This window comes from Streptomyces sp. TM32, assembly GCF_004122755.1.
Taxonomy (GTDB): Bacteria; Actinomycetota; Actinomycetes; order Streptomycetales; family Streptomycetaceae; genus Streptomyces; species Streptomyces sioyaensis.
The window spans coordinates 1-86235 of record NZ_SDIG01000009.1 but is presented as its reverse complement, the minus strand read 5'-3'; the positions used below and the strand labels follow the sequence as shown (position 1 = coordinate 86235).

At 71.1% G+C, this 86235-nt stretch carries 82 protein-coding genes, 4 pseudogenes and 1 riboswitch; of the genes and pseudogenes, 44 read left to right on the top strand and 42 right to left on the bottom strand.

The window, feature by feature from the left end:
• The first annotated feature begins 136 nt into the window (after nucleotides 1-136).
• Together EST92_RS04245 and EST92_RS04240 are read left to right on the top strand one after the other, a co-directional pair.
• The gene (locus tag EST92_RS04245) at nucleotides 137-1192 is read left to right on the top strand and encodes an NAD-dependent epimerase/dehydratase family protein (protein ID WP_129279582.1); all 1056 of its coding nucleotides are present in this window, start codon (nucleotides 137-139) and stop codon (nucleotides 1190-1192) included.
• 61 nt (nucleotides 1193-1253) lie between these two features.
• Nucleotides 1254-1733, top strand: a pseudogene (locus tag EST92_RS04240) (TIGR02452 family protein); the annotation flags it as partial.
• A 144-nt stretch (nucleotides 1734-1877) separates the two neighbouring features.
• Here EST92_RS04240 and EST92_RS04235 read toward each other — a convergent pair.
• Nucleotides 1878-3515 carry an alpha/beta hydrolase gene (locus EST92_RS04235; RefSeq protein ID WP_129279581.1) on the bottom strand — a complete coding sequence of 546 codons (1638 nt, stop codon included), beginning with the start codon at nucleotides 3513-3515 and terminating at the stop codon, nucleotides 1878-1880.
• Nucleotides 3516-4182: 667 nt separating this feature from the next.
• Between EST92_RS04235 and EST92_RS04230 the strand changes: the two genes are divergently transcribed.
• The 4 genes from EST92_RS04230 (at nucleotide 4183) to EST92_RS04215 (ending at nucleotide 6376) form a co-directional block, all read left to right on the top strand.
• Nucleotides 4183-4566: a hypothetical protein gene (locus tag EST92_RS04230; RefSeq protein ID WP_129279580.1), complete on the top strand. Its 384-nt coding sequence runs from the start codon at nucleotides 4183-4185 to the stop codon at nucleotides 4564-4566.
• 43 nt (nucleotides 4567-4609) lie between these two features.
• Nucleotides 4610-5461 carry a hypothetical protein gene (locus EST92_RS04225; RefSeq protein WP_129279579.1) on the top strand — a complete coding sequence of 284 codons (852 nt, stop codon included), beginning with the start codon at nucleotides 4610-4612 and terminating at the stop codon, nucleotides 5459-5461.
• 70 nt (nucleotides 5462-5531) lie between these two features.
• The gene (locus tag EST92_RS04220) at nucleotides 5532-5912 is read left to right on the top strand and encodes a roadblock/LC7 domain-containing protein (protein WP_129279578.1); all 381 of its coding nucleotides are present in this window, start codon (nucleotides 5532-5534) and stop codon (nucleotides 5910-5912) included.
• An 89-nt stretch (nucleotides 5913-6001) separates the two neighbouring features.
• Complete coding sequence (locus EST92_RS04215; RefSeq protein ID WP_129279577.1) at nucleotides 6002-6376, top strand: hypothetical protein; 375 nt, start codon at nucleotides 6002-6004, stop codon at nucleotides 6374-6376.
• A gap of 18 nt (nucleotides 6377-6394) precedes the next feature.
• On the opposite strand, the gene EST92_RS04210 is transcribed toward EST92_RS04215, so the two are convergent.
• From EST92_RS04210 to EST92_RS04185, 6 genes are read right to left on the bottom strand one after another with little or no spacing between them, the layout of a single operon-like run.
• Nucleotides 6395-7237, bottom strand: coding sequence for an urease accessory protein UreD (locus EST92_RS04210; protein WP_129279576.1), 843 nt, complete (start codon nucleotides 7235-7237; stop codon nucleotides 6395-6397).
• The gene (ureG, locus tag EST92_RS04205) at nucleotides 7234-7929 is read right to left on the bottom strand and encodes an urease accessory protein UreG (RefSeq protein ID WP_129279590.1); all 696 of its coding nucleotides are present in this window, start codon (nucleotides 7927-7929) and stop codon (nucleotides 7234-7236) included. The genes EST92_RS04210 and ureG overlap by 4 nt, the downstream gene beginning before the upstream one ends.
• A gap of 55 nt (nucleotides 7930-7984) precedes the next feature.
• Nucleotides 7985-8659, bottom strand: coding sequence for an urease accessory UreF family protein (locus EST92_RS04200; protein ID WP_129279589.1), 675 nt, complete (start codon nucleotides 8657-8659; stop codon nucleotides 7985-7987).
• Nucleotides 8660-8702: 43 nt separating this feature from the next.
• Nucleotides 8703-10424 (bottom strand): urease subunit alpha, encoded by a 1722-nt coding sequence (locus EST92_RS04195; protein ID WP_129243529.1) that lies wholly within the window; start codon nucleotides 10422-10424, stop codon nucleotides 8703-8705.
• Complete coding sequence (locus tag EST92_RS04190) at nucleotides 10417-10728, bottom strand: urease subunit beta (protein WP_129279575.1); 312 nt, start codon at nucleotides 10726-10728, stop codon at nucleotides 10417-10419. The genes EST92_RS04195 and EST92_RS04190 overlap by 8 nt, the downstream gene beginning before the upstream one ends.
• Before the next feature lie 17 nt (nucleotides 10729-10745).
• Nucleotides 10746-11048 carry an urease subunit gamma gene (locus tag EST92_RS04185; RefSeq protein ID WP_006608038.1) on the bottom strand — a complete coding sequence of 101 codons (303 nt, stop codon included), beginning with the start codon at nucleotides 11046-11048 and terminating at the stop codon, nucleotides 10746-10748.
• A 532-nt stretch (nucleotides 11049-11580) separates the two neighbouring features.
• On the opposite strand from EST92_RS04185, the gene EST92_RS04180 reads away from it, so the two are divergent.
• Nucleotides 11581-12525, top strand: coding sequence for a M28 family metallopeptidase (locus EST92_RS04180; protein WP_129279574.1), 945 nt, complete (start codon nucleotides 11581-11583; stop codon nucleotides 12523-12525).
• Nucleotides 12526-12564: 39 nt separating this feature from the next.
• Here the strand turns inward: EST92_RS04180 and EST92_RS04175 are convergent, their stop codons facing one another.
• The 4 genes from EST92_RS04175 to EST92_RS04155 all read right to left on the bottom strand — a co-directional run bounded on the left by EST92_RS04175 (nucleotide 12565) and on the right by EST92_RS04155 (nucleotide 15045).
• Nucleotides 12565-12879, bottom strand: coding sequence for a type II toxin-antitoxin system Phd/YefM family antitoxin (locus EST92_RS04175; protein WP_129243538.1), 315 nt, complete (start codon nucleotides 12877-12879; stop codon nucleotides 12565-12567).
• A 237-nt stretch (nucleotides 12880-13116) separates the two neighbouring features.
• Nucleotides 13117-13854 carry an STAS/SEC14 domain-containing protein gene (locus tag EST92_RS04170; RefSeq protein WP_129279573.1) on the bottom strand — a complete coding sequence of 246 codons (738 nt, stop codon included), beginning with the start codon at nucleotides 13852-13854 and terminating at the stop codon, nucleotides 13117-13119.
• Nucleotides 13855-14221: 367 nt separating this feature from the next.
• Nucleotides 14222-14668, bottom strand: a complete 447-nt coding sequence (locus EST92_RS04160; protein ID WP_129279571.1) for a CBS domain-containing protein — start codon at nucleotides 14666-14668, stop codon at nucleotides 14222-14224.
• The gene (locus EST92_RS04155) at nucleotides 14665-15045 is read right to left on the bottom strand and encodes an OsmC family protein (RefSeq protein ID WP_216849072.1); all 381 of its coding nucleotides are present in this window, start codon (nucleotides 15043-15045) and stop codon (nucleotides 14665-14667) included. Before EST92_RS04155 ends, EST92_RS04160 begins: the two co-directional genes overlap by 4 nt.
• 529 nt (nucleotides 15046-15574) lie before the next feature.
• On the opposite strand from EST92_RS04155, the gene EST92_RS04150 reads away from it, so the two are divergent.
• Together EST92_RS04150 and EST92_RS04145 are read left to right on the top strand one after the other, a co-directional pair.
• Nucleotides 15575-16477, top strand: coding sequence for a universal stress protein (locus tag EST92_RS04150; protein ID WP_129279569.1), 903 nt, complete (start codon nucleotides 15575-15577; stop codon nucleotides 16475-16477).
• Nucleotides 16478-16781: 304 nt separating this feature from the next.
• The gene (locus EST92_RS04145) at nucleotides 16782-18362 is read left to right on the top strand and encodes an MFS transporter (protein ID WP_129279568.1); all 1581 of its coding nucleotides are present in this window, start codon (nucleotides 16782-16784) and stop codon (nucleotides 18360-18362) included.
• Between the two features lie 160 nt (nucleotides 18363-18522).
• Here EST92_RS04145 and EST92_RS04140 read toward each other — a convergent pair whose 3' ends face one another.
• Nucleotides 18523-19050 (bottom strand): DUF2231 domain-containing protein, encoded by a 528-nt coding sequence (locus EST92_RS04140; RefSeq protein ID WP_129279567.1) that lies wholly within the window; start codon nucleotides 19048-19050, stop codon nucleotides 18523-18525.
• A 324-nt stretch (nucleotides 19051-19374) separates the two neighbouring features.
• Nucleotides 19375-20247, bottom strand: a complete 873-nt coding sequence (locus EST92_RS04135) for a universal stress protein (RefSeq protein ID WP_129279566.1) — start codon at nucleotides 20245-20247, stop codon at nucleotides 19375-19377.
• A 435-nt stretch (nucleotides 20248-20682) separates the two neighbouring features.
• Between EST92_RS04135 and EST92_RS04130 the strand changes: the two genes are divergently transcribed.
• The 10 genes from EST92_RS04130 (at nucleotide 20683) to EST92_RS04085 (ending at nucleotide 31412) form a co-directional block, all read left to right on the top strand.
• Nucleotides 20683-23334, top strand: coding sequence for a cation-translocating P-type ATPase (locus EST92_RS04130; RefSeq protein ID WP_129279565.1), 2652 nt, complete (start codon nucleotides 20683-20685; stop codon nucleotides 23332-23334).
• A 198-nt stretch (nucleotides 23335-23532) separates the two neighbouring features.
• Nucleotides 23533-24039 (top strand): hypothetical protein, encoded by a 507-nt coding sequence (locus EST92_RS04125; protein WP_129279564.1) that lies wholly within the window; start codon nucleotides 23533-23535, stop codon nucleotides 24037-24039.
• A gap of 62 nt (nucleotides 24040-24101) precedes the next feature.
• A complete protein-coding gene (locus tag EST92_RS04120) occupies nucleotides 24102-24953 on the top strand; it encodes a V-type ATPase subunit (protein WP_254068496.1) in 852 nt (283 codons plus the stop codon).
• Nucleotides 24940-26346, top strand: a complete 1407-nt coding sequence (locus EST92_RS04115) for a V-type ATPase 116kDa subunit family protein (protein ID WP_216849071.1) — start codon at nucleotides 24940-24942, stop codon at nucleotides 26344-26346. The genes EST92_RS04120 and EST92_RS04115 overlap by 14 nt, the downstream gene beginning before the upstream one ends.
• Nucleotides 26343-26765, top strand: a complete 423-nt coding sequence (locus EST92_RS04110) for an ATP synthase subunit C (protein WP_129279562.1) — start codon at nucleotides 26343-26345, stop codon at nucleotides 26763-26765. The genes EST92_RS04115 and EST92_RS04110 overlap by 4 nt, the downstream gene beginning before the upstream one ends.
• Nucleotides 26766-26767: 2 nt before the next feature.
• Nucleotides 26768-26989 carry a V-type ATP synthase subunit F gene (locus EST92_RS04105; RefSeq protein WP_254068494.1) on the top strand — a complete coding sequence of 74 codons (222 nt, stop codon included), beginning with the start codon at nucleotides 26768-26770 and terminating at the stop codon, nucleotides 26987-26989.
• Nucleotides 26986-27513, top strand: a complete 528-nt coding sequence (locus tag EST92_RS31520; protein WP_129279560.1) for a hypothetical protein — start codon at nucleotides 26986-26988, stop codon at nucleotides 27511-27513. Before EST92_RS04105 ends, EST92_RS31520 begins: the two co-directional genes overlap by 4 nt.
• Entirely contained in the window at nucleotides 27501-29297 is a 1797-nt protein-coding gene (locus EST92_RS04095; protein WP_254068492.1) for a V-type ATP synthase subunit A, read from the top strand. The genes EST92_RS31520 and EST92_RS04095 overlap by 13 nt, the downstream gene beginning before the upstream one ends.
• A gap of 64 nt (nucleotides 29298-29361) precedes the next feature.
• Nucleotides 29362-30777, top strand: coding sequence for a V-type ATP synthase subunit B (locus EST92_RS04090; RefSeq protein ID WP_254068490.1), 1416 nt, complete (start codon nucleotides 29362-29364; stop codon nucleotides 30775-30777).
• A complete protein-coding gene (locus EST92_RS04085; protein WP_129279557.1) occupies nucleotides 30774-31412 on the top strand; it encodes a V-type ATP synthase subunit D in 639 nt (212 codons plus the stop codon). The genes EST92_RS04090 and EST92_RS04085 overlap by 4 nt, the downstream gene beginning before the upstream one ends.
• A 12-nt stretch (nucleotides 31413-31424) precedes the next feature.
• On the opposite strand, the gene EST92_RS04080 is transcribed toward EST92_RS04085, so the two are convergent.
• From EST92_RS04080 to EST92_RS04040, 9 genes are all read right to left on the bottom strand, one after another.
• A complete protein-coding gene (locus EST92_RS04080) occupies nucleotides 31425-32081 on the bottom strand; it encodes an NAD-binding protein (RefSeq protein WP_129279556.1) in 657 nt (218 codons plus the stop codon).
• Nucleotides 32078-32737, bottom strand: a complete 660-nt coding sequence (locus EST92_RS04075; protein ID WP_129279555.1) for a TrkA family potassium uptake protein — start codon at nucleotides 32735-32737, stop codon at nucleotides 32078-32080. Before EST92_RS04075 ends, EST92_RS04080 begins: the two co-directional genes overlap by 4 nt.
• The gene (locus tag EST92_RS04070; RefSeq protein ID WP_129279554.1) at nucleotides 32728-35571 is read right to left on the bottom strand and encodes a cation-transporting P-type ATPase; all 2844 of its coding nucleotides are present in this window, start codon (nucleotides 35569-35571) and stop codon (nucleotides 32728-32730) included. Before EST92_RS04070 ends, EST92_RS04075 begins: the two co-directional genes overlap by 10 nt.
• 595 nt (nucleotides 35572-36166) lie before the next feature.
• Nucleotides 36167-36421 carry a phosphopantetheine-binding protein gene (locus EST92_RS04065; RefSeq protein WP_174243916.1) on the bottom strand — a complete coding sequence of 85 codons (255 nt, stop codon included), beginning with the start codon at nucleotides 36419-36421 and terminating at the stop codon, nucleotides 36167-36169.
• Entirely contained in the window at nucleotides 36418-37818 is a 1401-nt protein-coding gene (locus EST92_RS04060) for a 2-oxo acid dehydrogenase subunit E2 (RefSeq protein WP_129279553.1), read from the bottom strand. Before EST92_RS04060 ends, EST92_RS04065 begins: the two co-directional genes overlap by 4 nt.
• 2 nt (nucleotides 37819-37820) lie before the next feature.
• Nucleotides 37821-38816 (bottom strand): alpha-ketoacid dehydrogenase subunit beta, encoded by a 996-nt coding sequence (locus tag EST92_RS04055; protein ID WP_129279552.1) that lies wholly within the window; start codon nucleotides 38814-38816, stop codon nucleotides 37821-37823.
• A gap of 2 nt (nucleotides 38817-38818) precedes the next feature.
• Complete coding sequence (pdhA, locus tag EST92_RS04050; RefSeq protein ID WP_129279551.1) at nucleotides 38819-39922, bottom strand: pyruvate dehydrogenase (acetyl-transferring) E1 component subunit alpha; 1104 nt, start codon at nucleotides 39920-39922, stop codon at nucleotides 38819-38821.
• Nucleotides 39919-41712: an acetate--CoA ligase gene (gene acsA / locus EST92_RS04045; protein WP_129279550.1), complete on the bottom strand. Its 1794-nt coding sequence runs from the start codon at nucleotides 41710-41712 to the stop codon at nucleotides 39919-39921. The genes pdhA and acsA overlap by 4 nt, the downstream gene beginning before the upstream one ends.
• Nucleotides 41713-41961: 249 nt before the next feature.
• The gene (locus EST92_RS04040; protein ID WP_129279549.1) at nucleotides 41962-42951 is read right to left on the bottom strand and encodes a nitroreductase; all 990 of its coding nucleotides are present in this window, start codon (nucleotides 42949-42951) and stop codon (nucleotides 41962-41964) included.
• 229 nt (nucleotides 42952-43180) lie between these two features.
• Here EST92_RS04040 and EST92_RS04035 point away from each other — a divergent pair, with 229 nt between their 5' ends.
• Nucleotides 43181-43873, top strand: coding sequence for a CBS domain-containing protein (locus tag EST92_RS04035; RefSeq protein WP_129279548.1), 693 nt, complete (start codon nucleotides 43181-43183; stop codon nucleotides 43871-43873).
• A gap of 251 nt (nucleotides 43874-44124) precedes the next feature.
• On the opposite strand, the gene EST92_RS04030 is transcribed toward EST92_RS04035, so the two are convergent.
• Nucleotides 44125-44586, bottom strand: coding sequence for a cyclic nucleotide-binding domain-containing protein (locus tag EST92_RS04030; RefSeq protein WP_129279547.1), 462 nt, complete (start codon nucleotides 44584-44586; stop codon nucleotides 44125-44127).
• Nucleotides 44587-44836: 250 nt separating this feature from the next.
• The gene (locus tag EST92_RS04025) at nucleotides 44837-45289 is read right to left on the bottom strand and encodes a universal stress protein (protein WP_129279546.1); all 453 of its coding nucleotides are present in this window, start codon (nucleotides 45287-45289) and stop codon (nucleotides 44837-44839) included.
• Nucleotides 45290-45685: 396 nt separating this feature from the next.
• On the opposite strand from EST92_RS04025, the pseudogene EST92_RS04020 reads away from it, so the two are divergent.
• Nucleotides 45686-45883: pseudogene (locus EST92_RS04020) on the top strand (universal stress protein); the annotation flags it as partial.
• A gap of 32 nt (nucleotides 45884-45915) precedes the next feature.
• Here the strand turns inward: EST92_RS04020 and EST92_RS04015 are convergent.
• Genes EST92_RS04015 through EST92_RS03995 form a run of 5 tightly spaced genes read right to left on the bottom strand, consistent with a single transcriptional unit; the run spans nucleotide 45916 to nucleotide 50530 of the window.
• Nucleotides 45916-47289, bottom strand: coding sequence for a nickel-dependent hydrogenase large subunit (locus tag EST92_RS04015; protein WP_129279545.1), 1374 nt, complete (start codon nucleotides 47287-47289; stop codon nucleotides 45916-45918).
• Nucleotides 47286-48074, bottom strand: coding sequence for an oxidoreductase (locus EST92_RS04010; protein WP_129279544.1), 789 nt, complete (start codon nucleotides 48072-48074; stop codon nucleotides 47286-47288). Before EST92_RS04010 ends, EST92_RS04015 begins: the two co-directional genes overlap by 4 nt.
• Nucleotide 48075: 1 nt before the next feature.
• Nucleotides 48076-48900 carry an FAD/NAD(P)-binding protein gene (locus EST92_RS04005; RefSeq protein ID WP_254068488.1) on the bottom strand — a complete coding sequence of 275 codons (825 nt, stop codon included), beginning with the start codon at nucleotides 48898-48900 and terminating at the stop codon, nucleotides 48076-48078.
• Nucleotides 48897-49379 carry a cyclic nucleotide-binding domain-containing protein gene (locus EST92_RS04000; protein ID WP_129279543.1) on the bottom strand — a complete coding sequence of 161 codons (483 nt, stop codon included), beginning with the start codon at nucleotides 49377-49379 and terminating at the stop codon, nucleotides 48897-48899. Before EST92_RS04000 ends, EST92_RS04005 begins: the two co-directional genes overlap by 4 nt.
• The gene (locus EST92_RS03995) at nucleotides 49376-50530 is read right to left on the bottom strand and encodes a 4Fe-4S dicluster domain-containing protein (protein ID WP_343283769.1); all 1155 of its coding nucleotides are present in this window, start codon (nucleotides 50528-50530) and stop codon (nucleotides 49376-49378) included. Before EST92_RS03995 ends, EST92_RS04000 begins: the two co-directional genes overlap by 4 nt.
• A gap of 182 nt (nucleotides 50531-50712) precedes the next feature.
• On the opposite strand from EST92_RS03995, the gene EST92_RS03990 reads away from it, so the two are divergent.
• Nucleotides 50713-51219: a hydrogenase maturation protease gene (locus tag EST92_RS03990; RefSeq protein WP_129279541.1), complete on the top strand. Its 507-nt coding sequence runs from the start codon at nucleotides 50713-50715 to the stop codon at nucleotides 51217-51219.
• 124 nt (nucleotides 51220-51343) lie between these two features.
• On the opposite strand, the gene EST92_RS03985 is transcribed toward EST92_RS03990, so the two are convergent.
• Nucleotides 51344-52237 carry a universal stress protein gene (locus EST92_RS03985; RefSeq protein WP_129279540.1) on the bottom strand — a complete coding sequence of 298 codons (894 nt, stop codon included), beginning with the start codon at nucleotides 52235-52237 and terminating at the stop codon, nucleotides 51344-51346.
• Nucleotides 52238-52525: 288 nt separating this feature from the next.
• Here EST92_RS03985 and EST92_RS03980 point away from each other — a divergent pair, with 288 nt between their 5' ends.
• Nucleotides 52526-54235 (top strand): GAF domain-containing protein, encoded by a 1710-nt coding sequence (locus tag EST92_RS03980; protein WP_129279539.1) that lies wholly within the window; start codon nucleotides 52526-52528, stop codon nucleotides 54233-54235.
• 20 nt (nucleotides 54236-54255) lie between these two features.
• On the opposite strand, the pseudogene EST92_RS03975 reads toward EST92_RS03980, so the two are convergent.
• Nucleotides 54256-54570 (bottom strand): annotated as a pseudogene (locus tag EST92_RS03975) (LuxR C-terminal-related transcriptional regulator); the annotation flags it as partial.
• A gap of 194 nt (nucleotides 54571-54764) precedes the next feature.
• Here EST92_RS03975 and EST92_RS03970 point away from each other — a divergent pair.
• Nucleotides 54765-55340 (top strand): hypothetical protein, encoded by a 576-nt coding sequence (locus EST92_RS03970; RefSeq protein WP_254068487.1) that lies wholly within the window; start codon nucleotides 54765-54767, stop codon nucleotides 55338-55340.
• A 78-nt stretch (nucleotides 55341-55418) separates the two neighbouring features.
• On the opposite strand, the gene EST92_RS03965 is transcribed toward EST92_RS03970, so the two are convergent.
• The 3 genes from EST92_RS03965 to EST92_RS03955 form a co-directional block, all read right to left on the bottom strand.
• Nucleotides 55419-56009, bottom strand: coding sequence for a CBS domain-containing protein (locus EST92_RS03965; RefSeq protein WP_254068485.1), 591 nt, complete (start codon nucleotides 56007-56009; stop codon nucleotides 55419-55421).
• A 57-nt stretch (nucleotides 56010-56066) separates the two neighbouring features.
• On the bottom strand, nucleotides 56067-58781 hold the full coding sequence (locus EST92_RS03960; RefSeq protein ID WP_129279536.1) for a bifunctional GNAT family N-acetyltransferase/acetate--CoA ligase family protein: 2715 nt from the start codon (nucleotides 58779-58781) through the stop codon (nucleotides 56067-56069).
• Nucleotides 58782-58931: 150 nt separating this feature from the next.
• Nucleotides 58932-59624, bottom strand: a complete 693-nt coding sequence (locus EST92_RS03955; RefSeq protein ID WP_129279535.1) for a CBS domain-containing protein — start codon at nucleotides 59622-59624, stop codon at nucleotides 58932-58934.
• Nucleotides 59625-59891: 267 nt separating this feature from the next.
• On the opposite strand from EST92_RS03955, the gene EST92_RS31955 reads away from it, so the two are divergent.
• Complete coding sequence (locus tag EST92_RS31955) at nucleotides 59892-60455, top strand: hypothetical protein (RefSeq protein ID WP_254068474.1); 564 nt, start codon at nucleotides 59892-59894, stop codon at nucleotides 60453-60455.
• A gap of 30 nt (nucleotides 60456-60485) precedes the next feature.
• On the opposite strand, the gene EST92_RS03945 is transcribed toward EST92_RS31955, so the two are convergent.
• The gene (locus tag EST92_RS03945) at nucleotides 60486-60905 is read right to left on the bottom strand and encodes a CBS domain-containing protein (RefSeq protein ID WP_129279534.1); all 420 of its coding nucleotides are present in this window, start codon (nucleotides 60903-60905) and stop codon (nucleotides 60486-60488) included.
• Nucleotides 60906-61235: 330 nt separating this feature from the next.
• On the opposite strand from EST92_RS03945, the gene ftsH reads away from it, so the two are divergent.
• Nucleotides 61236-63179, top strand: coding sequence for an ATP-dependent zinc metalloprotease FtsH (ftsH, locus tag EST92_RS03940; protein WP_129279533.1), 1944 nt, complete (start codon nucleotides 61236-61238; stop codon nucleotides 63177-63179).
• A 254-nt stretch (nucleotides 63180-63433) separates the two neighbouring features.
• On the opposite strand, the gene EST92_RS03935 is transcribed toward ftsH, so the two are convergent.
• Nucleotides 63434-63916: an Hsp20/alpha crystallin family protein gene (locus tag EST92_RS03935; RefSeq protein WP_129279532.1), complete on the bottom strand. Its 483-nt coding sequence runs from the start codon at nucleotides 63914-63916 to the stop codon at nucleotides 63434-63436.
• Entirely contained in the window at nucleotides 63885-64208 is a 324-nt protein-coding gene (locus EST92_RS03930) for a hypothetical protein (protein WP_343283770.1), read from the bottom strand. The genes EST92_RS03935 and EST92_RS03930 overlap by 32 nt, the downstream gene beginning before the upstream one ends.
• Before the next feature lie 652 nt (nucleotides 64209-64860).
• Here EST92_RS03930 and EST92_RS03925 point away from each other — a divergent pair.
• The 6 genes from EST92_RS03925 (at nucleotide 64861) to EST92_RS03895 (ending at nucleotide 69464) form a co-directional block, all read left to right on the top strand.
• On the top strand, nucleotides 64861-65049 hold the full coding sequence (locus tag EST92_RS03925) for a hypothetical protein (protein WP_129279531.1): 189 nt from the start codon (nucleotides 64861-64863) through the stop codon (nucleotides 65047-65049).
• Nucleotides 65046-65690 carry a cytochrome b N-terminal domain-containing protein gene (locus EST92_RS03920; protein ID WP_129279530.1) on the top strand — a complete coding sequence of 215 codons (645 nt, stop codon included), beginning with the start codon at nucleotides 65046-65048 and terminating at the stop codon, nucleotides 65688-65690. Before EST92_RS03925 ends, EST92_RS03920 begins: the two co-directional genes overlap by 4 nt.
• Nucleotides 65687-66643, top strand: a complete 957-nt coding sequence (locus tag EST92_RS03915; protein WP_129279529.1) for a hypothetical protein — start codon at nucleotides 65687-65689, stop codon at nucleotides 66641-66643. Before EST92_RS03920 ends, EST92_RS03915 begins: the two co-directional genes overlap by 4 nt.
• Before the next feature lie 914 nt (nucleotides 66644-67557).
• Nucleotides 67558-68193, top strand: coding sequence for an ATP-dependent Clp protease proteolytic subunit (locus tag EST92_RS03905; protein ID WP_129279528.1), 636 nt, complete (start codon nucleotides 67558-67560; stop codon nucleotides 68191-68193).
• Between the two features lie 6 nt (nucleotides 68194-68199).
• Nucleotides 68200-68508 (top strand): hypothetical protein, encoded by a 309-nt coding sequence (locus EST92_RS03900; protein ID WP_129243633.1) that lies wholly within the window; start codon nucleotides 68200-68202, stop codon nucleotides 68506-68508.
• A 275-nt stretch (nucleotides 68509-68783) separates the two neighbouring features.
• Nucleotides 68784-68986: riboswitch (cyclic di-AMP (ydaO/yuaA leader) on the top strand.
• 4 nt (nucleotides 68987-68990) lie between these two features.
• The gene (locus tag EST92_RS03895; protein WP_129279527.1) at nucleotides 68991-69464 is read left to right on the top strand and encodes an NlpC/P60 family protein; all 474 of its coding nucleotides are present in this window, start codon (nucleotides 68991-68993) and stop codon (nucleotides 69462-69464) included.
• Nucleotides 69465-69583: 119 nt separating this feature from the next.
• On the opposite strand, the gene EST92_RS03890 is transcribed toward EST92_RS03895, so the two are convergent.
• A complete protein-coding gene (locus EST92_RS03890; RefSeq protein ID WP_129279526.1) occupies nucleotides 69584-70798 on the bottom strand; it encodes an 8-amino-7-oxononanoate synthase in 1215 nt (404 codons plus the stop codon).
• 156 nt (nucleotides 70799-70954) lie between these two features.
• Here EST92_RS03890 and bioB point away from each other — a divergent pair, with 156 nt between their 5' ends.
• The 4 genes from bioB to EST92_RS03870 all read left to right on the top strand — a co-directional run bounded on the left by bioB (nucleotide 70955) and on the right by EST92_RS03870 (nucleotide 75099).
• Nucleotides 70955-72115 (top strand): biotin synthase BioB, encoded by a 1161-nt coding sequence (gene bioB, locus EST92_RS03885; protein WP_129279525.1) that lies wholly within the window; start codon nucleotides 70955-70957, stop codon nucleotides 72113-72115.
• Entirely contained in the window at nucleotides 72108-73412 is a 1305-nt protein-coding gene (locus EST92_RS03880) for an adenosylmethionine--8-amino-7-oxononanoate transaminase (protein WP_129279524.1), read from the top strand. The genes bioB and EST92_RS03880 overlap by 8 nt, the downstream gene beginning before the upstream one ends.
• Nucleotides 73413-73571: 159 nt before the next feature.
• Nucleotides 73572-74273 carry a dethiobiotin synthase gene (gene bioD / locus EST92_RS03875; protein ID WP_129279523.1) on the top strand — a complete coding sequence of 234 codons (702 nt, stop codon included), beginning with the start codon at nucleotides 73572-73574 and terminating at the stop codon, nucleotides 74271-74273.
• Between the two features lie 154 nt (nucleotides 74274-74427).
• A complete protein-coding gene (locus tag EST92_RS03870) occupies nucleotides 74428-75099 on the top strand; it encodes a class I SAM-dependent methyltransferase (RefSeq protein ID WP_129279522.1) in 672 nt (223 codons plus the stop codon).
• A gap of 31 nt (nucleotides 75100-75130) precedes the next feature.
• On the opposite strand, the gene EST92_RS03865 is transcribed toward EST92_RS03870, so the two are convergent.
• The 3 genes and pseudogenes from EST92_RS03865 to EST92_RS03855 form a co-directional block, all read right to left on the bottom strand.
• Nucleotides 75131-75502, bottom strand: coding sequence for a fic family toxin-antitoxin system, toxin component (locus EST92_RS03865; RefSeq protein WP_129279521.1), 372 nt, complete (start codon nucleotides 75500-75502; stop codon nucleotides 75131-75133).
• Nucleotides 75499-75771 (bottom strand): toxin-antitoxin system HicB family antitoxin, encoded by a 273-nt coding sequence (locus EST92_RS03860; RefSeq protein WP_129279520.1) that lies wholly within the window; start codon nucleotides 75769-75771, stop codon nucleotides 75499-75501. The genes EST92_RS03865 and EST92_RS03860 overlap by 4 nt, the downstream gene beginning before the upstream one ends.
• 102 nt (nucleotides 75772-75873) lie before the next feature.
• Nucleotides 75874-76026: pseudogene (locus EST92_RS03855) on the bottom strand (CAP domain-containing protein); the annotation flags it as partial.
• Nucleotides 76027-76362: 336 nt separating this feature from the next.
• Here EST92_RS03855 and EST92_RS03850 point away from each other — a divergent pair.
• The 4 genes from EST92_RS03850 (at nucleotide 76363) to EST92_RS03835 (ending at nucleotide 80770) form a co-directional block, all read left to right on the top strand.
• Nucleotides 76363-76788 carry a GNAT family N-acetyltransferase gene (locus tag EST92_RS03850; protein ID WP_129279518.1) on the top strand — a complete coding sequence of 142 codons (426 nt, stop codon included), beginning with the start codon at nucleotides 76363-76365 and terminating at the stop codon, nucleotides 76786-76788.
• Between the two features lie 256 nt (nucleotides 76789-77044).
• Complete coding sequence (locus EST92_RS03845) at nucleotides 77045-78388, top strand: hemolysin family protein (protein WP_129279517.1); 1344 nt, start codon at nucleotides 77045-77047, stop codon at nucleotides 78386-78388.
• Entirely contained in the window at nucleotides 78385-79404 is a 1020-nt protein-coding gene (locus EST92_RS03840; protein WP_129279516.1) for a hemolysin family protein, read from the top strand. Before EST92_RS03845 ends, EST92_RS03840 begins: the two co-directional genes overlap by 4 nt.
• A gap of 118 nt (nucleotides 79405-79522) precedes the next feature.
• Complete coding sequence (locus tag EST92_RS03835) at nucleotides 79523-80770, top strand: FAD-dependent oxidoreductase (protein ID WP_129279515.1); 1248 nt, start codon at nucleotides 79523-79525, stop codon at nucleotides 80768-80770.
• Here the strand turns inward: EST92_RS03835 and EST92_RS03830 are convergent.
• Nucleotides 80739-81362: a TetR/AcrR family transcriptional regulator gene (locus tag EST92_RS03830; RefSeq protein WP_129279514.1), complete on the bottom strand. Its 624-nt coding sequence runs from the start codon at nucleotides 81360-81362 to the stop codon at nucleotides 80739-80741. The genes EST92_RS03835 and EST92_RS03830 overlap by 32 nt on opposite strands.
• Nucleotides 81363-81488: 126 nt before the next feature.
• Here EST92_RS03830 and EST92_RS03825 point away from each other — a divergent pair, with 126 nt between their 5' ends.
• The 4 genes from EST92_RS03825 (at nucleotide 81489) to EST92_RS03810 (ending at nucleotide 86113) form a co-directional block, all read left to right on the top strand.
• Entirely contained in the window at nucleotides 81489-82259 is a 771-nt protein-coding gene (locus EST92_RS03825; RefSeq protein ID WP_129279513.1) for an SGNH/GDSL hydrolase family protein, read from the top strand.
• Between the two features lie 103 nt (nucleotides 82260-82362).
• Entirely contained in the window at nucleotides 82363-83796 is a 1434-nt protein-coding gene (gene purB / locus EST92_RS03820) for an adenylosuccinate lyase (protein ID WP_129279583.1), read from the top strand.
• Nucleotides 83797-83822: 26 nt separating this feature from the next.
• Nucleotides 83823-84380 carry a G/U mismatch-specific DNA glycosylase gene (mug, locus tag EST92_RS03815; protein ID WP_129279512.1) on the top strand — a complete coding sequence of 186 codons (558 nt, stop codon included), beginning with the start codon at nucleotides 83823-83825 and terminating at the stop codon, nucleotides 84378-84380.
• A gap of 449 nt (nucleotides 84381-84829) precedes the next feature.
• Complete coding sequence (locus EST92_RS03810) at nucleotides 84830-86113, top strand: MFS transporter (RefSeq protein ID WP_129279511.1); 1284 nt, start codon at nucleotides 84830-84832, stop codon at nucleotides 86111-86113.
• The last annotated feature ends 122 nt before the right edge of the window (nucleotides 86114-86235 follow it).

Here is an 86235-nt window from a genome sequence, read left to right as displayed (position 1 = left end):
GGGAAGGGGAAAGGCAAGGGGGCGAGGAAGGGGCAGGCGGCCTGAGCGGTCGGCCGTCCGGCTCCCGCCCCGCGGCGCATTGCGCCGGGGGCGAACCGTGCGGCGGCCGCCGCCCCCGCGTTCGTAGAGTCCCGGCATGACATCAGGCAGCGCAGTGGTGATCGGGGCGAGCGGACAGATCGGGCGCGCGGCGGTGCGGGCCCTGGTACGGGACGGCTGGGAGGTGACGGCCGCGTCCCGGCGCGGCGGGCGTGATGACTCCTGGCCGGCGGAGGTCCGTTCGGCGGCGGTCGACAGGGAGGACGACGCGGCGCTGGCCGGGCTGCTCGGCGAGGGCTGTGACGTGCTGCTCGACTGTGTGGCCTACGGTGCTGCGCACGCCCGGCAGTTGACCGGCCTGGCCGACCGGATCGGTTCGGCCGTGGTGATCTCCAGCGGCGCGGTGTACGAGGACGACCGGGGACGCAGCTTCGCCACCATGGGCGAGCCCGACGGCTTCCCGACCTATCCGGTGCCCGTCCCCGAGACCCAGCCGACCGTGCCGCCCGGCGACGCGGACTACGGCACCCGCAAGATCGCCCTGGAGCGGGCGTTGTTGGCGCAGGGCGACCGGCTGCCGGTGACGCTGCTGCGGGCCGGCGCGATTCACGGTCCGTACAGCCCGCTGCCGCGTGAACTGTACTTCGTCAAGCGGGTGCTGGACGGGCGGCGGGTGCGGGTGCTCGCGTACGGCGGCAGCAGCCGTTTCCATCCGGTGCATGTGGACAATCTCGCCGAGCTGGTCCGGCTGGCGGCGCGCCGGCCGGGTTCGCGGGTGCTCAATGCGGGCGATCCGCAGGCGCCGACGGTCGCCGAGATCTCCGCGGCGGTGGACGCGGCGATGGGGGCGCCGCCGAGCGAGCTCGTCGGGCCGGCCGGTGCCCCGCCGTCGACCGGGGTGGGCACGACACCGTGGACGACACCGCACCCCATCGTCTACGACCTGACGGCGGCGGAGCGGGAGTTGGGCTACCGGGCGGTGACGACGTACGAGGAGTCGCTGCCGGAGACGGTGGCCTGGCTGGCGGATCAGATCAAGGGCCGCGACTGGTGGGAGGTGTTCCCGACGATGGCCGACCGCTACCCGGACGAGAAGCTGTTCGGCTATGCGGCCGAGGACCGCTGGCTGGCCGACCGCGGCGGGCAGGGCTGAGGCCGGCGGACCGGCCGGGCACGCCGATATCCGTTGGCGGGGCACGCGGCCGGCGCCTACCTTGCTCGCCACCCGTGTCCGCGAGGCCCCGGAGTTCTACGCCGCGCACCGGGCCGATCCCAGCCCGTTCTACAGCGACCGGGTGATCCTCTCCCCCGGTGTGCCGGTGTTCTGCGACGACCGGGGCACGCTGCTCGACACGCCGTACGAGGCGGGCTTCCTGACGGCGGCCGCGCCGAATGCCGGGGTGATCGCGCGGCGGCAGCCCGCCGACACGGGCCGGGTGGCGGCGGTGCTGGCGGCGCGTGCGGAGCGGGTGCTGGAGGTGGCGGCGGCCGGCAGGCACCGTCAGCTGGTGCTCGGGGCCTGGGGCTGCGGGGTCTTCCGTAATGAACCGGCCGAGGTGGCAGCGGCGTTCGCGGGCGCCCTGCTGTCCGGTGGCCGTTTCGCCGGGTGGTTCGACCGCGTCGTGTTCGCCGTGCTGGACCGCCGCGAGGACTCCCCCACCAGGGCCGCCTTCTCCGAGGTGTTCGCGGGGTGAGCGAGGGGCGGGCGGGACGGCGGAGCCGCCGCGCGCCCGCCCGATGGTCCGCCGCTGTCGGCGAGCGGCCGGGCGCCACCACCCCGCGGATGCGACAGGGGCGGCCGGGAAGATCCCGGCCGCCCCTTTATCTGCCGCGACGGATCAGGGGGCGGACAGAAGGTCGGCAGCGGCCTTGGCGACGGCCTTGGCAGGCGCCTTGCCCGGCTGGGGCGTGGCGTGCGGAGCGCAGGTCACGTCCTTGGGGTCGGTCTTCCCCTCCAGGAAGTACGCGTCGACCCGGTTGTTGATGCAGGGGTTGACCTGACCGGTGACACCGTGCGACCCGGCGTCCCGCTCGGTGATCAGGCGGGAGCCCTTGAAGCGGCGGTGCAGCTCCACGGCGCCGCCGTACGGCGTGGCCGCGTCACGGACGCTCTGCACGATCAGCACGTTCGGCAGGCCCTTGCCCGTCTTGACGTCGACCGCGTGCTGCTGCTTGACCGGCCAGGTGGCGCAGGGCAGGTTCATCCACGCGTTGGACCAGGTCATGAACGGTGCCTTGGCGTTGATGCGGGTGTTGTCGCGGTCCCATGTGCGCCAGTTGGTGGGCCACTTGGCGTCGGTGCACTCGACGGCCGTGTAGACGGCGTTGCCGTTCTCCGAGGAGATGTTGCCCGCGGTGTCCTTGAGGTCCGGACCGGCGTTCTTGACCAGCGGCTTGCTGTCGCCGGAGAGGTAGGCGCTCCAGACCTCGGCCACCGTGGTCCACATGGAGTCGTAGTACGGCGCGTTCTGGAAGAAGCCGGTGAGCTCGGCGGGGCCGACGACGCCGCCGATCGGGTCCTTCTTGGCGGTCGCCCGCAGCTTGTCCCACGCCGCCTGGACCTTCTGGGGGGTGTCCCCGATGTGGTAGGCGGCGTCGTTCTTGGCGACCCACTTCTTCCAGTCGCCCCAGCGGGTCTCGAAAGCGATGTCCTGGTCGAGGTTGGCCTGGTACCAGATCTTCTCGCGGGAGGGATCGACGACGCTGTCGACGAGCATCCGGCGGACATGGCCCGGGAAGAGCGTCCCGTACACGGCGCCCAGGTAGGTGCCGTAGGAGACGCCCAGGTAGTTGAGCTTCTTCTCACCGAGCGCGGCACGGATGACGTCCATGTCGCGGGCGGTGTTCGGCGTCGTCATGTACGGCAGCAGGCCGTGGCTGCGCTCGGCACAGCCCTCGGCGTACTCCTTGGCGAGCTTGCGCTGGGCGCGCTTGTCCGCCTCGCTGTCCGGCACCGGGTCGGCCTTGGGCGCCTTGACGTACTCCTGCGGGTCCATGCAGGAGATCGGCGCGGAGTGCCCCACGCCCCGGGGGTCGAAGCCCACGAAGTCGTACGCCTTGGCGGTCTTGGCCCAGAGCGGGTTCTTGGTGGTGATGCGGGTCGGGAACCTCATGCCCGAACCGCCGGGACCGCCGGGGTTGTACAGGAGGGAGCCCTGGCGCTCCTTCTTGCTGCCGGTGCTGACGGCCCGGTCGACGGCGATCTTGATGGTGCGGCCGTTGGGCTTGGCGTAGTCGACGGGGACCACGACATAGCCGCACTGGATGGGTGACTTGAAGCCCCAGTCGGCGGGGCAGTCCTGCCAGTGGATGCCCTTCTTGGCGGCGCGCGCGGCGGCGGTCTGTACGCCGCGCGCCTCGGCCGAGCCGCTCTGGTGCCGCTCACCCGCGGTGGCGGGCGTGGCAGTTATCGCTCCGGCGAGGAGCGCTCCGGTCACCAGGGTGCCGGCGGCGCCGAGCGCTGCTGATTTTCTCACGTGGTCAATTCCCCCTGCATGGTGCGCCGCTGTTGACGGCGTTGATCACAGGCTTACAGAGGGATCCTGACGGGTGCCGTGCCCGCTTGAACAGGTTCGCACCGCAATTCTTTACCAAGCTGTAGGTATCCGGCCGCTCCGGCTCCGGTTCGCCGGGGGGCCACACGGGATGACCGCTCGGCTGCGGACGGCTCCCCCGCCGGGCTCCCACCGCCCCGGTAGCGGACCCCCTGCACCAAGATCTACCGAAGAGTGGCCGGTACCTCGCTGTCGAACGGCTGGGAGATCGCGGGGGTACCCCACCATTCCGGCCAGGTTCGTCGGCAAAGGACGCCCGCCCTACGCCGTTCCCGCTATACCACCGGAGCCGTCAACTTGGGGGGAATACCGCACAATTGGCCGAGCGAGAGAAAGGCAAGGACCAGGGTCGGTACCCACGACGGGGCCTCAACACCCTTACCCACCCGGCCGGTTGATGGCCGGCGCATTGGCCGTCGAAGGGGGCGTGCAGGGGCGAGAATACGTCAATTGCCGTAGACCTGCCCGTGAGGCATGTGCCAGACGCACCCCTTCAGTAACCTTCCGTGAAGGCTCTCCCACTCACCGCCACGGGAGGGCTTCGGCGTTTTCGCGCCAGATGACCGAATCGTCCCGAAGGAGATCCGAAGTGCCGGGTATCGATCAGGTGTTGTTCCGAGCCATGGGGATCCCGGGCGTGCTCGGCGCCGGACTGATCGACTGGACCAGCGGTCTGACACTGGGCACAGCGGGGCAGGCGCCGCACGGCGACCACGACGCGGCCGCCGCCGACACCGCCGATGTGGTGCAGGCCGTCACGCGCAACGCCACCTTCGACACCGAGGGCACCGGCGGTCCGGCTCTGGAGGACCTCATCATCACGGCCGCGGGCAGCTACCACCTCATCCGCTTCGTGCACACGGTCTTCGACAGTCAGACCTACCTCTACCTCTGGCTGGACCGCTCCCAGGCCAATCTCGCCGTCGCCCGGCTCCGGCTGCGCGATCTGGCGGCGGAGCTGGTCGCGTCCTGACGGCGCGCTCCGCCACCTCGTACGAACGGTAAAGGGAACCACCATGGGCCTGCCCATATCTCCTCCCCCGCCCGCTCCGGCCGGGCTGCTCGACCGGTTCGCCGCCGAACGCGTCACCGGCGCCCTCTCCGGTCCGCACGGCTGCTTCTACTTCCTCGACGGTGCGGTGTACTGCATAGAGAGCACCGCTGCTCCCGGGCTCGGCAGCCGACTCACCGCGGCCGGCAAGGTCCCGCCGCAGGGCTGGGAGTACGCCGCCGAAGCGGCCGGGGACCGGCGGACCGGCGGCCGATTCCTGGTCGAAGAGGGCTGGTTGACGCAGGGCGAACTGGAGATCTGCCATCTCGCCGCCCTGCTCGACGCGGCGTTCTTCGCCCTGCCGCTGCTGCCCGGGGCGACCTCCTTCACCCCCGGAACCGCGCACTGGCTGGGCGTCATCCGCCCCGTCAGCACCACCGCCCTCCTGCAGGCGACGGCCCGCCGCCGGGCGCTGCTCGACCGGCTCCAGCCCTGGGCCGCGGCCGACACCTCGCCCGTCATCCCCGTCGGCACCCGCATGCCGGCCGCCACCACCCGCCGCCAGCGGCGGCTGCTCGACCACGCCGACGGCCTGCACACCCCGTACGAATTGGCCCGTGCGCTGGGGGAGTCGGCCTTCGCGACGCTGCTCGACATCCGCCTGCTCGCCGCGGCCGGCCTGGTCCAGCTCCCCCCGCCCCCGCCGCCGCTCCCGCGGCGACACCCAGGCGCCTGCCTGGACGGGTCTCCCGCCCCCGCCGCCGTCGAACACATCGCTCCCGTACGGCAGTTACCGCTTCCGGACGTCTTCGACACGACCGACCCGACCATCGCCCTCCTCGTCCGCCTGCGTACGGCGCTGGAGGAAGAACTGTGAGCTCCGCCGCGCGAAGCCGGTGCACCCCATGAGGCGCGTCATCAGAGGGCGCGTCAGGAAAAGGAGACTGATGACGATCGAACCCCGGATACGGGAGGAATTGCATACGTTGCGCGAGCAAGTACGTCACTTCCAGGGCGGGATGGTGGCGAGTGTGGACGGCATGGTCATCGCGCATGATCTGCCGGACATCGAACCGGACGGCCTGGCCGCGCTCACCGCCGCGGCGATCGGGGTCGCCCAGCGCCTCACCGAGGCGACCGGACAGGGCGCCTTCGAGGAATCCCTGACCCGGGGCGCCGACGGCTATATCGCGGCCTACTCCGCCGGACGCCGCGCGGTGCTCACGGCCGTGGCGAGCCCGGACACCAACGTGGGGCGGCTCCACCTGCAGGCAAGGAAGGCCGCGGAACGCATCGGCGCCCTCGTGGACACGCCACACCGCCGATAGGCGCCCCACGCCCCGGCACCCGCGCAGTACGCCCACATACCCCCCGCATACCTGGCAATACCGTCAAGAAATGAAAGGTCTGACCCCTCATGGCTCAAATGGAATCCGCCCTCTCCGACGCGATGTCGTCCATCGAGGGCGCCGTCGGCGTCGCCCTGGTCGACTACACCAGCGGGATGGCTCTGGCCGCTCTGGGCGACAACCAGGCGCTGGATCTCAACGTCGCGGCGGCCGGCAACACCGATGTCGTACGCGCCAAGATGCGCACCATGGAGATGCTGGAACTCACGGGCTCCATCGAGGACATACTCATCACCCTGACCTCGCAGTACCACATCATCCGCCCGGTGACGGGCAAGAGCGGCCAGGGCCTCTTCCTGTACCTGGTGCTGGACCGCAAGCGCGCCAACCTCGCGCTGGCCCGCCACCGCCTCGCCAAGGTCGAGGGCGAGCTGGAGGTCTGACGAAGGGCGCCGCCGCCGTCACCCGGCGGCGGCGCTCCGCGCGGCCTCGTCCAGGAGACGGCGCAGCCGCAGCGCGTCCGGGGCGACGGCCGTGGCCAGCACCGCCGGGCCGACGAGCGGCGCGAGGACCCCCTGGCCCTCGTCCGCCGCGGACCGCTCCCCCGCCGCACCGCCGAGCAACCGGACGTCCGCCGGCCGATCGTCGAAGTCCGGTGAGACCACCATGAGTTGACCGACCGCCCGGTGCCCGCCCAGGACGGCGGAACCGTCCCAGCCGGGGACGCCGGGCCCGTAGGCCGTCTCCTGGTCGAGCAGGGTCCGGCCGGCCCGGCGGACGGTGAGCCGGCTGCGCAGTGCACCGGTCTCCTCGCCGCTGCGTCCCAGGACCTGCTCCTCGCGGAGTACCAGACGGGCGGTGGGGGCGAGGTCGACGGTGGTGGTCATCCGCAGGTCGCTGCCCGCCGCGGAGATCAGCGGTTCCGGCAGCCAGTCGAGCCGCGCTCCGTCGCCGACCGTCAACCGTACGTCGTAATGGGCGGGTTCCCCGGTACGGCCGGGCAGCGCGACGGTCGCGGCGGCGGCCGTGACGCGCAGCGCACCGCCCGCCTCGACGGTGGCGTCGAGCCCCAGCCGGTCGCCGCCGAGCGGGGCGCTCATCGCACCCACCACGCAGACCCGGGCCTGCCGGCCGGGCGCGCCGACGCGGCGCAGCGCGAGCGGGCCGTCGCCGTCGAGGACCGGCAGCCGGGTGAGGCCCACGGAGTCGGGCCGCGCGAGGATGCGGGCGGTGGCACGCAGTCCGGCGGCCGACGGGGCGCGCGTCCCCTCGGGCCGGGCCGGTGTGTGCGGTGCGAGGGTCATGCGCGGCCCGCGCTCCAGTCGGCCAGCCGCCCGCGGACCCAGTCGGAGACCGGCCGCACGCCGTTGTCGGACGTGAGCGCGGTGAAGACGACCGGCAGCTCGCCGCGCTGCGCCTTCGCGTCGCGGGCCATGCCCGCCAGATCCACGCCGACGTACGGCGCGAGGTCGGTCTTGTTGATGACGAGCAGATCGGAGGTGGTGACGCCGGGGCCGCCCTTGCGAGGGATGTCATCGCCGCCGGCCACGTCGATGACGAAGATCTGGGCATCGACCAGCCCCTTGGAGAAGGTGGCCGTCAGATTGTCCCCGCCGGACTCGACCAGGACCAGGTCGAGGGGGCCGACCGCGTCCTCCAGGTCCTCCACCGCCTCCAGGTTGGCGGAGATGTCGTCGCGGATGGCGGTGTGCGGACAGGCGCCGGTCTCGACGGCGGAGATCCGCTCGGCGGGCAGGACGGCCTCCCGCAGCAGGAACTCGGCGTCCTCGCGGGTGTAGATGTCGTTGGTGACCACGGCGAGGGACAGTTCGTCGCGCAGGGCCCGGCAGAGGGCGGCGACGGTGGCGGTCTTGCCGGTGCCGACCGGCCCGCCGAGTCCGATGCGCAGCGCGCGCCGGGTGCCGTCGGGGCGCTTCGGCTCGGCGGCGCTGTAGGTGTGCCGCTCGGGGAAGGTTTCCTTGGGGTCGAGATGCATGGTCACTCCGTGGTTCGTACGGCCAGGGGCGCGCGGGTCCGGCGGGCCGGCGGGGTCAGGACGCGAAGAGTCGCACCGGCCAGGCCGCGTGCTGCTGGGCGGTGATGTCGAGCAGTGGCGCGGAGGCGGCCGGCAGCGCATCGGTCCCTTCGGCGACGACCCGCTCCGCGGCGTCGGCGCCCTGCTGGGCGATCCGGTCGACGTCGGCGGCGAGGCGGGCGAGCACAGCGGTGGCGTCGAAGGGGTCCAGGCTCAGCAGCCGGACGGCCGCGCCGGCCGGACCGCTGATGCTCTCGTAGGCCGCGGCGTGCGCGGCGTCCAGCGGCGCCAGGCCCGCGGACCGGGCGGCCAGGCCCAGCACGACGGGCTGGTGTGCACCGCGCGGACGGGCCGCGGCGAGCGCGTCGAGCGCGGCGCTCGGCCAGGTCGCGCGGGCGGCCCGCATCATCTGCCGGCCGAGCCGCCGGGCGACCTGCCGCAGCGCCGGTACGGGCGTCCGGGCGTCGGCGGCGTCATCCAGGAGGAGCGGGTCGTGACCGGCGGCAGCCGCGGCGGCGAGCCCGGCGGCAACCAGGCCGGCGGTGTGCAGCCGGCCCCGGCAGAAGGCCTCCAGGGTGGGGGCGTCCGTGATGCGCCCCGCGGTGACGGCCGGTTCGGCACCGCCCGAGTGGGCGTGCCCGCCGGCGGGGAACCGGCCGTCGGCGAGGACGAGCAGCGCGGCGCGGCTCATCGGTGGTCCGGGGCGTTCGTCGGGATGTTCCATCGGCGCCACATCAGAAGAGGAAGTACCGCTGGGCCATGGGCAGTTCGGCGGCGGGGGCGGGTTCGACCACCTCGCCGTCGATGGTCACCGTGAAGGTGTCGGGGTCGACCTGGACCCGCGGCAGGGCGTCGTTGTTGCGCATGTCGGCCTTGGTGACGCCGCGGGTGGAGCGGATCGCCTCGTAGCGCTTCGCCAGCGGGAGGCGTTCGGGGAGCGCGTCGTCAAGGGCCTGTGGGGAGACGAAGTTGACCGAGTTGCTGCCGGGCGCCTTGCCGGTGGCGCCGAACATCGGGCGGGGCAGCACCGGCTGCGGCGTGGGGATGGATGCATTGGCGTCGCCCATCTGCGCGTACGCGATCTGGCCGCCCTTGATGACCAGCTGCGGCTTGACGCCGAAGAACGCCGGGTCCCACAGGACGAGGTCGGCGAGCTTGCCGTCCTCGACGGAGCCGACGACATGGTCGATGCCCTGGGCGAGCGCGGCATTGATGGTGTACTTCGCGACATAGCGGCGGGCGCGGTGGTTGTCCGCACCGCCGTCGCCGGGCAGGCTGCCCCGGCGCCGCTTCATGACGTGCGCGGTCTGCCAGGTACGCAGCACTACCTCGCCGATCCGGCCCATGGCCTGGGCGTCGGAGGACATGATCGAGATGGCGCCGAGGTCGTGCAGGATGTCCTCGGCGGCGATGGTGGAGGGCCGGATCCGGGATTCCGCGAAGGCCAGGTCCTCGGGGACGGCGGGGTTGAGGTGGTGGCAGACCATCAGCATGTCGAGGTGTTCCTCGACGGTGTTGACGGTGTGCGGCCGGGTGGGGTTGGTGGACGCGGGCAGCACGTTGGGCTCGGAGACCATCGCGATCATGTCGGGGGCGTGGCCGCCACCGGCGCCTTCGACATGGAAGGCGTGGATCGAGCGGCCGGCGATGGCCGCGAGGGTGTCGCCGAGGAAGCCGGCCTCGTTGAGAGTGTCGGTGTGGATCGCGAGCTGGGCGCCGCTCTCCTCGCAGACGGTCAGGCAGGCGTCGAGGACGGCCGGGGTCGCGCCCCAGTCCTCGTGGATCTTGAAGCCGAGGATGCCGGCCCGCAGTTGGTCGCGCATCGAGGCGAGGGAGGTGGTGTTGCCCTTGCCGAGCAGTCCGACATTGACCGGCAGGGAGTCCATCGCCTCGAACATCCGGGCCACGTGCCAGGCGCCGGGGGTGATCGTGGTGGCCTTGCTGCCTTCGGCGGGGCCGGTACCGCCGCCGATCATCGTCGTGACGCCGGAGGCGAGGGCCTCGTCCGCCTGCTGGGGGCAGATGAAGTGGACGTGGGTGTCGATGGCGCCGGCCGTCAGGATCTTGCCGTTGCCGGCGATGATCTCGGTCTCGGGTCCGATGACCAGGTCGGGGTGGACGCCGTCCATGGTGTCGGGGTTGCCGGCCTTGCCCAGGGCGGTGATCCGCCCGTCGCGGATGCCGACGTCGGCCTTGACGATGCCCCAGTGGTCCAGCACGACCACGCCGGTGATCACGGTGTCGGGGGTGCCCTCGGCGCGGGTGGCGCGGGACTGCCCCATCGATTCGCGGATCACCTTGCCGCCGCCGAAGACGGCCTCGTCACCGGCCCGGCCGGGCCCGCCCGAGCGGTCCTCGGTGATCTCGATGACCAGGTCGGTGTCGGCGAGCCGGATCCGGTCGCCGGCGGTGGGGCCGAAGAGGTCCGCGTACGCCTGACGAGTGAGCTCAGCCATCGAGAGCGCCTCCGGTCTCCCCGCGCAGTCCTTCGACGATCCGCTTGCCCCCGAGGGGTACGAGTTCGATCTCGGTGGGGATGCCGGGCTCGAAGCGCACGGCGGAGCCGGCCGCGACGTTCAGCCGCTTGCCGTGTGCGGCCGCGCGGTCGAATTCCAGGCCGGGATTGGCCTCGGCGAAGTGGTAGTGGGAGCCGACCTGCACGGGGCGGTCGGCGGCGTTGAGGACGGTCATACGCGTGCGGGGGAGGCCTTCGTTGAGGCGCACCGGCTCGTCGGCATGGAGGATCTGTCCCGGGATCATCTTCGGCACTCCCGCGGTCAGTTGATGGGTTCGTGAACGGTGACGAGCTTGGTGCCGTCGGGGAAGGTGGCCTCGACCTGTACGTCGTGGATCATCTCCGGGACGCCCTCCATGACCTCGTCGCGGGTGAGCACCTTGCGGCCGGAGGACATGAGCTCGGCGACCGTACGGCCGTCCCGGGCGCCTTCGAGGATGTGCACGGTCAGCAACGCGATCGACTCCGGGTGGTTCAGCTTCACTCCCCGCGAGCGGCGCTTTTCGGCCACGTCGGCCGCCACATGAATCATCAGGCGTTCCTGTTCATGCGGGGTCAGTTGCATACGTACCACCTCACGGTCTTCCCACCCGGACACATTCACCCAGGTCACAGGCGTGGGCACACCTGTGCCGATAGATGTACCACGCAGTAATTAAAGGAGGAGCAAACCGACTTCCAGCACTTGGCCATCAAGAGCCCCACGTCAGGAGACTAGTTCGGCGGGATTTCGTCGGCGTTACAGCCAGGGACGCGTCGGCGCCCTTTCATACGGCCGACGTAACACCGCGGCAGCGCTCCGCAGCACGGCGCCACCACCGCCCGCCCGGGGACGGGCGCACAGCCCTCAGCCCCTCCCCTCCCCCTGGGGCACACAGGATCCCGTGGCGAAATCCACCCCTTGCGCACCGCGCGCGACCACAGAACAGATGACACCCACACACCACGAACCACCATCAACCACATCTAACGGGATACACCCCGCTCGGCGAACACGCCTGTCCGATATGCGCTCTTGACGGTTTGCAAAGTGATCGCAATTCTCATGTGCGCGTCAAAACGCTCCGCACCATCCCCCCACACCTGGAGCTCATACCGTGAAAAATTCGGCACGAATACGCCGGGCCGCGCTGGCCACGGGCGCCGCGACTTCCCTGGCCGCCACCCTCTTCACCGCGGCCGGCGCCCACGCCGACCCCGCCCCGGCGGACGCCCCGGACATCGACGTCAAGGCCGTCAAGGCCGACCTGGACCAGCTGCAGTCGATCGCCGACGCCAACGGCGGCAACCGCGCCCACGGCAAGGCCGGCTACAAGGCGTCCATCGACTACGTCAAGGAAAAGCTGGACAAGGCCGGATTCACCACCAAGGTCGAGGAGTTCGACAACGGCGGCGCCAAGGGCTACAACCTCGTCGCCGACTGGAAGGGTGGCGACGAAAGCAAGACCGTGATGGCGGGCGCCCACCTGGACTCGGTCCCCGCCGGCCCCGGCATCAACGACAACGGCTCCGGCTCGGCGGGCATCCTGGAGGTCGCCCTCGCGGTCGCCAAGTCGAACCTCAAGCCCACCAAGCACCTCCGCTTCGCCTGGTTCGGCGACGAGGAGGACGGCATGGTCGGCTCGAAGGCCTATGTCGACAAGCTCGGCGCCGACAAGTCGAAGATCGACTCGTATCTGAACTTCGACATGATCGGCTCGCCCAACCCGGGCTACTTCGTCTACGACGACGACACCCGCCTGGAGAAGGTCTTCAAGGACTGGTTCGCCACCAAGAACATCGCCACCGAGAAGGAGACCGAGGGCGACGGGCGCTCCGACCACGCCTCCTTCAAGGACGCCGGCATCCCGGTCGGCGGTCTGTTCTCCGGCGCCGACTACATCAAGACCGAGAAGCAGGCGAAGGCCTGGGGCGGCACGGCGGGCAAGGCGTTCGACGCCTGCTACCACCAGTCCTGCGACACCTCGAAGAACCTCGACGACAAGGCGCTGGACAACAACACCGACGCCATCGCGCACGCGATCTGGACGCTCAGCTCCTGAGCCGCCCGCACCCTCGCGCGGTCAGCTCCGGCTGACCCCTCAGTGCCCGCGACCCGGCCGCCGATCCCCGGCGGCCGGGTCGCGGTGTTCCGCGGCGATCCCGAACCGCCGCCGTTCGCCCGGAGCGGACGGGAGCGGCCGCACGGCCGAGACCGTGCTGATCACCTGCTCCTCTTCCGTGTCCTTCTCGCGCCGCCCCAGCTCTTCGAGAAGCTGCAGGTCAGCGGCGGACACCAGGGCCACCAGCGGCTTGCCGTGGCGGGTGACGACCACCCGCTCGCTGCCGTAGACGACTCGGTTGATCAGATCCGCCAGCTCCGCCCGGGCTTGCGTCACCGGAATTTCGTAGGCCATGGTCCTAGCCTATGTAATGTCCGCCTGGTCCGCCGTGGTCCGTGGCGACAGCGAATGTCCAGGTCAGAGGTCTCGCGTGCTCCCGTGCGCTCTCGTTACGTCCGCTTCCCAGCCGCAGCTCGGTAGAGCGCGACGGCGTCCTTCCTGAACTCCTCCGGATACGGAGACCTTGCGTCCCACCTGGACATCCCTCCCTGGACCATCAAGATCCATCGGCAGAGTGTCCACTCCGAAGGATCAGCCACGGCCTGCCCATGCGAGGGCATCATTGAGTTCGTCGTACGCGAACCGCCGCACTTCGGCTCGGACGAAGTGATTCGCAAGCTGGGGTACCAGGGCGGCGACCTTGCTGTCAGCCGCCAGTGCGATCTTCCTGACCTTCCGGTGATGGTCGCGAACGAACCGCACATGACGGATCAAGCCCCCGATATTCTCCCATCCGGGGAACTCACGCGCATGGATCACGACGCCGGCCAATTCGGCGTGCGTCCCGAGCCAGCTGTCCACGGTCAAGGCGACGGCATCGAAATCCTGTGCACGCAGGGCCTGTTCGACCTCGATCACGAGCACGTCGGACTCGGTCAGCCGGTGGGAGATACCAGGGCCCTCGGGAAGCGACGCCAGCCAGCGCAGGGCCTCGTCACGCTCCTGGCTTCCGAAGACGCGCACCGGACAGGTCATCAGAAAGCTTGCCAACCGGGTCGACTCACGGATCCAGCGCACATCACTGACGACCGCACACCCCTCGAACAGTCTCATGGCACCCATGCCGACCTTGAGGTCCTCCCAGGCAGCTGCGGGGGTGAGGGACGTGAACTCGGGGCCGATCTCGCACAGGATCCGAATGCGGCGGCCTTCCCTCCGAGCATCTTCGATGAGCGGCTCGACCACCGTCTGGTAGTCGTTCTTCGACACGGCTCCGATCGCCTTTACCGCGTCGACGCCGGCGGGTACGTCCGTGGCTCTCTCCAGCATGTCGCTCCCTCTCCGTGCACAGTGCGCCGTGCGGCCCGAGCGGAGGCCGGCACAGGGCCCAGCGCGACTCGGGTTCAATTTTTACAGACATTTCCCTTTTTGCAGACATTTCCCTTTCGAGTATGAACGGCCTCTATGAGGCAATACGCACATTCCGGTCACCGCCACGTGCCGCCGGAGTGGCGCTGATGTTCGTTCAAGGTTAGGAAGCAGGACGACGTCAGCGTGGCGAGCGGTCTCCGGAAGAAAGAGTTCGTTGCAGATGACGAGCGGGCAGGCGCGCGAAAGGGCCGGGAGGCTGCCCTCACCGTCACGGCGGCCGCGGGACGCCGCACCAGTGACCGCCGGCCACTCAGCCCTGATCCGTTCAGCCCTGATCCGTGGTACACGTCCCGGATGATCCCTCCAGCATGCTCCAGGAAACCGGGCCCAGCAGGTCACCCAACCGCTGGAAGACATCCAGGAGCAGGTCGTCCACGGCCAGCATGCCCACGGGCCGATGCCCGTCCAACACAGGCAGGCGGCGAACCCCGGAGTTGCGGAAGGTCCGGTATGCCACATGGATTTCGTCGGTCACGTCCACCGTGATCACGGGCCGGGTCATCACCGCATCCACCTGGTCCTCCGTACCCAGGCCCCCGGCCAGCATGCGCACCGCGAGGTCGCGGTCGGTGACGATGCCTCGCAGCGCCCCGCGGTCCGTGACGACCACGCAACCGACCCCGTACTCCTCCATCCGGCGGGCCACCTCCCGCAGTTGCGTCCCGAGCGGGACGGCCACCGCCGGAGCACTCATCATCTTCGAGATGTTCATCGGCCGTCTCCTCTTCCCGTTTCGGCCACGTCCACGTCGATCGACACCTCGGGCGGCCGCAGCAGCGAGTTGTGGACCGTGCAGTGGTGCACCACCGCGCGCAGCGCCTCCCTACGGGCCTGGGCCACGGGCTCGGAAGCCGGCACGCGGAGACGTATGCGCACCCGGGCGACCCGCGCCGGCCCGTCGTCCGCCATCTCGAAGTCCGCTACGGCGCCGAGGTCGCCGCGCGGCAGCCCGTGCCGATCCATGAAACGCCCCGCATAGAACGCCACGCACGAGGCGAGCGAGGCGACGAACAGCTCGACCGGTGTGGGCCCGTGGTCACTGCCGCCCGTATCGGCCGGCTGGTCCACGACCAGCTCGTGTCCGCCCACTCGGATGCGGTATGACTCCCCACCGGTGAAAGACACTTCGACTTCTCTGTTGCTCATTGCTGCCTCCACGGCCGCGGTCAGATCCTGCGTACCTGGGAGATGCGGCGGTTCAGCGGACCAGTACGTGCTCTCCGGAACGGGGCACGACCGCGGGCCGTCCCAGCGTGTGGTCGATCCGGTCCCTGGGGGCGGCCGACGCCTCGGGCTCCCGTGCAGGAGGGAGGTGACGTGTGGTGCCGGTGCGACGCGCAGCCGGCCCAGGATCCTGCGGCAAGGAACGGTTCATGACAAAACCTCCTGTCGCTGAGGCACACGGTGCCTGCTCCGCCTCCTACGGTGGCATCCAGGGCATCCGGGCAGACGGGGCCGATATGACCCGCGTGGGGACCGACCGGCCCCCAGGATTTCCCGAGGCCCCGGGACAGGGGCCGGTCGGCCCGCGAAAAGGCCCTGCAGCCCCTCACCGGGACCGTCCCCGCCGGGCCATCGTGGAAGCGGATCATTGAGCAGCTCGGACTGGAGGCGCACCATGACCCGCCCCGTGGCCGTCGGCCTGGACGGCTCTCCTGCCGGTCTCGCCGCCGCGGACTGGGCTGCCCGTGAGGCACTGCGCCGGGACCTGCCGCTGCGGCTCGTCCACGTCTGGGAGTGGCAGCCCTACACCCACGCACCGCTCGTGGGAACCGACGCACCCCGGCTGTGGTCCGAGCGCATTCCCCGTGAGGCCGCCGCGGAATTGCGTAATCGCTACCCGGAGCTGGAGATCGCCGCGGACCACCTCACGGGCCCGCCCCAGGAGGTGCTGTGCGATGTGGCCAGGGAATCCGAACTGCTGGCCCTCGGCAGCGGGGGCCTGGGCAGGTTGGCCGGGTTTTTCCTCGGTTCCGTCGCGATGTCCACCGTCGCGCACACCGAGCGGCCGGTCGTGCTCGTACGGGCCGGAACGACCGCCGTCGACGAGCACAGGCCGGCCACCGACGGACGGCAGCTGCGGGCGATGCCCTACCGCCCGGTGGTCCTCGGCCTGGATCTGAGCCGGCCCTGCCTTGACGTGATCCGGTTCGCCTTCGAGACCGCCGCGCTGCGGGCGGCCCCGCTGCGGGTGATCCACGGCTGGAATCCACCGGCCTTCTTCACCTATGGGGTCGGCGTGGACCCGGGCCTGCGGGCCGACATGGCGGCCCAGGAAACCGATGCGCTGCGGACCGCACTGCGGCGGTGGCAGGAGAAATACCCCGGCACCGACGTGATCGAGCAATCCGTGATCGGACAGCCCGCGCACCACCTGGTGGACGCCGGGGCCGAGGCCGGGCTCGTCGTCATCGGCAGGCGTGTCAACCGCCTCGCGGCCGGTCCGGCCCGCATCGGGCACATCACCCACGCCGTCCTGCACCACTGCCCGGCCCCGGTCGCTGTCGTCCCGCACGACTGACCTCGCGAGCAACGATGTGACCCCCGTTCGCCTCCCAGTGGGTCCTGGAATCCGGGTGACGAACGAAACCCCCTGGTCACACACCCGCTGACGACCGTCAGCCAAGATCCGCGCGACACACCCTGGGACACGACGCGTGCGGGTGCCCCGCGGGCCGACAACACGGGGGCCGATTGGTACGGACGGGGTGAATCGCGAAGGGCGCCAAGCGTGTGAGAAGGGGAGCCGCCCGACCGGTCCGTTACGCTCCGAGCGCGTTCGGGGAATGAGACCGCCACCGGGGACGGCAAAGGCCAGCGTCGTGATGAACGAACCACCCTCCAACAGTCCCGTCGCCGCGCACCGGTGGGTTTCGCTGGCCGCGATCTGCACCGCCGCGGGGATGGTCTGGCTCGCCTTCGGCGATCTCGGCGTGGCGATCCCCCAGATCGCGAACGAGTACAGCACCAGCCTGTCGAGCCTGCAGTGGGTGAACAACGCCTTCAGCCTCGTCACCGGTGCGCTCGTGATCGCCCTGGGCAAGTTCGGCGACCTCTTCGGCCGCCGCCGGATGTTGCAGCTGGGCGTCCTGCTGCTGGCCCTGTTCTCCGTGCCGGCCGCGCTCGCGCCGGACGTCAGGTGGCTGGTCATCGGCCGTGCGCTCATGGGGGTTGGTGCCGCGCTGATTCTGCCGGCCTCGCTCGCCCTCATCCCACCCGAGTTCTCCGGCAAGGCGGAGACCCTCGCGTTCGGAGTCTGGCAGGCGGTGGCCTGGGGCGGGCTGTCCATCGGGCCTGCGCTCAGCGGTGTGATCACCGTCGGCCTCGGCTGGCGCTGGCTGTTCTGGATCAACCTGCCGCTCGCTGCGCTCACGTTCGTGGTCGTTCAGGCCACGACCCCGGAGTCCCGCGACGAGAAAGCCACGCGCACGATCGACTGGCTGGGGCTGGTGGCCATCGTCCTGGCGGCCTTCGCCCTCCTGTACGCGCTCACCGAAGGGCCGAGCCTGGGCTGGGGAGACCCGCTGATCGTGGCGTTGTTCGTGGCGACCGTGGCGCTCTCGGTCGGGTGGTGGTTCATCGAACGGCGGGCGCCCGAGCCGCTCGTGGACCTCCGGCTGTTCCGGATCCGGTCCTACAACGGTGCCCTCACAGCCAACCTCACGATGAACTTCACCTTCGCCGGTCTCAGCTTCCTGCTCGTACTCTGGCTGGAGAACGCCCGCGGCTACAGCGCGGTGGAGGCCGGGGTGCTCATGCTGCCGGCGACCGTCGGGGTCTTCCTGTGCATTCCGCTCGGGGGCCGGCTCGACAACCGGTGGGGTGGGCGGCTGCCCTCGGTCGTGGGGCTCGTGGTGGCCAGCGCGGGCCTGTTCATCCTGGGCTTCCTCGGTACGCGCAGTTCGACGGCGTACCTTGCCGTCGCGCTCATTGTCATCGGGCTCGGTCTGGGGCTGGTGAGCACCCCCGTCGCCAACACGGCCGTCGGTGAAGTCCCGATCGACCTCGCCGGCGCCGCCGCAGGTGTGTTCAAGATGTCCAGCATGCTCGGCGGCGCGCTCGGAGTGGCCGTCCTCACCGCGATCGCCAGGGCGTTCACCACGCAGGAGGCCGCAGGCGTCGTCGACGCGTCGGGGCTGTCGCAGGCTCAGATCTCGCAGGTCCGGCAGGCGCTGGTGAACTCCTCGTCCTTCCGGGAAGCGATCGCGTCACTCCCGACCGATCTCCGGCACACCGTCATGCAGGCGGCGATCGAGGCGTTCTCGTCCGGCGTCGCCGACACCATGGCCATCACGGCCTTTCTGGCCCTGGCCGCGACGGTGGTCGTCTACTTCCTGTGGCCACGACGCAGGAAGGCCGCCGCGGGCGCCGCCGATCCCGGCCGGGCCTCCGAGGCGGGCCCGTAGGGCACGTCACGGCGGTCGGCTCAGTAGTGCCCATGCGCAGCGTGGCGGGTGTTCGACGCCCTGGGTCTCCAGCCGCTTGTCCATGGTGCCGGGAAGCCGACGTTGCACCGAGCACTGGGCCGGCCCCTGCGTGTCCGCTCCGGCGGCTGAGCCGATGGTGTCAGTCGGCGTCGCCCGTGGGGGTCTTGGAGAAGCCGTCATGCCAGGCGGCCTTCGCCCCGGAATCGCCGATCCGGTACACGTCCACGACAGCGCCCGATGCCACACCTATGGCCAGCGCCGCTGCCACGATGCGGACGACCAGTGCGGACCGGGAGGGGGCGGGCCGGGTCCGTTCCCCGGGGGCGGTCCCCGCCGCGGCCGTCCTGCGGTTCGTCCACCAGATCACCGTCGCCAGTACGAACAGGCCCGCAGCCCAGGGGAGCATTCCGTCGCCGAGTTCGGTGTGCCTGCGTACCAGGGCGTTGCTGTCGACGCGCTTCTCCAGCCACTCCCCCGCCTGCGTCGCCAGAGGCACGCTCGCCAGCGTCACCAGGGCCAGCAGCGGCAGCACCATCCCCATGCGCCGGGCGGCAGTCGGCCACATCGCGCCGACCACGACCGCCAGTGCGCTCAAGGGCACGAGCACGACGACGAAGTGCACGATCAAGACGTGTGCGGGCAGACCGTTGACAACGTTGAGGCTCATCGAGGCGTTCCTCCAGAAAGCGACCGTGCGGCGTCGGCTCGCGCGCGGTCTCCCAGCGCCGGCCGGTAGGGCGCGTCAGCCTGACACAGGAAGCTCTCAGCTTCTTCTGAATCCGCGTCCGGACTTGACAGCGCATCCGATCGTCGCGACCTGCGCCGATCCCCCGACGGACACGATCCCGAAGAGCCCCGGCGTTCATGGGCTCCTCGGTGTTGTCCGTCCCGATCGGGGAGCGGGTGGCGTCGAGCGCGGGGCGCTGACCCCGACGGCACCGCCGTCACCTTCTGGCGGATGCACCCGGAGCGTGCTCGTCGCCGTCTGCCGTCACTCGGCCTCTCCCGGGACGACCACCAGAGGGCCGGGGGCCATGTGCGAGAGGATGCGGCTGGTCGAGCCGAGTACCATGCCCCGGAATCCGCCCACCCCGCGTGACCCCACCACCAGACAGCGTGCTTCCGCGGCGGTCTCGGCCAGCTTGACCGGTGGGTTCCCCACGACTACCTCCTCTCGCACCACGACCTGCGGATACTTCTCCTGGTAACCGGCAAGTGCCTCCGAGACGTCAAGGAGGGACTCCTGAATGTCCTGGGGCCAATCACCGTGGCGTGAGCGCCGAACCTGTACCGCCAGCAGTTCCGCGCCCCATGCAGCAGCCTCCTCGAAGGCGAACGAGACCGCGGGGACCGAAGCCACGGAACCGTCCACTCCCACCATGACGGGACCGGACCGGGCCTCCTCGCGCGTCGGCTCCAGCGCGAGTACGACCGGGCACGGAGGGTGCCCCACGAGAGCGGGGCCGATCCGGCCGAAGGTGACGACCTCGCCCGGCCCGGATACCCGGTGGGCACCGACCACCAGCAGAGAGGCTTCCTCGGCAACGTCACGCAGCACGGCCGTCGGGCGGCCGTCAAGCAGTCGGGTGGTGATCTGCAGCCCCGGCACCCGCTTCGCTGCGGCTTCTCGGAGGTCGTCCAGCAACGCCTGCCCGGTAGCGCGGAAGTGCGAAGCCCACACCTGGTCGGGCGAGTCGTGCCGGTCTTTCGGAGCAGCACCGGCAGGCCACTCTTGAGCGTGTACCAAGCACAGCGACCGCCCTCGCCTGGTCGCTGCATCCGCAGCCCAGTCAACCGCTCCATGACTCTTCGCCGAGCGGGAGACTCCCACCACCACCGGGGCGCGCACCTCGTAGCTGCTCATGGTCCCTCTCCTTCCGGAGGCAGTTGCCGGGCGCGTCGGGCCGGTCCTGCTGCCTCTGCCACCGCCTGGCAGTGTCGTCGTGAGACGCCCTGAGCCGTCGACCACGGGCAGCTGCTCGGCCTTCTTCCATCGTCCTGGGCGCCCGGACGGCGCTCCACCCGGGGCGGGCCACCACCATGGGCTCGCCGCGAGGGTTTGGGTGGTACTCGGCCGCCCGTGAGGGAGCCCTGTGCTCACGAGCCTGCCTCGCCCCGATGCTCCGCAGGTAGGGCCGGGTGGCACCCGGCCCAGCCAAGTGGGCCCTGTCGGACGGAGCCGAGTCGAGCAGCGCCTCCGGGGGCCCGGGAGGCCGGCGCGGGAGCAGGAGCCGCCCCTGCCCGGTAGCCCGTGCGCGCGTAGCGTCGGTGACAGGTACGAACCGCCGAAGCGCCCGAGATGGAGGCCGGAGTGGGCGTCGAGGAGTCCAGGAGCGCCGCTGCCCCGGGGGGCCTGTCAGGGCACGAGGCTGCGCGGCGGCTGAAGGACATCGGTCCCAATGCTCTGCCGGCCCAGCCGCGCACTCCGGTGTGGAGGCGCGTGCTGCAACAGTTGCGAGACCCCCTGATCGTGGTGCTCCTGGTGGCCGCCGCGCTGACGATCGCCACCGGCGACTTCCGCGATGCGGCCGTCGTCCTGTTCGTGATCACCGTGAACACCGTGGTCGGCGTCGTCCAGGAAGTGCGGGCGGAGGAGGCCGTAGCGGCGTTGTCGGCAATGAGTGCGCCCGTCGCCAGGGTCGTACGGGACGGCGCGGAGCGATCCGTGGCGGCGGCCGAGGTGGTGCCGGGAGACCTGGTCCTGCTGGCCGAGGGCGACATTGCGCCGGCGGACGGTGACGTACTGGATGCGGCAGCGCTTCTGCTGGACGAGTCGTCGTTGACCGGCGAGTCCGTGCCGGTGGAGAAGGCTCCCGGCAGCGAACTGTCGCGCGGCACGGTGTCAGCGGGCACGGTCGTCGTCCGGGGCCACGGCCGCGTCGTGGTCACCGCCACCGGCACTCGGAGCGCCCTGGGCCGGATCGCATCGCTTCTGGGCACCGCCCCCGGTCTGACGCCCCTGCAGCGCCGGCTGGTGGGGTTCGGCCGCACGCTGGCGGTCGTCACGGTGGCGCTGTGCGCCGTGGTCCTCGCCCTGGGGCTGATCCGCGGGCAACCGGTGGAGCTGATGATCGTCGCGGCGATCAGCCTCGCCGTTGCCGCCGTTCCGGAGTCGCTGCCCGCTGTGGTCACGCTCGCCCTTGCCCTCGGAGCACGGCGTATGGCCGAGCGGCACGCCATCGTCCGCCGGCTGCCCGCCGTGGAGACGCTGGGGTCCATCACCGTGCTCGCCACCGACAAGACGGGCACACTGACCGAGGGCCGGATGGCCGCCGAGCAGCTCTGGACACCGCGCGGAGAGGCCACGGTCACGGGGACGGGCTACGCACCGGAGGGCCGCGTTCTGCGCGCCGGCCAGGCGGTCACGGCGAACGGCGCACCCGACCTCGCCGCACTGGTGAGTGCCGCGCTGCTCTGCAACGACGCCGCTCTGGAGCCCCCCTCGGACGGCAGGACGGAGTGGCAGGCACTGGGGGATCCCACCGAGGCAGCGCTGCTCGCGGCGGGTGCCAGGATGGGGCTGGACCGGGCGGCGCTGGACCGCGAGCTGCCTCGGGTGGACGAGGTCCCCTTCGAACCGGGTCGCAAGCGGATGACGACGGTGCACCACCGGCCGGACGGTGGACTGCACATCGTGTGCAAGGGCGCGCCGGAGTCGATGCTCCGGCCCGAAGTCCTGGCTGACGGGCCGGACCTGCTCGCGCGGGCGGCCACACGCGCCGAGGAGCTGGCGCGCGGCGGCCACCGGGTGCTCGCCCTCGCCACGCGCGACCTCGAGGCGCGATCAGAGCGTCCCGAGACCTGGGAAACACGGCTCTCCCTGCTCGGGCTGATCGGCATCCTGGATCCGCCCCGGGGCACCTCTGCCGCCACCATCGCCGCCTGCGAACAAGCCGGTATCGCCCCCGTACTCATCACCGGCGACCACCCCCTCACCGCCCGAGCACTCGCCGAACGTCTCGGCATCGCTTCGGGAGGCGGGACGGTCACCACCGGCGAGCAGATGCGGCAGGGCACAGCGGGCGAGCTGACCGGCATGCGGGTCTTCGCCCGGACCACGCCCGAGCAGAAGCTCGACATCGTCCAGGCATGGCGCGGGGCCGGCCACGTGGTGGCGATGACCGGCGACGGGGTCAACGACGGGCCTGCCCTGCGCAGAGCCGACATCGGCGTTGCCATGGGGAAGCGCGGCACCGAAGTGGCACGTCAGGCAGCCGATCTCGTGCTCGCCGACGACAATCTGGCCACGGTCGTCTCCGCGGTCGAGGAGGGGCGCCGCGTGTATGCCAATGTGCGCCGGTTCCTGCTCTACGCCCTTGCCGGAGGCACCGCGGAGATCCTCGTCATGCTCCTCGGCCCATTCCTGGGAATGCCGCTGCCCCTGCTGCCCGCCCAGATCCTCTGGATCAACCTGCTCACCCACGGCCTGCCCGGTGTCGCCCTCGGGGCGGAACCCGTCGACCCGGAGGTGATGCACCACCCGCCGCGCCCACCGGAGGAGAGCGTGCTGGGCGCCGGCCTGTGGCCACGCATCCTGGTCATGGGGGCCTTCGTCACCGCAGTCACCCTGGTGGCCGGGGTCTGGGCACGGGAGACCGGCCGTCCCTGGCAGTCCATGGTCTTTCTGGTCCTCGGCGCGACCCAACTGGGTGTCGCCATCGGCTCTCGTGCCCGACCGGGCAGCCTGGCCAACCCCTTCCTGCTGGTCGCCGTGGCCGCAGCCCTCTGCCTGCAGGCAGCGGGCGTCTATCTGCCACCGCTGCAAGCCCTGCTGGGCACGGAGCCACTGCCGCTCACCGATCTCGCGATCGCAGCCGGACTTTCCGGCCTCGGCCATGTCGTGATGCGCCTGCAGCGATGGCTGTGCCCGGAGCACCCACCTGGCACCGCCCCGGCCGACCGTGTGGGTGCGGTGTCGCGCACCGGTCCCATGAAGTGGCTGAGCAGGTGAGCCCGTGAGCGGTGGCACCCGCCGAGGAGGCCGGCAAACCCACCGTCTCCAGCAGAACGGCCACGGCACCGGGACTCACCACACCACGGGCGCACTGCCGTGCCGTCCAGCGCCGTGCCCGGGGACGGACCAACCCGGCGCGACACTGCCGTTCCCAGCATGGAGACTCGAATCAGGGGCTGACCTTGAGGAGAGTTCGTGGCCGGATTCCGGGATTTCCTGATGCGGTTCCGCCCGGCCGGCTCGCCCGGCCGGGCGGCGCCCGGGGGTGTGCCCGCGGACCGCTCCGCCGAGCTCACGGCCGAACTGGAGCCGTCGCTCGCCTTGCTGGAGCAGGCCGAAACAGCGGCACGGACCATACGTGAGCAGGCCACGCGCAGGGCGGCCGAGACTCGACGCGGAGCCGAGCGAGAGGCCGCGGAGATCGTTGCACGAGCACAGGCTCGCGCACACGGCATACGGGCGGAGAGCGCCGACCGGGTGCGCCGTGCTGCCGAGGCGGAGGCGGCGGAGCTGCTCGCCTCGGCGGAGCGCGAGGCGGCTGCGGTACGTCGGCGGGCCGATGCCCGGATGCCCGTCCTGCTCGACCGTGTGTCGGCACTCGTGACCGAGGAACTCGAGGAGGCGGGTACGGGTGCCCGGAAGGCGACCGACGCGCGCGGGGCGTCCGGGGAAGGGGGCCCGCGATGGGCGGCGGATGGGTAGCCGGTGTCACCCGGGCCAGGGCCATGTTGTCCCGGTGCCTTGGAGCCGGCGGTGCCCGGGACGTGGCTGCGGGGCCCACGCTCGACGATGCCGTCCGCTACCTGGGAGCCACGGCCTATCGGCACGACCTGCGCCCCGATATGTCCCTGGCCGATGCTCAACGGGCGGTCGGAGCGACCCTGTTGTGGCATCTGCGGGTGCTGGCGGGCTGGCAGCCCCGGAGTGGTGCAGAAGCCGTCCGTCTGCTCGCCGCCGGGTTCGAAATCGCCAACACGGAGGAGCACCTCCGCGCGGTGGGGGGAGCCGGACTCCCCCGGCCCGCCCGTCCATACCAGCTCGGCACGCTGGCGACCGCCTGGCCACGGCTCTCCCGGACGGCCTCACCTCCGGAGTTGCGGGCCGCGCTCGCCGCTTCCGTGTGGGGCGACCCCGGAGCCGAGTCGCCGGCGGCGGTGGCCGCCGGAATGCGGGCGGCCGCCGCCGTGCGGACGGCGGCCGCCCTGCCGGAGGCCGCGCGCTGGGCAGCGGGCCGCATGGCGCTGCTGGTCGGCCGCGAAGTATTCGTCGTCGGCCGCCGCATGGCAGAGCCGGCTGCCCGGCGTGCGGGCCGGCTGCTGGGCTCGGCGGCGGTACGCGCGGCCTCGTTCGCCGACTTCCGGCAGCATCTGCCGGTCACGGCACGCTGGGCGCTGGACGGGATCGACGAGGCGGCGGACCTGTGGCGGGCAGAGGCACGCTGGTGGGACCGGCTGGAACAGGACGGGGCCGAGCTGTTGCGCGGGTCCCGCTGGGGCTCCGGTCCGGTGGTCGGTGCCGTGGCGGTACTGTCCGCGGATGCCTGGCGGGTGCGGGGGGCGTTGGAACTCGCCGCCCGCGGCGGCAGACCGACAGGGGTGTTCGATGCTCCTGCCTGAGGCCGTGACCCCCGTCCGCATGCAGCGCGTGGCGATCGTCGCCCCGCGTGAGGCCTTGCGGGAAACCCTCGTCAAGATCGCCGAAGCAGGCTGCGTCGAGATCGACCGGATCGACGAGGGCAGGCCTGGAGCGCCGGGATCGGCCACCCGACGGATGCAGCGTTCCCTGACCGAGGTGACGAGCCCCGTCCTCAGCCCCGTCCCGCCCGACCTCGACGCACTGGAGCAGGCCGGGCGTACGGATCTGCTGGCGGGCGAGGCACAGCTGGAGGAGCGCCTCGCCGGCACGGTCCGGCACGGGGCCGTCGCGGCACTCGCCGGATGGTGCCCCGCAGCCGAAGTCCCCGCGACGGCCGAGCGCATCGCCGGAGCCGGGGGCGCGCTGGTGCCGCTGCGGGCGCCGCGCGGAATCGACCCGCCGACCATGCTGCGCAGCGCCGGCGCCGTGCACCATTCCTTTGCGCCCTTGGTCCGGACGTACGGGACCGTGCCCTACGCCGACCTCGATCCCACCCTGCCCGCCGGCCTCGTCTACGTGCTGATGTTCGGCGTGATGTTCGGCGACGCCGGGCACGGCGCACTGCTGCTGCTCGCCGGGCTGCTGCTGCGTCTTGGCCGCCCCCGCCGCGTGGCGTCGCTCCGCGCGCTCTGGCCGTTCATCGCCGGAGCCGGGCTGGCCAGCATGCTGGCAGGTGTCGCCTACGGCGAATTCTTCGGCCCGACCGGGGTGCTGCCGGTGCTGTGGCTGAACCCCCTGGACGAGCCCGTACGGCTCCTCGCCTCAGCGGTCGGTCTCGGTGCCGTGCTGCTCGTGCTGGCCTACGGGGCCGGGATCGTCAACCGCTGGCGGGAGCACGGGGCGGCGGGGGCTCTGTACGCGGCCTCCGGCATCGCGGGGTCGGCACTCTTTCTCGGCCTCGCCCTGACCGTTGGCGCGCTCTCTCTGGGCCGCACCGGCTTCGCGCTCACAGGGGCGGCGGTCGCGCTCGTGGGTCTCCTCCTGGCCGGGTACGGCCTGTACGCGACGACTGCCGGGGGCGTGGGCGGCGCCGCCCAGACCGGTGTCCAGCTCTTCGACGTGGTGGTGCGGCTGGGATCGAACGTCGTCTCGTTCGCGCGGCTGGCGGCCTTCGGGCTCACCCATGCCGCGCTCGGCGCGATCGTGTGGGAAGGCACCACGGGGCTGGCGGGAATGGGCGGTGTGGCGCTGGTCGCGGCCGTCGTCGTCTTCGTCGTGGGCAACGCCCTCGCCTTCGCGTTGGAGGCCCTGATCGCCGGCGTTCAGGCGTTGCGTCTCGAATTCTACGAACTGTTCTCGCGCGTCTTCGAGAGCCAGGGCCGTCCCTTCCGTCCCTGGCACCTGCCCGTACAGCACACGGAGGTGTCGCAGTGATCACGTGGCTCATCGCTCTCCCCGTCGTCGCGGTGGTCTTCGCCGTCACCCGGGTGCTGCTGCGCCGCACCGGCCGGACGGCCCTGCGCTGGGTGGTCGCCGCCGATGCGCTCCTGCTCGTGGGCGCGGCCGCACTGCTGGCCGTGGCGCTCAGTGACGGATCCGCGCAAGCCGCCAGCACCGCGACGGCCGCTCAGAACTCCGGCTCCGGCTCAGCCGCCCTGATCGGTGCCGCGATCTCGGTGGCCGGGGCATCGATCGGGGCGTCGATCGCCGTCGCCTACACCGGAGCCGCGGCGCTGGCGGCGCTCAGCGAACGGCCCGAACTCTTCGGCCGGGCCATGGTCATCGTCGGGCTCGCGGAAGGCATCGCCATTTACGGCCTGGTCGTCGCGATCATTCTCATCGGAAAGGCTTGACCATGGGACGCGTGGCCGCGATCGGCGAGCAGGTACGGGTGGCGGGGCTGGCCCTGGCCGGAGTCACCGTCCTCGTCGCCGAGGAGCCCGACGTGGTCCGCGCGGCATGGCGGGACGTGCGGGAGGAGGCCGGCCTGGTGATTCTCACCCCTGCGGCGGCCGACGCCCTGGGCCCGGCGGTGCTCGATCGCATCCCGCCGCTCACCGCGGTGCTGCCGCCATGAGGACGCCGGTCCCCGGCGAAGCCGGTGCCGCGCTCGAACCGGTGCGTACCGAACTTCTCCGGGCTGCCCACGCCGAGGCCCGGGCTCTGCTCGCCGCGGCGGACCGCGAGGCCGCGGACCTGCTGGACGCCGCTCGGGCCGAAGGAGAGGCGATCTTGGACGCCTCCCGTCGGCAGGGCGAGGCGGAGGGGCGGGCTGCCGGGCGTGCGCTGCTCATCCAGGCCCGCCGTACTGCCAGGGCCCGCGAGCTGGGTGGGCGCAGAGAGGCATACGAGCAGCTTCGTCTGCACGCCACCGAACGCGTCCGGGCGTTGCGGGACACGACCGGCTACGACGCTGTGCTCGACCGGCTGACCCGGCGCGCCCACCTGCTTCTCGGACCGGACGCGGACGTCACCGAGCACCCCGACGGCGGTGTGGTCGCTCATGCCGCGGGGCGGAGCGTGGACTGCACTCTGGATGCCGTCACCGCGCACGCACTGGACCGGATCGGTCCCGAGGCGGAGACGCTGTGGGCGCCGTAGGGGCGTCATCCGAAACGGCTCTCGGGGCGCGGTCGCCCGAGACGGCTCTGCGGCACGAGCCGTCCGGGCAGTCCTGCCGCATCCTGCGCGTCGCCGGCCCTCTGGTGGAGATGGAGTACGCGGACGGGACCGCGATGTATGACCTGGTCTCGCTCGGCGAGGCCGGGCTGCCCGGCGAGGTGGTGGCGATCAGCAGCGGCACCGTCACCGTCCAGGCATACGAGTACACAGGAGGACTTGCTCCTGGCGATACCGCGTTCCCGCAGGGAAGCCCGCTCTCGGCTCGGCTCGGTCCTCAGTTGCTCGGCGGAATCTTCGACGGTTTGCTGCGCCCGCTGTCCGGCGCCGGGGAATGGCTCCTCCCGGGCGCCGCCCGGGCCGGGGACGGTGAGCGCGCCTGGTCGTTCATCCCGAAGACAAGCACGGGGACACGGATCTCGGAGGGCGAAGTCCTGGGCGAACTCCGGGGGGCGGGGCCGGTACGGGTACAGGTCCTCGTGCCACCGGGCTCCGGTGGGGTGGTGGAGCAGATCTCCGCAGAGGGCTCCGTTCCGCAGGACGCAGTGGTGGCTGTGGTGGGCGGCACCGAGGTACGGACCGGCACCTCATGGCCCGTCCGGCGGCCGCGACCGGTACGCGAGCGCAGCCGCGACCAGGAACCGCTGAACACCGGGCAGCGCGTGATCGACCTGCTCTTTCCGGTCGCCCGGGGCAGCACGGTGGCCGTGCCGGGCGGTTTCGGCACCGGGAAAACCGTCCTGCTGCAGCAGATCGCCAAGTGGTGCGACGCCGACGTGATCGTGTACGTCGGCTGTGGGGAACGGGGCAACGAGATGGCCGACGTCATCACCGAGCTCTCCGCCCTGGAGGACCCGCGCACCGGCGGACGGCTCGCGGACCGGACGGTGACCGTCGCCAACACCTCCAACATGCCGATGATGGCGCGCGAGGCCAGCATCTACACGGGCGCCACGGTCGCCGAGTACTTCCGGGACATGGGGCTCGACGTCGTCGTCATCGCCGACTCGACGTCGCGGTGGGCCGAGGCGCTGCGGGAGTTCGCCTCCCGCACCGGCGCGCTCCCCGCGGAGGAGGGGTATCCCGCGGGCCTCGCTTCGGCGATCGCCGCGTTCTACGAGCGGGCGGGAGCCGTGACCACGCTGGGCGGGGCCCGGGGCTCGGTCACCGTGATCGGCGCGGTGTCCCCACCCGGTGGTGACCTTACCGAGCCGGTCACCGCGCACACCGAGCGGTTTGTGCGCTGCCTGTGGTCGCTGGACCGTGATCTCGCCTATGCCCGCCACTACCCGGCCGTCTCCTGGTCGGGTTCCTTCTCCCGTGACGCGGCGGCGCTCGGCGCCGGGCAGGCAGCCACGGGGGATCCGGCCTGGCTCACCCGGCGCAACCGCGTCGCCGCTCTTTTGGACGAGGCGGACCGGCTGGCCGATCTCGTCGACCTGATCGGTATCACGGCCTTGCCTGCTCAGGAGCGCATCAGCGTCCTCGCGGGGAGGCTGGTGCGCGAGGCGGTGCTCCAACAGAGCGCGCTGTCCCCCCAGGACGCGTACTGCGCCGCGGACAAGACCGCGGCCCTGGTCGATGCGGTGCTCGCGGTCGTCGACCGCTGCCGTGAGCTGGTCGCTGCGGGCGTGCCGGCGGCCGCTGTCGAAGAGGTGGACTTCGGGCCGGTGGTGCGCGCACGCGAGGAGGTCGGGCCGCATGACGCCGCGGGAGTGGCGGCTCGACGGGAGACCGTGCTCGCCAGGCTCCGGGAGGTGCGGTGAACGGCCACGGCGCGCCGGACCGCCGGCGCCTTTCGGTGGTCGGGCGCGCGGGAGGAGACCGGCGGTGACCGTCTGGGGCGAGATCGAGTACACGGCGGTGCGCGAGCTGCGTGGTCCGCTCACCGTCGTGGAAGGAGTGTCAGGGGTCGGCTGGGACGAGTTCGTCCGGATCACCATGGACTCGGGCGAGCAGCGGAACGGCCTCGTCCTGGAAGTGGACCGGGGAACGGCCGTCGTACAGGTCCTGGAGGACACCACCGGCATGGACCCGGGCGGCCTCCGGGTGGCCTTCGCCGGAGCACCGCTGCGCATCCCGGTCGGGCCGGGGTGGCTGGGCCGGGTCTGCAACGGCCGCGGCGAGCCCATCGACGGCGGGCCGCCGGTCTTCGGGAAGGCCTACGCGGCGGTGAGCGGCAGCCCGATCAATCCGGTGCGGCGCGAACCACCGTCCGAACCGGTGCTCACCGGCGTCGGTGCCGTCGACGGGCTGACCACCCTGGTGCGGGGGCAGAAGCTGCCGGTGTTCTCCGTGGCCGGGCTGCCGCACCTTGAGCTCGCTGCTCAGATCGCCGCCCAGGCCACCGCGGGTGGCGAGGCGTTCAGTGTGGTCTTCGCCGGGATGGGCCTCACGCATCCCGATGCCGCCTTCGTACGCGACGCCCTGGAGGAGCGCTCGGCGGCAGGCGAACTGGTACTGCTCCTCAACACCGCCGACGACCCGGTCATCGAACGGATCCTCACCCCGCGCGTCGCGCTGACCGTCGCCGAGCACCTCGCGTTCACCGACGGGCGCCATGTGCTCGTGGTGATGAACGACATGACCAGCTACGCCGAGGCGCTGCGTGAGGTCTCCGCCGCCCGCGGCGAGATCCCGGCGCGCCGCGCCTATCCCGGCTACCTCTACAGCGACCTCGCCTCGCTCTACGAACGCTGCGGGAAGATCCGCGGCCTCCCTGGTTCCGTCACCGTCATGCCGGTGCTGACCATGCCCGCGGGCGACATCACCCATCCGGTCCCGGACCTGACCGGCTACATCACCGAGGGACAGATCGTGCTGTCGCGCGAGACGCACGCCCGGGGTGTGTACCCGCCCGTGGACGCTCTTTCCTCGCTGTCCCGCCTGATGCGCAAGGGCGCCGGTCCCGAGCGCACCCGCCTGGACCATCTGGATGTCGCGGCGCAGCTGCTCGCCGCCCTCGCCCGGGCACGGCAGGTACGGGAACTCGCCGACCTGGTGGGACAGTCGGGGCTCAGTGCGACCGACCGCCGCTACCTCGACTTCGACGAGGCGTTCCTGCGGCGCTTCATGAATCAGCGCAGCAACGAACTGCGCACGCTGGATGAGACGTTGGAGGGCGCCTGGCAGGTGCTGCTCACGCTCCCTCGCAGCCAGCTCTCCATGCTGCCGGCCGGTCTGCTCGACGCACACGGGGCGCAGGAGACAGGGGCGGGGAACGTCGAGCGAGGGACGGGAGAATGACCTCCGTGGCCCGTACCCCGCCCTCCCGGGCCGGCCGCCTGCGCCTTCGGCACAGCCTGGACGTCGCCCTGCGCGGAGCCGACCTCCTCGAACAAAAGCTGCGCATCCTGCGTATACGTCACCAGCTGCTCCGCGAAGCCGAGCAGACCTGTGCCGGACGTTGGCACGACCAGGCGAGGCAGGCGGAAACCTGGCTGCTGAGAGCAGTTGTCCTGGGCGGTGAACAGGCCCTGGCCACAGCGGCAGCGGGTGCCGGCATCGCGGACATCACCGTCCACGAGACGTCCACCGTGGGACTGCGGCATCCGTCCGGAGCCTCCTGCACGGTCCCGGACCGGGCTCCCGCCTCGGCCGCACCGGGCAACACAGCCCTGGTACACGCCGAGGCGGCCTACCGTGAGGCGGTGCGGGCGGCTGCCGAGTACGCCGCCGCGCAAGCCGCGGCCCGGATCGTCGGCGCGGAATTGCTGAGCACCCGTCAGCGGGTCCGCGCCCTGCGACGCCACTGGATCCCCCGCCTGGAAACCGCGCTCGTCCGAGTTGGTCTCGCACTGGAACAGAGTGAGCACGAGGATGCGGTACGACGCCGGTGGGCCGCACGGCAGGCCGCAGAACGCGGGACCACCCGGGGGTGAGCACCACGCCCGTCATTGGAAGGCGGCGTGGATCTCCTGTTCCGTGGCGGTGTGGGAGACGAGGAGCAGCTCGTCGCCGGGCCTGAGCCGTACCTCGGGGGTGGGGACGGTGGGTTGTCCGTCACGGATGACGGTGGCGATGACGGTACCGGCGGGCAGCGCGATGTCGGCGAGAGCCCGTCCGGCGGCACGGGACAGCGAGGTGATGGCGGTTTCGATGACATTGACGCCTGCCTTGCTGAGGCGGAGCAACGCAACGGTGTCGGTGGCGCCGGTGGCCTCCTCGATGAGGGAGATCAGCGGGGTGGCGGCCGGGACGGCGATATCGACGCCCCAGCGGTGGCCGAAGAGCCAGCTGTTCTCCGCGTCGTTGACCCGGGCGGCAACGCGTGGAACGGCGAACCGGCGCTTGGCGAGCAGGCTGATGACGAGGTTGTCCTCATCCCTGCCGGTGGCGGCGACGAGGAGGTCGGTGGTGAGCGCACCGGCGTGCTCAAGGAAGGCAGGCCCACAGGCGTCTCCCACGAGGAGGCGCACCGCGAGGCCGCCTTCGAGCTCGGCGATCCGGTCCTCATCGAGGTCCACGAGGGTGACGTCGTTCTGAGCGGCGGCAAGCACCTGGGCGATCTGGGTGCCCAGCCGGCCCGCGCCGGCGACGAGGGCTTTCACGTCCCGAGCTCCTTGTCGAGGAAACCGCGCAGCCGCCCGAGGGCGGTGACTGCGACGGCGAAGGTGACCAGATCGCCGGGTTCGGCGGCGGTGCTGTGCGCGGGCACGGTCGAGCGGCCCGCCCGGGTGACCTCCACGACGCGGATCTCACTGTCGACGTCGAACTCGGTCAGCCGCCGCCCGGTGAGATAGGCGGGCAGTTCGGAGCGGACCAGCAGGGTTTCACCGTTGCCGAAGGTGAGTTCGGGCGTGAGATGGCGGTGCAGCAGCATCTGGTGGAGCTGCAGCACCGTCCATCGGACACCGCCGATGGTCGGGATGCCGAGTTCGCGGTAGAGGTCGGCGCGACTCGGATCGTGGACCCGGGCGAGGACGGTGGGGACCCGGTAGGTCTCCTTCGCCGTCCGCGCGCTGACGATGTTGCTGTTGTCCCCGGAGGTGACGGCGACGAAGGCATCGGCGTGCTCGATTCCTGCCGCCTCAAGTACCGTACGGCTGAAGGCGTTTCCTTCATGGAAGCGGTCGGCGAAGGCCGCCGGCAACAACCTGCGTGTCTTGGGCCGACGGTCGACGATGCGTACGTCGTGGCTCTCTGAGGCCAGCTGGACCGCGAGCGCCGATCCCACCCGCCCGCACCCCGCGATGATCACTCGCATCGGACTCCTCCTCTCCTGTTCCCGGAGCGGTGGCGCCGCAGCCACCACTTGCGGGATTCCTCGGCGGCCAGCAGCAGCACTCCGAAACCGGCCAGGACCGCCCAGTCGGCGGCAGCCAGCGGAGCGGTGTTGAAGACGGCCCGCAGCGCGGGAAGGTAGCTGATCGCCGCCATCAGGCCGATGCCGAAACACCCCGCGGCCAGCAGCCAGGGGTTGGACAGCAGCCCGATCCGGAACACGCTCTGGCGGTCGGTACGCACCGCCAGGGCGTTGAAGAACTGGCTGACCACGATCCCGGCCTGGACCATGGTGATCGCCTCCCGGTAGACGGCGTTGTCCTCGGTGAAGTGGGAGTAGGGGATCCCGGAGGCGTGGATGTGCCAGAAGAAGACCGCACACACGCCGAGCGCCTGGATGCCGCCCAGGAAGAGGATGCGCCCCATCACGCCGGCCGAGAACAGCCGATCCCGGCGGGAGCGTGGCGGGCGGTCCATGACGTCGGGTTCGGGCGGCTCGGCGCCCAGTGCCAGGGCGGGCAGGACATCCGAGCCAAGGTCGATCGCGAGGATCTGCACAGCGGTGATCGGTACGAGCGGGAAGCCGGCGAAGGTCGCGGCGAGGATCGGGACGAGTTCGGCGATGTTGTGGCTGAAGAGGTAGATCAGGAACTTGCGGATGTTCTGGTAGACCGAACGGCCGAGTCGCACTGCCGTGGCGATGGAGGCGAACGAGTCGTCCAGCAGCACCATGACCGCCGATTCCCTGGCGACGTCCGTCCCCGAGGCACCCATCGCCACGCCGATGTCCGCATGCTTGAGAGCGGGGGCGTCGTTGGCGCCGTCGCCGGTGACCGCGACCACCTCGCCGCGACGCTGCAGGGCGGTGACCACCCGCATCTTGTGCTCGGGGCTGACCCGGCAGAGCAGCAGCTCCGCCGGCTCGGCGAGCAGGCCGTCCAGGGCATCGTCGTTCATGGCGTCGAGGGACGCACCCGTCACGACGGCGGGGGCCGCCTGCCGCACGATGCCCACCCGACGGGCAACAGCCTCAGCGGTCAGCGGGTGGTCGCCGGTGACCATGACGATGCGGATCCCGGCTCGCCGGCAGGCATCGACCGCGTCGCTCACCTCCGCCCGCGGTGGGTCGAGCATGCCGACGAGTCCCAACAGGGTCAGCCCGGACTCCGCCCCGTCCTGAGTGGGGTGCGGGCCCGACACCGGCCTCCACCCCACCGCCAGCACGCGCAGCCCCTGGGAGGCCAGTGCGTCGTTCGTCTCGATGACTTCGGCGCGCAACTCGTCCGTCAGTGGCCGTCGCTCGCCGTTCCAGTCGATGTCGGTGCAGCGGGCGAGCAGTTCTTGCGGGGCGCCTTTGACGTAGGCACGGTAGCTGTCGCCATCCGTGGTCCCGTGCACGGTGCTCATCAGCTTGCGGACCGAGTCGAAAGGGTGCTCCGCCACGCGCGGTGCGCGGGCCTCCTCGGCAGCCGGATCGATCCCGCCCTTCTCCGCCACGACCAGCAGCGCCCCCTCGGTGCTGTCGCCCAGCACCCGCCATCCTTCGCGCCCGGACCGGGGGAGCCTCCCCGTGCCGGCCGGGGGGACCAGCCGGGCGTTGCAGCAGAGCGCCGCCGCTCTCAGCAGTTCGCGCACGGGCGCTGCGTCCGTGACCTCCCCGACCGGCGCGTAGCCGACCCCCGAGACCGGGTGCGACGCACCTCCGGACCAGACCTGCGTGATGGTCATCTCGGCCTGCGTCAGTGTCCCGGTCTTGTCCGTGCACACGACCGTGGTGGACCCCAGTGCCTCCACTGCCAGCAGCTTCTTGACCAGCGCGTGCCGGCGGGCCATGCGCCGAACGCCGATCGCCAGCGACACGGACAGCGTCGCGGGCAGGCCCTCCGGCACCAGGGCGACCATCACCCCGAGCGCGAACACGAAGGTTTCCACGAACGGCTGACCGGTCGGCACGCGCACCGCGAACAGGCCCGCCCCGATGGCCAGGGCCACCCCTGCCACCCGGCGGGCCATGGAGGACACCTGGAGCTGCAACGGGGTCTTCTGCCGTGGCGCGGCGGCCGCGAGCCGGAAGATCCGTCCGAACTCGGTCGCCGCGCCGGTGGCGAACACCACGGCCTTCGCGGAACCGGCGACGACGTCCGTGCCCATGAACACGCAGTTGCGCGCCTCCAGCAGTGGGCCGGCCGCCACCGGTTCGCCGGTACGGCCGACCGCGTCGCTCTCCCCCGTCAGGGCCGCGTTGTTCACCGAGACCTCGTGGGCCTCGACGAGACGGCAGTCCGCCGACACCGCGTCCCCGGCCTCCAACACCACTACGTCGCCCGGCACCAGTTCGTGCGCGGGCAGGTCCTGCCGCTCCCCGTCGCGCAGCACTCGGCAGGTGTGCGGCACCATCGCCTGCAAAGACTGTGCGGTCCGCTCGGCGGAGTACTCCTGCGCGAAACCGATGGACGCGTTCAGCAAGACGACGCCGAGGATGGCCACGGCCAGCCGGAACGTACCCACGTCCTGGGACGGTTGCAGCGCGTAGGCCAGGAAGGTGATCGCCGAGGCAACGAGCAGGACGACCGCGAACAGGTCGGTGAACTGCGCGGCAAGCTGCCTCCACAGGCCGCGGCTTCGTGCGCGCGGCAGCTCGTTGGGACCGTACCGGCCCCGCCGCGCCACGGCGTCTGCCGCCGTGAGCCCCCGCGGCGAAGTGTCCAGCGCGACGAAGACGTCCCCGGGCGGCTCGGTCTGCACCGGGGTGGCCACGGCTCCGGTGGCGGTCGCCGGCCCTTTTCTGCCGTCACCGGGTGTCAGCAGCTGGGTCATGCTGTGCGTGGTCCGGGTTCACCCGTACGGGGTCGGCGTCCTCAGGGCGGTGTTCGATCCGGCCGGCGGATTCGAGCACGGGATGGTCCATGCGCCGGGTCACGCGTCCGGCCCGAGCCCGGGCTTCGGGACTGTCCGTCGTACCCGCCCGGGTCCGGGACGGGGACTCCGTCAACCGTTGCCCGGGCCTCCCGCGTCGGGAGGCCCGGGCACCAAAGCATTCGGAAGGGTCGGCAGGTCGGACGGGAGCCATGCCCTCATCGTCACGGCGGTCGCTGAAGGGCGCATCCGGGTCGGTTCCGAGGCGCGGCGGCCGGCCTCAGTGCTCACACCCGTTCGGAGTAGGGCACGTCCTCGACCGTCGTGTGCCGGCGCGCCCGCGCTCCCCGTTGCGTCCGAGCCGGTACGGCCACGACCGGGGCGCTCAATCGCAGACGTTCACCGGCCTGCACGTCCGCCGATTTCGGCCACGGCGTCCAGCCGATGCCGGGGCAGCCGCGCCCAGGGCGGGACCCGCGCCCAGGACGGAATCCCGCCCCGCTCATGCGAGCCGCGGCAGCGGCCGCCGAATGTGGTCAAGGCCATGTGCCTTCCCTCAGGCCTCGTCAGCCGTGCGAGCGACGAGGAAGTCTGCGCTGTCCGCCAGCGTGGTGAGGTGCGCGGTGTCCTCGTCCTCGATCCGGAATCCGGTGCGTCCGCCCAGGATCTCGATGAAGCTGAGGAAATCGAGCGAGTCGATTTCGAGAGCATCCCGGAACTTGTCATCGGGCCCCAGGACCGTGACGTCGGCGTCCGGGACGACCTCGGCCAGCGATTCCTTCACCATGTCCAGTGCCTCGTCGCGCTTCATAGCTCCTCCGGGCTCTGCAAGAAGCGGTCAACCGCAGTGAGATAGCGGGCTCCGACAGCCCCGTCAGTGGCTCGGTGATCCGCCGACAGGGTGGCCGTGACCACCGGCCGCACGCCGAGGAGGCCATCGACCGCCCAGGGCCGTTCGACAACCCTTCCGAAGCCCACCAGAGCCACCTGTGGCGGGTAGATCACACCAAGAACGGATTCCACCCCCTGGTCGCCCAGGTTGGTGACCGTGATGGTGGCGTCGGACACCTCGGAGCCCCGCAGTCTGCCCGTACGGGCACGGTGGACCAGGTCCTTCAAGCCGGCCATCAGCTGGGGGAGTTCGAGGGTGTCGGCGTCGTGCAGGGCGGGGGCGACGAGTCCACCGCCGCGCAGGGACACGGCCACCCCCAGGTGTACTCCCCGGCCCGCGCTGAATCGGCCATCGGTCCAGAAGCCGTTCAGTGCGGGGACCTCTCGCGCCGCCCGGGCCGCGGCCTTGAGCACCAGGGCCGCGGGAAGCAGCCGTGCGCCGAGTGGACAGTGGCGGTTGTACTCGTGCATCCAGTCCATCGCGGCGGCCAGGTCGACGGTCGTGGACAGGTAGTAGTGCGGGATCTCGCGGTTTGCACGGGCCATCAGGCCTGCGATGGCCTCGCGCATCCCTGCCGGCCGGTGCTCCGCGGAGGGACTGGCAGCAGCCGCACCGCTGCTCTCCTGCTCGGCAGGTGCTGCTGGGCCGGGGGCCGCCTGGCGAACGTCCGCCGCGCGGACGGCGCCGTCCCGGCCGGTACCGGTCACTCCGGAGAGGTCGACGCCCAGCTCACCGGCGAGTCGTCGGGCCAGGGGGGTGATGCGGGCGGGCAACCGCCGTGCCGCAGCCGCCCGCTCGACATCGGCTCGGGTGACACGCTTTCCGGGCCCGGATCCGTGAACGGCGTCCAGGTCGACTCCGGCCTGCTCCGCCAGATGCCGGATCAAGGGGCCCTCGTCGCCGCGGGCGCCGTCGTTGACGCCGGCCGGAGCCGGGACCTGCTCCTTCGCGGGGCCCGGCGCCGGCTGGGCAGCCGGTCCCCGCTCCTGCGCTACCCGTTCCTCCGGTCGCGCCCCGTCACCCCTCCGGGGCTTCTTGGGTTTGTCGGGCTTCTCCCGCTCTTTCGGCGCCCCGGGCTCCGCCGCCGGCTCGATCAGCGCGAGCGCGGCGCCCACCGGGACCGTCGTCCCCGGGCCGACGAGGAGCCTGCCCACCGTGCCCGTCTCGAAGCACTCCACCTCGATCGTGGACTTCGCCGTCTCGACGACCGCGACCGCATCCCCTTTGCGCACCCGGTCGCCGGCGCGCACCAACCACTCCTGCAACGTGCCCTCGTCCATGTCGGCACCCAGCGACGGCATCGTGAACTCGGCCATCGTCAGTCCACCGCCCGGTGCGCGGCTGCGACGATGTCGGCGGTCCGCGGCAGCGCCGCCTGTTCCAGCAGACGCGCGTACGGGATCGGCACTTCCGCGCTGCACACCCGCTCGACCGGCGCGTCCAGCTCGTAGAGCGAGCGTTCGGCGATCCGCGCCGATACCTCGGCGGCCAGGCTGCCGGAGCGCCACGCCTCGTCGACGATCACTGCGCGGTGTGTCCGCGCCACCGAGGCGTCGATGGTCTCGTCATCGAGTGGCCGCAGCGTACGCAGGTCGACGACCTCGGCACTGATGTCGTCGGCCACCAGCTCGTCCGCCGCCGCGAGCGCCTTCGGCAGCGAACCGCCGTATGTGATCAGGGAGATGTCGGTGCCGCGCCTGCGGACCGCCGCGCGATCCAGGTCTACCGGGGAGCTGAGCGGGGCCAGTTCACCTGCGGTGTTGTAGAGACTGCCGTGTTCGAAGATCAGCACCGGGTCGGGGTCGGCCAGCGCCGGAGCCAGCATGTGGCGGGCGTCCGCGATGGTCGCCGGAGCGAGCACCCGGATGCCGGGGATGTGCGCGTACCAGCCTTCAAGGCTGTGGGAATGCTGGGCGGCGAGCTGCCGGCCCGCGCCCGTCGTCATCCGGATCACGAGTGGAACGGGCAGTTGGCCGCCCGACATGTGCAGCAGGGTGGCGGCGTTGTTGAGGATCTGGTCGAGGGCGAGCAGGCTGAAGTTGACGGTCATGATCTCGACGATGGGCCGGAGCCCGGACAGTGCCGCACCGATGCCCGCGCCCACGAACGCGGACTCCGACAGTGGCGCGTCGCGGATCCGCTCCGGCCCGAACTCCTCCAGCAGGCCGAGGCTCACGCCGAAGCAGCCGCCATACAGGCCCACGTCCTCGCCCATCAGAAAGACCCGGTCATCGGCGCGAAGCGCCTCGCGCATGGCCTCGCGCATCGCTTCCCGGTATGTCGTCTTCCGCTCGTCCGGCCGGCCGGTGCCCATGGTCAGGTCACCTCCGTGGAACGACTGGTGACGTGGCGCAGCAGGCCCTCGACCGACTCCTCAGGTGCCTGCTCGGCAGCCTCCACCGCGGCGTCGATCTCCTCGGTGATCCGGCGCTCGATCCCGGTGAGCTCCGTCTCGCCCAGCTCACCGTCCTCACGGGTACGCTCCATGAGCCGCGTGACCGGATCCCGGGCCTTCCACTGCTCCACCTCCGCCTTGGCGCGGTAGCGGTCCGGGTCGTACATGGAGTGCGCTCGGAAGCGGTAGGTGCGCATTTCGAGGAAGCGCGGTCCCCCGCCGCCCCGAATGCTCTCAGTGGCCCGGCGGGCGGCACGCTCCACGGCCTCGACATCCATGCCGTCGACCGCCCATGCCGCCATGCCGTACGAGGCGGCGCGCAGGGCCAGGTCGGTCTGCGCCTCATGGCGTTCGATAGCGGTGCCCATGGCGTACAGGTTGTTCTCACAAACGAGCAGCAGCGGCAGGTTCCACAGGGCAGCCAGGTTCGCCGTCTCGTGGAACTCCCCCTCCGCGTAGGCACCGTCGCCGAAGAAACAGCAGGTGACACGGGGCTGGCCGCGCATCCGATCGGCGAGCGCGAGCCCGGCGGCCAGCGGGAGCCCGCCGGCGACGATCGCGTTGCCGCCGTAGAAGCGGCGGCGGGCATCGAAGAGGTGCATGGATCCGCCACGGCCCCCGCTGCATCCGGTCGTCTTGCCGTACATCTCGGCCATCACGGCCTCGGCCGGGATACCGCGGGCGAGCGCGTGTCCGTGCTCGCGGTACGTGGCAACCACCGCGTCCTCGGATGTCAGTGCTTCGTTGACGCCGACGGCGACGGCTTCCTCCCCGATGTAGAGATGGACGAAGCCGCGGATCTTCGCGGCGCTGTACAGCTCGACGCAACGCTCCTCGAAGCGCCGGATGCGCAGCATGGCGTGCAGCAACTCGCGACGGTGCTCGGTCCCCGGCCGGCCGGAGACAGGCGCCCGTTCGGATGCAGCCGCAGCCGACGTCGCGGTGATCCGGCCCGTGCTCGCCGTGCTGGCCCCCTGCGTGGAGGGGGAGGCCTTCCGCTTGCGGGTACCGCGGGCGGGGCTCATGCCGATCCCTCCAAGGTGGACAGGTCGCCGGTGGGCAGCCCGAGTTCGCGGGCGCGCAACAGCCGGCGCATGACCTTTCCGCTGCGGGTCCTGGGCAAGTTCTGATCGAAGGCGATCTCCCGCGGCGCCACGGCGGGGCCCAGCCGACGGCGGGCGAAAGCCAGCAGTTCGCGCTTCATCGCCGGCGTCGGTTCGGTGCCGGGGCGCAGTGAGACGAACGCCTTGACGATGTTCCCGGCGACGGGATCGGGCCGTCCTATCACCCCGGCCTCGGCGACCGCCGGGTGTTCCATCAACGCGCTCTCCACTTCGAAGGGGCCGACCAGGTGCCCCGCCGACTTGATGACGTCGTCGGCACGCCCGACGAACCAGAACCAGCCGTCCTCGTCCCGCCTGGCCAGGTCCCCGGTCAGGTACCAGCCATCGGCGAACGCGGCCTCGTACCGCTCCTTGTCGTTCAGATAGCCGCGGAACATGGACGGCCAGCCGGGTCGCAGCGCCAACTCGCCCTCGACACCAGGCGATTCCAGCACCGTCACCTTGCCGTCGGCGATCAGCGCCCGTCCGTCCTCGCCGCGCTCCAGCACAGCCGCCTCGACGCCCGGCAGCGGCCGCCCCATCGAGCCGGGCCGGATCTCGCAGGCGGCAAAGTTCGCGACCATGATGCAACCCGTCTCGGTCTGCCACCAGTTGTCGTGGACGGGTAGGCCCAGCACCTCCTGGCCCCAGACCACGGCCTCGGGGTTGAGTGGTTCGCCGACGGACGCGACGAAGCGCAGTGCCGAGAGGTCGTCGGTGACAGGCAGGTCGTGGCGTCCTTGCCGGGGAGTGGTACGCATGAGCATGCGCAGGGCCGTGGGCGCGGTGTACCAGACACTGACACGCTGCTCGCCGAGGATCCGGTACCAGCGCCGGGCGTCGTAGTCGCCCTCGTCGACCACGAGCGTCACGCCATGGACGAGCGGAGCGATGATGCCGTACGACATGCCGGTGACCCAGCCGGGGTCGGCGGTGCACCAGTACACGTCCTCGGAGTGCAGATCGAGGGCGTATGCCGCCGTGGCGTGGTGAGCGACGACCGCTTCGTGCACGTGGATCGCGCCCTTGGGCGCACCGGTGGTACCGCTCGTGAAGTGCAGCAGCGCCCTGTCTTCGGGAGAGGTCGGCGGGATGGTGAACTGCTCGGGGGCCGCAGCGGTCAGCGCGTCGAACGAGAGGGTGCCGGGCAGTTCCCCGGAACCGGGTCCGACGATGAGGACGTGCGCGAGATCGGGGAGCGACGCCCTGCGGTCCGCGACCTTGCGGCGGTAGAGAGAAGCTGTGGTGACCAGCACCCTGGCGTCGCCGAGCCTGAGACGCTGCTCGACCGGGTCGGGGCCGAAGGCAGAGAACAGCGGACAGAGCACGCTCGCGTTCTTCAGCGTGCCCAGCACTGCCGTGTAGAGCTCCGGACACCGTCCGAGGAGGGTGACCACCACGTCGCCCCGACCGACTCCCAGCGACCGCAGCACGTTCGCGAAGCGCGCCGTGCGACGGGCCAGCTCGGCATAGGTGACGGTCGAGACGGTGTCGTCACGCCCGATGCACCGCAGCGCAACCTTGCCGCCGCGATCGGCGCCGGCGTGTCGGTCGACAGCCTCGTACGCCATGTTCAGCCCGCTGCCACCAGGCAGCCCGGCCAGCGCGGCACGCGCCCGCGACCAGGTGAAATCGGCGCGGGTCCGTTCGTAGTCGGCGAGATTCGGCGTGACGCCCGGTGTGGCGTCCTTACGGATCGTCTCCCAGGTCATAGCGATTCCTTCCGGAGCCTGCCGCTGATTCCAGAGTCGCGGACCCCGGCCTGGCTCGCATGGGCCGAAGGGCCCGGTGAGGAGGCCGGGCGGTCGGCCCGGCACGTCTGCGCGACGCTCGGGCAGCTGGGCCGAGACGCCTCTGGGGGCGGGGTGCGCAGGTAAGCCAGGCATCCCCGTGACGCGGAAACCACCTTTCTCAGCCGGTGATCACCGACTGCCCGCCAGGAGGCCCGAGCGCTGCTGGGCTCACGGCTTGATCGTCAGCACCTGATCAACTGGCCGACGCGGTGTGCGAGGCCCCCGCGGGCCGTATCCCAAGCGCAGGATCATGTGCACATGACCGGTCCCGGAGACCGGGTCGCGCAGGATCCAGCGCAGGTCCGGCCATTCGACGGCCTGCGTCGCGAAGGAGCTGACAAGCCCCTGGAGCGTGCCAAGGAGCAGGACGCGTTCCAACGCCTGGCCCGCGCGGAGCCAGTCGGCCGGTCCGTCGCTCGTGGTGCTGAGTGACGCCAGCTGGGGGCAGCGTTCGAAGTCCGCGTACGCGCGACCGGGCACAGTGCGCCGGCCGGCGAAATCCCGGGTAGGGGCCGAGCCGCCGCGTTTCACGGGACCGAAGGCGTAATCGGGGACGCCGGCGGTGGGCTCCTCGGAAGATGTGCCGTGGGTCCAGCGACGCTGTTCTTCCTCGCGGGGCGCGTCCATGCGGTTGTAGCCCTCGGCATTCATGATCAGGTCGAGCACGGTCTCGCGGTGCGGAGTGGTGAGAAAGGTCAGCTGTGCTCCCTCCCCGGCGGCGGCCGCGGTCAGGGCCGCGCGGACGTTCTCCGGGATCTGGCGCTCCGAGAACGGGAACCGGCTGGTGTGCCGGTCGTGGATTGCGGGATAGAGGCCGGGGAGGGACTCGTCCATGTGCTCGTGCGAATCATCCAGCCGCATGACGGCCAGGAGCGCCGGAGCATGGGGGTCCGGTAGGAGGGTCGTCCTCGTCCGATGCCCGGCATGCGCAGCGGCGACGCGCAGGTTCAGCAGTGCGGCTCCACAGCCCAAGTGCATGCCCCGGGTCGTGGGGTCGGCGCGCGGCATGGCCCGTTCGAGGTCCAGGGAGAGCGTGAAGGTGCGGCTGTGTCGGGCGTAGTCGAAATACCAAGGCTGGGCGTTGTGCATGGACGGCGCGGTGACGGCGTCGGCGACCAGGTGGGTGACCAACGTGTCATCGAGGGCCTGGATGAACACCGGGAGCCTCCCGGGCGGGGCGGAAGCGGATCGATGGATGCCTTCAGCGTGGTGGGAGCGGTTCTTCCTGCGTCAGGGGCCATAGGTCCCTGACGCAGACCGACCGGGCCCCCTTCGGTCCTGCCGACCGTCCGAGGGGGCCGAGTGGCCCATGCCGGGACAGCCGTCGATCCGATCACCCTTGAGATGCGGGGCAAGGCGCCGGGCGCCCGGGCGAAAGGAGCCGGAGATGGAGCACCGCACGATAAGTGAGCTCATGACCAGGCAGGTCGCGAGCGTTCAGCTCGATACACCGTTCAAGGACATCGCGCAGAAACTCGCCGACAGCGCGGTGAGCGCAGTGCCGGTACTGGACGGCCTCGGCAGACCGGTCGGGATCGTCTCGGAGGCCGATCTGCTCCGGAAGGCAGCCGACCAGTCCGATCTCTCCGGCAGGACGCCGTTGCCGCATCTTGAGGCGTGGGAACGGGCACGGGCCGAGGGGCGCACCGCCTCCGAGCTCATGTCGGCTCCTGCGGTGTGCGCGCATCCGGAGTGGACCGTTGTCGAGGCTGCACGTCTGATGGAGGTGCAGCACGTGAAGCGCCTCCCGGTGGTCGATGAGACGGAGGCTCTGTTGGGCATTGTCAGCCGGAGCGACCTGCTGCGCGTCTTCCTGCGCAAGGACAAGGCGATACAGGAGGAGATCACGCGGGAGGTCATCGGACGCACGGCGCGTATCGGGGCCGGCGGTGTGACCGCCGAGGTGATGCAGGGGGAGGTGGCATTGCACGGTTCGGTGGAGGACCCCCTCCTCATTCCGGTTCTGGTCCGCATGTGCACCGGTGTCGACGGCGTCGTCTCGGTCGCCGAGGACCTGAAGCCAACCATGACTGCCGGCCCTGCCGACTCCGTCGAAGGGGCCCAGCTCGATCATGAATGACCTCGTCACCGTCGGCCTGGACGGCAACAGGCGCCTTGGACGCACGCGTCCACCACGGGCCCGGGCCCGACCCCTTTGACGATGTCCCCGCCCCGGGCATACGGGGGCGACAAAGGGATGTGTACCTGGTGCCCTTTCCGTCCCCGTCGCACGGTCGGCCGCCAGGGAAACAGGGCCGGCCGGAGACGAAGGCCGGGCGGCTGCTGTGATGAGGCGGCGGGACAGCATCGCTGTCGCAGGCGCGAACCGCTTCACGGCGGGGCCGGCATGGTGCTCGCCCTGGGGCCGTACATGTCGCTCAGACGATGCCGCGTGGCCTGAAGGCGGCGGGCGACGACGGCGAGGACGCGACGGGTCACCGCCAGGCTGAGGGCCGGGTCCGCTTCGCACAAAGCCCGCACCGCCGTCGCGTCGAACTCATACGCCCGCACGGGGGTGAAGGCCTCCGCACCCATCCGCCAGGCGTACGGCGGCAGGAGCCATGACCATCCCAGCAGGTCGCCATGGCCCAGTGACTCGACGACCACCGGCGGTCGTCCTGCCTCATGGATATCGAGATTGACCGAACCTGTGCGGACGATCCAGAACCGGTCGGCGGGCTTCCCTTCTTCGAAGATCCGCGTTCCTGCCGGAAAGGTCACCTCGCGAGCAAATTGCATCAGGCGTGTGCGTCCCTCCGGTGGAAGCACGTGGAGCAATGGTGCGGTGGTCATGGCACTCTCCCGGTTCCAGGCCGACGACGTGTCGGCCTTGCCTTGCCGGTCACCAACAGAGTGCGCACCCGACCGAGATGCGGGACAAGGGCTGTTCGGCGCGGTGTGGTGGGCCGATGGACCCCAAGACTGAGCCGTTCACCGGTCGGGGTGGCTATCGCGGCGGTCCGGGATGCACGGACGAGGAAGGCTCCCGCCGGCCGGGGGCGTGGCAAGAGGCCGGCGGCAGCCGGGCTTGACCCGCTCGATCTCACCGGCTCCGTACGACGACAACCGGGCAGGGGGCGTGCTGGGTGCAGTGCTGACTGACCGATCCCAGGAGCGCCCCGCTGAAGCCGCCCAGTCCGCGGCTGCCCACCACCAGAAGTGAGGCGCCTCGTGCCGCCTCAAGAAGCGTGGCCGCCGCCGTTCCGTACGTCACAGTCGGCTCGACCCTCGGCGTGCCTCCCCCTTTCACGACGTCCCTGATGGCGTCGTCGAGCGTCTGCCCTGCCCACACCTTCATGTCGCTCGCGAGGGACTGCGGCGCATCGAGCCAGCCGATCGAACCATAAAGGGGCGGGTACTCCCACGCGATCACCGCATTGACGCTGTCATGGGTCCGTTCCGCCTGCCGTACTGCCCAGCGCAGTGCCTCTTTGGACGATTGCGACCCGTCGACCCCGACGACGATGCGGCCGCTTTCCTTCGGTTGGCTGCTCATGGCTACCTCCGCGATGCGACATCCGGCCGGCGCGCCCAGCACCGCCGTGCGCACTCGTGCTCTCCCACCAGCTTCCGATCCACGGGCCACCCCCGCATGTGTCCACAGGGCCACACCACATGCCCTCCCGTCCCGAGGCCGACCAGTCCGTTGTCGGGCCATTGAGCCCCTGTTACGCCTTTCCCCGCACGATGGCAGCTGAGGCCACCCGGCCGTCTCTCCGGCGCTTCGTGCCGGATGCCTCGCCCCACAGGGCCACGGCCGGTCCGCGGCACCCCAGCGCGCCGTATGTCGCCTGGTAGGTCCCGACCGGCCCATGGGTCTGCTTCGGCGCCGCCCCGATGCTGGATACGAGGAAGAGTGCACCCGCAGCCCTGACTGTGGCGGAGGTACGTCATGGGCGGTTCTGTTGTCGTAGGACTGGACGGCACGGGGAACAGCGTGCCGGCGGTCCACTGGGGCGCCGAGGAGGCAGCGGCCCGGGGCTTCTCGCTTCACCTCTTGCATTCCTGGGTCTCCCAGCCCCTGAACGTCCCCATCGCTCAGGAGGCCGCGAACAAGCAGCGTTACGGGGCCGAGGTACTCGGCTCAGCCGAAGCCATGGCGCTTGAGCACCGGCCGCCCTGTCAGGCCTCGCGCTCGACGGTCAGGTCCAGGAAGTGTGTGGAGCAGGAGATGCACGGATCGTGGTTGCGGATCACTCGTTCGCACAGGGCGGTCAGCTCGTCATCGGTGGGAGCGTCACCGGCACGGAGGCGTTCTTGCACTGTGCGGCGCAGATCCTGTTCGATCGCTGCCTGGTTCTGGGCGGTCGGCGGGACGAGGGCGGCCTCGGTGACGGTGCCGTCGGGGTCGAGGGCGTAGCGGTGGTAGAGGAGGCCACGGGGGGCTTCCGTCGCACCGTGTCCGGTGCCCCGCCGCGCGGGTACCTCGACATACGGGCCGGGCGGGGGCTCGTAGGCGTCGATCAGGCGTAGGGCCTCGCCGACGGCGTACAACACCTCGATGGCACGTACGACGATGCTGCGGAACGGGTTGCGGCACACCGTTCCCTCGTATGGGTCGCCCAGTCCGGCCTCCCGTGCGACCTGGCGTACCTCGGGCGGCAGCCAGCGGCCGCTGACGGCGTAGCGGGCGAGCGATCCGGTGAGGTGACGGCGCCCGTCGAGCAGGGAGTGCAGGGCGGTGGAGTGCGGCACCTGGGTCTCGACGACGTGATCGATGAACGTGTCGAGTGGGAAGGTGCGGGTGGGCAGCGCACGGTCCGTGTCCGCGGGCAGGCCGGCGGAGCCCGGGGCGGCCATCGCCGTGGGGGTCCCGGATTCGATGGCGTAGGTGCCGGGTTCGGCGAGCGCGAGCAACTCGGTGTCGATGCCGGCATCGGGGAAGTCGAAGCCGGCCACCCAGCGCACGGTCGCCTCCGCGTCGTCCCGGGCACGCTTCAACCGTTCTGCGAGGGGCCGCAGTTCCGACTTCGTCGGTACTCGGTGGAAGCCGCCGAGACGTACGTTGACCGGATGAATGGCGCGGCCGCCGAGCAGTTCCATGATGGCGTTGCCGGTCTGCTTGAGACCGAGGCCCCGCTCCACGTCGGTGCGGTGGGTGCGCGCGAGGTCGATGACGCTGTCGCCACCGAGGAAGTCCGGGGCGTGCAGCAGGTAGATGTGCAGGGTCTGGCTTTCGATCCACTCGCCGCAGTAGAGAAGTCGGCGCAGCGCTGCCAGTTGCCCCTCCACGACGGTGCCGCAGGCGTCCTCGACCGCGCGGCAGGCGCTCATCTGGTAGGCGACCGGGCAGATCCCGCACACCCGCGAGGTGATGTCGGGCGGCTCGGTGTAGGAGCGTCCGCGCAGGAAAGCCTCGAAGAAGCGCGGGGGTTCGTAGATCTTCAGCTGAGCCGCGGCGACTTCCCCGTCGACGAGGCGCAGGTGCAGCGCCCCCTCCCCTTCGACACGGGCGAGCGATTCCACCCGCAGCACCTTCGATTCGCGGCGGGTCACTCCGGGAGTTCCTTTCGTACGGCTGCCTCGAACTCCGGCGCGGCGGTGTTGAACGTGCGCAGCACCCGCACCACGTCCAGGGTCTCTATGCCATCGCGGCGCAACAGCGGGATGAAGGAGGGGAAGTTGGTCGAGTTCGACGGGCCGAAACAGCCGTAGCAGCCCCGGTTGTACGTGGGACACAGTGCGCCGCAGCCGGCGTGGGTGACCGGCCCGAGACAGGGGGTGCCGTGCGCGACGGTCACGCAGACGTTGCCTCGCCGCTTGCACTCGAAGCACACGCTGTGGGCGGGCACGTCGGGCGTCCGGTCGGCCAGATATGCGGTGATGACCTCGATGAGCTGCCCACGGTCGATGGGGCAGCCGCGCAGTTCGAAGTCGACCGGGACGTGTGCGCTGATGGGGGTGGAGGTGGCGAGGGTCTCGATGTAGTCCGGCCGGGCATAGACGGCGGCTTGGAACTCTGCGACGTCGGCGTAGTTGCGCAGCGCCTGGACACCGCCCGCGGTGGCGCAGGCTCCGATGGTGACCAGGCGGCGGGACGCGGCCCGGATCTGCTGGATCCGCTCGGTGTCCTGGGCGGTCGTGACCGATCCTTCGACCAGTGACAGGTCGTACGGTCCCGGGCCGGGCGCACTGGAGGCCTCCAGGAAGTGGGTGATCTCCACCCGCTCGGCGATGCCGAGGAGTTCGTCCTCGCAGTCCAGCAGGGTGAGCTGGCAGCCGTCACAGGAGGCAAACTTCCACACTGCCAGCTGAGGGCTCCTCTCCTGCACCGCAGTCATGTCACAACTCCCGTACGGCAAGGAGGGGTTCAGCTCGGGTCCAGGTGACCACCGGCCCGTCGAGACACAAGAGCAGCGGGCCGAGCTGACAGTGGCCGCAGTGGCCGGTGCCGCAGTGCATGGTGCGTTCCAGGGAGATCCGGATCCGGTCCGGATCGAGGCCGCGATGGGCAAGTTCGCGGGCGGTGGCCCGGATCATCACCTCGGGCCCGCAGACGAACGCGGTCGCGTTGCCCGGGTCGAAATCGGCTCGGTCGAGGAGGGCGGTCACCACGCCCACGTCCCCTTGCCAGGTGTCGTCGGGGCGGTCGACCGTGACCTGGATGCGGGCTCCGGCCTTCCGCCAGTCGTCGATGTCGTGGGCGCAGACCAGGTCGCCGGGGGTTCGGGCACCGATCAGGATGTTCGGACGCCCGAATCGCTGCGGTGCGGCGAGCGCGTCACGCACCAGCGGCCGCAGCGGCGCGAGTCCGAGGCCACCGGCGACGACCACCAGGTCACGTCCGGCTTCGGCGAGCAGGTCCCAACCGACTCCCAGCGGGCCTCGCACCCCGGCGGTCCGCCCTGGCCGGAGGTTGTACAGGGCTCGGGAGACCGCGCCGACCGCTCGGACGGTGTGGGTCAGCCGGTGCCCCTCGATGCCGCTCAGCGACAGCGGGATGTCGCCGACGCCGAAGGCGTACACCATCGCGAACTGCCCCGGAACGAACGGCGGCAGTGCCGATGCCACGGGTTCCAGGACGATCTCGGCGGTGTCAGGAGTCTCCTCCGTGCGTCCTACCACCCGGTACGGCAGCGGCACCAGGTGCGGGCGAGCGGCCATCATGGTGCTTCCCCGCCGGCCGCCACGGCTCTGCCGCCGGGCGGGCCGTACAGGTCCAGAAGGCGGGTACGGGCGGCACGCAGCCGTCGGCCGATGGCCACCGCGGCCACGCACCGCGTGATGGCGAGACCGAAGACGGGGTCCTCGTCGATCTCTTCCCGGACCTGTTGCGCGTCGAACTCGTACGCCTCGACCGCACTCCGGGTCCGTGCGCCCAGGTGCCAGCGGTAGGGCTCGAACAGCCAGGACCAGCCCAGCAGTTCGCCCTCGCCCAGGGTCTCGACGACCGTCTCGCCGCGGCCCGGTTCCTGCACGTCGAGGGCGATGCGTCCGGAGCGGACGACCCAGAACCGATCGGCCGCTCCGCCCTCGTCGAAGAGGCGCCGGCCCCCCGGAAAGGACACGTCGTGGGCGAGGCCGAGAAGTTGGTCACGAGGGCCGGGGGGCAGTGCACTCAGGAAGCCGTGCCCGCCGGCCGTCATGGAGCGGCCCCCTCCGGTCCGCCGGCGGCCTGGCGCTCCTGGTGCAGGGCATGGGCCTCCTCGGTGATGTCGATGCCGACCGGGCACCACACGATGCACCGCCCGCAGCCGACACAGCCCGAACTTCCGAACTGGTCGTACCAGGTACCGAGTTTGTGCGTGGCCCACTGCCGGTAGCGGCTGTGCCCGGACGCCCGTACCGGTCCGTCCGGCAGGTGCGAGAACTCCAGGTCGAAGCAGGACTCCCAGCGTCGCCACCGCTCGGCGTGGTCCCCGCTGAGGTCGGTCACGTCCTCGGCGGTGGTGCAGAAGCACGTCGGGCACGCCATGGTGCAGTTGCCGCAGGTCAGACAGCGCGAGGCGACATCGTTCCAGCGGTCGGCGTGCAGGGTGTCGCGCATCAGCAACTGCAGGTCCACGGGCGGCATGCTGCGTCCCATGCGGCCTGCCGCCTCCGCGACCGTCTCCCGAGCCGCGGACTCGGTCGCACTGTCGGCGGGCCGGCGTGGAAGTTCGGCCAGCACGGATGCGCCTTCGTCGCTTCCGGCCCGTGCCCAGAACCGGTGGCCGCTGCCGTCCACCACCTCCGTCAGGGCCAGGTCGTAGCCGGCATCGACGCCCGGCCCGGAGCCCATGGAGGTGCAGAAGCAGGTGGCGCCCGGCTCGGTGCATTCCACGGCCACCAGGAAGGCCCGTTCCCGGCGAGCTCGGTAGCGGCTGTCGGTGTGCGGACCACCGGACAGCACACGGTCCTGCACGGCGATGGCCCGCAGATCGCAGGGCCGCACCCCGAGGAACGCGTACGACGGCGGTGGTGCGTTTTCCTCGGCCACGGTCAGCCCGCCGTCGGCCCCGCGGTCGGCCGTCCACTCCCGCTCTCGCTGCGGGTGCAGATATGTCTTCCACGACTGCGGCCCCGCACTGTGCGCGAACGCCGCGCCGTCCTCGCGCGGGCGCAGCCGGTAGTGCCCGGCTTCCAGCTCGACGCCCCAGCCGTAGGGCAGCTCCGCACCCTCGGCGATTTCGGCCAGCACGATGGCCCCGTCTCGCACGGTCGGCCCGATGACCGTACGGCCACGCGCGGCCAAGGCCCTGATCAGTTCATCCAGCCCGTCCTTGCCGATCACCGCGGTGGTTCCGTCGCCCGTCATCGCCCGCCTTCCGGCATGCAGCATGCCAACCCGGTCAGTGTGTGTCCGCACTGATCCAGCGCATGGCCGACGGGCCTTCCTGTGGCCCATACGGCCCCCGTCGACCACCCGGACGGGCTCGTACAGCAGCCCGTCACCGCTGCATCGGAGCTTCCAGGCCCAGGCGGGGAAGTCATCACGCCATGGAGACTTCTGCCGCCGCTGCGCGGATCGCCGTCATCGGTGTCGGCAATGCCTACCGCCGCGACGACGGCGTGGGCTGGACCGTGGTGGCCGACCTCGCGCAACGCAGGAAGCAGAACCCGCTCCCCCACGACATCGGATTCACCTGCACCGACGGCGATCCGACGCGGCTGATCAGCGCCTGGGAAGACGTCCGCCTGGCCATCGTCGTGGACGCCGCACGCGCTCGCCCGGCCCGGCCCGGCCGCGTGCAGAGGCTACGGCTCGGGGGCGGTATGCCACGCACACCTCGGGGGAAGACCGGCTCGCACGGCTTCGCGCTCGACGACACCGTCCGGCTCGCCCACGCATTGGACCGGCTGCCCGGAGAGCTGCTCGTCTACGTCGTCGAAGTCGCCGACATCGGTCTCGGCTCTGGACTGTCACCGCAGGTCGCAGCCGCCGTCGGACCGCTCGTCCGACGCATTGAGGAGGACATCGTGCACCGCGCTGTTGCCGGACAGTGACCGGAGGGTCTGGGGCGGCCGGAAGCCCTGGCCTCAGGCTCCTCCACGGGGCCGGTCGGGCCCTCCCGGGGAAGACAGCCAACCCCTTCCTGCCGTGCTGCCGCGGGACTGCTGCACGCCGTACTCAGTCGTGGGGGACCATGGCCACGGGGCAGGTCACGTGGTGGATGGCGGCGTGCGCGACCGGGCCGACGCGCGGCGCGAGAAACGGTCGGTGCCGTCGCCGGCCGACGGCCAGGAGTCCGGCCTCCGGCGCCGTCTGGACAATGGCCCGGGTCGCGCTCTCCGGCAGCACGGTCAGCTCCACCGGAACGTCGGGGAAGCGGGCACGCCACGGACTGATGACCTCCCGCAGCTCACCGTCCGCCTGCCTGGCGACTTCCGCCGCGGCATCCGGGTCCACACCCCAGGGCGCGTAGGCCTGCACAGGGAGCGGACGCCCGTGTACCACCTGTAGCGGAATTCCACGACTCGCCGCCGCGTCGAAAGCAAATGCGAGGAGCGGTTCGCAGGGTCCATTCAGGCTCACGCCGACGACGACCCGTGATGCTGCGCCATGGGGGGTACCCGTGGACCCAGCAGCGTCCGGTTGCGCACGGTCGCTCGCCCGGACCAGGACGACCGGCCCGTCGGCCCGGCCCATGACGTCCAGGCTGACATCGCCGAGCGCAAAGCTCTCCCACGCGCCGAGAGCCCGCGAACCCAGCACGACCATCCGCGACTCCTCCGCAGCGCGCAGCAGTGCGGGCTCGGCCTCGGAGCCCACCAGATCCTCAATGATCTGCAGATGCGGATGGCGTTCGCGCACCACTTCCAGGGCCTGGCGCACGATCCGTCGTGCACCGGCGTTCTGATCGCGATCGGGCGGTGTGTCCGCCGCTTCGGCGGCGAGCAGTATCCAGGCATGGAGAAGCCGCAGCACGAAGTGCCGCCGGTCGGCTTCGTCGGCTGCCCACTGTGCAGCTGCCAGACTTTCTGGTGAGCCGTCGAGTCCGACAGTGATGATTTCCGGCTCCATGCCTGCCCTTCCTTCGGGAACGGACGGAGAAAAGAAACCGTCCTGACCGGCTTATGACGCCGGGGCTCCGGAGGGCAGACGTACCACGTTCGCCGGCGGCGAGCGGTACGTACATGCCGTGTGATCGAGATTGCTCCATGGTCCGCCTTCCGGCCAATGAGCCGATGGGCGCTACGAGGGGACCGAACAGGCCACCGTTCAGGGTGCTCATCCGTCCGCGGTCACTACCGTGGGTGGTGTGACCGCACCGCCTGGGCGGCCATATCGGAGGGTGTGGTGGGTGAAGAGATGCCTGGCCGATTCGGAGCCACGGAGAGGCAGGTCGTGGCGCTTCCGGAGGAGTTGCAAGAACGCCTCCAGACGGTGGAACGGAGCGGGGGCGGACTGCCCCGTCTGCTCGTCGAAGCGGTGCTGTCCGTGGGCAAGGGGCTGGAGCTGCCGCAGGTACTGCGCCGCATCGTCGAGGCCGCGACCGTGCTCGTGGACGCCGAATACGGGGCGCTCGGCGTGCTCGGCGACGACTCCCACATCTCCCAGTTCCTGACGGTAGGAATCACCGAGGAGGAGGCCGAGTCCATCGGCGGGCTGCCGGCGGGCCACGGGATTCTGGGAGAGCTGATCGGCCATCCCGTGCCGCTGCGCCTTGCCGAGCTGGGCGAGCACCCGTCGTCGTACGGTTTCCCGCCAAATCACCCGCCGATGCGGTCGTTTCTCGGGGTACCTGTCAAGGTCCGCGACAAGGTCTTCGGCAATCTCTACCTCACCGAGAAGCGCGGGGGCAGGGAATTCGACGCCGAGGACGAGACCGTGCTGTCGACGCTGGCGGTGGCGGCAGGTGTGGCCATCGAGAATGCCCGGCTGTACGAGGAAGCCCGCTACCGCCAGCGGTGGCTGGCGGCCAACGGTGAGATCGTCGCGGGGCTGCTGCCCGGAGCGGGCGGGGCCGACGTCCTGGAGACGATCGTGGACCACGCGGTGCGCATCCTCTCCGCCGACCTCGGTGTGCTGGCGCTGCCCGAGGACGACGACACCTTGCGGGTGGCGCTCGCCATCGGCGTGGATGCCGAGGCACACCGAGGCCTGCTCCTCCCCCACCGTGGATCATTCGCCGGCGCGGCACTCACTGCCGGAAGCTCCTTGATCAGCCTCGACGTCGAGCACGATCCCAGGATCACCGCCGGCCCGCCCCGGTGGGCCGGGCTCGGCCCCGCGGTCGCCGTTCCGATGACCGCCGGCGAGCGGGTGCGCGGCGTGCTGCTGCTGGCACGGCTCCACGGCCGTGCGCCGTTCACCGAACCGGAGACCAAGCCGCTGCTGACCTTCGCCGGTCAGGCGGCCCTTGCCATGGAGATGGCTGATCAACGCCAGGGCGCCGAGCAGTTGACCCTGCTCAGGGACCACGAACGCATCGCACGTGACCTGCATGATCTGGCTATCCAACGGCTCTTCGCCACAGGGATGACGCTCCAAAGTGCGCTGCGCTTTGTTGATCACCCGGAAGCCAGCGAACGCCTGTTGCGGGCCGTGGACGATCTCGACGAGACGATCAAGATCATCCGGTCCACCATCTTCGGGCTCCGCACGCACGACACCAGCCGGGCCGCCCACGGCCTGCGGGTCCGCACAGTCACCGTGGTGGAGCAGGCCAGCCGCACGCTGGGCTTCACCCCGGCGCTTCACATGGAGGGGCTCATCGACACAGACGTGTCGGCCGAGATCGCCGAACATGTGCCTGCCGTGCTCGGAGAGGCGCTGAGCAACATCGCACGGCATGCACACGCCAGCGCCGCGGACGTCGCACTGGTCGTTCGTGACGGAGTCCTGACACTCACGGTGAAGGACAACGGTGTGGGCACGCCGGGCGACGGCCGGCACAGCGGGTTGCGCAACCTCACGATGCGGGCAGAGAGCCTGGGCGGTGCGATGACCCTCGAGTCACCGTCCGAGGGCGGTACGACACTGGTGTGGCGAGTACCGCTGCGTCTTCCCTCGAGGTGACCCTCGCCGCACCGCACTCCTCAGCTCTGATGCGGCCCGGCGTCCGCATCAGGTGGCGCGGTGGCCTGGGTGGCGAGGACTGCCGCCTGGATACGTTGCTCCACACCGCGTTTCGCCACCAGGCGGGAGATGGGGTTCTTGACGGTCTTCTCGGACAGGTAGAGCCGCTTGCCGATCTGGCGATTCGTCATGCCCTCGCCGATCAGGCCGAGGCCCTCTCTCCTGAGGGGGAGCCCGGACAACGCATCTGCGTCGGACCCCGCATCGGATTTCTCGCCCCGCAGACGGTTCATCAGCCGCGCCGTGGTTGCCGGATCGAGCATCGAGCGCCCGGAGCCCTCCGGCTGGCACGGCGTCCACCTCCGCTCCTGTCCACCCTGACCCCGGCCGCAGCCGCCGTGCCAGGGCTGAACGGCCCCCATACCTGCCGCGCACTGGCACCCGCACAGTCACCGGGTGGGGCCGTTCGGCCCCTCTCCTGATTCCGCCGGACATGCGACGGTCGGACTACGGGAGAAAGAGGTGCGTGATGCCTCCCTCGAAGATCCGCTGGCCTTGGCAGCACAGCCCCCTCAAACGCAGCACCGACGTGGCGGAATCCTGGATGATTCTGGCCACCGGGTTACTCATTGCCGTGCTGGCTCCGACTGCCGGCGTGGTGGCCGGGAGCGCAGTGGAGGCCGCACCCCAGCAGCAGACCCGCCAGTGGCACAGTGTCTCCGCCGTGGTGACCAAAGATTCTCCCACCCGCATCGGTGGCGATCCCTCGGGCAGCGTGGGCGCCAAGCCTCATACGACAGTGCGATGGACGGCCTCGGACGGCACGCTCCGGACCGGAGAGACCACCGTGGCACCGGGCGCGAAGGCGGGCGATCGGACCACCGCCTGGCTCGACCGGCACGGTTCCGTGGTGCGCAACCCCGTCACTCCGCAGGATGCGGTCGCCGAAAGCATTGCGATCGGAACGGTGGCTGCGTCCAGCACCGGCCTGCTGTTCCTCGGCGCCGAGAGGGCCGGGGCGGGACTGCTGAACCGCCGACGCTACGCGCAGTGGGAGAAGGAATGGGCGCAGGCGGACCCGGAAGGGCACCACCGCCAGAGGTGAACTGCCGCGAGGCTGCCGCATCGTTCGACTCAACGGGTGCGACACCCCGCGCCGCGGGGCCGCGAGGCGAACGATGGACTACACCGGCTCCTGGTAGGGAGCCTCGCGCCGGTAGGTGAGGCGGTTGACGACCGCAGTGACGCCGTCGACCTGTCGCATCATCCGTATCGCGACGGCCACTTGACCGCTGCTCTCCAGGCTCCCCTCAACGGTCACCAGACCGTCATGGACCGACACCTCTATGCTCTGCGGGCTCAGCCACAGCGCCCGCACCACGATCTCGTCCATTACTTCGTCGCGGATTGCGGAGTCCGGACGGACGAAGACCTGCAGCACATCACGCCGTGTGACCATGCCGACGAGCCGTGCCTCCTCATCCACCACAGGAAGCCGCTCGACGCCGCTCGCACTCATGAGGCGGGCCGCACGGACAACGGAGTCATCGGCGCGGACCGTGCGAGCCGGCACCGACATCAACTCGGCGGCAACGGGGGTGGCGCCACGTGCGGTCCTGTGCCGCACAGGCTCCAGGTCCGTGGCGGACACCACGCCGATCACCTTGTCATCGCCATCCACCACGGGCAGGCCGCTGATGTCGTACTCCGCCAGCCACCGCACCATTTCTTCGGCGGACGTCCCGCTGTACGCGCGGACGACGTCTCCGGTCATGACGCTTCCCACCTGTCGGCGCTTCATCTCCTGCCCTCTCTCGGCTCGTGCCCGGCCTCACGGAAGCCGGCGCAGGTAGGGGTCACGCGCGTGGCGCGGCAGCAGACGGACTCGGGCATCGACGACGGTAATGCCGTCCGGCCCGGCGACAACCGGATTGCATTCCGCCTCGGCAAGCTCGGGAAGGTCGTCCGCCATCCTGGAGAGGCGTGCCAGCAGGTCCTCCAGAGCTGCCACGTCGGCCGGGTCGCTGCCCCGGTAACCGAACAGCAGGGGCGCACACCGCGGTGCGGTGATGAGCTCGTGGACATCGGTGTCGGTGAGAGGAGCAAGGCGCGCGGCGTGGTCGGCGAGCAGCTCGCTGATGGTCCCGCCGAGGCCGAAGAGGAGCAGCGCTCCGAAGACTTCGTCCTGTACGACTCCGGCCAGCAACTCCGCGCCACGGGCAGCCATCGGCTGGACCAGAACTTCGGTCATCGCGGTGCCGAGGCGGCGGGTCAGATCACGGTAGGCGGAGCGCACTTGGGACTCCCCGTGCAGTTCCAGGAGGACGGCGCCCCGCTCGCTCTTGTGAAGGAGCCCGGGCCCCTGTGCCTTGAGCACCGCCGCACCATCGGGCCCCGCCAGGCGTGCAGCAGCATCGACAGCTTCCCGCTCCGTGGTGACGCATGCCTGCGGCAGCCGGGGGATGCCGTAGCAGCCGAGGAGCCGTGCGGTCTCCCGCACATCCAGCCAGCCGCCGGCCGGATCCCGCGCGAGAAATGCCTCCACGAGGGCATGTGCACCCGGCTCGTCGATGCCTGCCGGCTCCACGCTCCTGCCCGGTGGCCTGGCCAGCCAGCGTGCCCGTTCGGCGGCATGGAACAGGGCCTGGGCCGCCGACTGGGGTTCGCCGTAGGAGGGCACCGCCGGACCGTCTTCCGTGCGCAGCAAGCGGACGCGCTCCGGCTGATCGAGCAGCGCCGCAACAAGCGGTACACCGGGACGCCCCTTCGGCGCTGATGTCGCCGCAGTGACGAGATCGGCACCGACAGCCGCGTTCAAAGCGGTAGGCACCAGTGCAACCAGGACGGCGTCCGCCGCTCCGGAGCGCGCGAGCCGGCCTACGCACTCGCTCAATTCCTGCGCGCTCACTTCCGGTGTGGTGTCGACCGGATTTCCGGCACTGGCACCTGCCGGCAACAGGGCCAGCAGCTTCCCCCCGAGGTCCGACCCCCACTCGGGGACGGTCAGTCCCGCATCCACGCAGGCATCCGCAGCCAGCACTCCGGCGCCCCCGGCGTTCGAGACCACGGCGACCCGCCCGCCCGCAGGAAGCGGCTGGGAGTGCAGCAGCGCCGCGGTGTCCAGCAGCTCACCAAGGGTGCGGGTGGCGGTCAGGCCGGCCTGGGTGAACAGTGCCCGGCGGGTCATGGTGGGGGTTGCCGCTGCCGCCGTGTGCGAGGCGGCAGCACGACGGCCTGCTTCCGAGCGCCCGGCATCGACCGTGAGCACCGGCATACGGCGGGCAACACGCCGCGCCGTACGGGAAAAGGCCCGAGGATTCCCGAACGACTCCAGGTGCAGCAGCGCCAGTTCGGTCCTGCCGTCGCCCTCCCACCACTGCAGAAGATCATTGCTGCTGACATCGCGTTTGTCACCGAGCGAGACGAAGCTGGAAATGCCGATACCCAGGCGGGAGAGCCCGTCGAGAAGCGCGATGCCCACTCCGCCGGACTGCACCGCGACCCCCGCGGTACCCGGCACCGGCTTCGTCACGGCGAAGGTCGCGTCCATGCGAACGGACTCCTCCGTGTTGGCAATGCCCAGACAGTTGGGGCCGACCATCCGCATACCCCAGTGGCGGCATGCCTCGGTCAGCTCCGCGATCGCGCCGTCGTCCAGACCGGAGGCCAGGACCACCAGCGCTCTGACTCCGGCCTTGCCGCACTGGACCACCGTGTCGCAGACAGCGGCAGCCGGTGTCGCGATGACGGCGAGGTCGGGCGGGTGAGGAAGGTCGGTGACGGATGCGTGGGCGGGGATGCGCAGCACGGCGTGCGCGTGCGGGTTCACTGCGTAGAGCGACCCGTTGAAGTGGGCCTCACGCAGGTTGTGCAGTACGGCCCGGCCGGCCGAACCCGATCGGGTTCCGGCTCCGATCACCGCGAGGGAGCGGGGACGCAGAAGTGGCTGCAAGCTCGCGGTGCCGGCGGTGCGGCCCCGGTTGTCCAGCGCTGCCAGATAACGTTCGTCCGGTTCGAGCCGGATGACCCCGCGTACCGTGGCTCCGTCGTACTGACGTGTGACGCGCAGGCCGAGGTCGGCGAAGACCTTATGGATGAGGTGGTTGTCGGCGAGCACATCGGCGGTGAAAGCGGAAACGCCGTTCTCGCGGGCGATGTGGACGAGGTGCTCCAGCAGCAGCGTGCCGACGCCTCGGCGGTGGAAGTCGTCGGCGACCGCCAGGGCGATCTCGGCGGAGGTGGCGTCGTCGCCGAGTTCGTACTCGGCGACGCCGATGAGCCGGTCGCCCTGTACCGCCACCAGCGTGCGGTGGCCGGCTTCTGGGGGCGCGCAGAGCCGGTCGGCGGCCTGCTCGCCGGAGCGGCGGCTCACCACGAAGAACCGGCTGCGCAGACTGTCCTCGGACATGTCGCCGTAGAGCCGAAGCACCGGTCCACGATCGTCCGGGCGCGCCGGACGGAGCCGGACCGTACTTCCGTCGGACAGCAGTGCACAGACCTCTCGCGCGCCGGAGGCTGTGTCCGTCCTGGCGGTTCCATTCCTCACGGCCTCTCCCTCTTACGATCCGTCCTCGTGGGCCATCGGCCCGAGGGCCCTCCGATGCCCCCCGGAGCCGTCCGGAGGTACCGACGCTCTCCCTACGACTCTGTGTGGGGCCGCGCATCGTGCAGCTCCTCCTCCCCCGTGAACGGGCCCCTACGGATGCTCGAAGTGGCGGCCCACCACCGGCCCTGTCCGTTCGGGCTCCGCTCCCTCGAGGTCGAACGTCACATCCACGACCCCCTCGACCGCCCGCACCAGCCGTGCCGCCACGGAGAGGAGCGACTTGTTGCGGATCCGGCCGCTGAGCGTGACCACCCCATCGGTGACGCTGACCGACATCTCCTCTGCGGAACCGGCGAACAGCCGGCCCACGACCTCCGCACGTACTTCCGCCGCCAGGTCCTCGTCGGACCGGAGAAAGACCTTCAGCAGGTCCGAGCGACTCACGATGCCCTGGAGCATCCCCCCGCTGTCGACCACAGGAAGCCGCTTCACGGACTTGCACGCCATCGTCCGCGCCGCCTGCGCGAGGGAGTCGCCGGCGTGCACCGTCAGGGCGGGCGTGGTCATCAGCTCCCCTGCCGTCAGAGCGCCGGCCTTGCGCACCCCGTCCGACCGCCGCAGCTGTTCCATCCGGTCGGGGTTCGCTTCCCGGAACTCCTCCTTGAGCAACAAATCGGCCTCGGAGACCACGCCGACCACCCGCCCCTCCCCCACAAGCACAGGCAGCGCGCTGACTTTCCACTGCTCCATCGTCTCGACGATCTCCTTGAAACGCGCCTCCTGACCGATAGCCACCACCGTCTGCGTCATCACATCGCTGACCGTGCACGGGGTGTGCTCCATGACGCCTCCTCGGTACGGACTGCCGTCGCGCGGCCGCTGCGACACCTTCAGCTTGCGCGTGGCCGTCCGTGCCGGGCAGGGGCCGTCCGGCCCCTTCGTCTGCTGATCGGCAGTCGGGTTCGACGCAGTAGCCCGTGCCACGCGCACTCCGTCCGCGCCACCCGTTGGGCCGGTCGGCCCGTGAGGAGGCCCTGCGGCCCATCCCCTCGGCCGTGCACTCCGCGCAGCGTGGAGAGGCAAGGATGCTTTCGCCCCCCGAGGTACGCGATGACGCGCCCCGGGACCGTCGGTGTGGACGGATCACCTGCGGGCCTGGCCGGCGCCGACTGGGGAGCGCGGGAGGCGCAGCTCAGGACGGCATTGGCACGCCGTCCGGATGCCCGCGAACTCCCCCTCGTCGTCGACCACTTCAAGCAGCTCATCAAGGCAGCAGCCAACGAGGACTGCCCACAGGACCCGACCGGGCAACTGCAACGCGCCGGGCATGCCGTGAAGCACTTCGCCCGGGCCGAAATGCGACGGTTCGGGAACGACGAACTCGACAGCCCCGACCTGATCCGATACAGCTCCGGACTCATCGCCCGGCTCGCCCCGGTGACGTACCGGCAGTTCCTCGGATGCCCCGGACGGACCAGTCGTCGGGCGACGCATCCACCGCACTGGCAGCGACATCTGCTGCTGGCCTTCGAGCATGCCGTCGCCTGCGAGGACGTCGGCGGGGCCGTGCCGGCTTGTTGCAGCGGGGTCGGGTTCGGTCCGGAACCGCGGGCTGCGGAAGCCCGGGGCGAGGTTCTCCTGGTCGACGTCGACAGGCTGTACCACGGCGAGTGACCGCCGGCCCGCGTTCAAGCGGTCAAGCGGTCAAGCGGTCGCACAGATGGTTTCGACGAAGTGCCCGACCTTCTTTTCTGCCAGGTGCCGGGCAAGGTCGGCTTCGCTGATCATGCCGACCAGCCGGTGGTCGTCGATGACCGGCAGCCGCCGGATCCGGTGCTCCTCCATGGCCTTCAGGACCTGTTCCGCTCCGGCGTCGGCATCGATGGTGATGGGCTTGCCCTGCGCGAGTTCACCAGCCGTCATGGTGTGCGGGTCCTTGCCCTTGGCGAGGCATTTGAGGACGATGTCGCGGTCGGTGATGATCCCGTGCAGGCGGTCGTCGGGGCCGCAGAGGGGCAGTGCGCCCACATCGAGCTCGCGCATCCGACGTGCCGCGTCCACCAGGGTCTCGCTCTCCTGCACACAGGTGGCACCCCTGTGCATGATGTCTCGTGCGGTGGTCATGGCGGTGACTCCCTCAAGTTCTTCCGGTGGGGGCGGGCACGGGCCATGTCCCCTCGTGCGCCGCCCCGTGGGGCCTGGAATCAGTCTCCGGAGTGCGGGCCGTACATGAAATGGGTCGAATGGGCCAGCCTCGGGTCGGGCGGCCACGGCGTCCGCCTGACTGCGAGACGTCCGGCCTCGCCCGCGGGGCGAGCGGGGCAGGACCCGTGCTGTCACATTTCGTGCGGCAGGTCACGGGAATAGCGTGGAAGGGAGACGCCCGCGGTGGCCGGCACCGGCCGTCCGGCGGAAGAGCCGCGTCGTGGGAGGCCTCGTCGAGGAGCCATCCAAATGTTCACATCAGTCCGCCTACCGGGCCGGCATCCGACGCGATCGGTCAAACCGGGGCCGCCACGCGAGCCGCCCAAGCCGCCGGCTTCGCAACCCGGGCCCACTTGGCGCCCGTGGCTGCTGCCCGTCGTTCTGGTGATCGTGTTCCTGGTCCTCCTCATGCGCTCCCAGCCCTCGCCAGGGGTGTCGGTTTCGTACAGCCAATTCCTCGGCAAGGTGAACACGGGCCAGGTCAAGACGGTCGACATCGACGACAAGGGAGCTGTCGACGGAACCCTCAAAGACGGACGGAAATTCACCACCCAGATCCCCACCGCACTGGACAACAGCAGCCTTGAGCAACAATTGCGGTCCGAGAAGGTGGACATCACCGCCTCCCACGGCGGCGGCAGCGGCCTGGGGACGCTGCTGGCATTCGTCCTGCCGCTGGTCCTTCTCGGTGCGCTGTTCCTGTGGACCGGACGGAAGGCCGCCCGCACGCTGTCCGGGGGACTGAGCGGCATCGGACGGTCCCGGGCCAAAATCATCGAGGCCGAGCGGCCGACCACCCGCTTCGTCGACATCGCCGGATACGAGGGCGCCAAGCAGGAGATCAGCGAGGTCGTCGACTTCCTGCGCCACCCGGAGCGGTACGCACTGGCCGGAGCCAAGGGACCACGCGGAGTGCTCATGGTCGGGCCACCGGGCACCGGCAAGACGCTGCTGGCACGTGCCGTCGCCGGCGAGGCCGAGGTCCCGTTCCTGTCAGTGACCGGATCGGCGTTCGTGGAGATGTTCGTCGGGGTCGGCGCCTCCCGGGTCCGCGACCTCTTCGCCGACGCACGCAAACGTGCCCCCTCGATCATCTTCATCGATGAGATCGACGCCGTCGGGAGCCGCCGCGGCGGGGTGCGTCTGGGCGGTAACGACGAACGCGAGCAGACCCTCAACCAGCTCCTGGCCGAGATGGACGGCTTCGACCAGAGCAGCGGCATCGTGGTACTCGCCGCGACCAACCGGCCCGAAGCCCTCGACACGGCGCTCCTGAGACCCGGACGCTTCGACCGGCATGTGACCGTCCCGCTGCCGAACCAGGCCGAGCGAGCGGCGATCCTGATCGTCCACGCCCGCGGCAAGACACTTGCACCCGACGTCGACTGGGATGTCGTGGCGCGAGCCACGCCCGGTTTCTCCGGAGCCGATCTCGCGAACCTCGTCAACGAGGCAGCCATCCACGCGGTCCGCGCGGGCGGCACCGTCATCTCCGCCCAGGACCTGGACTCCGCCCGCGACCGGGTGCTCCTCGGTCGGCGGGAAACCTCCAACGCCCTGCTTCCCGAAGAACGCCATGCGGTCGCCGTCCACGAGTCCGGGCATGCCCTCGTCGCGGCTCTGTGCGAGCACGCCGACCCGGTCGCGAAGGTGACCATCCTGCCCTCCGGACCGACCCTCGGCGCCACCGAGCAGCTCCCCGAAGCCGAGCGCCACCTCTACAGTGAGGGCTATCTGAACGATCTGCTGACCGTCCGGCTCGGCGGCCGGGCCGCCGAACTCGTCGCCTTCGGCGAGGGCTCGACCGGCGCCGCCGACGACCTGGCCGGCGCCACCCAGATCGCCGGCCGCATGGTCCGCGACTTCGGCCTGTCCCCCGCCCTCGGCCCGGTGGGCTACGCCTCGGGCGCCCCTCAACGCCTCGGCGGAGAGCCCCCCGAAGCAGCCCTGCAGCGGCCGTACTCCGAGCACACCCAGCGCATCGTCGACGAGGAGACCACCCGCCTCGTCCGGCAGGCCGAGAAACGCGCCGTGGCCCTGCTGCGCGAACACCGCACGGCACTCGACGACCTCGCAAAGCTGCTCATCATCCACGAAACCATCGCTGGTTCCAGCGTCCTGGACGTACTACGAGAGCAGCCAACCGCTGATGACGATGCCACCACGGCGGGCGGCAACAGAACGCCGCGGTGAGCCGCCGGGTAACAGGGCCGGCTTCGCAGCAGCTCGCAGATGGTGCGGGCCGCATGCTCCGCACACCGCGCCGTGTGGTGCGTGAGGGTGCTGCCGCGGAGCCCGCGGCCTGCCTGTTGCCTCGATGTGGGCCTGTCGGCCCTGGCATCGTCCCTCCGCACGGATCGAGAGGACGGTCGTACGCGGACGGTCCTTCGCGTTATGGGGCGGATGCCGCCAAGGCGCCCGCCCCATACGGTGTTTCGTCGGCAGTCTCAGGTCGTGATGTCGATGTGCCGTGGCATTGTGGCCTGTGTTTTGGGGACTGTGACGGTCAGTACACCGTCCGCCAGGCTCGCCGTGACCTCCTCGGCTTTCACATCGGCGGGCAGGAGGGCCCGGTATTCGAAGCTGCCTGTCCGGCGAGTGGTGCGGCGCAATACGCCTTCGCGCTCGCTTTGCCGGTACTCGCCCGAGATGTGCAACCCCTGACCGCTGACCTCGACATCGATGTCTTCACGCTTCACACCAGGCAGCTCCGCCTCGATGATGTAGGCGTCATCCGTCTCGTGCATATCCGCCAGTGGCGCCCAGTGCGTCCCTGCGCCCAGCGAGGGCGCGGCACCGGCGGACTCCAGCAGGTGCTCCATGCGCTGGAACAGTTCATCGATCTCCGAGGTGATGGGACCACCCCAGCTCAAGGAGGGCGCAGTACTCTCCAGCAGGCTACCGGGCCGGTGTCGAACGGGCATGTTCATCGCGGTCACCTCCGCGAATCGAGTGCGTTCGGATGCGTTCCATGGTGCGCGCGCGGACGTTACTCGGCGACCCGGACCAGCGCCCCGCGGGGGCGCAGCCGCCCCCCTCCGGAGACCAGGGGATGTCCGTCCTCCTCACCGCGCTTCTCCCGACCGGTCCGCCGCCGTGGGCCCCGTCCGTGCGGCATCCCGGGCCGGTCACATCGAATTCCACGTCCAGCACGCCCTCGACAGCTCGCACCAGGCGCGCAACCACCGGGACGAGTGAAGTGTCCCGAACCTGCCCACGCAGCGGGACGGCGACGTTGGTGACAGTGACCCGCAGATCCCGGGTCGGTGCCGCGAACAGGGCGCCGAGGATGTCCCGGCGGACTTCCTGGCAGAACCCGTGTCGTCACTACGTCCCGCCGATCGCGATCGGCTCACATGCCACGAACGGGACGGCCGATGATGCGTGCCACTGGTCCCGACCCGGCTTCGACGCCAACCCTTCCGGCAGCCCGACGCACCTCGTCGCGTCACTGGCAGGTCGCCGGCGGAGATCTCGACGCGGTGCCCGGCGGCGAAGATCTCGCGTGCCTGGCGGATGGCGGCGCGAGCCGGGGACGAGCAGGACGACGGCGTCGGCGGCGCGGGCGGCATAAGTACCCCGGGAACACCAGCACCGCACCGCGGCGGTCCTCGGCGCTCTCATTCGGCTCCACCCGCTCCTGTCGGCCGCGTGGCCGACGGGACATGGCCTGCACCCTCATCTGCTACCGACGACTCGCCGCATGAGATGAGCTGTTGGCGCAGGTCCCACCGGATGAGCAAGGAAGGGATACGCCGCGGACCGGGCAGCTCTTGCGCGATTGAGCCGTTCAGGCCAGGGTCCGGCCGGGTCAGCAGGCCGAGGGTCCGACAAGGCGCTCTACTTGCTCTCGGACTTCGAGGGGAGCCGGCCCATGACACTACATCCGCACTCCGTCGAGCGCGTGCTTTTCGCGCCCATCGATCTCAACGGGACTGGGCGCTACGTCCACTGGGGAGTGGTGCAGTTGTCCGTCGCCAACCTCGTGGTCATCGGGGTGATGCTGGTCGTCTTCGTGGCGGCCCTGCTCCTGCCCTTCCCCCGAGGGCGAGGTCGACGATGAGCGAGGGAGGAGGAGGCTGGACCGGAGCGGTCCGGCGGCGGGCGGTGCGGGCACTGCCCCCGGACAAGCTGCTGCCGGACACCCAGCCCGCGTACATGGCCTCGTGGATCTACGTCTTCGGTGTGCTCACCGTGGCCGCGCTCATCGTCGTCCTGCTCACCGGCGGGGTGCTGGCCCTGAAGGGGCCCGCATGGTGGCACGTCTCGGGGACCGGCAGGTACGTGAACGGCCTGCACCTGTGGAGCGTCGAGCTGTTCATGTTCTTCATGGTGATCCACCTGTGGGGCAAGTTCTTCATGGCCGCCTGGCGCGGTCGGCGGGCGCTGACCTGGGTCACCGGTGCGGTGTGTTTCTTCGCCTCGATCGGCACGGCCTTCACCGGCTACCTGGTCCAGCAGAACTTCGACTCCCAGTGGATCGCCGGGCAGGCCAAGGACGGGCTCAACTCGGTCGGCATCGGCGCGTTCTTCAACGTGCTGGACTTCGGCCAGATGCTGATGTGGCACATCGTCCTGCTGCCTTTCGCCCTCGGCCTGCTGACGGCCTGGCACATCCTGCTGGTCCGGCTGCGCGGGATCGTGCCGCCGATCGACGCCGCGCCGGTTCCCGCGAAGGGGCCCACGCAGGAGGCAGCGCAATGACCCGACGCGCCGGCAAGCGCGCCGTGCCGGACCCGGCCGCTTTCCCCACCAGGCCCTACGACCTGGTCAAGGAGTTCACGATCGCACTGGTGGTGGTCGCGCTGCTCACCGCGGGCCTGGCCGCCGTCTTCTCCTCGCCCGACGTCAAGCCGGTGACGCTGGCCTCCTGGTCGAGGGCCGACGGCGCCGACTTCACGGCGACCGCCGTGTCCGAGCTCGGCGGCACCAGCGGCACGGCCCAGTACGGGCCGCCGTACAATCACACGCCGGGCGCGGCGCAGAAACTCGGGCCGGTTGGGCTGCAGAGCGCCGCGGGGGTCCGCGTCCCGGTGGACACGGCAAACGATTTCGTGCTGCGTCCACTGCGCAATGCCCCCGAACCACCCGCCGTCAGCGCGGGCCTCGCCGCCTGGACCGCCGCTCCGGCGGCCCGGCGCCAGGCATGGACCTCGGCCTACTCCGACGCCCTCGCCAAGGCCGGCGGTGGCGTCCCCACGAAGGGCGATTACGGCCCGGTCCCCGTCCTCACCACACGTCTCCTCGGTCTGGCCCGCAGCGGCGCACTGGATGGCGAACTCCAGGCGGAGGGCAAGTTCTACCAGACCGACTACACCCGTCCGCTGCTCTTCCTCTCCGATGGTTCCTACCTGGAGTCCCGTGCCCGTGCCGAGCACCTCGGCGGCGACCAATGGGGGATGATGAACGAGACCGGGAACTACCCGGGCCAGGCGTGGCTGTGGCTCTACACTTTCTGGTATCAGATCGAACCCTTCAAGTCCTCCGGCAACGCCGACGCACTGATCTGGGGCCTGATGGCGCTGCTCAGCGTGGGCCTGATGCTCGTGCCTTTCATCCCCGGAGTGCGATCCGTACCGCGCTGGACGCGGGTGCACCGGTTGGTCTGGCGCACGTACTACCGCGAACAAGCTGCGGAACGGGACCGGCAGGAGTGATCCTCGCTCTCCGACGTACGCTCGCTGCGGGTGGTTGCACCGCTTGTGTGAGGGCGAGGGTGGCGGGATCGACGGGCGGGAAGCCGGTCTCGGGCGGCCGTTCCGCTGGCGCGCGCGCCACAGCCGGGCCGGTGCGGCGGGATGCCCAGCAAGGCACCTGTGGTGGAAGGCCACGCCGGTCTCGGACCGGGCCAACTCGCGGTGCACATCGACCAGTTGGGTGTATGGCTCGTCGAGGGCGCCGCGGGCCCCGGTAGGCGCAGTCGACGTCGTGGCCCGTGACGGCCTCGATGCGGTCAATCGAGCAGGGAAACCGCACGCCGGACGGGTGCCGTCGCAGGGTCAGGGCGCACAAGGCGCGTAAACCTCAACTCATCGGGCCTGGTGGCGGGAGCGGCCGTGCGCCGGGCGGGGCAGGCCCAGCATGGCGGAGGGCAGCGGGCTCGGTCTCGGCACGGCAGTGCGGGTCGTCAGCTGCGGGGAGCAGGCGCGGGCTGCGTGGGCGCGGGCGCTGAGCGGGCGGCATGCCCTCCCCGAGCGATGGAGCTTCACCCTGAGTCCGACCTGCGACATCGATTTCGATGCGGTGTAGTTCCGTGCGGTGAGGGCGAACTTGCGACAGGTCGCCGGCTCGCCACCCCAGCCGGTGAACAGCGCCTGGCCACCGGCTCGGTCGGGGGATCCGCAGGGCGGCGTCCTTGGATACCCGCGGGCGGTCCATCTCGTCGATCGAGCGCTCGACGACCCGCCCGGTCATCCGAAGGGTCTCCACCTCGTGCCACAGCTCCGAGACATCCGCCCTCAGCGAACAGTTGAAACAGCCTCTGACCTGGGACTTGTAGCTGGTCACCAGAATCTGCTCTCATTCCTACGGATGTACGTCCTGTACATTTATTACGGAGAGAGGAGCACGCATGCTGCCACCGACGGCCCGCTATGTCCTTCCGGAGTTCACCGAGCGCACCTCCCAGGGCACGCGCACCATGGACCCGTACTCCAAGCTGCTCAGCGAGCGCATCATCTTCCTGGGCACCCCGGTCGACGACGCGTCCGCCAACGATGTGATGGCGCAGCTCGTCCACCTCGAACACGCCGCGCCCGAGCAGGACATCTCGCTCTACATCAACTCCCCCGGCGGCTCGCTCACCGCGATGACCGCCATCTACGACACGATGAACTTCGTCTCGTGCGACGTGCAGACCGTCTGCCTGGGGCAGGCTGCCTCCGCCGCCGCGGTGCTGTTGGCCGCCGGCGCCCCCGGAAAGCGGCTGGCGCTGCCCGGCGCCCGGGTGCTGATCCATCAGCCGTCGCTCCATGAGCCGATCCAGGGCCAGGCCACCGATCTGCAGATCCAGGCGGAGGAACTGCTGCGCACCCGCGAGATGTTGGAGGAGATGCTCGCGCGGCACACCGGCCAGCCCCGCGAGCGGATCGCCGCCGACATCGAGCGCGACAAGATCTTCGACGCCCACGCCGCCCAGGAGTACGGCCTGATCGACGGCCTCACCCGGCACCGCAAGCAGTCGGCACGCCCCCTCGTTGCGCGGTGACGCCGGATGCTGCCCCCCGAACTCCCGCCACTGCCCGCCCTCACACGTGCCGAGGGTGAGTTGATCGACCGCTATCTGGAGGTGCTCGATCTGCTGGGCCGTATCAACCCGGCCCGCGGCGGCGGCACCTACAGCGGGCTGCGTGCGGCCCAGGCACTGGTCGGCACGGCTGCCGGACTGCGGGACGCGCTGACGCTGATGCACCAACGCGGCGAGAGCGAACTGCACCACGACACGCTGGCACGGGCGCTGCGGGTGCTGGACGGCGAACGGCGGGCCGGGCTCGTCGCCGTGCCGCCGCCCGCGGAGCGTTGACGCGACACGCGGCAGGGCTGCCCATACGGCGTAGCGCGCACACCCGTTGCGAACCACCCCCGAATTGCCGGTTCATCCGGAATTTCTCGGGTCCCGGATGTTTCGCTCCTGGTCCGGGGCGCGCGACAGCCGGGACCCTGACACCTTGAGGAACAAATCCCACCATTCAGGCCAAATGTGACCCATCTCACATACGGCATTTTCAGCTCGGAGTTTGGGCGCCGGGTGCGTGAGGATCCCTTCGACGACAAGACCCCGCCACAGCGACGGGGCGGTCCGGACGGGCGCCTAATCCCGCCGCCGTCCGGATGTCCGGTCGACGTTCTTGGATCGGCGGGAGCGGAGGACCCGAGCAGGACGGGGTCCACGGCCTTCACGGGCCGGCGGACTCCTTGGGGTGAAGCCGTACGCACGGCCGGGCATCTTCGCCTGCCCGAACCCGACAGGTCTTCCTTCGCAGGCGGCTGACGAAGGGTTTGCGCATGACTGTGCGCATGCATACGCCGAATCTGCTGGCGCGCGCCGGCACCGTCACCGCTCTGACACTCGTCACGCTCGGCGGGACGACCATCACCCCGGGAACCACCGGGGGCGCCGAAGCCGCATCCGTGTCCGCACACGCGCTGCGGGTCGCCGCCTCCAAGCGGGGCTCCCCGTACCAGTACGGGGCCCAAGGGCCGGACGCCTTCGACTGTTCCGGGCTGACGCTGTACTCGTTCCTGCGTGCCGGCCGGGCCCTGCCCCGTACGGCCGCCGCGCAGTACAGCCGCACCCGGCATGTCCCGTCCGGCGCCCGGCGACGCGGCGACCTGGTCTTCTTCCATTCGGCCAACGGCATTTACCACGTGGGCATCTACGCCGGGAACGGCCGGATGTGGCACGCCCCCAAGGCCGGGAGCACGGTGCGACTGGAACGGATCTGGAGCCCCGGGGTCTGGTACGGGCGGGTGCGCTGACCTGCGCGCTCGTCCTACAAGCCGTCAAGTACCGGCGGTGGTGGGCCAGGTGGCCGACCTGGCCGACCGGTCGGGCCGCACGTGCCGTTCGTCGGACAAGCGCTGCTGCGCGCCCCGGGTCAGACAGCCGGCGCCGTGGCCAGGATCGTGCCGACCGCCGCGTCGATCTGGTCGTCCGTCAGGTCCGCGCGGGCGGTCAGCCGCAGCCGGGAGATCCCGTCGGGAACGGACGGGGGCCGGAAGCAGCCGACGACGAGTCCGGCCGCGCGGCAGTCGGCGGCCCAGCCGACCGCCGCCTCCGGTGAGGGGGCGCGTACCGAGACCACCGCGGCGTCCGGCCGCACCGCGACCAGACCCGCCGCGGTGAGCCGCTCGTGCAGCTTCCGTGCGACCTGCCCGGCCCGGGCGGCGCGCTGGGGTTCACGGCCCAGCAGCCGCAGCGCGGCGAGCGCGCCGCCGGCCGCCGCCGGGGCGAGACCGGTGTCGAAGATGAACGACCGGGCGGTGTTGACCAGGTGCTCGATGACCCGGGCCGGGCCGAGGACCGCACCGCCCTGGGAGCCCAGCGACTTGGAGAGCGTCACGGTGGTCACCACATCGGCGTCACCGGCGAGCCCGGCCGCCCACAGCGCGCCGCGACCGCCCTCGCCGAGGACGCCCAGGCCGTGTGCGTCATCGACGAGCAGGGCGGCGGCCCGCATTCGGCAGACCTCGGCGAGGGCGGGGAGCGGGGCGGCGTCACCGTCGACCGAGAACACCGAGTCGGTCACGGCGAGTGCCCGGCCGTCATGACCGCTCAGCGCGGCGCCTACGGCCTTGGGGTCGGCATGCGGGACCACTTCGGTGCGGGCCCGGGAGAGCCGGCAGCCGTCGATGAGGGAGGCGTGGTTGCCCGCGTCGGAGACGACCAGGGTGCCGGCGGCGGTGAGCGCGGTGACCGCGGCGAGATTGGCGGTATAACCGGACGACAACACCAAAGCGGCCTCGAAGCCGCAGAAAGCGGCGAGTTCCGCCTCCAGCCGGGCATGCAGTTCGGTGCTGCCGGTCACCAGCCGGGAGCCGGTGGCGCCCGCGCCCCAGCGGTGTGCGGCCGCCGCCGCGCCACGGGTGACCTCGGGATGCCGGGCGAGTCCGAGGTAGTCGTTGCCGGCCAGGTCGAGCAGCGGGTGGTCGGCCGGGCGGGGACGCAGGGTGCGGGTGAGTCCGGCGCGCCGGCGCGCGTCGCGGGCTTCATCCAGCCAGTCGAAGGCGGCTCCGTGGGGCGGCCGGCGGGGCCCGGCGGGGGCGGCCGGCGAGCCCTCGCGGAGCAGCGTGGGGGCGGAGTCCTGCGGCATCGGCGTCCTTCGTCCGTGGGCCTCGATTGTGGGCTGTTGCTAGACGTTAGCGGTCGTTCCGAGGGCCCACAGTGTGGCGATACACACACCTCCATCCTGGGTCGTTGTGGGAATCCTCCTTGGCCGGGGGCGGTGCCGTACGCCAGGATCAACGCCATGGACCTGCTGAGCACACTGGTGGACAAGGGACTGCGGCGCGAGTTGCCGACCCGCGAAGAGGCGCTGGCCGTACTGGCGACCTCCGATGACGAACTGCTCGATGTCGTGGCCGCGGCCGGAAAGGTGCGCCGCCAGTGGTTCGGGCGGCGGGTCAAACTCAACTATCTCGTCAACCTCAAGTCGGGCCTGTGCCCCGAGGACTGCTCGTACTGTTCCCAGCGGCTGGGGTCGAAGGCGGAGATTCTCAAGTACACCTGGCTCAAGCCGGATGACGCCTCCAAGGCGGCTGCGGCAGGGGTCGCCGGCGGCGCCAAGCGGGTCTGTCTGGTGGCCAGCGGCCGCGGCCCCACGGACAAGGACGTGGACCGCGTCTCGGAGACGATCTCCACCATCAAGGAGCAGAACGAGGGAATCGAGGTGTGCGCCTGCCTCGGTCTGCTCTCCGAGGGCCAGGCCGACCGACTGCACGCGGCGGGCGCCGACGCGTACAACCACAACCTCAACACCTCGGAAGCCACATACGGCGACATCTGCACCACGCACGACTTCTCGGACCGGGTCTCCACCGTCCAGCAGGCCCAGGCGGCCGGAATGTCCGCCTGTTCCGGGCTGATCGCCGGGATGGGGGAGAGCGACGCCGATCTCGTCGATGTGGTCTTCGCGCTGCGCGAGCTGGACCCCGACTCCGTCCCGGTGAACTTCCTGATCCCGTTCGAGGGCACCCCGCTCGGCAAGGAGTGGAACCTCACCCCGCAGCGCGCACTGCGCATTCTGGCGATGGTGCGGTTCGTCTGCCCGGACATCGAGGTACGGCTGGCCGGCGGCCGCGAGGTGCATCTGCGCAGCATGCAGCCGCTGGCGCTGCACCTGGTCAACTCCATCTTCCTCGGCGACTATCTGACCAGCGAGGGCCAGGCCGGCAAGGACGATCTGGCGATGATCGCGGACACCGGCTTCGAGGTCGAGGGCACGGACACCACGACGCTGCCCGAGCACCGCCGCCCGGGCTGCGGCGGTGCGGACACCGCGGAGCCCGGCTGCTCCGGCGACGACTGCGCGCCCGCCGCCACGATCCCCGCGCCGCCCGAGGAGACCCGCCGCGACCTGGTCTCGGTGCGCCGCCGCGGCGCCGGTACCGAGCTGCCGCCCAATGCCTGAGCCGCTCTCCCCCCGCGAACTGCTGGCGCTCGACCGGCAGCACGTGTGGCATCCGTACGGGCCGATGCCCGGCCGGGCCGCGCCGCTGCTGGTGGAGTCGGCGTCCGGGGTCCGGCTCCGGCTGGCCGAACCGGTCGAGGGCCAGGACGAGTTGGTGGACGGCATGTCGTCGTGGTGGTCGGCGGTGCACGGCTACAACCACCCGGTGCTCAACGACGCCGCGCGCGGCCAGCTGGGGCGGATGAGCCATGTGATGTTCGGCGGGCTCACCCATGAGCCCGCGGTGCGGCTGGCGAAGCGGCTGGTCGACATCACCCCGGAGCCACTGGAGCATGTCTTCCTCGCCGACTCCGGTTCGGTGTCGGTCGAGGTCGCGGTGAAGATGTGCCTGCAGTACTGGCGCTCGCTCGGCAAGCCGCGCAAACAGCGGCTGTTGACCTGGCGGGGCGGCTACCACGGCGACACCTGGCAGCCGATGTCGGTGTGCGATCCGGACGGCGGGATGCATGAGCTGTGGCAGGGGGTGCTGCCGCGGCAGATCTTCGCGGACGCGCCGCCGGCCGGCTTCGATGCCGCACCGGACGAGGCGTACGCGGCGCAGCTGCGCGAGCTGATCGGCCGGCACGCCGAGGAGCTGGCGGCGGTAATCGTTGAGCCGGTGGTGCAGGGCGCCGGCGGGATGTCGTTCCACTCCCCCGGGTATCTGCGGGTGCTCCGGGAGGCCTGCGACGCGCACGACGTGCTGCTCGTCTTCGATGAGATCGCGACCGGCTTCGGCCGTACCGGTGCGCTCTTCGCGGCGGAACATGCGGGCATCGCACCGGATGTGATGTGCCTCGGCAAGGCACTGACCGGCGGTTATCTGACCCTGGCGGCGACGCTGTGCACGGCGGCCGTCGCGGACGGCATCTCCCGCGGTGCCCTGCCGGTGCTCGCGCACGGCCCGACCTTCATGGGCAATCCGCTCGCCGCGGCCGTCGCCGATGCCTCGATCGAACTGCTGCTGTCCCAGGACTGGGCGCGGGAGGTCAAGCGGATCGAGGCCGGGCTGTGGGAGGGGCTGGCCCCGGCCCGGAGCCACGCCGGGGTCCGCGAGGTACGGGTCCTGGGCGCGATCGGTGTCGTGCAGCTCGATCACGAGGTGGACATGGCGGCCGCGACCCGGGCGGCGGTCCGGGAGGGCGTGTGGCTGCGCCCGTTCCGGGATCTGATCTACACCATGCCGCCGTACATCACCGGCGACGACGATCTGGCGCGCATCTGTGCCGCGGTGTGCGCGGCGGCCCGCGAGGGCTGACGCACGGTCGGCGGTGGCCTGCGGGCCGGGGCGTCCGACCGGCCACCGTCCGCGCCACCGCCGGCACGCCGCCGCCGTCGCGACCCACATCGGCACTCTTCACCAGGAACCAATCGCGGTCCTCCCCGGGGACGGTCCGCGCGAAGTCGGAGGCACACCATGTCAGTGCTGTTCGTGACGGGTACGGGCACGGAGATCGGCAAGACCGTGACCACCGCCGCGATCGCCGCGACGGCACTCGCCCAGGGGCGTTCCGTGGCCGTGCTCAAACCGGCCCAGACCGGTGTCACCGCACACGAGACGGGCGACGCGGCGGAGGTCGAGCGACTGGCCGGCCCGGTCACCACCCTGGAACTCGCCCGCTTTCCGGACCCGTTGGCGCCCGCGACGGCCGCCCTGCGGGCCGGTCTGCCCCCGGTGCTCCCCCAGGACATCGCCGAGGCCGCCGCGAAACTGGCCGCCTCGCACGACCTGGTGCTGGTCGAGGGCGCGGGCGGGCTGCTCGTCCGCTTCGACGGGGACGGCCACACCCTCGCCGACGCCGCACGGCTGGCGAAGGCCCAGGTCCTGGTGGTCGCCCAGGCGGGCCTGGGCACCCTCAACGCCACCGCACTGACCGCGCTGGCGCTGCGCTCGTACGGACTCGACTCCCCCGGCGTCGTCATCGGCAGCTGGCCGGCCGCACCCGACCTGGCGGCCCGCTGCAATCTGACGGACCTCCCGGACGCGGCCGGCGCCCCGCTCCTCGGCCTGATCCCGGAGAACTCCGGCGCCCTCGCTCCGGACGCCTTCCGCGCCGCGGCTCCCCACTGGCTGGCCCCGGCGCTCGGCGGATCGGACGCGTTCCACATCCCCTCGTGACGGCCGCGGAAGGGGAAAACTGACCGGCGGGGCACCGCACCCTCGGCCCGTACGGATGTGCGCACCGCGGACCGGGTGACTCCTGGGGACTCCTTGGCCGCCCGGTTGGGGAGACTGACGGCAGGAGCGGGCATCGCCGGCGAAGGGGTCCGTCATGTGGCAGCGCAGGAGAGTTCCGCACGGCACCGTGCATCATCCGGTGTTCGCCCGCTTCTACGCGAGCTGCTGTGGTCCGGCGGCGGATGCGCGGGCGGGGGTGGCCGCGCTCCGCAAGGAACTGCTGGCGGGCGCCACCGGCCGGGTCATCGAGGTCGGCGCCGGCACGGGGCTGAACTTCGCGCACTATCCGGGGACGGTCTCGGAGGTGGTGGCGATCGAGCCGGAGCCCACGCTGCGGGAGGTGGCCCGGTCGGCGGCGGCGCGTGCGGAGATGCCGGTGGATCTGGTGCCGGGGGTGGCGGAGGCGCTGCCGGTCAAGAGCGAGGCGTTCGATACGGCGGTGGCGTCGCTGGTGCTGTGCTCGGTGCGCGAGGTGCCGCGGGCGCTGGCGGAGCTGCGGCGGGTGTTGCGTCCGGGCGGTGAGCTGCGGTTCTTCGAGCACGGGCGGGCCGCGGGCCGGGGGCTGGCGGCGGTGCAGTGGTCGCTGGACCGGACGATCTGGCCGCTGCTGATGGGCGGCTGTCACACCGGCCGGGATCCGCTCGGCGAGGTCCGGGCGGCCGGCTTCGAGGTGGTGCGGGTGCGCCGGCTGACGGTGCCGGAGCACGGGCCGACGCTGCCGACCTCGCCGGCGGTGCTGGGCCTGGCGCGACGGCCCGCCGACTGAGCGGCCGCGCGGCCGAAGCGACCAGGGCGGGTCAGACGGTCCAGGTACGCAGCGCGTCCGCGATGTCGCAGACGTCGGCCGTACCGTCCTTGACCAGGCGGGCGAGGTCGCGGACCTGCTCCGGGGAGGTGGCGATCTTCAGTCCGCTGGCGACGAGGTAGCCGTAGGCGACCGCCGTCGCGAACATCGCATTCGACCCCTCCAACGCCGGTACGCGAAGCAGGAGTTGGAGCAGCGCGGCGGCACGGTCCTGGGCGTCGGTGTAGACGGGCACCCCGAATATCTCGGCTTCGTGGCGGCTGACGGCGGCCACCAGGGCACCCCAGTCGGTGACCTGGGGGTCTCCGGGGGTGTGCTGTTCGGCGATCAGAAGGAGCCAGGCGAGGTCGATACGCAGTGTCACGTCGTGCCCGGCAGTCCTTCGCGCGGGACGGGGGGCGTGGCGTCCGGCCCCTCGCGTGCTTCCCGGCCGAATTCCTCGGCGAAGACACGCTCGTACTGCTTCATGAAGTCGGAGGCCGCTTCCACGAAGGTCTGGCCGACCTCGCCGGCGTCCTTCAGAACGAGTTCCTCGATGTAGCGGTTCATGCTCACCCCCCGCTGCAGAGCGCGCTCCCGCGCCGCTTCGGCAGTGGCCTCGTCCACCCGGACGTTCAACTGTGTCTTCGCCACCCCTCCAAGCTAGCGCGCACGTGCTAGCAGCGGCAAGGGCGAGCACCCCGGCCCGGCGCGCGGTGCCGCACGCCGGGCCGGCGCGGCGCCCTGCGCTCGGCCCTACTTGTAGCCGAAGTCCTGGGTCCAGTACGCCCGGAGCTTGCCGCCCAGGGCGACACCTGTGCCGGTGACCTTCGAGTGGCAGGCAAGGATGTTGGCGCGGTGGCCGGGACTGTGCATCCAGGCGTCGAAGGCTCCCTTGGGCGTGGTCGGCCAGGCCCACCGACGCGACGAGGCCGATCGGGATCATCCAGGGCCCCGAACTGCACCTTCTTTCGGGCTGATGCGGCAACGGCACACACGATCGACCCGACTTGCTGGAAAAGTCGTCAATAATGCGTCCGGAAAGTCGCCCACCCAGTCATCGGATAACCCGGAGCCGATACCCCTTTCCGGAGAAATACCCGGGGCGTCGCTCGCGTTTCCCCTCCCCGACAGGAAAGCAGAATTCGGGCCGGCCACAGAAAATATACGGCTGCACGGAGACGGCGGAGCCTCGGCGCCGAAAAGGCTTCGACACCGCTCATCCCCCGGTGATGGGATCCGGTCATGAATGATCTACACGTCCGGGCCGGGACGCCGGCCGATCTCGATGCCGTACTGGCCTTCTGGAAGGACGCCGCGGAGGGGACCAGCATCAGCGATGACAGCGATGGCGTGGCACGGCTGGTGGCCCGCGATCCCGAGTCGCTCCTGCTGGCCGAACTGGACGGCACCTTGGTGGGCACGGTGATCGCCGGCTTCGACGGCTGGCGCTGTCACCTCTACCGGCTGGCCGTGCACCCCGTGTACCGCAGGCAGGGCATCGGCGGCACACTGCTGACGGCCGCCGAGGAGCGGTTCCGCGCGCTGGGAGGGAGGCGCGGTGACGCGATGGTGCTGGACCGCAACGAGTCGGCACACCACGCCTGGCGCGCGGCGGGGTACGCCCCCGAGCCGCAGTGGAGCCGCTGGGTCAAGCACCTCGACGACTGACGCACACGACTGACCACCCGTAGGCGACCGACCGCACCCGCCGACGAACGAGGAGGGCTCGCCCCAGGGGACCCGCACCCGGGGGCGGGCCACCCCCTCCCTCGCGACTTTGCTGATCCTTTACCATGGAGGCTCCACCGACCCGGCGAAAGGTGTGTGAGCGTCCAGCCATGGGCGAACCTCCCAGTTGTCGAGCTACCTCCCGACATAGCGCGAACCTCCCGATCCTGCTCGATCATGGGACGGAGGTGACTCGATGACCGACCTGCTCTCTTTGGGCGTGGCGCTCCTCCTGACCCTGGCCTGCGGAGTCTTCGTCGCGGCCGAGTTCTCGCTGACGACCGTCGAGCGCAGCGACCTCGAACGCGCCGCCGAGCGCGGTGAGCGGGGCGCGGACAGTGCCCTGAAGGCCGTCCGCAGCCTCACCTTCCAGCTCTCCGGGGCCCAGCTCGGTATCACCGTCACCGGCCTGGTCATCGGCATGCTGTCCAAAAGCGCCATCGCCACCTTGCTGGCCGGCCCACTGGACGCAATGGGCCTGCCGCGCTCGGCGGCGGACTCGCTGGCCCTGGTCCTCGGCACGGCGATCTCCACGGTCGTCCTGATGGTCGTCGGCGAGCTGGTCCCGAAGAACTGGGCCATCTCCAGCCCGCTGCCCATCGCGAAGCGTGTCGCCACCGCGCAGCGCGGCTTCAGCGCCCTCTTCCGGCCGCTGATCCGACACCTCAACAACGCCGCGAACCGCACGGTCCGCCGGATGGGCCTGGAGCCCGCCGAGGAGCTGGCCTCCGCGCGCGGCCCGCAGGAGCTGGTGGCGCTGGCCCGGCACTCCGCCAAGGAGGGCGCGCTGGAGGCCGACACCGCCGAGCTGTTCGTCCGTACCCTCAATCTCGCCGATCTGACCGCGGAGAACGTCATGACCCCGCGGGTGCAGGTGATGGCGCTGGACGTGCACTCCACCGCGGAGGACGTGGCCAACGCGACCCGGGCGAGCGGGCTGTCCCGCTTCCCGGTCTACCGCGGCAGCCTGGACAGCGTCGTCGGGGTGGCGCACATCAAGGACGTGTTGACCATCCCGGCCGAACGCCGCCCCCGCCATCCGGTCTCCGAGCTGGTGCGCGAGCCGCTGCTCGTCCCCACGACGCTGACCGTGGACCGGCTGCTCGACCGGCTCTCCGGCAAGCGCACGATGGCCGTGGTCATCGACGAATACGGCGGCACGGCCGGCGTGGCGACGCTGGAGGACATCGTCGAGGAGGTCGTCGGCGAGGTCCGCGACGAGCACGATCCGATGGAGACCCCCGACCTGGCGCCGGCCGGTGCCGACGCCGACGGCCGCCCGCTCTATCAGGCCGACGGCGCCGCCCGCACCGACCAGCTGGAGCGGATCGGCCTGCGGCTGCCGGAAGGGCCGTACGAGACCCTCGCCGGTCTGATCGCCAGTGAACTGGGCCGGATACCCGTGGCCGGCGACGGCCTGGAGGTGGCCGGCTGGTCGATGGATGTGCTCGACGCCACCGGCCATCGCGCCGCGCGGGTGCTGCTGCACGCCCCGCCGCCCGGCAGCTCCGACGAGCGCGGGACGGAGGCCGGCCGATGACCCTGGTGCAGTTGTTCGTGGGCCTGCTGACGCTGGTCGTCAACGCCTTCTTCGTGGGCGCCGAGTTCGCGCTGATCTCGGTGCGCCGCAGCCAGATCCAGCCGTTCGCCGAGCGCGGGGACCGCCGGGCGACCAGCGTGCTGTGGGGGTTGCAGCACGTCTCGGCCCTGATGGCGGCCGCCCAGTTGGGCATCACCCTGTGCACGCTGGTGCTGGGTGTGGTCGCCGAGCCGGCCATCGCCCACCTCCTGGAGCCGGTGTTCCACGCGGTCGGGATCCCGTCCGCGCTGAACCAGCCGATCGCGTTCGTGATCGCGCTGTCACTGGCCACCTATCTGCACATGCTCTTCGGCGAGATGGTGCCGAAGAACGTCGCCCTGGCCGAGCCGGTGCGCAGTGCGCTGCTGCTGGGGCCGCCGCTGGTCGCGCTGACCCGGGCGCTGCGCCCGGCGATCTTTGCGATCAACGCGCTCGCCAACGGTCTGCTCGCGCTGCTGCGGGTGGAGACCCGGGACGAGGTGGCCGCGACGTTCTCGCACGCCCAGCTCGCGAAGATGGTCGAGGACTCCCGGGCTGCCGGACTGCTCGACGAACGGGCGCAGGAGCGGCTGCGGGACGCCCTGGAGCTGGGCCGCCGCCCGGTGCGGGACGTGGTGCTGCCGGCCGACAAGGTCGTCTCCGCGCGAATGGGGATCACCCCCGAGGAGCTGGAGCAACTGGCCGCCGATTCCGGCTTCTCCCGCTTCCCCGTCGTCGACGACACCCGCCGCATTCTCGGCTATCTGCACGTCAAGGACGCCCTGGACGCCACCCCCCGCCAGGTGCCCTTCCCGGTGTCGGCGCTGCGCCCGATCGCCCGCGTCAAGGCGGCGACGCCGCTGGACGACGTGCTGACGGCGATGCGCGGATCCCGTACGCATCTGGCCGCGGTGATCGGTGACGAGGGCCGGCTGGCCGGGCTGGTGACGATGGAGGACGTGCTCCGGGAGCTGGTGCTGCAACAGCCCACGGCCTGACCCGCGGGGCGCCGCACCCCCTCTCTGACCGATCGGTTAGATTGCTGACCGATCGGTCAGACGCTGCTGTGCCGGCGCCGGCCGTCATCGCATCCGTACGCGACGAGGGGGCAAGGGCATGGAGCGCACATCGTGCTGCATAGCGGGCGGCGGACCGGCAGGAATGATGCTCGGACTGCTGCTGGCGAGGGCAGGCGTCGAGGTGACCGTGCTGGAGAAGCACGGCGACTTCCTGCGCGACTTCCGGGGGGACACCGTCCACCCGTCGACCCTGCGGCTGCTGGACGAACTCGGTCTCGGCGAGGCGTTCGCGCGGCTGCCGTTCGCCAAGATCCGGGAGATGCGGGCGCAGATCGGCGACACCACGGTCGTGCTGGGCGACCTGCGCCATCTCCCCGGCCGGCACAACTACATCGCGATGGTGCCGCAGTGGGACTTCCTCGACCTGCTCGCGCGCGCTGCGGCCGAGGAGCCGCACTTCACCCTGCGGATGCACACCAGGGTCACGGGGCTGCGCACCACGGACGGCCGGGTGACGGGGGTGCGGTTCGTCGACGAGCACGGCGCGCCCGGCGAACTGGCCGCGGCACTGACGGTCGCCTGCGACGGCCGGGATTCCGTGGTGCGTGCCGCGGCCGGGCTCCGTCAGCGGCAGTTCGAGGTGCCGATGGACGTCTGGCAGGTGCGGGTCGACGGACCGGCCGACGACCTCAAGGACGGCCGGGTCTTCGCACGGTTCGGCGGCGGGCAGGCCGCGGTCACCATGGACCGCGGCACGTACTACCAGACCTCCTATCTCATCGGGAAGGGCCGGGACGCGGAGCTGCGCCGCCACGACATCCAGTGGCTGCGGGACCGGCTCGGCGCCCTGTTCGACTGGGACGACCGGGTGACCGGCGCCATCGCCTCCTGGGACGACGTCAAGCTGCTGGAGGTCACGTTCGGCCGGCTTTCCCGCTGGTACCGCCCCGGGCTGCTGTGCCTCGGCGACGCGGCGCACACCATGTCGCCGGTCGGCGGGGTGGGGGTCAATCTGGCGTTGCAGGACGCGGTCGCCGCGGCCCGGATCCTGGCGCGGCCACTGCTCCGTGGCGTGCCCGGCGTGGCCGATCTGGCGCGGGTACAGAAGCGGCGGCACCTGCCGGTGGCGGTGGTGCAGCAGACCCAGCGGGCCGAGCACACGATGATCCGGTCGGCCCTGGACGGCACGCTCGACGGCGACCGGCTGCCGGTGCCGATGCGGCTGCTGCGGCGGGTGCCGCCCCTGCGGACGGTGGCCGGCTATCTGGGCGGGATCGGCGTCCGCCCCGAGCGCGCCCCCGACTTCGCCCGGGTCAGGCCCGGCGCTCGACCGCGTCGAGGGTGAACTTCTCCACCTCGGCGGCCGCGGCGTCCAGGTCGTACTCCGGGTGCGCCAGCCAGTGCGCGATCACCCCGTCGATCGCTCCGCCGATCGCCAGGGCAATCGTCTGCGCGTCGAACTCCCGGAAGACGCCCGCCTGCTGACCTTCCATCAGGAGATCGGCAAGGGCCTGCCACCGGCCGTGGGTGTCGTGCGAGCCCGGCGTCTTGAGCCGGGTGCCTCCGGCGTCGTCGAGCAGCATCTCGGTGATCACCCGCACATGCCGGCGGTTGGCCTGCTGGTAGCCGATCATCGCGCGTACATAGGCGACGAGCGCGTCCCGCGGGCCGGCCGCCCGGGCCAGCCGCTCGGTGACGTGGGCGCTGAAGTCCGCCAGTACGTGCTCCAGCGCGGCCCGGGTCAGGTTGTCCTTCGAGGAGAAGTGGTAGAGCACCGCGGCCTTGGACAGCCCGGCCCGCTCGGCGATCGCCGACAGCGAGGTCGCGGGATGGCCGCGGGTGGAGATCAGGTCGATGGTGGCGTCGATGAGCTGCCGGCGGCGGGCCCGTTCGGTGAACGTCGGCTCGTCGGAGCCCTCGCCGCGACGAGGAGTCATCGCGCTGCCACCTGCCTCTTTCTCACCGTCCGAACGACACCAGACCGTACACCGCGGGCGCCGGGCCGCCCTCCTGCGGGACCGGGCCATACCGCGCGGTACGGCGGGCGGTAGGATCACCGCGCCATGGAGATGAATGCCCGCTACACCAGTTTCGTCGCGGTCGGCGACAGCTTCACCGAAGGCATGTCGGACGGCCTGCCGGACGGCTCGTACCGCGGCTGGGCCGATCTGCTCGCCGCCCGGCTGGCGGCCTCCTCGCCCGGCTTCCGCTACGCCAATCTCGCGGTCCGCGGCAAGCTCATCGGGCAGATCGCCGACGAGCAGTGCGGGCCGGCCGCCGCCATGGGCGCCGACCTGGTGACGCTGGTGGGCGGGCTCAATGACGTCCTGCGGCCGCGCTGCGAGGTGGCGCGGGTCTGCGCGCGGTTCGAGGAGGCCGCGGCAGTGCTGGCCAAGGGCGGCGGACAACTGGTGCTGATGCGCAGCCCCGGCCGGCGGGGCCCCGTGCTGGAGCGCTTCCGGCCGCGTATGGAGCAGCTGTTCGCGCACCTCGACGAGGTGGCCGCGCGGCACGGCGCGGTCGTCGTGGACCTGTACGCCTCGCGGGCACTGGCCGATCCGCGGCTGTGGGCCGACGACCGGCTGCATCTGAACGCCGAGGGGCACCGCCGGGTGGCGGAGGCCGTGTGGCAGGCGATCGGGCTGACCGCGGAGGAGGACTGGGACGCGCCGCTGCCGTCCGCCGCACCGCCGGGCTGGGGCGCGCGGCGCACCGCGGATCTGCGGTTCGCGCGGGAGCACCTGGCGCCGTGGATGGGCCGGCGGCTCACCGGCCGGTCCTCGGGCGACGGCCGGCCGGCCAAGCGGCCCGAGCTGCTGCCGTACGAGGGCTGAAGCGCCCCGGCCGGCGCCCGCCCGTCGGCTTGGAGGAAAGCACAGCCGGGACCGGGGCGTCGACCTGCGTAAACCGCCAGTAGACTCTGACCACGTGACTGCTGTGTCTGCGAAGCCTCGCATCCCCAATGTCCTGGCCGGCCGCTACGCCTCCGCGGAGCTGGCCGTGCTGTGGTCCCCCGAGTACAAGGTCAAGCTGGAGCGCAAGCTGTGGCTCGCCGTGCTGCGTGCGCAGAAGGACCTGGGGGTGGAGGTCCCCGAGCAGGCGCTGGCCGACTACGAGCGCGTCCTGGAGACCGTCGACCTGGCCTCCATCGCCGAGCGCGAGAAGGTCACCCGGCACGACGTCAAGGCGCGCATCGAGGAGTTCAACGCCCTCGCCGGTCATGAGCAGGTCCACAAGGGCATGACCTCCCGGGACCTGACCGAGAACGTCGAGCAGCTCCAGGTGCGGCTCTCGCTGGAGCTGATGCGGGACCGTACGGTCGCCGTGCTGGCGCGCCTGGGCTCGCTGGCCGCGCAGCACGCCGAGCTGGTGATGGCCGGCCGCTCGCACAATGTCGCCGCCCAGTCCACGACGCTCGGCAAGCGCTTCGCGACCGCGGCGGACGAACTGCTGGTCGCGTACGGCCGGCTGGACGACCTGCTCTCCCGCTACCCGCTGCGCGGCATCAAGGGCCCGGTCGGCACCGCCCAGGACATGCTCGACCTGCTGGGCGGCGACGCGGCCAAGCTCGCCGACCTGGAGCGGCGGATCGCCGCGCACCTCGGCTTCGGGCGGGCCTTCACCTCCGTCGGCCAGGTCTACCCGCGCTCGCTGGACTACGACGTGGTCACCGCGCTGGTGCAGCTGGCCGCCGCCCCCTCGTCGCTCGCCAAGACGATCCGGCTGATGGCCGGGCACGAGCTGGTGACCGAGGGCTTCAAGCCCGGCCAGGTCGGCTCCTCGGCGATGCCGCACAAGATGAACACCCGCTCCTGCGAGCGCGTCAACGGCCTGATGGTGATCCTGCGCGGCTACGCCTCGATGGCCGGTGAGCTCTCCGGTGACCAGTGGAACGAGGGCGATGTGTCCTGCTCCGTGGTGCGCCGGGTCGCGCTGCCGGACTCGTTCTTCGCGCTCGACGGTCTGCTGGAGACCTTCCTGACCGTGCTCGACGAGTTCGGCGCCTTCCCCGCCGTCGTCGCCCGCGAGCTGGACCGCTATCTGCCGTTCCTCGCCACGACCAAGGTGCTGATGGCGTCCGTGCGGGCCGGGGTGGGCCGCGAGGAGGCGCACGAGGCGATCAAGGAGAACGCGGTCGCGTCGGCGCTGGCCATGCGGGAGCAGGGCGTCGAGCGCAACGAGCTGCTGGACAAGCTGGCCGCGGACACCCGGATCCCGCTGGACAAGGCCGAGTTGGACGCCCTGATGGCGGACAAGCTCTCCTTCACCGGCGCCGCGGCCGACCAGGTGACGTCGGTCGTCGCCCGGATCGAGGAGATCGCCAAGCAGCACCCGGAGGCCGCCGCGTACACGCCGGGCTCCATCCTCTGACGCGACTGCCCTCCGACGCGACTGCCGTGCGCTTCACTCCCGAAGAGCTGGAAGCCGCTCGCGACCGCCTCGTCCCGGACGTGGCCGCGAGCGGCTTGCGCGTGCTCTTCTGCGGGATCAACCCCGGGCTGATGACGGCGGCCACCGGCCACCACTTCGCCCGGCCGGGAAACCGCTTCTGGCCGGCCCTGCACGCCGCCGGCTTCACCCCGCGCCGACTGCGGCCCGACGAGCAGGAAGAGCTGCTCGCACACGGCCTCGGCATCACCAATGTGGTGGCCCGGGCGACCGCCAAGGCGGACGAACTCAGCACGGAGGAGTACCGCGAGGGCGGCCGGCTGCTGGCCGCGAAGGTGGCCCGGCTGCGGCCCCGCTGGCTCGCGGTCGCCGGGGTCACCGCGTATCGCCTCGCGTTCGACGACAAGCGGGCCGCGATCGGGCCGCAGCAGCGCACGCTGGGCGACACCCGCATCTGGGCGCTGCCCAACCCGAGCGGGCTGAACGCCCATTGGACGCCGACGGCGCTGGCGGAGGAGTTCGGACGGCTGCGCGCCGCGGCGTTCGCGGCGGACGACGACGGGTGAGACGCCGGGGGCGGGTGCTGCCGGGCCTGGGGGTTCCGGGGGGCTGGCCAGGATTCCCGGGCGGCGACCGGGGGTTCCGTGGCTCCGGCCGCGCGTTGGGATTCCGGGGCACCTGCCCGGGAGTTGGGGGTGTCGGGTGCCCGGACGGCGGTGCGCACCGTGCCGGCGGCACCGCCCGCTCGGCCGGTGTTCCGCACCACGTCACCCGATAGCCGTGTACATGCCGCGGTGACGGTTCTACGCTGTCGCCGCCCGCGCACCCCTCCCCTCCCGTACGGAGGCATTTGTGCCTGCTCCGTCCCCCTCGGCTTCCCCCGCCTCCCCCGCTTCCCCCACGTCGCGCACCTCTGCCTCCTTCCCGCGCATCAGCCGCTCGCCCCGCCACAGGGGCGATGCGCTCGCCGAAGCGTTCGGCCTCGCCGCCGGCCTCGGCACCTGGGCGAGCTGACGTGTATCTCACCGACCGGCCGACCGCAGCCGCTGCCACCACTCCGCCGGATGACCGGCGCCCCGCTCCGGGCCGGCGCTCCCTGGCCGCCCTGCCCTCCACCGTCCTCGTCCTGGGCACCGTAAGCCTGATCACCGATGTCTCGTCGGAAATGATCACGGCCGTGCTCCCGCTGTACCTCGTCACCGAACTCGGGCTGTCCCCTTTGGGGTTCGGTGTGCTGGACGGGGTCTACAACGGGGTGAGCGCGCTGGTCCGGCTGGTGGGTGGCCGGTTGTCGGACCGGGGCGAGGGCGGCGGCCACAAGACCGTGGCCGCGGTGGGGTACGGGCTCTCCGCCCTCTGCAAGCCGTTGTTGCTGATGGTGCACTCGCTGCCCTGGATCGGTGCGGTGCTGGCCGTGGACCGCACCGGCAAGGGGCTGCGGACCGCCCCACGGGACGCGATGATCTCGCTGGCGGCCGAACCGGCCACCCGCGGGCGGGCGTTCGGCGTGCACCGGGCGATGGACACCGCGGGCGCACTGTGCGGTCCGCTGGTGGCATTCCTGCTGCTGAGGGCGGCCGCAGAGGGCTATGACGCGGTCTTCACGGTCAGCTTCTGCATCGCCGTACTGGGCGTGGTCGTGCTCCTGCTCTTCGTGCCGGGTCGCGCCCGGAATGCAGCTCCGTCGACCGCCGAACCGGCCCCGGCCCGGCCGCAGATGCCGGTGCGCGCGCTCCTGGGGCGACCGGAGGTACGCCGGCTGACGGGGTGTGCGGTGCTGCTGGGGCTGACCACCGTCAGCGATTCCTTCCTCTATCTGACGCTGCAGCGGCGGCTGGATCTGCCGGCGGGGTGGTTTCCGCTGCTCCCGCTGGGCACGGCCGCGGCGTTCCTGCTGCTGGCCGTTCCCCTGGGGGCGATCGCCGACCGGCTCGGCCGCCGGAGGCTGTTCCTGGCCGGGCATCTGGCGCTGCTGTGCGCCTACGGTCTGCTCGTGGCCCCGCTCACCGACGGCCCGCTGCTGGTCTGTGCCGTGCTCGTCCTGCACGGTGCCTTCTACGCGGCGACCGACGGCGTGTTGGCGGCCGCGACCGCCGACGCGGTGCCGGAGGAGGCCCGGGGCAGCGGTCTGGCTGTGGTGCAGACCGGCCAGACCGCCGCGCGGTTCGTCTGCTCGCTGGCCTTCGGCGCCGCCTGGACCGCCTGGGGCGACCGCACCGCCGTACTGGCCGCCGCCCTCGGCCTCGCCCTCGCCGCGGCCCTCAGCGCCCGCCTGCTGCACCGCGCCGCCCCGGCGTGACCGTACAGACGTGAGCCGTCCCCGGGAGGCGGGGAGGCGCCGACCTCCTCCCCCCGGGACACACCCCTGTACCCCTGCTCGCCTGCTCACCTGCTCCCCGCCTACGCCACCCGCTCCTCCCC

Excerpts from the sequence above, each read along its gene's own strand:
- EST92_RS04215 (WP_129279577.1), top strand. The coding sequence starts at position 6,002 with ATGGCTCAAATGGAATCCGCCCTCTCCGACGCGATGTCGTCCATCGAG.
- EST92_RS04030 (WP_129279547.1), bottom strand. The coding sequence starts at position 44,586 with ATGACCACCGCACCATTGCTCCACGTGCTTCCACCGGAGGGACGCACA.
- EST92_RS04065 (WP_174243916.1), bottom strand. The coding sequence starts at position 36,421 with ATGAAGCGCGACGAGGCACTGGACATGGTGAAGGAATCGCTGGCCGAG.
- EST92_RS04070 (WP_129279554.1), bottom strand. The coding sequence starts at position 35,571 with ATGACCCAGCTGCTGACACCCGGTGACGGCAGAAAAGGGCCGGCGACC.
- EST92_RS04210 (WP_129279576.1), bottom strand. The coding sequence starts at position 7,237 with ATGACCCTCGCACCGCACACACCGGCCCGGCCCGAGGGGACGCGCGCC.
- EST92_RS03995 (WP_343283769.1), bottom strand. The coding sequence starts at position 50,530 with ATGACGGGCGACGGAACCACCGCGGTGATCGGCAAGGACGGGCTGGAT.
- EST92_RS03830 (WP_129279514.1), bottom strand. The coding sequence starts at position 81,362 with ATGACTCCTCGTCGCGGCGAGGGCTCCGACGAGCCGACGTTCACCGAA.
- EST92_RS04150 (WP_129279569.1), top strand. The coding sequence starts at position 15,575 with ATGACCCGCCCCGTGGCCGTCGGCCTGGACGGCTCTCCTGCCGGTCTC.
- acsA (WP_129279550.1), bottom strand. The coding sequence starts at position 41,712 with ATGACCTGGGAGACGATCCGTAAGGACGCCACACCGGGCGTCACGCCG.
- EST92_RS31955 (WP_254068474.1), top strand. The coding sequence starts at position 59,892 with ATGACGCGCCCCGGGACCGTCGGTGTGGACGGATCACCTGCGGGCCTG.
- EST92_RS31520 (WP_129279560.1), top strand. The coding sequence starts at position 26,986 with ATGAGGACGCCGGTCCCCGGCGAAGCCGGTGCCGCGCTCGAACCGGTG.
- EST92_RS03945 (WP_129279534.1), bottom strand. The coding sequence starts at position 60,905 with ATGACCACCGCACGAGACATCATGCACAGGGGTGCCACCTGTGTGCAG.
- EST92_RS03900 (WP_129243633.1), top strand. The coding sequence starts at position 68,200 with ATGCTGCCCCCCGAACTCCCGCCACTGCCCGCCCTCACACGTGCCGAG.
- EST92_RS03895 (WP_129279527.1), top strand. The coding sequence starts at position 68,991 with ATGACTGTGCGCATGCATACGCCGAATCTGCTGGCGCGCGCCGGCACC.
- EST92_RS04035 (WP_129279548.1), top strand. The coding sequence starts at position 43,181 with ATGGAGCACCGCACGATAAGTGAGCTCATGACCAGGCAGGTCGCGAGC.
- EST92_RS04175 (WP_129243538.1), bottom strand. The coding sequence starts at position 12,879 with ATGGCCTACGAAATTCCGGTGACGCAAGCCCGGGCGGAGCTGGCGGAT.
- EST92_RS03920 (WP_129279530.1), top strand. The coding sequence starts at position 65,046 with ATGAGCGAGGGAGGAGGAGGCTGGACCGGAGCGGTCCGGCGGCGGGCG.
- bioB (WP_129279525.1), top strand. The coding sequence starts at position 70,955 with ATGGACCTGCTGAGCACACTGGTGGACAAGGGACTGCGGCGCGAGTTG.
- EST92_RS04185 (WP_006608038.1), bottom strand. The coding sequence starts at position 11,048 with ATGCAACTGACCCCGCATGAACAGGAACGCCTGATGATTCATGTGGCG.
- EST92_RS04220 (WP_129279578.1), top strand. The coding sequence starts at position 5,532 with ATGACGATCGAACCCCGGATACGGGAGGAATTGCATACGTTGCGCGAG.
- EST92_RS03835 (WP_129279515.1), top strand. The coding sequence starts at position 79,523 with ATGGAGCGCACATCGTGCTGCATAGCGGGCGGCGGACCGGCAGGAATG.
- EST92_RS04085 (WP_129279557.1), top strand. The coding sequence starts at position 30,774 with ATGACCTCCGTGGCCCGTACCCCGCCCTCCCGGGCCGGCCGCCTGCGC.
- EST92_RS03925 (WP_129279531.1), top strand. The coding sequence starts at position 64,861 with ATGACACTACATCCGCACTCCGTCGAGCGCGTGCTTTTCGCGCCCATC.
- EST92_RS04130 (WP_129279565.1), top strand. The coding sequence starts at position 20,683 with ATGGAGGCCGGAGTGGGCGTCGAGGAGTCCAGGAGCGCCGCTGCCCCG.
- EST92_RS04075 (WP_129279555.1), bottom strand. The coding sequence starts at position 32,737 with ATGCGAGTGATCATCGCGGGGTGCGGGCGGGTGGGATCGGCGCTCGCG.
- EST92_RS04145 (WP_129279568.1), top strand. The coding sequence starts at position 16,782 with ATGAACGAACCACCCTCCAACAGTCCCGTCGCCGCGCACCGGTGGGTT.
- EST92_RS03905 (WP_129279528.1), top strand. The coding sequence starts at position 67,558 with ATGCTGCCACCGACGGCCCGCTATGTCCTTCCGGAGTTCACCGAGCGC.
- EST92_RS03840 (WP_129279516.1), top strand. The coding sequence starts at position 78,385 with ATGACCCTGGTGCAGTTGTTCGTGGGCCTGCTGACGCTGGTCGTCAAC.
- bioD (WP_129279523.1), top strand. The coding sequence starts at position 73,572 with ATGTCAGTGCTGTTCGTGACGGGTACGGGCACGGAGATCGGCAAGACC.
- EST92_RS04055 (WP_129279552.1), bottom strand. The coding sequence starts at position 38,816 with ATGGGCACCGGCCGGCCGGACGAGCGGAAGACGACATACCGGGAAGCG.
- EST92_RS04000 (WP_129279543.1), bottom strand. The coding sequence starts at position 49,379 with ATGACGGCCGGCGGGCACGGCTTCCTGAGTGCACTGCCCCCCGGCCCT.
- EST92_RS03870 (WP_129279522.1), top strand. The coding sequence starts at position 74,428 with ATGTGGCAGCGCAGGAGAGTTCCGCACGGCACCGTGCATCATCCGGTG.
- pdhA (WP_129279551.1), bottom strand. The coding sequence starts at position 39,922 with ATGAGCCCCGCCCGCGGTACCCGCAAGCGGAAGGCCTCCCCCTCCACG.
- EST92_RS04170 (WP_129279573.1), bottom strand. The coding sequence starts at position 13,854 with ATGCTGGAGAGAGCCACGGACGTACCCGCCGGCGTCGACGCGGTAAAG.
- EST92_RS04135 (WP_129279566.1), bottom strand. The coding sequence starts at position 20,247 with ATGAGCAGCTACGAGGTGCGCGCCCCGGTGGTGGTGGGAGTCTCCCGC.
- EST92_RS03845 (WP_129279517.1), top strand. The coding sequence starts at position 77,045 with ATGACCGACCTGCTCTCTTTGGGCGTGGCGCTCCTCCTGACCCTGGCC.
- EST92_RS03850 (WP_129279518.1), top strand. The coding sequence starts at position 76,363 with ATGAATGATCTACACGTCCGGGCCGGGACGCCGGCCGATCTCGATGCC.
- EST92_RS03880 (WP_129279524.1), top strand. The coding sequence starts at position 72,108 with ATGCCTGAGCCGCTCTCCCCCCGCGAACTGCTGGCGCTCGACCGGCAG.
- EST92_RS04140 (WP_129279567.1), bottom strand. The coding sequence starts at position 19,050 with ATGAGCCTCAACGTTGTCAACGGTCTGCCCGCACACGTCTTGATCGTG.
- EST92_RS03970 (WP_254068487.1), top strand. The coding sequence starts at position 54,765 with ATGCCTCCCTCGAAGATCCGCTGGCCTTGGCAGCACAGCCCCCTCAAA.
- EST92_RS03990 (WP_129279541.1), top strand. The coding sequence starts at position 50,713 with ATGGAGACTTCTGCCGCCGCTGCGCGGATCGCCGTCATCGGTGTCGGC.
- EST92_RS04010 (WP_129279544.1), bottom strand. The coding sequence starts at position 48,074 with ATGACTGCGGTGCAGGAGAGGAGCCCTCAGCTGGCAGTGTGGAAGTTT.
- EST92_RS04160 (WP_129279571.1), bottom strand. The coding sequence starts at position 14,668 with ATGAACATCTCGAAGATGATGAGTGCTCCGGCGGTGGCCGTCCCGCTC.
- EST92_RS03985 (WP_129279540.1), bottom strand. The coding sequence starts at position 52,237 with ATGGAGCCGGAAATCATCACTGTCGGACTCGACGGCTCACCAGAAAGT.
- EST92_RS04025 (WP_129279546.1), bottom strand. The coding sequence starts at position 45,289 with ATGAGCAGCCAACCGAAGGAAAGCGGCCGCATCGTCGTCGGGGTCGAC.
- EST92_RS03890 (WP_129279526.1), bottom strand. The coding sequence starts at position 70,798 with ATGCCGCAGGACTCCGCCCCCACGCTGCTCCGCGAGGGCTCGCCGGCC.
- EST92_RS03825 (WP_129279513.1), top strand. The coding sequence starts at position 81,489 with ATGGAGATGAATGCCCGCTACACCAGTTTCGTCGCGGTCGGCGACAGC.
- ureG (WP_129279590.1), bottom strand. The coding sequence starts at position 7,929 with ATGCATCTCGACCCCAAGGAAACCTTCCCCGAGCGGCACACCTACAGC.
- EST92_RS03965 (WP_254068485.1), bottom strand. The coding sequence starts at position 56,009 with ATGACCGGAGACGTCGTCCGCGCGTACAGCGGGACGTCCGCCGAAGAA.
- EST92_RS03955 (WP_129279535.1), bottom strand. The coding sequence starts at position 59,624 with ATGGAGCACACCCCGTGCACGGTCAGCGATGTGATGACGCAGACGGTG.
- EST92_RS03915 (WP_129279529.1), top strand. The coding sequence starts at position 65,687 with ATGACCCGACGCGCCGGCAAGCGCGCCGTGCCGGACCCGGCCGCTTTC.
- EST92_RS04105 (WP_254068494.1), top strand. The coding sequence starts at position 26,768 with ATGGGACGCGTGGCCGCGATCGGCGAGCAGGTACGGGTGGCGGGGCTG.
- EST92_RS04245 (WP_129279582.1), top strand. The coding sequence starts at position 137 with ATGACATCAGGCAGCGCAGTGGTGATCGGGGCGAGCGGACAGATCGGG.
- EST92_RS04060 (WP_129279553.1), bottom strand. The coding sequence starts at position 37,818 with ATGGCCGAGTTCACGATGCCGTCGCTGGGTGCCGACATGGACGAGGGC.
- EST92_RS04225 (WP_129279579.1), top strand. The coding sequence starts at position 4,610 with ATGGGCCTGCCCATATCTCCTCCCCCGCCCGCTCCGGCCGGGCTGCTC.
- EST92_RS04200 (WP_129279589.1), bottom strand. The coding sequence starts at position 8,659 with ATGAGCCGCGCCGCGCTGCTCGTCCTCGCCGACGGCCGGTTCCCCGCC.
- EST92_RS04190 (WP_129279575.1), bottom strand. The coding sequence starts at position 10,728 with ATGATCCCGGGACAGATCCTCCATGCCGACGAGCCGGTGCGCCTCAAC.
- EST92_RS03980 (WP_129279539.1), top strand. The coding sequence starts at position 52,526 with ATGCCTGGCCGATTCGGAGCCACGGAGAGGCAGGTCGTGGCGCTTCCG.
- EST92_RS04195 (WP_129243529.1), bottom strand. The coding sequence starts at position 10,424 with ATGGCTGAGCTCACTCGTCAGGCGTACGCGGACCTCTTCGGCCCCACC.
- EST92_RS04115 (WP_216849071.1), top strand. The coding sequence starts at position 24,940 with ATGCTCCTGCCTGAGGCCGTGACCCCCGTCCGCATGCAGCGCGTGGCG.
- EST92_RS03935 (WP_129279532.1), bottom strand. The coding sequence starts at position 63,916 with ATGAACATGCCCGTTCGACACCGGCCCGGTAGCCTGCTGGAGAGTACT.
- EST92_RS04005 (WP_254068488.1), bottom strand. The coding sequence starts at position 48,900 with ATGATGGCCGCTCGCCCGCACCTGGTGCCGCTGCCGTACCGGGTGGTA.
- ftsH (WP_129279533.1), top strand. The coding sequence starts at position 61,236 with ATGTTCACATCAGTCCGCCTACCGGGCCGGCATCCGACGCGATCGGTC.